The organism is Cellulomonas sp. PhB143 (assembly GCF_003752595.1).
In the GTDB taxonomy this organism is placed as follows: domain Bacteria; phylum Actinomycetota; class Actinomycetes; order Actinomycetales; family Cellulomonadaceae; genus Paraoerskovia.
Map to the genome: position 1 here is coordinate 286,980 of NZ_RKIJ01000009.1, position 115,343 is coordinate 402,322.

Annotated in this window: 96 protein-coding genes, 4 tRNA genes, 1 pseudogene and 1 riboswitch (2 of these 102 cut by a window edge); of the genes and pseudogenes, 34 read left to right on the forward strand and 67 right to left on the reverse strand. The window is 73.1% G+C overall.

Annotation, left to right across the window (positions count from 1 at the left end):
- A protein-coding gene (locus tag EDF32_RS02740) for an efflux RND transporter permease subunit (protein ID WP_123306980.1) crosses the window boundary here: on the reverse strand, positions 1–1,177 show its start. It extends 2,033 nt beyond the left edge of the window; 1,177 of the gene's 3,210 nt are visible here — the first part of the coding sequence; its start codon is at positions 1,175–1,177; the stop codon falls past the left edge of the window.
- Between the two features lie 133 nt (positions 1,178–1,310).
- On the opposite strand from EDF32_RS02740, the gene EDF32_RS02745 reads away from it, so the two are divergent.
- Positions 1,311–1,778: a MarR family winged helix-turn-helix transcriptional regulator gene (locus tag EDF32_RS02745; protein ID WP_158614045.1), complete on the forward strand. Its 468-nt coding sequence runs from the start codon at positions 1,311–1,313 to the stop codon at positions 1,776–1,778.
- 3 nt (positions 1,779–1,781) lie between these two features.
- Here the strand turns inward: EDF32_RS02745 and EDF32_RS02750 are convergent, their stop codons facing one another.
- Complete coding sequence (locus EDF32_RS02750; RefSeq protein ID WP_123306982.1) at positions 1,782–3,014, reverse strand: MFS transporter; 1,233 nt, start codon at positions 3,012–3,014, stop codon at positions 1,782–1,784.
- Between the two features lie 54 nt (positions 3,015–3,068).
- Here EDF32_RS02750 and EDF32_RS02755 point away from each other — a divergent pair, with 54 nt between their 5' ends.
- Together EDF32_RS02755 and EDF32_RS02760 are read left to right on the forward strand one after the other, a co-directional pair.
- A complete protein-coding gene (locus EDF32_RS02755; RefSeq protein WP_123306983.1) occupies positions 3,069–3,515 on the forward strand; it encodes a MarR family winged helix-turn-helix transcriptional regulator in 447 nt (148 codons plus the stop codon).
- A gap of 55 nt (positions 3,516–3,570) precedes the next feature.
- Positions 3,571–4,827, forward strand: coding sequence for a glycoside hydrolase family 3 N-terminal domain-containing protein (locus EDF32_RS02760; RefSeq protein WP_123306984.1), 1,257 nt, complete (start codon positions 3,571–3,573; stop codon positions 4,825–4,827).
- A 122-nt stretch (positions 4,828–4,949) separates the two neighbouring features.
- Here the strand turns inward: EDF32_RS02760 and EDF32_RS02765 are convergent, their stop codons facing one another.
- From EDF32_RS02765 to EDF32_RS02790, 6 genes are all read right to left on the reverse strand, one after another.
- Positions 4,950–5,873, reverse strand: coding sequence for an oxygenase MpaB family protein (locus EDF32_RS02765; protein WP_233565647.1), 924 nt, complete (start codon positions 5,871–5,873; stop codon positions 4,950–4,952).
- A gap of 64 nt (positions 5,874–5,937) precedes the next feature.
- Positions 5,938–6,321, reverse strand: coding sequence for a hypothetical protein (locus EDF32_RS02770; RefSeq protein WP_123306986.1), 384 nt, complete (start codon positions 6,319–6,321; stop codon positions 5,938–5,940).
- A 148-nt stretch (positions 6,322–6,469) separates the two neighbouring features.
- A tRNA-Leu gene (locus EDF32_RS02775) sits at positions 6,470–6,546 on the reverse strand.
- A 77-nt stretch (positions 6,547–6,623) separates the two neighbouring features.
- Complete coding sequence (locus EDF32_RS02780; protein WP_123306987.1) at positions 6,624–8,087, reverse strand: NAD(P)/FAD-dependent oxidoreductase; 1,464 nt, start codon at positions 8,085–8,087, stop codon at positions 6,624–6,626.
- A gap of 337 nt (positions 8,088–8,424) precedes the next feature.
- On the reverse strand, positions 8,425–9,723 hold the full coding sequence (locus EDF32_RS02785; RefSeq protein WP_123306988.1) for a hypothetical protein: 1,299 nt from the start codon (positions 9,721–9,723) through the stop codon (positions 8,425–8,427).
- Positions 9,720–10,052, reverse strand: coding sequence for a PadR family transcriptional regulator (locus EDF32_RS02790; protein ID WP_123306989.1), 333 nt, complete (start codon positions 10,050–10,052; stop codon positions 9,720–9,722). Before EDF32_RS02790 ends, EDF32_RS02785 begins: the two co-directional genes overlap by 4 nt.
- A 252-nt stretch (positions 10,053–10,304) precedes the next feature.
- On the opposite strand from EDF32_RS02790, the gene EDF32_RS02795 reads away from it, so the two are divergent.
- Positions 10,305–10,967, forward strand: a complete 663-nt coding sequence (locus EDF32_RS02795) for an endonuclease domain-containing protein (protein ID WP_123306990.1) — start codon at positions 10,305–10,307, stop codon at positions 10,965–10,967.
- Between the two features lie 148 nt (positions 10,968–11,115).
- On the opposite strand, the gene EDF32_RS02800 is transcribed toward EDF32_RS02795, so the two are convergent.
- The 8 genes from EDF32_RS02800 to EDF32_RS02835 all read right to left on the reverse strand — a co-directional run bounded on the left by EDF32_RS02800 (position 11,116) and on the right by EDF32_RS02835 (position 21,863).
- Positions 11,116–12,060, reverse strand: coding sequence for a Ppx/GppA phosphatase family protein (locus EDF32_RS02800; protein ID WP_123306991.1), 945 nt, complete (start codon positions 12,058–12,060; stop codon positions 11,116–11,118).
- 131 nt (positions 12,061–12,191) lie between these two features.
- Positions 12,192–15,680, reverse strand: a complete 3,489-nt coding sequence (locus EDF32_RS02805) for a glycoside hydrolase family 3 C-terminal domain-containing protein (RefSeq protein WP_123306992.1) — start codon at positions 15,678–15,680, stop codon at positions 12,192–12,194.
- 214 nt (positions 15,681–15,894) lie between these two features.
- A complete protein-coding gene (locus EDF32_RS02810; RefSeq protein WP_123306993.1) occupies positions 15,895–16,419 on the reverse strand; it encodes a DUF501 domain-containing protein in 525 nt (174 codons plus the stop codon).
- A gap of 30 nt (positions 16,420–16,449) precedes the next feature.
- The gene (locus EDF32_RS02815) at positions 16,450–17,145 is read right to left on the reverse strand and encodes a septum formation initiator family protein (protein ID WP_123306994.1); all 696 of its coding nucleotides are present in this window, start codon (positions 17,143–17,145) and stop codon (positions 16,450–16,452) included.
- Positions 17,146–17,324: 179 nt separating this feature from the next.
- On the reverse strand, positions 17,325–18,605 hold the full coding sequence (gene eno / locus EDF32_RS02820) for a phosphopyruvate hydratase (RefSeq protein ID WP_123306995.1): 1,281 nt from the start codon (positions 18,603–18,605) through the stop codon (positions 17,325–17,327).
- A 191-nt stretch (positions 18,606–18,796) separates the two neighbouring features.
- On the reverse strand, positions 18,797–19,471 hold the full coding sequence (locus tag EDF32_RS02825; RefSeq protein ID WP_123307243.1) for an ABC transporter ATP-binding protein: 675 nt from the start codon (positions 19,469–19,471) through the stop codon (positions 18,797–18,799).
- 110 nt (positions 19,472–19,581) lie between these two features.
- A complete protein-coding gene (locus EDF32_RS02830) occupies positions 19,582–21,183 on the reverse strand; it encodes an ABC transporter permease (RefSeq protein ID WP_123306996.1) in 1,602 nt (533 codons plus the stop codon).
- A 215-nt stretch (positions 21,184–21,398) separates the two neighbouring features.
- The gene (locus tag EDF32_RS02835) at positions 21,399–21,863 is read right to left on the reverse strand and encodes an adenylyltransferase/cytidyltransferase family protein (protein WP_123306997.1); all 465 of its coding nucleotides are present in this window, start codon (positions 21,861–21,863) and stop codon (positions 21,399–21,401) included.
- 120 nt (positions 21,864–21,983) lie between these two features.
- Here EDF32_RS02835 and EDF32_RS02840 point away from each other — a divergent pair, with 120 nt between their 5' ends.
- Complete coding sequence (locus EDF32_RS02840; RefSeq protein WP_123307244.1) at positions 21,984–22,565, forward strand: dihydrofolate reductase family protein; 582 nt, start codon at positions 21,984–21,986, stop codon at positions 22,563–22,565.
- Entirely contained in the window at positions 22,562–22,903 is a 342-nt protein-coding gene (locus tag EDF32_RS02845) for a YciI family protein (RefSeq protein WP_123306998.1), read from the forward strand. The genes EDF32_RS02840 and EDF32_RS02845 overlap by 4 nt, the downstream gene beginning before the upstream one ends.
- A gap of 20 nt (positions 22,904–22,923) precedes the next feature.
- On the opposite strand, the gene EDF32_RS02850 is transcribed toward EDF32_RS02845, so the two are convergent.
- A complete protein-coding gene (locus EDF32_RS02850) occupies positions 22,924–23,286 on the reverse strand; it encodes a DUF664 domain-containing protein (RefSeq protein WP_233565649.1) in 363 nt (120 codons plus the stop codon).
- Between the two features lie 200 nt (positions 23,287–23,486).
- Between EDF32_RS02850 and EDF32_RS02855 the strand changes: the two genes are divergently transcribed.
- Positions 23,487–24,056 (forward strand): low molecular weight phosphatase family protein, encoded by a 570-nt coding sequence (locus EDF32_RS02855; RefSeq protein ID WP_255414237.1) that lies wholly within the window; start codon positions 23,487–23,489, stop codon positions 24,054–24,056.
- A gap of 1 nt (position 24,057) precedes the next feature.
- Here EDF32_RS02855 and mfd read toward each other — a convergent pair whose 3' ends face one another.
- Positions 24,058–27,711: a transcription-repair coupling factor gene (gene mfd, locus EDF32_RS02860; RefSeq protein WP_123307000.1), complete on the reverse strand. Its 3,654-nt coding sequence runs from the start codon at positions 27,709–27,711 to the stop codon at positions 24,058–24,060.
- An 89-nt stretch (positions 27,712–27,800) separates the two neighbouring features.
- Entirely contained in the window at positions 27,801–29,219 is a 1,419-nt protein-coding gene (locus EDF32_RS02865; protein ID WP_123307001.1) for a polysaccharide biosynthesis tyrosine autokinase, read from the reverse strand.
- Positions 29,220–29,388: 169 nt separating this feature from the next.
- Between EDF32_RS02865 and gmd the strand changes: the two genes are divergently transcribed.
- Genes gmd through EDF32_RS02880 form a run of 3 tightly spaced genes read left to right on the forward strand, consistent with a single transcriptional unit; the run spans position 29,389 to position 32,571 of the window.
- Positions 29,389–30,369 carry a GDP-mannose 4,6-dehydratase gene (gene gmd / locus EDF32_RS02870; RefSeq protein ID WP_123307002.1) on the forward strand — a complete coding sequence of 327 codons (981 nt, stop codon included), beginning with the start codon at positions 29,389–29,391 and terminating at the stop codon, positions 30,367–30,369.
- Positions 30,366–31,637 carry a glycosyltransferase family 4 protein gene (locus EDF32_RS02875; RefSeq protein WP_123307003.1) on the forward strand — a complete coding sequence of 424 codons (1,272 nt, stop codon included), beginning with the start codon at positions 30,366–30,368 and terminating at the stop codon, positions 31,635–31,637. Before gmd ends, EDF32_RS02875 begins: the two co-directional genes overlap by 4 nt.
- Entirely contained in the window at positions 31,630–32,571 is a 942-nt protein-coding gene (locus tag EDF32_RS02880) for a GDP-L-fucose synthase (RefSeq protein ID WP_123307004.1), read from the forward strand. Before EDF32_RS02875 ends, EDF32_RS02880 begins: the two co-directional genes overlap by 8 nt.
- Here EDF32_RS02880 and EDF32_RS02885 read toward each other — a convergent pair.
- From EDF32_RS02885 to EDF32_RS02925, 8 genes are all read right to left on the reverse strand, one after another.
- Complete coding sequence (locus tag EDF32_RS02885) at positions 32,510–33,991, reverse strand: hypothetical protein (RefSeq protein WP_148061554.1); 1,482 nt, start codon at positions 33,989–33,991, stop codon at positions 32,510–32,512. The genes EDF32_RS02880 and EDF32_RS02885 overlap by 62 nt on opposite strands.
- Positions 33,988–35,223, reverse strand: coding sequence for a hypothetical protein (locus EDF32_RS02890; RefSeq protein ID WP_148061555.1), 1,236 nt, complete (start codon positions 35,221–35,223; stop codon positions 33,988–33,990). The genes EDF32_RS02885 and EDF32_RS02890 overlap by 4 nt, the downstream gene beginning before the upstream one ends.
- A complete protein-coding gene (locus EDF32_RS02895; RefSeq protein WP_123307007.1) occupies positions 35,220–35,801 on the reverse strand; it encodes an acetyltransferase in 582 nt (193 codons plus the stop codon). The genes EDF32_RS02890 and EDF32_RS02895 overlap by 4 nt, the downstream gene beginning before the upstream one ends.
- Positions 35,798–36,895, reverse strand: a complete 1,098-nt coding sequence (locus EDF32_RS02900) for a glycosyltransferase (RefSeq protein ID WP_123307008.1) — start codon at positions 36,893–36,895, stop codon at positions 35,798–35,800. The genes EDF32_RS02895 and EDF32_RS02900 overlap by 4 nt, the downstream gene beginning before the upstream one ends.
- A complete protein-coding gene (locus EDF32_RS02905; protein WP_199734800.1) occupies positions 36,892–37,566 on the reverse strand; it encodes a CDP-alcohol phosphatidyltransferase family protein in 675 nt (224 codons plus the stop codon). Before EDF32_RS02905 ends, EDF32_RS02900 begins: the two co-directional genes overlap by 4 nt.
- Before the next feature lie 88 nt (positions 37,567–37,654).
- Positions 37,655–38,158: a hypothetical protein gene (locus tag EDF32_RS02910; RefSeq protein ID WP_123307010.1), complete on the reverse strand. Its 504-nt coding sequence runs from the start codon at positions 38,156–38,158 to the stop codon at positions 37,655–37,657.
- A 146-nt stretch (positions 38,159–38,304) separates the two neighbouring features.
- Positions 38,305–42,672: a LamG-like jellyroll fold domain-containing protein gene (locus tag EDF32_RS02915; protein WP_123307011.1), complete on the reverse strand. Its 4,368-nt coding sequence runs from the start codon at positions 42,670–42,672 to the stop codon at positions 38,305–38,307.
- 428 nt (positions 42,673–43,100) lie between these two features.
- Entirely contained in the window at positions 43,101–43,781 is a 681-nt protein-coding gene (locus EDF32_RS02925) for a FadR/GntR family transcriptional regulator (protein ID WP_199734801.1), read from the reverse strand.
- Positions 43,782–43,904: 123 nt separating this feature from the next.
- On the opposite strand from EDF32_RS02925, the gene EDF32_RS02930 reads away from it, so the two are divergent.
- Positions 43,905–45,059: a PLP-dependent aspartate aminotransferase family protein gene (locus EDF32_RS02930; RefSeq protein WP_199734802.1), complete on the forward strand. Its 1,155-nt coding sequence runs from the start codon at positions 43,905–43,907 to the stop codon at positions 45,057–45,059.
- 16 nt (positions 45,060–45,075) lie between these two features.
- Here the strand turns inward: EDF32_RS02930 and pth are convergent, their stop codons facing one another.
- From pth to EDF32_RS02945, 3 genes are all read right to left on the reverse strand, one after another.
- Positions 45,076–45,672, reverse strand: a complete 597-nt coding sequence (pth, locus tag EDF32_RS02935; RefSeq protein ID WP_123307014.1) for an aminoacyl-tRNA hydrolase — start codon at positions 45,670–45,672, stop codon at positions 45,076–45,078.
- A 103-nt stretch (positions 45,673–45,775) separates the two neighbouring features.
- The gene (locus tag EDF32_RS02940; protein WP_123307015.1) at positions 45,776–46,381 is read right to left on the reverse strand and encodes a 50S ribosomal protein L25/general stress protein Ctc; all 606 of its coding nucleotides are present in this window, start codon (positions 46,379–46,381) and stop codon (positions 45,776–45,778) included.
- A gap of 223 nt (positions 46,382–46,604) precedes the next feature.
- A complete protein-coding gene (locus EDF32_RS02945; RefSeq protein WP_123307016.1) occupies positions 46,605–47,759 on the reverse strand; it encodes a glycosyltransferase family 2 protein in 1,155 nt (384 codons plus the stop codon).
- A 200-nt stretch (positions 47,760–47,959) separates the two neighbouring features.
- Between EDF32_RS02945 and EDF32_RS02950 the strand changes: the two genes are divergently transcribed.
- Complete coding sequence (locus tag EDF32_RS02950) at positions 47,960–50,161, forward strand: hypothetical protein (RefSeq protein WP_123307017.1); 2,202 nt, start codon at positions 47,960–47,962, stop codon at positions 50,159–50,161.
- An 18-nt stretch (positions 50,162–50,179) separates the two neighbouring features.
- On the opposite strand, the gene EDF32_RS02955 is transcribed toward EDF32_RS02950, so the two are convergent.
- The 3 genes from EDF32_RS02955 to EDF32_RS02965 form a co-directional block, all read right to left on the reverse strand.
- Positions 50,180–51,163, reverse strand: a complete 984-nt coding sequence (locus EDF32_RS02955) for a ribose-phosphate diphosphokinase (protein ID WP_123307018.1) — start codon at positions 51,161–51,163, stop codon at positions 50,180–50,182.
- On the reverse strand, positions 51,160–52,863 hold the full coding sequence (gene glmU, locus EDF32_RS02960) for a bifunctional UDP-N-acetylglucosamine diphosphorylase/glucosamine-1-phosphate N-acetyltransferase GlmU (protein WP_123307019.1): 1,704 nt from the start codon (positions 52,861–52,863) through the stop codon (positions 51,160–51,162). The genes EDF32_RS02955 and glmU overlap by 4 nt, the downstream gene beginning before the upstream one ends.
- 75 nt (positions 52,864–52,938) lie before the next feature.
- Positions 52,939–53,010: transfer RNA gene (locus tag EDF32_RS02965), tRNA-Gln, on the reverse strand.
- A gap of 91 nt (positions 53,011–53,101) precedes the next feature.
- Between EDF32_RS02965 and EDF32_RS02970 the strand changes: the two genes are divergently transcribed.
- From EDF32_RS02970 to EDF32_RS02980, 3 genes are all read left to right on the forward strand, one after another.
- A complete protein-coding gene (locus EDF32_RS02970; protein ID WP_123307020.1) occupies positions 53,102–53,707 on the forward strand; it encodes a TetR/AcrR family transcriptional regulator in 606 nt (201 codons plus the stop codon).
- Between the two features lie 93 nt (positions 53,708–53,800).
- Positions 53,801–54,790 carry an ABC transporter ATP-binding protein gene (locus EDF32_RS02975; RefSeq protein ID WP_123307021.1) on the forward strand — a complete coding sequence of 330 codons (990 nt, stop codon included), beginning with the start codon at positions 53,801–53,803 and terminating at the stop codon, positions 54,788–54,790.
- The gene (locus EDF32_RS02980) at positions 54,787–56,025 is read left to right on the forward strand and encodes an ABC transporter permease (protein WP_123307022.1); all 1,239 of its coding nucleotides are present in this window, start codon (positions 54,787–54,789) and stop codon (positions 56,023–56,025) included. Before EDF32_RS02975 ends, EDF32_RS02980 begins: the two co-directional genes overlap by 4 nt.
- A 38-nt stretch (positions 56,026–56,063) precedes the next feature.
- Here the strand turns inward: EDF32_RS02980 and fdhA are convergent, their stop codons facing one another.
- A complete protein-coding gene (gene fdhA, locus EDF32_RS02985; RefSeq protein WP_123307023.1) occupies positions 56,064–57,287 on the reverse strand; it encodes a formaldehyde dehydrogenase, glutathione-independent in 1,224 nt (407 codons plus the stop codon).
- 347 nt (positions 57,288–57,634) lie between these two features.
- Positions 57,635–57,769, reverse strand: coding sequence for a hypothetical protein (locus tag EDF32_RS14970; RefSeq protein ID WP_255414238.1), 135 nt, complete (start codon positions 57,767–57,769; stop codon positions 57,635–57,637).
- 102 nt (positions 57,770–57,871) lie between these two features.
- Here EDF32_RS14970 and EDF32_RS02990 point away from each other — a divergent pair, with 102 nt between their 5' ends.
- From EDF32_RS02990 to EDF32_RS03010, 5 genes are all read left to right on the forward strand, one after another.
- Positions 57,872–59,167, forward strand: coding sequence for an SGNH/GDSL hydrolase family protein (locus tag EDF32_RS02990; RefSeq protein WP_233565651.1), 1,296 nt, complete (start codon positions 57,872–57,874; stop codon positions 59,165–59,167).
- A 43-nt stretch (positions 59,168–59,210) separates the two neighbouring features.
- Positions 59,211–60,119 (forward strand): formate dehydrogenase accessory sulfurtransferase FdhD, encoded by a 909-nt coding sequence (gene fdhD / locus EDF32_RS02995; protein ID WP_123307024.1) that lies wholly within the window; start codon positions 59,211–59,213, stop codon positions 60,117–60,119.
- Positions 60,116–62,446 carry an FdhF/YdeP family oxidoreductase gene (locus tag EDF32_RS03000; protein WP_123307025.1) on the forward strand — a complete coding sequence of 777 codons (2,331 nt, stop codon included), beginning with the start codon at positions 60,116–60,118 and terminating at the stop codon, positions 62,444–62,446. Before fdhD ends, EDF32_RS03000 begins: the two co-directional genes overlap by 4 nt.
- A gap of 176 nt (positions 62,447–62,622) precedes the next feature.
- Positions 62,623–63,129 (forward strand): MarR family winged helix-turn-helix transcriptional regulator, encoded by a 507-nt coding sequence (locus EDF32_RS03005; protein WP_123307026.1) that lies wholly within the window; start codon positions 62,623–62,625, stop codon positions 63,127–63,129.
- A 118-nt stretch (positions 63,130–63,247) separates the two neighbouring features.
- A complete protein-coding gene (locus EDF32_RS03010; RefSeq protein WP_233565652.1) occupies positions 63,248–64,393 on the forward strand; it encodes a CynX/NimT family MFS transporter in 1,146 nt (381 codons plus the stop codon).
- A gap of 27 nt (positions 64,394–64,420) precedes the next feature.
- Here EDF32_RS03010 and EDF32_RS03015 read toward each other — a convergent pair whose 3' ends face one another.
- The 13 genes and pseudogenes from EDF32_RS03015 to EDF32_RS03070 form a co-directional block, all read right to left on the reverse strand.
- Complete coding sequence (locus EDF32_RS03015; protein WP_123307028.1) at positions 64,421–65,725, reverse strand: UDP-glucose/GDP-mannose dehydrogenase family protein; 1,305 nt, start codon at positions 65,723–65,725, stop codon at positions 64,421–64,423.
- A gap of 62 nt (positions 65,726–65,787) precedes the next feature.
- A complete protein-coding gene (locus EDF32_RS03020; protein ID WP_370449909.1) occupies positions 65,788–67,218 on the reverse strand; it encodes an ATP-binding cassette domain-containing protein in 1,431 nt (476 codons plus the stop codon).
- A 113-nt stretch (positions 67,219–67,331) separates the two neighbouring features.
- A pseudogene (locus EDF32_RS15070) lies at positions 67,332–67,800 on the reverse strand (ATP-binding cassette domain-containing protein); the annotation flags it as partial.
- A gap of 60 nt (positions 67,801–67,860) precedes the next feature.
- Positions 67,861–68,832, reverse strand: coding sequence for a 4-(cytidine 5'-diphospho)-2-C-methyl-D-erythritol kinase (locus EDF32_RS03025; protein ID WP_123307030.1), 972 nt, complete (start codon positions 68,830–68,832; stop codon positions 67,861–67,863).
- A complete protein-coding gene (gene rsmA, locus EDF32_RS03030) occupies positions 68,829–69,713 on the reverse strand; it encodes a 16S rRNA (adenine(1518)-N(6)/adenine(1519)-N(6))-dimethyltransferase RsmA (RefSeq protein WP_123307031.1) in 885 nt (294 codons plus the stop codon). Before rsmA ends, EDF32_RS03025 begins: the two co-directional genes overlap by 4 nt.
- Before the next feature lie 129 nt (positions 69,714–69,842).
- Positions 69,843–71,216 carry a resuscitation-promoting factor gene (locus EDF32_RS03035; protein WP_233565653.1) on the reverse strand — a complete coding sequence of 458 codons (1,374 nt, stop codon included), beginning with the start codon at positions 71,214–71,216 and terminating at the stop codon, positions 69,843–69,845.
- A 324-nt stretch (positions 71,217–71,540) separates the two neighbouring features.
- Positions 71,541–73,019 (reverse strand): G5 domain-containing protein, encoded by a 1,479-nt coding sequence (locus EDF32_RS03040; protein ID WP_123307032.1) that lies wholly within the window; start codon positions 73,017–73,019, stop codon positions 71,541–71,543.
- A 304-nt stretch (positions 73,020–73,323) separates the two neighbouring features.
- The gene (locus EDF32_RS03045) at positions 73,324–74,781 is read right to left on the reverse strand and encodes a ubiquitin-like domain-containing protein (protein WP_233565654.1); all 1,458 of its coding nucleotides are present in this window, start codon (positions 74,779–74,781) and stop codon (positions 73,324–73,326) included.
- A gap of 131 nt (positions 74,782–74,912) precedes the next feature.
- Positions 74,913–76,100, reverse strand: a complete 1,188-nt coding sequence (locus EDF32_RS03050; RefSeq protein WP_123307033.1) for a TatD family hydrolase — start codon at positions 76,098–76,100, stop codon at positions 74,913–74,915.
- A gap of 7 nt (positions 76,101–76,107) precedes the next feature.
- The gene (gene metG, locus EDF32_RS03055) at positions 76,108–77,748 is read right to left on the reverse strand and encodes a methionine--tRNA ligase (RefSeq protein ID WP_123307034.1); all 1,641 of its coding nucleotides are present in this window, start codon (positions 77,746–77,748) and stop codon (positions 76,108–76,110) included.
- A 23-nt stretch (positions 77,749–77,771) separates the two neighbouring features.
- Entirely contained in the window at positions 77,772–79,076 is a 1,305-nt protein-coding gene (locus EDF32_RS03060; protein WP_123307035.1) for a sorbosone dehydrogenase family protein, read from the reverse strand.
- A 78-nt stretch (positions 79,077–79,154) separates the two neighbouring features.
- Entirely contained in the window at positions 79,155–79,556 is a 402-nt protein-coding gene (locus EDF32_RS03065) for a hypothetical protein (RefSeq protein ID WP_123307036.1), read from the reverse strand.
- A 282-nt stretch (positions 79,557–79,838) separates the two neighbouring features.
- The gene (locus tag EDF32_RS03070) at positions 79,839–81,032 is read right to left on the reverse strand and encodes an aminotransferase class I/II-fold pyridoxal phosphate-dependent enzyme (protein ID WP_199734803.1); all 1,194 of its coding nucleotides are present in this window, start codon (positions 81,030–81,032) and stop codon (positions 79,839–79,841) included.
- Positions 81,033–81,090: 58 nt separating this feature from the next.
- Between EDF32_RS03070 and EDF32_RS03075 the strand changes: the two genes are divergently transcribed.
- Complete coding sequence (locus EDF32_RS03075; protein WP_123307037.1) at positions 81,091–81,696, forward strand: isochorismatase family protein; 606 nt, start codon at positions 81,091–81,093, stop codon at positions 81,694–81,696.
- Positions 81,697–81,853: 157 nt separating this feature from the next.
- Here the strand turns inward: EDF32_RS03075 and rsmI are convergent, their stop codons facing one another.
- Positions 81,854–82,738, reverse strand: a complete 885-nt coding sequence (gene rsmI / locus EDF32_RS03080) for a 16S rRNA (cytidine(1402)-2'-O)-methyltransferase (protein ID WP_123307038.1) — start codon at positions 82,736–82,738, stop codon at positions 81,854–81,856.
- 64 nt (positions 82,739–82,802) lie between these two features.
- Here rsmI and EDF32_RS03085 point away from each other — a divergent pair, with 64 nt between their 5' ends.
- A complete protein-coding gene (locus tag EDF32_RS03085; RefSeq protein ID WP_123307039.1) occupies positions 82,803–84,485 on the forward strand; it encodes a dolichyl-phosphate-mannose--protein mannosyltransferase in 1,683 nt (560 codons plus the stop codon).
- Positions 84,486–84,516: 31 nt separating this feature from the next.
- Here the strand turns inward: EDF32_RS03085 and EDF32_RS03090 are convergent, their stop codons facing one another.
- The 7 genes from EDF32_RS03090 to EDF32_RS03120 form a co-directional block, all read right to left on the reverse strand.
- On the reverse strand, positions 84,517–85,998 hold the full coding sequence (locus tag EDF32_RS03090) for a family 20 glycosylhydrolase (RefSeq protein ID WP_123307040.1): 1,482 nt from the start codon (positions 85,996–85,998) through the stop codon (positions 84,517–84,519).
- Positions 85,999–86,124: 126 nt separating this feature from the next.
- The gene (locus EDF32_RS03095; RefSeq protein WP_123307041.1) at positions 86,125–86,724 is read right to left on the reverse strand and encodes a hypothetical protein; all 600 of its coding nucleotides are present in this window, start codon (positions 86,722–86,724) and stop codon (positions 86,125–86,127) included.
- Positions 86,725–86,772: 48 nt separating this feature from the next.
- Positions 86,773–87,831 carry an ImmA/IrrE family metallo-endopeptidase gene (locus EDF32_RS03100; RefSeq protein ID WP_123307042.1) on the reverse strand — a complete coding sequence of 353 codons (1,059 nt, stop codon included), beginning with the start codon at positions 87,829–87,831 and terminating at the stop codon, positions 86,773–86,775.
- Positions 87,828–88,469, reverse strand: a complete 642-nt coding sequence (locus tag EDF32_RS03105) for a hypothetical protein (RefSeq protein WP_123307043.1) — start codon at positions 88,467–88,469, stop codon at positions 87,828–87,830. The genes EDF32_RS03100 and EDF32_RS03105 overlap by 4 nt, the downstream gene beginning before the upstream one ends.
- Before the next feature lie 199 nt (positions 88,470–88,668).
- A tRNA-Ala gene (locus EDF32_RS03110) sits at positions 88,669–88,741 on the reverse strand.
- Between the two features lie 71 nt (positions 88,742–88,812).
- Positions 88,813–90,066, reverse strand: a complete 1,254-nt coding sequence (locus EDF32_RS03115; RefSeq protein ID WP_123307249.1) for a hypothetical protein — start codon at positions 90,064–90,066, stop codon at positions 88,813–88,815.
- A gap of 87 nt (positions 90,067–90,153) precedes the next feature.
- Positions 90,154–90,819, reverse strand: a complete 666-nt coding sequence (locus EDF32_RS03120; RefSeq protein ID WP_123307044.1) for a GNAT family N-acetyltransferase — start codon at positions 90,817–90,819, stop codon at positions 90,154–90,156.
- 198 nt (positions 90,820–91,017) lie between these two features.
- On the opposite strand from EDF32_RS03120, the gene gdhA reads away from it, so the two are divergent.
- On the forward strand, positions 91,018–92,355 hold the full coding sequence (gdhA, locus tag EDF32_RS03125; RefSeq protein ID WP_123307045.1) for an NADP-specific glutamate dehydrogenase: 1,338 nt from the start codon (positions 91,018–91,020) through the stop codon (positions 92,353–92,355).
- A 35-nt stretch (positions 92,356–92,390) separates the two neighbouring features.
- Positions 92,391–93,017, forward strand: coding sequence for a 5-formyltetrahydrofolate cyclo-ligase (locus EDF32_RS03130; protein WP_123307046.1), 627 nt, complete (start codon positions 92,391–92,393; stop codon positions 93,015–93,017).
- Between the two features lie 4 nt (positions 93,018–93,021).
- On the opposite strand, the gene EDF32_RS03135 is transcribed toward EDF32_RS03130, so the two are convergent.
- Positions 93,022–95,631 carry a penicillin acylase family protein gene (locus EDF32_RS03135; protein ID WP_123307047.1) on the reverse strand — a complete coding sequence of 870 codons (2,610 nt, stop codon included), beginning with the start codon at positions 95,629–95,631 and terminating at the stop codon, positions 93,022–93,024.
- 131 nt (positions 95,632–95,762) lie between these two features.
- On the opposite strand from EDF32_RS03135, the gene EDF32_RS03140 reads away from it, so the two are divergent.
- The 3 genes from EDF32_RS03140 (at position 95,763) to mscL (ending at position 97,630) form a co-directional block, all read left to right on the forward strand.
- Positions 95,763–96,143, forward strand: coding sequence for an FmdB family zinc ribbon protein (locus EDF32_RS03140; protein WP_123307048.1), 381 nt, complete (start codon positions 95,763–95,765; stop codon positions 96,141–96,143).
- A gap of 134 nt (positions 96,144–96,277) precedes the next feature.
- The gene (locus EDF32_RS03145) at positions 96,278–97,069 is read left to right on the forward strand and encodes an SAF domain-containing protein (RefSeq protein ID WP_123307049.1); all 792 of its coding nucleotides are present in this window, start codon (positions 96,278–96,280) and stop codon (positions 97,067–97,069) included.
- Between the two features lie 45 nt (positions 97,070–97,114).
- On the forward strand, positions 97,115–97,630 hold the full coding sequence (gene mscL / locus EDF32_RS03150; protein ID WP_123307050.1) for a large conductance mechanosensitive channel protein MscL: 516 nt from the start codon (positions 97,115–97,117) through the stop codon (positions 97,628–97,630).
- A 21-nt stretch (positions 97,631–97,651) separates the two neighbouring features.
- On the opposite strand, the gene EDF32_RS03155 is transcribed toward mscL, so the two are convergent.
- From EDF32_RS03155 to EDF32_RS03175, 5 genes are all read right to left on the reverse strand, one after another.
- Entirely contained in the window at positions 97,652–97,855 is a 204-nt protein-coding gene (locus EDF32_RS03155; RefSeq protein ID WP_123307051.1) for a hypothetical protein, read from the reverse strand.
- On the reverse strand, positions 97,852–102,144 hold the full coding sequence (locus EDF32_RS03160) for a hypothetical protein (RefSeq protein WP_123307052.1): 4,293 nt from the start codon (positions 102,142–102,144) through the stop codon (positions 97,852–97,854). The genes EDF32_RS03155 and EDF32_RS03160 overlap by 4 nt, the downstream gene beginning before the upstream one ends.
- A gap of 485 nt (positions 102,145–102,629) precedes the next feature.
- Positions 102,630–102,702 (reverse strand) — tRNA-Arg (locus tag EDF32_RS03165).
- Positions 102,703–102,750: 48 nt separating this feature from the next.
- Entirely contained in the window at positions 102,751–103,344 is a 594-nt protein-coding gene (locus EDF32_RS03170; RefSeq protein WP_123307053.1) for a dihydrofolate reductase, read from the reverse strand.
- Positions 103,344–104,156, reverse strand: coding sequence for a thymidylate synthase (locus EDF32_RS03175; protein WP_255414239.1), 813 nt, complete (start codon positions 104,154–104,156; stop codon positions 103,344–103,346). The genes EDF32_RS03170 and EDF32_RS03175 overlap by 1 nt, the downstream gene beginning before the upstream one ends.
- A gap of 46 nt (positions 104,157–104,202) precedes the next feature.
- On the opposite strand from EDF32_RS03175, the gene EDF32_RS03180 reads away from it, so the two are divergent.
- From EDF32_RS03180 to EDF32_RS03185, 3 genes are read left to right on the forward strand one after another with little or no spacing between them, the layout of a single operon-like run.
- The gene (locus EDF32_RS03180; RefSeq protein WP_123307054.1) at positions 104,203–104,691 is read left to right on the forward strand and encodes an OsmC family protein; all 489 of its coding nucleotides are present in this window, start codon (positions 104,203–104,205) and stop codon (positions 104,689–104,691) included.
- Between the two features lie 26 nt (positions 104,692–104,717).
- A complete protein-coding gene (locus EDF32_RS14530) occupies positions 104,718–105,596 on the forward strand; it encodes a hypothetical protein (protein ID WP_158614046.1) in 879 nt (292 codons plus the stop codon).
- Complete coding sequence (locus EDF32_RS03185; protein WP_148061556.1) at positions 105,593–106,156, forward strand: hypothetical protein; 564 nt, start codon at positions 105,593–105,595, stop codon at positions 106,154–106,156. Before EDF32_RS14530 ends, EDF32_RS03185 begins: the two co-directional genes overlap by 4 nt.
- 110 nt (positions 106,157–106,266) lie before the next feature.
- On the opposite strand, the gene EDF32_RS14830 is transcribed toward EDF32_RS03185, so the two are convergent.
- The gene (locus tag EDF32_RS14830; protein WP_233565655.1) at positions 106,267–106,755 is read right to left on the reverse strand and encodes a PadR family transcriptional regulator; all 489 of its coding nucleotides are present in this window, start codon (positions 106,753–106,755) and stop codon (positions 106,267–106,269) included.
- Positions 106,756–107,199: 444 nt separating this feature from the next.
- On the opposite strand from EDF32_RS14830, the gene EDF32_RS03195 reads away from it, so the two are divergent.
- Together EDF32_RS03195 and EDF32_RS03200 are read left to right on the forward strand one after the other, a co-directional pair.
- Complete coding sequence (locus tag EDF32_RS03195) at positions 107,200–107,901, forward strand: alpha/beta fold hydrolase (protein ID WP_123307057.1); 702 nt, start codon at positions 107,200–107,202, stop codon at positions 107,899–107,901.
- Between the two features lie 27 nt (positions 107,902–107,928).
- Complete coding sequence (locus EDF32_RS03200) at positions 107,929–109,212, forward strand: aminotransferase class I/II-fold pyridoxal phosphate-dependent enzyme (RefSeq protein WP_370449899.1); 1,284 nt, start codon at positions 107,929–107,931, stop codon at positions 109,210–109,212.
- 24 nt (positions 109,213–109,236) lie between these two features.
- On the opposite strand, the gene EDF32_RS03205 is transcribed toward EDF32_RS03200, so the two are convergent.
- Complete coding sequence (locus tag EDF32_RS03205; RefSeq protein WP_123307059.1) at positions 109,237–110,787, reverse strand: amidohydrolase; 1,551 nt, start codon at positions 110,785–110,787, stop codon at positions 109,237–109,239.
- Between the two features lie 115 nt (positions 110,788–110,902).
- Between EDF32_RS03205 and EDF32_RS03210 the strand changes: the two genes are divergently transcribed.
- Both EDF32_RS03210 and EDF32_RS03215 read left to right on the forward strand, forming a co-directional pair.
- Positions 110,903–111,883 carry an ATP-binding cassette domain-containing protein gene (locus EDF32_RS03210; protein ID WP_233565656.1) on the forward strand — a complete coding sequence of 327 codons (981 nt, stop codon included), beginning with the start codon at positions 110,903–110,905 and terminating at the stop codon, positions 111,881–111,883.
- A complete protein-coding gene (locus tag EDF32_RS03215; RefSeq protein WP_123307060.1) occupies positions 111,883–112,734 on the forward strand; it encodes an ABC transporter permease in 852 nt (283 codons plus the stop codon). Before EDF32_RS03210 ends, EDF32_RS03215 begins: the two co-directional genes overlap by 1 nt.
- A 16-nt stretch (positions 112,735–112,750) precedes the next feature.
- Here the strand turns inward: EDF32_RS03215 and EDF32_RS03220 are convergent, their stop codons facing one another.
- The 3 genes from EDF32_RS03220 to EDF32_RS03230 form a co-directional block, all read right to left on the reverse strand.
- Positions 112,751–113,707 (reverse strand): universal stress protein, encoded by a 957-nt coding sequence (locus EDF32_RS03220; RefSeq protein ID WP_123307252.1) that lies wholly within the window; start codon positions 113,705–113,707, stop codon positions 112,751–112,753.
- 172 nt (positions 113,708–113,879) lie between these two features.
- Positions 113,880–114,752 carry a C40 family peptidase gene (locus EDF32_RS03225; RefSeq protein ID WP_233565657.1) on the reverse strand — a complete coding sequence of 291 codons (873 nt, stop codon included), beginning with the start codon at positions 114,750–114,752 and terminating at the stop codon, positions 113,880–113,882.
- Positions 114,753–114,759: 7 nt separating this feature from the next.
- A riboswitch (cyclic di-AMP (ydaO/yuaA leader) is annotated at positions 114,760–114,934 on the reverse strand.
- Between the two features lie 147 nt (positions 114,935–115,081).
- A protein-coding gene (locus EDF32_RS03230) for a metal-dependent transcriptional regulator (RefSeq protein ID WP_123307061.1) crosses the window boundary here: on the reverse strand, positions 115,082–115,343 show its final stretch. It continues 461 nt past the right edge of the window; the window shows 262 of its 723 coding nt (coding positions 462–723); its start codon lies off the right edge, out of view; its stop codon occupies positions 115,082–115,084.

Below are 115,343 nucleotides of genomic sequence, written 5' to 3' on the forward strand. Positions count from 1 at the left end.
TGGTCATCGCGCCGAGCGTGAGGATGTTGAGCGTGTAACCCGTGAGGTTCATGACGACGAAGGTCACGAACAGCGACAGCGGGATCGAGACCGCCGAGACCAGCGTCGAGCGCAGCGACATGAGGAACAGCAGGATCACCACGACGGCGAACAGCAGGCCGAGGCCGCCCTCGGTCGCGAGGTCCTCGATGGACGACTCGATGAAGGGCGCCTGGTCGAAGACGACCTGGACCTGCACGCCCGCGGCGTCGAGGGCGTCCTTCTGGTCGTCGAGCGCGTCCTGGACGGCGTGCGAGACGTCGACCGTGTTGCCCGCGGGCGTCTTGGTGATCGCGACGGCCAGCGAGTCGTCGCCGTCGAGGCGGGAGTAGGACGTCGGCGCGACGTCGTCCTCGGTGACCTTCGCGACGTCCCCGAGGTGGACGACGTCGCCCCCGGCCCCGGTCAGGGGCAGCGCCTCGAGCTGGTCCAGCGACGTGATCGGGGCGCCGACCTGCACGGACAGGGTGGTCTCGTCCTGCGTGATCGTGCCGGCGGGGACCCGCACGCCGTTGTCCTGCAGGACGCTGGACACGTCGGCCGGGCTGAGGCCCGCGGCGGTCAGGGCGGGCAGGTCGAGGTCCACGGTGACGGCCTTGTCGGCGACGCCGCTGACCGCGACGCTGCGCACGTCGTCGAGCTTCTCCAGCGCCGGGACCACGACCGTGTCGACGGTGCTCGCGAGCGCCGCCGGGTCCTTGCCGCCGGCGGCGGCGAGCTGGACGACCGGCAGGTCGTCGATCGACCCGGTGACCACGGTGGGGTCGACGTCGTCGGGCAGGCCGCTCTGGGACCGGTTGATCGCGGTCTGCATCTGCTGGGCCGCGAGGTCCATGTCCGTGCCGTAGACGAACTGGACGGTGGTCACGGACATCCCCGTGGACGCGGTCGAGCTCACGCTCTCCACGCCGTCGACACCCTTGACGGCCTCCTCGACCGGCTCGCTGACCTGCGACTCGACGATCGCCGGCGCGGCGCCCGGGTAGGAGCCGACGACGGCGGCCGTCGGGAAGGAGATCGAGGGGATGAGCTCCTGCTTGAGCGAGCCGAGGCTGATGACGCCGAACACGGCGACCGCGACGGTCACGAGCGCGACGACGGCGCGGTTGGCGAGCGAGAGGCGGGCGAGGCGGTCCACGGGGTCTCCGACGGTCGGCACGGGTGGTGCGGGTGCCACGACGACGCCGGCGCGGGCATCGTTAGGGTATTCCGAACCAAGATGCCGACCAAACCGCCGCGGCCGCCCGGGAGCGACGGCTACGCTCTGCCCTGTGACAGCCACCGAACGCGACCGCCGTGCCGCCCTGCTCGCGGAGTTCGTCGAGACCCAGCAGGCCCTCGGCGACCTCCTCGTGGGGCGCCGCCTGCAGCGCCTCGTGGACACCCGGCTGACCGCTCAGCAGCTGCGCGCGATCGCGATCCTGCTGCTCGACGGGCAGATCAGCGCGCACGAGCTCGCCCGCGCCCTCGGCGTCTCGGCCGCGACCGTCTCCGGCATCCTCGACCGCCTCGAGGCCGCCGGCATGGTCGAGCGCCGGGTGGACGAGGCCGACGGGCGGGTGCGCCGGATCGCGGTGACGCCGTCCGGGACGGCGGCCGTGCGCGGCATCGTCGCCGACGACGACCACTCCGTCGAGGTCGAGCTCCTGGAGGACCTGTCCACCGCGGAGCTCGAGCAGATCACCACCGGGTTCGGCGCGCTCCTGCGCGTGACGCGGGACAGCACGCCCGCCGGGTGACGCTCACGCCTCGGTGAGCGCCTCCTCCGGCGTCCCCTCGACGGCCGTGGCGGCCTTGTTCCAGCGCTGCCACAGCACGCGCTCGCCGACCGCCCGGGCCATCGTGTGGGCGGTGAGCAGGAAGACGACGATGCCGACGGCGAGGACGCCGACGCCGACCCAGTACGGCAGGGCGACGCCGCTCGGCGCGAGCAGCCCGGCGATCACGGGGGCCGGGGCCGCGAAGCCCCAGCGCACGAGGTTGAACGCGCCGGTCGTCACGCGGCGGTCGGGGTCGCCGAGGGCCAACGACAGGTCGGTCAGGATCGCGTTGGAGATGCCCATGAAGACGCCGGCCACGATGAGGATCGCGATCGACCAGCCGGTGCCGAAGTTCAGCGCCAGGAGGACCAGGGCGACGAGCACGCCGGTGACGGCGATGCCCATGGTCTGCACGGCGCCGACGTGGTGCGCGAGCCGGTGGCCGACGAACAGGATCCCGAACGCCAGGCCGAGGCCCCACGCGGTGAACACGAGGCCGAGCTGGATCACGCCGAGGCCGAGGAAGATCGGCGTGTAGCCGAGGATGATGAAGAAGCAGAAGTTGTAGGCGGCGGTCACCGCGCACATCGCCAGGAACGTGCGCTTGCGGAACAACGAGAAGACGTGCCCGACGCTGAGCTTCGTCGGCTTCGTGGCCGGGTCCTTGAGCCGCGTCGCGGAGACGATCAGCGCGACGACCATGAACAGCCCGCACAGCAGGAACGGCACGCGCCAGCTGATCTTGCCGAAGAGGCCGCCGAGCAGCGGACCCACGGCGAAGCCGAGGCCGACGCAGGTCTCGAAGAGGCCCACGACCCACTCGCGGTCGCTGGCGAGCGAGACGAGCAGCACCATCGCGGTGGCGAAGAACATCGCGTTGCCCAGGCCCCAGAACCCGCGCAGCACGGCGAGCTCGAGGATGTTGCCGCTGAGCGAGGCCAGGACCGCGGCGACCGCGACGAGCGAGACGCCGGCGACGAGGATCTTCTTGTAGCCGAACTTCCCGGTCGCGACGACGGCCGGGATCATGCCGAGCGCCATCACCGCGATGTAGGCGGTGAAGAGCAGCTCGATCTGCCAGGTCGAGGCGCCGATCTCGGCGCCGATGATCGGCAGGATGGGGTCGACGATCGCGATGCCCGCGATCGCGAAGAACGCGGTCAGGGCCGTCGCGTAGATCGCTGTCTTGTTGGGTTCTTCTCGCGTGCTCGCCACGACGCGTCCTCCTCGGGTGGTGTTCTGACAGGTAACTTCCTGTATCGTACACCTATGCCTGCCGACGACGTCCTCGCCCGGATCGAGCTCGAGGTCGGGTACCTCCTGCGCCGGGCCGACCGCGCCTCGCGGCGGCGCGACCGCACCCCGCCCACGCTCGAGCGCTCCGCCTACCTCGTGCTGCAGTCCCTGGTCACCGACGGGCCCGCGAACGTGCACGTCCTGGCGGACCGGCTGGGCCTGGACGCCTCGACCATGACGCGCCAGGTCGGCGCGATGGTGGCGGCAGGCCACGTGCGACGCACCCCGGACCCCGGCGACGCGCGCGCCGTCCTCGTCGAGCCGACGCCCGACGGCGTCGCGACCCTCGCGCGCCACCGCGCCGAGCGCGGCGCGCTGTACGCGCAGATCCTCGACGGCTGGGACGACGGCGACCGCGCCGCGCTCGCCGCGACGCTGCACCGCCTCAACAGGGCGATGGACGAGCACTCGCGGGGATGACGCTCGCGCAGGTGAGGCGGACCGGGCGTCGGGGCCCCGGGTAGCGTGGACGGCGATGACCCGCACCCCGCGCACGCGCCGCTCCCCGAGCTCGCGCCGCACGACCCTGCTCGCGCTCGGCCTGCTCGCCACGATCGGCACCTCCGGCGCGCTGGCCGGCTGCTCGGGCGACCCCGTGCCGTCCACCGGGACGAGCGGGGTGCCGGCGACGGGCGGGACGTCGTCGGGCACGGCGTCGTCGGGCACCACCCCTACCCCCACGCCGACGCCCACGCCCACGCCCGGCGCGGACCTGAGCCTGGACGAGAAGGTCGGCCAGCTGCTCATGGTGGGCGTGCCCGCGGCGGGCGCCGACGACGCGACGCTCGCCCTGCTGCGCGACGAGCACGTGGGCAACGTCTTCCTCGCCGGGCGCTCCACGGCCGGGGTCGACGCGACGGCCGACGTCGTCGCCCCGCTCACCGCGCTCGCCCAGGACGGGACGACGGGCGGCGTGCCGATGTGGGTCGCCACCGACCAGGAGGGCGGGCTCGTGCAGGTGCTGCGCGGGCCGGGGTTCTCGGACATCCCCTCCGCGCAGGACCAGGCGGCCATGTCGGCGGCCGACCTGGAGGACGCCGCGCGCGGCTGGGGCGCGGAGCTCGCCGACGCGGGCGTGAACCTCAACCTCGCACCGGTCGCGGACGTCGTCCCCGAGGGCACGGCGGAGCAGAACGCGCCGATCGGGTACTTCGGGCGCCAGTACGGGTCCACCGCCGAGGCCGTGACGCCGTTCGTCGAGGCGTTCGCCGGCGGGATGCAGGACGCCGGTGTCGGGGCGGTCGTCAAGCACTTCCCCGGGCTCGGGCTCGTGGGGGGCAACACCGACACGGACGCCGGGGTGACGGACACCGAGACCGACGCGGGCTCGGCGTCCGTCGACGTGTTCCGGGCGAGCATCGACGACGGCGCGCGGGTGGTCATGATGTCGACCGCGGTCTACGCGAAGCTCGACCCCGACGCGCCCGCCGCGTTCTCCGGTCCCGTGGTCACGGGGCTGCTGCGCGAGAAGCTCGGCTTCGACGGCGTCTGCATGACCGACGACCTCGCCGCGGCGAAGCAGGTCGCGGACGTCGCGCCGGCCGACCGCGCGGTCCGGACCGTCGACGCGGGCTGCGACGTCGTGCTCGCGTCGGCGTCCACGGACGGCGTGCGCGACATGGCCGAGGGCCTCGCGGCGCGGGCGAAGGACGACCCGGAGTTCGCCGCGAAGGTGGACGCCGCCGTCGGGCGGGTGCTGGCGGCGAAGCAGGAGCTGGGCACGGGCGGCTGACGTCGGCCCCTCGCCCCTCGTCCCTCCCTTTCCTGCCGAGCACGGGGTTGCCGCCGGATCGGCGACCCTGATCCGGCGCCGACCCCATGGTCGAGGGGCGCGAAGCCCGTGCTCGCCGCGGGTCAGGGCCGGCGGTCGGGGCCGTCCGAGTACAGCGCCCAGCGGATCGCGCGCGTGACCGCCTGGCCGCCCGCCCGCACCAGCGGGGTCTCCCCGGTCACGTGCCACGGCTGGGCCGTCATGCGCCGCGCCCACCCCGGCAGGGAGCCGACGGCGGCGCGGCCCAGCAGCGAGTACGCCCCGCGCGCGGCCCACGGCAGGGGCGGCTCCGCGAGGAGGTAGCGGGCGACGTCGTCGGCCTCCGGGGTCCGCGCGAGCTCGGGGCCGAACTCCCGGAACGCCCGCGCGAGCTCCGCGCGGCTGTGCGGCACGTCGATCGCCCCGAGGCGCTCGGCAACCGTCGCCGCCTGGTCCAGGTACTCGTCGTAGCCGGCGTCGTCCAGCGGGTGGGCGCCGTAGCGGCGGTGGGCGGTCATGAAGCTGTCAGCCTCGGCGACGTGCACCCAGCGCAGGAGCCACGGGTCGTCCGCGGCGTAGGGGCGGCCGTCCGGGGCGGTGCCGCGCATGCGCACGTGCACGGCGCGGACGACGTCGATCGCCTGCTGCGCGTCGGCCCGCGTCGCGAACGTGGTGGTGGCGATGAAGGTGCTGGTGCGCGCGAGACGGCCCCAGGGGTCGGCCCGGTAGCCCGAGTGGGCGGCGACGGCGGCCATCGCGAGCGGGTGCAGCGCCTGGAGCAGGAGCGCGCGCAGGCCGCCGACGAACATCGACGCGTCGTCGTGCACGCGGGCGATGGCGGACGTCGGGCCGAAGTCCCGCGGGCCCGGCGTGTCGTGGATGCGCGAGCGCTGCGCCGGGCCGTCCTCGCCCGCGACGCGCTCGAACAGCGCCGCGCCGGCGCGGGCACGCAGTGCCTCGAGGGGCGATGCCGACGGAGAGGCCAGGGTGTGCGGGAGGAGTGCGGGCGGCAGGAGCGGTGAGGTCACGGTTCCAGTCTCCACCGCCGAACGCGTCATCAGTAGGCCGGACCGGCTCCGCGGACCGACGAGGTCAGGCGGTGGCGACCCGGAACAGCTCGGTCCTGGCGACGACGGCGTCCCGCTCGTCGGCGAGCGCCGCTCGCCGCGGATCGGCCAGGTAGCGCTCAAGAGCCCCGCTGCCCGGGAACCGGTAGACCTGCACTTCGTCGGGACGGGTCGAGGCGCCGCGCTGGCCGGGCCCGGCCGAGGCGTCGTCGTCCTCGAAGTCCTGCGCGACGACGCGCTGCAGGACGACGCCGCCGTGGTCACCGAGCAGCTCCAGCACACGGTCCTCGTAGGCGGACATCGCGGGACGCCGACCGGGCTGCGCCCAGAGGAGGCAGCACAGCAGCAACGGGTCGTCGTCTGCCGCGGTCGGGTCGGCGGAGGTCGGTGCGGTCGGGTCGGGCGCCATCCCGGCAGCCTACGATCCGGTGCCCGGCGAGCGAGAGGACGACCGTCGTCGGGTACCCGTCCGCCCACCGCCGAACGCGTCATCAGTCGGCGCAAACAGCCCAACGGGCCGACAAGGGACGCGCTCGGCGGTGATGGGCCGGCGGCAGTGGTGCCCCCACTGGGACTCGAACCCAGACTGCGCCGATTTTAAGTCGGCTGCCTCTGCCGGTTGGGCTATGGGGGCCACGCGCGACGATACCCCCGCCGCCTCGCCCGGACGGGCGCGGCTGCGGGGGTATCGGTGGGCAGTGGGGCCGCCGGTCAGGACGGGCCGGTCGTGCCGACCTTCTCGCCCTTGCGGTCGTCGGTCGACGCCGCGTCGACAGCCTTCTTCGGCGGCAGGGACGCGTGACGGAACTCGGCGCGCGGGTCGTGGATCGAGCCGAGCGAGACCGGGTCGCGGCGCAGGACGAGCTGGTCGAACCAACCCATGAAGATGCGCAGCTTGCGGTTCAGCGTCGGCATCGCGCCACCGTGGTACGAGCGGTGCACGACCCACGCCGGGAAGCCCTTGAACTTGAAGCGGCCGAACAGCTCCGCGACGCCCTTGTAGAGGCCGAGCGAGGCGACCGTGCCGATGTTCTTGTGGCGGTACTCGGCGAGCGAGTTCCCCTGGATCGAGGCGGCGACGTTGTCGCCGAGGGTCCAGGCCTCGCGGATCGCGTGCTGGGCGTTCGGCGGGCAGAACTTGCCGGGGTTCTCGAGGTCCGGCACCGCGGCGCAGTCGCCCGCGCCCCAGGCGTCGGGGACGACGTTGCCGTCCGCGTCGACGACCTGGAGGGTCGGCAGCACGGTGAGGCGGCCCATCTTGTCGGTCGGCAGGTCGGACTCGCCGATGACCGGGTTCGCCTTGACTCCCGCCGTCCACACGAGGGTCTCGCTGTCGAACTCCACACCGGTCGACGTCACGATGTGGCCGTCGACGCAGGAGCTGAGGAAGGTGCTCAGGTGGAACTCGATGCCGCGCTTCTTGAGCTCCTCGAGCGCGTACTCCGCCATCGGGAGGCTCAGCTCGGGCAGGATCCGGTCCGCGCCCTCGATCATCACGAAGCGCATGTCCTCGTCGCTGATCGAGTCGTAGCGCTTGATCGCGGCGCGCGCCATGTCCTCGATCTCGCCGAGCGCCTCGATGCCGGCGAACCCGCCGCCGACGAACGTGAAGGTGAGCATGCGGCGGCGCACGTCCTGGTCCCACGTGGAGGACGCGACGTCGAGCCGGTTGATGACGTGGTTGCGGACCGCCACGGCCTCCTCGACGTTCTTGAAGCCGATCGCCTGCTCCGCGAGGCCCGGGATGGGCAGCGTGCGCGAGACTGACCCGAGGCCGATCACCAGCTGGTCGTACGTGATCTCGTACGGCTCGCCCTCCTGGGGCGTGATCTGGATGCGCTTGGCACCGTGGTCGATCTTCGTCGCGCGGCCCTGGAGCACGTCGGTGCCCTTGAGCGCCTGGCGCAGCGGAGCGACGACGTTGCGGCCGTCGATCGAGCCTGCCGCGACCTCGGGCAGGAACGGCGCGTAGGTCATGTAGGGGCGCGGGTCGACGACGACGATCGCGGCGTCCTGCTTGCCGAGACGACGGCGGATCCGGCGCGCCGAGTAGAGCCCGATCGTGCCGCCACCGAGGACGACGATGCGCGGGATCTTGCGCGGGCGCGACTCGCGCTGTGCGGACGTGGCGTCGTCCTGGGCACGGTCGACCGAGGTCAGATCATTCTGGGGCATGCCACCAGGGTATTCCCGCCGCCCCCGACGCGAAACTGGCAGCGCCGACGGGCGTTCTGGACGCCGGCTGGACGTCGCCGGGAGCGGCGGGTGGTCCGGGGCGGTCCGCACCCCTCGGAAAGGCCTTCTGACCTGCGGAGATGCCGACCGGGCACGGGCCGGCGTCGGGCATCCGCGACCCTCGGAGCGGCGTCCGGTGTGACCAACGCGACGCGCGCGCACGGCCGCCGAGGCGCGCCCGCCCCGCCCGCCGAGAAGTCGAAACTGGCCCCTGGATCCGCAGGATCAGAGGCCATTTTCGACTTCTCGGCGGGAACGGGTGCCGGGGCGACCGCCGTCAGGGTGTCGGGGTGCCCGACGGCGCAGCCTCGGCGGGCCCCGCCGACACCTTCGGCTCCGGTTCCGTCGACTTCTGGGCCGGTGCCTCGGTCGCCTTCTTCGCGGCCTTGTCCGCCGGGGCCTCCGCGGCCTTGTCCGCCGGGTCGTCCGTGGCCGCCGGGTCCGGCGCCTGCGCCGATGCCCCCGCGACCTCCAGCGGCGGCACCACGACGAACGGGCTCGGGGCGTCGCGGACCGACTCCGGGTCGGACGGCAGGAAGGTCATCCCGTCGTCGTCCCACGTGCCGTCCGCCTCGTCGAAGACCTGCAGCGGGTAGACGTTCGTCGGCCGCGACCCCCCGGCCGTCGCCTGCGGCCGCGCATAGTAGGTGCCCGGCGCGCGCCACACCTCGGTCGGCTCCGCACCGTCGCCGAACGCCTGGGTCCGCACAGGCTCGCCCGCGTCGTCGAAGATCCGCACGTCGTCCAGCGGCTTGCCCGCGGCGTCGAAGGCGAAGAGGTTGCCGACCTGGCGCCCGCCGCTCCAGACGCCGTCGGGCGCGGTGGTCTGCGCGTCGTACAGGCCGCGGTCCTGCGCGAACGCGTCGCCCGTGTTGTACACCGCGGCATGGATCATCGCGTAGCCGAACAGCACGGCGACGACGCTGAGCACGCGCACCAGCCCGCGCAGCCAGCGCCACGGCTTCCACCGGCCGCGGCCCCACTGGACGCTGACGACCACCATCGCGAGCACGAGGACCCAGGTGGCGAGGCTCTCCGGCACGAGCTGCGGCCCGCGGTCGGAGCTGAAGTACGCCCACAGGACCCCCGCCACGAACCAGCCGCGGTAGACCCACCACAGGGGCCGCAGCGTGCGGAGGAAGTCGACGACGGCGGAGCCCCCGGGTGTCGACATCAGCGGGGCCCACGTCTCGCGCCATCGGTCGGCGGCCCGGTGCGCGGCGTCGGCCACCGCGGCGCGGACCGTGTGCCGGGTCTCCGGGCCGGTCGTCGCCGGCCCGAGCCCGCCCGCGGCGCGCAGCTCGGCCGCGTACTCCTCGGCGGGGCCGAAGACCGCGGCGAGCGGGCCGCCGTCGGGCACCTCGGACGGCGCCTCCGCCGACGTGCCCGGCCAGGCGGTCCCGGCGCGGCCCGCGGAGTCGGCGAGCGCCTCGGTCAGGTCGGCCTCGAGGCCGTCGACGAGCTCGTCGACCTGCTCCTCCGGGAGGTCGGCGAGCGCCGCGCGGACGGCCAGCGCATAGGTGTGGACCTGGCCGGCGATCGTCCGCTCGGGAGCCTCGGGGCTGGTGACGCTCATGCTGCTGCTCCGTCCCGGCCGAGGAGGCCGCTCATCGTCGTCGCGAAGTCGGTCCAGACCTTGCGCTGGGTCTCGAGCATCTGGCGGCCCTGCGGGCTGATGCCGTAGTACTTGCGGTGCGGGCCGGAGTCGGAGGGCACGACGTAGCTGGTCAGCGCTCCCCCGGCGTACAGGCGGCGCAGCGTGCCGTAGACCGAGGCGTCGCCGACGTCGTCGAGCCCCGCCGTGCGCAGGCGGCGCACGACGTCGTACCCGTACCCGTCCTCGTCCTCGACGACCGCCAGCACCGCGACGTCGAGCACCCCCTTGAGCAGCTGTGTGGTGTCCACCGGTCCTCCGTCCCGGCCGCCCGTCGCGGCCTGCGCGGTTCACGGTACTACGCAGCGCGCACTAGCGGCTAGAGCGAAGTACCGGCGTGTCCTGGGTTCCGCCGAGAAGTCGAATTCGGCCCCTAGATCCGCAGGATCAGGGGCCGAATTCGACGTCTCGGCGGGGTGTCCACAGGCGTCGACGCGCGACCTGCGTCCACAGCGGGGCCAGGACAAGTTCCCGCCGCGCGCGCCGAGCGCGAGGCTCCCGGCATGCCGACGCCCGCCACCCAGCAGACCTATCAGACCCACCAGACCGTGCCGACCGTCTTCACCGTCGCCGACGGTCGCCACCACGGCCTCACCGCCAAGCAGATGCGCCAGGCACGGTTCGCCGCGCCCCTGCACGGGATCCGCGTCGCCACGCCCGCCCGCACCTGGCGGGACCTCGCGGGCCGGCTCGACGCCGAGGAGCTCGTGGTGCTCGGCGACTCGATGACCCGCCGCAAGGGCCCGACGACGTCCCTCGGCTCCCTGCGCCGCGTCACCCGGGAGTCGCCCGCGGGCACCCGCGGGATCGCGCGCATGCGCCTCGCCCTCGAGCTGATCCGGCCGCGCACGGACTCGTCGATGGAGACCCGGACGCGGCTCGCGCTCGTCGGGGTCGGCGAGCGCTGCCCCGAGGTGAATCACCTCGTCCGCGACGAGCGAGGCCACGTCGTCGCCCTGGTGGACATGGCGTACGTCCCCGAGCGGGTGGCGATCGAGTACGACGGCGACGTGCACCGGACCGATCCTGCGACCTGGCGCCGCGACGTCGCGCGCAAGCAGGCGCTCGAGGACCTCGGGTGGCGCGTCGTCGTGGTGACGGCGGACGACGTGCTGCACAACCCGCACGTCCTCATCCAGCGGGTCCGCAAGGCGCTCCGCCGCTGACCCCTGCGCGGCCGGCGCTCTCCGCCGAGAAGTCGAATACGGCCCCTAGATCCGCAGGATCAGGGGCCGAATTCGACTTCTCGGCGGGAAGGCGGGCCGAGCGGCGGGAGGCCGAGCGGGCGGGCCGCGCGTCTCGGCGGGACCGACCTCAGGCGATCGAGAGCGCGATCCCGTCGAGGATGTCGTGCTCGCTCGTGACGACGGTCGCGAGCTGCCCGCCCGCCGCCGCGACGTCGTCGCGCACCCGGCGCACGACCTCCGACCAGACGAGCGCGCCCGCCCCGATCACGTCGACACGGCCGGGGTGCATGAAGCCCAGCGCCGCGCGCTCCTCGCGCGGCATCGCGACCAGGTCCTCGCACGCCGCGAGCACCGCATCGACGGGCAGCTCGGCGCCGTTGATCCGCTCGCGGTCGTACCTCTCGAGGCCCAGCGCGTGCGCCGTCACCGTGGTCACGGTCCCGGCGAGCCCGACGAGCGTCGCCGCCTGCCCGACCGGGACCACCGACGACGCCTCGTCGAGCGCCGACCGCACGTCGGCCCGCGCGGCGGCGACCTGCTCCGGCGTCGGCGGGTCGCTGCGCAGGTGCCGCTCGCTCATCCGGACGCAGCCGACGTCCATCGACCGGGCGGCCTGCGGCGACGCGTCGCCGAGCACCAGCTCCGTGGAGCCGCCCCCGAGGTCCACGACCAGGTACGGCGCGTCGTGCTCGGCGGCCACCACGGTCGCGCCGGAGAACGACAGCGCCGCCTCGTCGTCGCCCGTGACGACCTCCGGCGCGACGCCGAGGATCTCGGTCACGCCGTCCACGAACTCCTGGCGGTTCTCGGCGTCGCGCATCGCCGACGTCGCGACGAAGCGCACGCGCTGCGCCCCGAGCCCGCGGATCACGTCCGCGTATCGACGCGTCGCGTCGAGCGTGCGCGTGAGGGCCTCGGGCGCGAGCCGTCCGGTGCGGTCCACCCCCTGCCCGAGGCGCACGACCTCCATGCGCCGGTCCAGGTCGACGAGGGTGCCGTCGTCCGCCACGTCGGCGACGAGCAGGCGGATCGAGTTGGTGCCGCAGTCGATCGCGGCCACGCGAGATGTCATGCGACCAGGGTGCCAGGCGCCACCCACCCCCGCCCTGCCGTCCGGCCGGCGGGCGGGGGTGGCGTGCGTCATGCGTGCCCGACGACGGTCGGGTGGCCGTCGCGCGACGGCCACCCGACCCCCGAGCGCCGTCAGCCGATCGCCGTGGCGAACACGTGCAGCCGGGGGTTGTCCGGGAGCGTGATCGTCCTGACCTGCTTGCCCGCGGTCAGCGGGACCGACGTGGCATACAGGCTCACCTTCTGGTCCTTCTGGTTGGTCGAGCCCGCCGGGCGGTTCCAGTACGGCGTGGTCGCGACGATCACGCTGCCCGGCGTCGGGTTGTTGTTGTACCAGTCGGCGAGGCGGACGGTCGCGCTCGACGTCGTGCCGTCCGTGTACGTCACCGTGAGCGTGCCCGTCTGCTCGGAGCTCGTGCCGGTGCCGAGCAGCGCCAGCCTGGTGCCCGTCCCGGACATGGTGACGACCTGTCCCGCGGTCGAGACGGCGTCGGGCCGTCCCGCCGCCACCTTCGGGAACACGAGCCCGCCGTAGCCGCCCGGGACCGCCGCTCCGGGCGACACGCCCACCGACGCGAGCGCCTGCGCCGAGTACGAGTACCCAGAACCATCGAGGTTCCCGGCGGTCTCGTCGCTGTCGTCGCTGACCCCGACCGTGTCATACGCGGCCGCGAGGTCGGCGTACGGGACGGCGACGTCCGTGGAGGACTCGGCCGAGCCGCCGTCGTACCGGGACGTGGCGCCGACCGTCGCCGGGCCGGCCGCCGCGTCCTTCGGCACCGCGACCTTCCAGCTCGTGGTGACCGACGTGCCCGGAGCGACCTTGAGGGTCGTGCTGCTGCGCGGGCTGGTGGTCCAGCCCTCGGGAAGCTGCAGGCTCGTGCGGACGTCCTTCGCCGTCGTGGTCGAGGCGTTCGTGAACGTCGTCCGCACGGTCGCGGCCTTGCCGGGCGTCACGACACCGGGCGCCTTGACCGTGACCCACCGCGGCTGCGTCGTCCTCGTCACCGAGAAGTAGTCCTTCGTCGGCAGGTGCGACGACGAGTCGCCGGCCCGGACCGTGTACGTGCCCGGCGTCAGCGCCCAGGTGTGCGCCTTGCTGTTCCACGCCGACGCGTCGCGCGCGTCGATCGTCACGGACACCTTCGTCGACTTCCCCGGCTTGAGCGAGACCTTCTCGAACCCGACGAGCGACTTCGGCGGCTCCCCGCTGCTGCGCGGCTGGGACAGGTAGACCTGGACGACGTCGGAGCCGGCGACCTTTCCCGTGTTCGTCACCGTCGCGGTCGCCTTCACCGACCCGTCCTCGGCCAGGTGTGCCGAGCTCAGGTGCAGGCCCGACACCCGGAAGCTGGTGTACGACAGCCCGTACCCGAACGGGAACAGCGGCTCGACGTCGTGGGCGTCGTACCACCGGTAGCCGACGTCGAGGCCCTCGGAGAACTGCACCTTCCCGTCGACCCCCGGCCACTGGGACTCGGTGGACGCCGGGACGTCCGCGAGGGACCTCGGGAAGGTCACCGGCAGCTTGCCCGACGGGTTGGTGTCCCCGAACAGCAGCGAGGCGATCGCGGTGCCGGACTCCTGCCCGGGGTACCAGGCCTCGAACAGGCCCGCGACGTCGTCGACCCAGGGCATGGTGACCGCGGAGCCCGTGTTGAGCACGACGACGGTGCGCGGGTTCGCCTTCGCGACCGCCGCGATCAGCTCGTCCTGCGAGCCCGGGAGATCGATGTCCTGGAGGTCGCCGCCCTCGGACTCGGTGTTGTTCGCGTAGACGACGGCGACGTCGGCGTCCTGCGCGGCGGCGACGGCGTCGCCGAGGGGGTCGTGCCCCGGGGCCGTCCAGCCGAGGTTGACGTTCGAGCCGCCCCCGCCCTGGTAGTAGTCCACCTCGACCGACACGGGCGTGCCCGCGGTGAGGTCGAGCGCGGCGGTCTTCGTCTGCGAGCCGTGGCTGCCCCAGTTGTCGATCACGGTCTTGCCGTCGACGATCAGGCGCGAGCCGTCGTCGCTGGTCAGCCCGACGGTGTAGGCCCCGGTGGCCGGGGGCGTGAGCGTCCCGGTCCAGCGGGCGGAGAACTCTCCGCCGGAGACGCCCTCCGCGGGCGCGGCGCCGTTCCACGTGAACGCGACCTGCGGGTCCGTGCGCGTGACGACGGGGTCGCCGGTGAGGTCGGTGCTCGCGTAGAGCTGGGCGGTGAGCCCGTTCCCGGTGCCCGACGACGGCGTGAGGTACTTCGCCTCGATCGGCGGGAGCGAGCCGTCGCTCCCCGCACCGCCCGGGGCGTACGTCACGTCGACGCCGCTCTGGGCCGCCCGGTCCGTGATGCCCTCGAGGGGCGTGACCGTGCCGGTCCCGGCGACGGCGGCGCTGCCGCCACCGCCCGTGACCGCTCCTGTGCTGGCGCCCGACCCGATCACCGCGACCGAGCGCGTGCTCGTGGTCAGCGGCAGGACGTCGCCCTCGTTCTTGAGGAGCACCGTCCCGTCCTCCGCGATGCTCCGCGCGCTCGCGACGTGGGCGTCCGTGGAGGCGACCGCGTCGGGGGTGTCGGCGCTGGGGTGCGCGAACAGGTCGAAGCGGAACTCCTCGCGCAGGATGCGCGTGACCATGTCGTCGACCCGGCTCTCCGGGACCTTCCCGTCCGTGACCGCGGTCTTCAGCGCGTCGCCGAAGTAGGTGCTGTTCGGCATCTCGAGGTCCATCCCCGCGTTGGCCGCGGCGACCGTGCTCTTGGTGCCCCACCAGTCGGAGGTGATGAACCCGTCGAACCCGAAGTCCTTCTTGAGGATGTCGTTGAGGTAGGGATTCTCGCAGGCGTCCGTGCCGTTGACGTAGCTGTAGGAGCACATCACCGACGCCGGCTCCGCCTCGTCGACGATCGACTCGAACGCGGAGGCGTAGATCTCGCGCACCGTGCGGTCGTCGACGATCGCGTCGTCGTTCGCGGAGTTGCGGTTGGTCTCCTGGTTGTAGATCGCCCAGTGCTTGAGCTGGGCCATGACGCCGGTCGACTGGATGCCCTCGATGTCCTGGGCACCGATCTGCCCGGTGAGGTGCGGGTCCTCGGAGTAGGTCTCGAACGCGCGTCCCCACCGGGGGTCGCGGACGATGTTGACGGTCGGGCCGAGGTCGACGTCGACGCCCTTGGCCTTGTCCTCCGCGCCGATGACCGCGCCGTAGTCGTGCGCCGCGTCCGTGTCCCAGGTGGCCGCGAGCGCGGTCGCCGAGGGGAGCTGGGTGGTGTCGTCCATGCGCACGCCCACCGGGCCGTCCTGCAGCTTGAGCCTCGGGACGCACAGCCGCGGGATCCCCGCGACCAGGCCCGTGTAGTCGCCGGCGTCGGCGCCGTGAACCATCGAGATCTTCTCGTCGAGCGTCATCTTCGCCACGACCTGCTTCGCCCGCGCGGTGTCCGAGCCGCCGGACGTGAGCCACGGGCAGTCGCTGCTCGCGGCGGGCTTCGCCTGTGGCGCCGGGTGGGCCTGGCTCGCCTGGTCGGCGGGCGCGGCGGCCTGCGCCACCGCGGGCGCGGCCGCCAGCGCGAGGGCGGCCACGGCGGCGATGCCGGCCGCGCGAGCGCGGTGGCGCCGGGGTGGTTGTGGGTTCTCGAACACGTGTCCTCCTGAGAAACCTCGTCGTGCTCAGGCCGTGCCCGGCGTGCGTCGTCGCTCGCCCGGGACGGTGGGACGCGGAAGACGCCCCGCGGACATCTGACGCCCGTCGGGTGCTCGCGGCAACTTGGACAGCGCTGTCAGTCTCGGCCCGCGGACAGCGCTGTCAGCGACCACGGCCCGAGGGCGGGAAGCCGCGGCCGTGCCCCGGCCCCGCTCAGCAGCTGCAGCGGTCCCGCCGCCACAGCCCGGCCTCGGCCATCCGCGCGAGGGCGTCGTCGCCCATCGGGTTGACGCCGGGCCCTGCCGCGAGCGCGTGCGCGGTCACGACGTGGATGCACTTGACGCGCGTCGGCATGCCGCCCGCGCTGATGCCCGCGATCTCCTCGACGTGCCCGAGCGCCTCGCGCTGGGCGAGGTAGTGCTCGTGCGCGCGCCGGTAGGCGGCGGCCAGCTCGGCGTCGTCCTCGAGCGCGGCCGTCATCTCCTTCATCACGCCGTTCGCCTCCAGCGTGGAGGCGGCGGCGACCACCGGCGGGGCGGTGAGGTAGAACGTCGTCGGGAACGGGGTGCCGTCGTCGAGCCGGGGGGCGGTCCGCGCCACGAGCGGGCGCCCGCACACGCAGCGCGCCGCGATCCCCACGACACCGCGCGGAGTGCGGCCGAGCTGCTCGGCGAGGACCTCGAGGTCCTCGGGGGTGGCGGTCTCGTCGGCCGGGCGTGCGGGCGCGGTGTCGGTCACGGGTGGTTCCGTCCTCGGTGGTTCAGCAGGTCACGGCGCGCTGCCGCGGTCGCCACCATTGTCGCTCGCCCGGGAACCGTCCTCGCCCGCGAGCTGCACCGAGCTCCACACCGAGGAGTACCAGGGAGCGCTGCCGTCGCTCGCGTCGACCGGCCCGGTGCCGACCTTGTGCCCGGTCGCGGGGTCGTGGGTGGTGCGCACGACGCCGGGGTCCAGCACGCGGTACGCGGTCTCGCCGGGCATCACGAAGCTCAGGCGGTCGCGCGCCTGGGCGACGACGTACGAGCGGTCGTCCCACCGGTCGAGCTCGACCTCGAGGTCCGCGCGCTCCTGCTTCGCGGCGGCGAGCTGGCTCTCGACCTGGTGCAGCTCGCCGGCCTGGTTCACGTACGCGCGCGCCGTCGGCAGCAGCATCGCGACGGCGACGAGGATCACGACGGTCAGCACCATCGAGCGGACGGTCAGCCGCTCGGGCAGTGCGAACCCGAACCGGCTGCGCGTCTTCTCGTGCGGGGCGGGGGGCGCCGTCGTGCCCGACGACGCGGCGCGGGCCGTGCCCGACGACGTCGTCCCCGAGGTCCCCGGGCGGGCGGCGGCAGCCGGCGCGGGTCGCGCCGGGACGGCGCGGGTGGCGCCGGTGCGCGGGCTGCGGCCCGACCCGGCCGGGCTGCGGCCGCGGGGGCGTGCGCCCGCGGCGGGCGCGGTCGGACGACGGTTCGCAGGCACGGGCCGATCTTCTCATCCCGGGCACGCGGGACCGGGAGGTCCGGGCGGCGTGGCGGGCGAGGGCGACCCGCCGAGGCGCCGGGACCCCGTCCGCCGAGAAGTCGAATTCGGCCCCTGTTTCCGAAGAAACAGGGGCCGAATTCGACTTCTCGGCGGACCCGGGCGGGCCCGCTAGGGGGTCAGCCCTGGAAGCGCGGGAACGACGACGCCCCCGCGTACACCGCGGCGTCGTCGAGGGCCTCCTCGATGCGCAGCAGCTGGTTGTACTTGGCGATGCGCTCGCCGCGGGCCGGCGCACCGGTCTTGATCTGCCCGGCGTTCGTCGCGACCGCGAGGTCGGCGATCGTGGTGTCCTCGGTCTCGCCGGAGCGGTGCGAGGTCATCGACGTGAACCCGTTGCGGTGCGCGAGGTTCACGGCGTCGAGCGTCTCGGTGACGGTGCCGATCTGGTTGAGCTTGACCAGGAGCGAGTTCGCGGCCTTCTCGTCGATGCCGCGCTGCAGGCGGACCGGGTTGGTGACGAACAGGTCGTCGCCCACGATCTGCACCTTGTCGCCGATGTCGGAGACGAGCTGCGACCAGCCGGCCCACTCGTCCTCGGACAGCGGGTCCTCGATGGAGACCAGCGGGTAGTCGGCCACGAGCTGCTCGTAGTAGGCGACCATCTCGTCGTTGGTCTTCGCCTGGCCCTCGAACTGGTAGGCGCCGTCCTTGAAGAACTCGGTGGCGGCCACGTCGAGCGCGAGCGCGACGTCCTTGCCCGGGACGAACCCGGCCTTCTCGATGGCGACGAGGATCAGGTCCAGCGCGGCGCGGTTCGACTCGAGGTTCGGCGCGAAGCCGCCCTCGTCGCCGAGGCCCGTCGCGAGGCCCTTGGCCTTCAGCACGGACTTGAGGGAGTGGTAGACCTCGGCGCCGGTCCGGTAGGCCTCCTTGAAGCTCGACGCGCCGATCGGCGCGATCATGAACTCCTGGATGTCGACGTTCGAGTCGGCGTGGGAGCCACCGTTGAGGATGTTCATCATCGGCACGGGCAGCAGGTGCGCGCCGGCGCCGCCGAGGTAGCGGTACAGGTCCAGGCCGGCGGACAGCGAGGCGGCCTTCGCGACGGCGATCGAGACGCCGAGGATGGCGTTCGCGCCGAGCTTGCCCTTGTTGGGGGTGCCGTCGAGCTCGATCATCGCGGCGTCGACGAGGCGCTGGTCCTCGGCCTCGAAGCCCATGATCTCGGGGGCGATGTCGTCGATGACGGCGTTGACCGCGCCCTCGACGCCCTTGCCCAGGTAGCGGCTGTTGTCGCCGTCGCGGCGCTCGACGGCCTCGAACGCACCGGTCGACGCGCCCGAGGGGACGCCCGCACGCGCGAACGTGCCGTCGTCCAGGACGACCTCGACCTCGACGGTGGGGTTTCCGCGCGAGTCGAGGATCTCGCGTGCGCCGACGGCTTCGATGCTGGCCACAGATGCTCCTTCAGAAGGTGAGTGGGGTTACCGGTCCAGGGTAGTCCCGGCGCCCGGGGCCGTCCCGCCCGTCCGCATCCCGACCCCGTCCGTCCACCGCTGGTCCGCCGACCGTCCGCCGAGAAGTCGAACTCGGCCCCGAATTCTGCGAATTCTGGGGCGGAGTTCGACTTCTCGGCGGACGGCGAGCGTCAGACCCCGATCTCGGTCAGCTTCCCGCCCGCGATCCGCAGCCGCCGCTGCGTGCGCCGCGCCACCGTCGAGTCGTGGGTCACCATGATCACCGTCAGCCCCTGCTCCTTCCACAGCCCCTCGAGCAGCTCGACGATCTCGTCGCGCGTCTGCTCGTCGAGGTTGCCGGTCGGCTCGTCGGCGAGCAGGACGGTCGGGTCCTTCACCAGCGCCCGCGCGATCGCCACGCGCTGCTGCTGCCCGCCCGAGAGCTCGACCGGCAGGTGCGCGCCCCGGTCGCCGAGCCCCACGGACGCGAGCGCCGCCGCCGCGCGCTCCGCCCGCACGGAGGCAGAGACCCCCTCCGGGACGAGCGCCGTCTCGACGTTCTCCTGCGCGGTCAGCGTCGGGATGAGGTTGAACCCCTGGAACACGAACCCGATCGTGGACGCCCGCACCCCGGTCAGCTCGCGGTCGCTCATCGCGGCGAGGTCCTTGCCGTCGAGCGCGATCGTGCCCGACGACGGCCGGTCCAGCCCCCCGAGCATCTGCAGCAGGGTGGACTTGCCCCCGCCCGTGGGGCCCTGGATCGAGACGAGCTCGCCGGCGTCGATGTGCAGGTCCACGCCCGCGAGCGCGTGCACGACGCGCTTGCCCTGCGTGTAGGTCTTCGTCAGGCCGCTGATCTCGTACATGGTCGTCCGCTCCGGGGTGTCGGCAGGAAGGTCGGCAGGAAGGTCGGCGGGGATGTCGGGGATGTTGACCGGGCTGGTCGCCGGCTCGGCGGTCCGCTCCGCCGCGGCGCTCACGCGACGCTCCGCAGCGCCTCGGCGGGCCGCAGCCGGGCCGCGCGTCGTCCGCCGACGAGCCCGGCGACCAGGCCGCCGAGGATCGCGAGGCCGACGGCCGCGAGCGCCACGGTCACGCTGACGGGGGCGTGCAGGACGACGTCGACCGCGCTGGCCGCCGTCTGGCTCCCGCCGAACGGGCCGCCGCCTCCGCCGCCCGGGCCGCCGGCGCCACCGCCCCCGGTGCCCCCGGCGGGCGCGCCGCCGCCCCCGCCGCCGGGCCCGCCGAACCCGAACGAGGACCCCCCGGTCGCGCCGGAGAGCGTGATGCCGAGCGCGTCGATGATGCCGATGCCGACGAGCCCGAGGACGAGCCCGGCGACCCCGCCGAGCAGCCCCTGGACCACGGACTCCCCGGCGACCTGCCCGACGACCCGCGAGTTGCGCCAGCCGAGCGCCTTGAGCGTCCCGAGCTCGCGGGTGCGCCGGGTCACGCCGGAGACGGTGAACAGGATCGCGATGCCGAACGCCGCGGCGAGGACCAGCACGGACAGCCACAGCCCGAGCTTGGAGATCAGGTCGGACGCCGTGGACAGCGAGCCGGTGACCGACGACGCGAGGTCGGCCTGGGTGGAGACGCTCGCGTCGGGCAGGGCCGTGGTGATCGCGGCGGAGACCGCGTCGATGTCGTCGCTCGAGGCCGCCTGGACGTAGACGTCGGTGAGCTGGCCGTCGAGGTCGGCGAGGGACTGCGCGAGGGCGAGCGGGACGTAGACGTCGGAGCCGGTGGCCACGCCGTCGCCCGTCGTGGACCCGACGATGCCGACGACCTTGAGGTCCTTGCCACCCACGGTGACGGTGTCCCCGACGGCCAGGTCGGCCGTGGAGGCGTAGGCCGCGTCGAGGACGGCGACGTCCGCCGGGGCCCCGTCGGTGCCCGACGTCGAGTCGTCCGCCTCGAGCCCTCGGCCGTCGGTGACCTCGACGGTCGTCAGGGGCCCGACGGCGTCGGCGGCCGGGTCGATGCCCGTCACCGAGAAGGAGTCGACCGAGAAGGACGAGCCGCCCTGCCCGTCGGCGCCGCCCGCGGGGGCGTCGCTCGAGCCGTCGGTCCCGCCCGACGCGCCGCCCGGGCCGCCCGCTCCCCCGCCGTCGCCGCCGTCCTGCCCCTGCTGGCGCATCGCGTCGAAGTCGGGCATCTCGCCGGAGAAGGAGGTGTTGCTCAGGGTGAGGGTCCCGGTCGCGGCGGAGACGCCGTCGATCCCGGTCACGGTCTTCAGGGCGGACGCGTCGAACGACGCCGAGCCGCGCGCCACCTCGAGGCGGTCCTGGTCGAAGGAGCGCGAGGCGCCGTCGTCGCCGTCCTGGGCCGTGCCGTCGTCGGACCCGACGTCGAACCGGCCGGGACCGCCGCCGCCGGGCTCGCCGGCCTGGGTGACGGTGATGTCGGTGCCGACGCCGTAGACGGAGTCGAGGACGTCGTCCTGGGCGTCGCTGACGCCCGCGGCGGCGGCGTTGACGATCATGACGAGCGCGATGGCCACGGCCATGCCGATCGCGATGATGACGGACTGTTTGCGGCGGTTGCTCAGCTCGCGTCTGAGATAGGTGAGGAACATGCCGCGAACCTAAGGACGGGCGCTGGAGCGCGGCTGTCGCGATGCTGTGGGGAGCCTATGAGCCGGTCCCACCCCGCCGAGACGCGCCGGCACCCTCCCCGCCGAGATGTCGAATTCTGCCCCGTGATTCTTCGAATCCGGGGCCGAATTCGACGTCTCGGCGGAGGGGTGCGGGGCGGAGTACGGAGGGGCGGAGGGGCGGAGGGGTGCAGGGGTCAGGCGTCGAGCGCGAGCGCGTCCGACGACGACACCGGCGCCGCGACCGGCGTCTCCAGCAGCGTCAGCGCGCGGCGCAGCGCGGTGCTGGACGTGTGCACGGTGTACGGGAAGTAGACGACCTCGACGCCGACCTCGGCGAAGCGCTGCTCGAGGTCGACGCCCTTGGGCGTCCCGCGCCAGTCGTCGCCCTTGAAGAACCGGTCGAACGGGCGCTGCTGCCAGGTGAGCAGCTTGTCGGGCTGCGTCTCGATGAACACCTCGTCGACCAGGGCGATGTGCCGCAAGATCTCGGCGCGCTCGGCGACCGGGACCACGGGGCGGCGGCCCTTGGCGAGCTCGAGCATGTCGTCGTCGACGACCCCCGCGACGAGGTGGTCGCACCGCTCGCGGGCGTGCCGCAGGATGTTCAGGTGCCCGACGTGGAAGAGGTCCCACGCGCCGGGGGCGTATCCGACGATCATCCCGTTCCCCTCACCGCGCCTGGAGAGGCGTCCCGTCCAGGGTAGAAGGGCCCGCGCCGCCGAGGAACGCCCGCGCGGGGTGAAATGCGGCGGGACGACGGGGGTGGGACCGTGGACGCCATGGCCACAGTGACCGCCGGCGCGACGGTGTCCCTCGACGGGTTCGTCCAGGACGCCACCGGCTCCATCGCCCCCCTGTACGCGGACTTCGACGAGGTCGTGCGCTCCGGGCACCTGCGAAGGATCCAGGAGGCGACCGGCGCGGCGATCATGGGCCGGCGCACGTTCGACATGGCCGACGACCCGGACGACTACGCGGACCACTACGAGTTCCAGGTGCCGATCTTCGTCGTGACGCACGCCCCGCCCCCGGTCGAGCCGAAGCGCAACGAGCGGCTCTCGGTCACCTTCGTCACGGACGGCGTCGAGGCGGCCGTGCGCCGTGCGGCCGAGGCGGCCGGGGACAGGGACGTGCGGTTCATCGGGGGCGCGGACCTGTTCCATCAGCTGCTGGCGGCGGGGCTCGTCGACGAGCTGACCGTCGAGATCGTCCCCGTCCTGTTCGGCTCGGGCGTGCGCCTGTTCGAGGGCGACCCTCCGGCGACGCTGGAGAAGGTGAGCGTCACCGAGGTCGGCGGACGCACCTGCCTGCGCTACCGCGTCGTCCGCAATCCTGAGGCACCCGAGGAGGAGTCCCGATGACGAAGTACCTGATCTCGTTCCCGAGCGGGGCCATGGACCTGTCCGGCACCGACCTGCAGTCCGTCGCCGACGACTCGCACGCCGTGGTGCAGGAGGCGAAGGACGCGGGCGTGTGGGTGTTCGGCGGCGGCATCGACGAGAGCGTCCCGCCGGTCCGGGTCGACGGGGACGGCGCGGTGACCGAGGGGACCTACCCGCAGACGGCGCAGATCGAGGGCGGCTACGCGGTGCTGGAGGTCCCGTCGCGGGACGCCGCGCTGGTGTGGGCGGCGAAGATCGCGCACGCCTGCCGGTGCGCGCAGGAGGTCCGCCAGTTCGGGTACGACCCCGCGAGCTGACGCGCTCCAGGCGGGCCGGGCTACTCCCCGGTCGCGCCGTCCGCCAGCTCGCGCGCGACGTCGAGGTGCCCGGCATGGCGCGCGTACTCCTGCAGCACGTGGAAGCCGATCCAGGCGAGCGTCGGCGGGGTCCTTCCCTCGTCGGCGAACCGTCCGCCGACGGCGCCCCGCTCGGCGAGGTCGCGGGCGGCCAGCACCTCGCGCGTGCGCACCCCGCCCGCGTGCAGCGCGGCGAGCAGCTCGTCCCGCCCGACGTCGTCCGGCACGCGCCACCCGCTGTGCGGGTCGGCGCCGACGTTGTCGCCCCACGGCCGGTCGACCTGCTCGCCGAGGAATCCCCACACGACCCAGCGGCGCTCCATGTGCACCAGGTGGGTGAGCATCTCCAGCGGGGTCCATCCCGACGGCAGCAGGCTCGTGCGCAGCTGCTCCTCGTCCCAGGCCGTCGAGCTTGCGCTCCACGACCCCGCGGTAGAAGTCGAGGTACGCCGCGAGCTGCTCGCCGGCGTCAGAGGAGTCGAGGTGCGGCTCGTCGTCGGGCATCGCCATCCCCCGAGCCTAGAGCCCTGCGATACTGGCGAGCGTGCCTGCCACCGTCCTCGCCGTCTGCACCGGGAACGTCTGCCGGTCCCCGGCCCTGGAGCGGATGCTCCGCCGGGACCTGGACGACGTCGTCCGGGTCGTCAGCGCGGGCACGCAGGCCCGCGCGACGTCCCCGGTCGACCCGCCGATGGCCGAGCTCATGGAGGCCGACGGCCTCGTGACGAAGGGCTTCGCCGCACAGCAGCTCACCGCGCGCGTGATCGAGCGGGCGGACCTCGTGGTGACGGCGACGCGCGAGCACCGCAGCGCCGTCGTGCGCCTGGTGCCGGCCGCGGTGCGGCGCACGTTCACGCTGCTCGAGCTCGCCCGCCTGGTCGGGACCCTCGACGCCGCGGCCCTGCCCCGCGACACCGTCATGCGGGTCGCGGGCCTGCCCGCGGCGGCGAACGCCGAGCGCAGCCGCCACCTCGGCCGGCACGACGACGACCTGCCGGACCCGTTCGGCCGGCGCCCGCGCGTCTACCGCAAGGCGTACGAGCAGATCCGGGACGCCGAGGCGGCGCTCGCCGCCGTGCTGGCGACCGCCCCGGCGCACCGCAAGGGCGCCTGAGCTACCGCCGCCCGGCCCCGGCCTTTGCCCCGACCGCGGCGGCCTCGGAGACCTTCCCGAGGATCACCGCGTCGATGAGCTGGCGCGCCCACGCGAGGATCTCGGTGCCGCGCAGCGGCCGCCCGCCCAGGCGCGCGGTCTGCGGGAACGGCACGAGCACGGAGCGGATCGCGGGCTTGAGGATCGTGCCCGGGTAGAGCCGCTTGAGCCGCAGCTCGGCCGACTCGGCGAGGTCCAGGGGCCCGAACCGGATGTGCTTGCCCTGCGCGGTGACGTCGGCGAGCCCGGCGGCGCGGGCGTGGTTGCGGAAGCTCGCGACGTCGAACAGGGCCTGGACCATCTCCGGCGGGGCGCCGTAGCGGTCGGTGAGCTCGGCGCGCACCTCGGCGAGCGCGGGCTCGTCCCCGGCCACGGCGATCTTCTTGTAGGCCTCCAGGCGCAGGCGCTCGTGGGCGATGTAGCTCTCGGGGATGTGCGCGTCGACGGGCAGCTCGATGGACATCTCCGGCGCCTCGTCCTCGCCCTCCCCGCGGAACGACGCGACGGCCTCCCCCACCATCCGCACGTACAGGTCGAACCCGACGCCGGCGATGTGCCCGGACTGCTCGCCGCCGAGCAGGTTCCCGGCGCCGCGGATCTCGAGGTCCTTCATGGCGATCTGCATGCCGGCGCCGAGGTCGGTGTGCGCGGCCATGGTCGCGAGCCGGTCGTGCGCCGTCTCGGTCATCGGCTTCTCGGGCGGGTAGAGGAAGTAGGCGTAGGCGCGCTCGCGCCCGCGGCCCACGCGCCCGCGCAGCTGGTGCAGCTGGGAGAGCCCGAGCTGGTCGGAGCGCTCGAGGATCAGGGTGTTGGCGTTGGAGATGTCCAGGCCGGTCTCGATGATCGTGGTGCAGACCAGGACGTCGAGCTCCTTCTCCCAGAACGCCCGGATCACCTGGTCGAGCTGGTGCTCGTTCATCTTGCCGTGGGCCACGCCGATGCGGGCCTCGGGCACGAGGCGGTTGAGGTTCGCGGCCGCGCGCTCGATGGACTCGACCTTGTTGTGCACGTAGAACACCTGCCCCTCGCGCAGCAGCTCGCGCCGCAGGGCCGCGGCGATCTGCTTCTCCTCGTAGGCGCCGACGTAGGTGAGCACGGGGTGGCGCTCCTCCGGCGGGGTGGCGAGCGTGGACATCTCGCGGATGCCGGTGACCGCCATCTCGAGGGTGCGCGGGATGGGCGTCGCGCTCATGGCGAGCACGTCGACGTTGGTGCGCAGCTGCTTGAGCGTCTCCTTGTGCTCGACGCCGAACCGCTGCTCCTCGTCGATGATGACCAGCCCGAGGTCCTTGAACTTCACGGAGCCGGTGATGAGGCGGTGGGTGCCGATGACGACGTCGACCGTCCCGGCCCGCAGCCCGTCGATCGTCTCGCGGGACTCCTTGTCCGACTGGAACCGGGACAGCGCGCGCACGGTGACGGGGAACCCGGCGTACCGCTCGGAGAAGGTGTCCTGGTGCTGCTGGACGAGCAGCGTCGTCGGGACCAGGACGGCGACCTGCTTGCCGTCCTGGACGGCCTTGAACGCGGCGCGCAGCGCGATCTCGGTCTTGCCGTAGCCGACGTCGCCGCAGATCAGGCGGTCCATGGGGACCGTCTTCTCCATGTCGGCCTTGACCTCGTCGATGGTCACGAGCTGGTCGGGGGTCTCGATGTGCTCGAACGCGTCCTCGAGCTCGCGCTGCCACGGGGTGTCGGGCCCGAACGCGTGGCCCTGGGTCGCCATGCGCGCCGAGTACAGGCGGATCAGCTCGCTCGCGATCTCGCGCACGTGCTTGCGGGCGCGAGACTTGGTCTTCTGCCAGTCGGAGCCGCCCATCTTGTTCAGGCTCGGGGACTCGCCGCCGGTGTACTTGGTGACCTGGTCGAGCTGGTCGGTGGGGACGAAGAGCCGGTCGCCGGGCTGGCCGCGCTTGGAGGACGCGTACTCGATGACGAGGTACTCGCGGGTGGCGGCGTTCGCCCCGGCCCCGAAGGACCGCTGCACCAGCTCGACGAACCGCCCGACGCCGTGCTGCTCGTGCACCACGAAGTCGTCGGGCTTGAGCGCCAGGGGGTCGACGACGTTGCGCCGCCGCGAGGGCATCTTGCGCATGTCCCGGGTGCTGGTCCCGGCGCGACCGGTCAGGTCGGACTCGGAGAAGACGGCCAGGCGCAGCTCCGGCAGGACGTAGCCGGGCCCGACGCGGGCGGGCGTGACGAGGACGACGCCGCCCTCGGGCTCGTCGGTCAGGTGCGGCACGAGCCGCGCGGCGGTGTCCTCCGAGGAGAGCTGCTCGACCATGCGCTTGGCGGGGCCGCTGCCCTCGGTCGTCAGGACCAGGCGCCAGCCGTCGCGCTGCAGGGCGCGCACGTCGGCGAGCGCCCGGGCGACGTCGCCCCGGTAGGACTCGACCTCGCGGGCCCCGACGGTGAAGCGCGTGGTCCCCTCGGAGGTCGCGACGTCGTCGGCCGCCAGATCCTGCGCGTCCGGGTCGTCGAGGCCGAACGCGCTGAGCGTCCACCACCCGAGCCCGCGGCGCGCCGCGACCGCGCGCGTGTCGGCGAACGTGTGGAACGAGGCCGAGGAGAGGTCGATGGGCGTGGACCCGCCCGCGGCGGCGCCGGTCCAGGCGGCGGCGAGGAACTCCTCGGTGGTGGCGACGAGGTCGTGCGCGCGGCGGCGCACCTTCTCGGGCTCGTCGAGGACGAGCAGGGCGTCGTCGGGCACCAGCTCGAGCACCGGGACCATGCGGTCCACGAGCAGGGGCGCGAGGGACTCCATGCCCTCGACGGCGATGCCGGCGGCGAGCTTGTCGAGCATCTCGACGGCGCCGGGCATCTGCTCGACGAGCGCGGCGGCGCGGTCGCGGACGGCGTCGGTCAGCAGGATCTCGCGGCACGGCGGCGCCCACAGGCCGTGGTCGGCGATCTCGAGCGTGCGCTGGTCGGCGACGGAGAACCAGCGCACCTCGGAGACCTCGTCGCCCCAGAACTCGATGCGCAGCGGGTGGTCCTCGGTGGGCGGGAAGACGTCGAGGATCCCGCCGCGGACGGCGTACTCCCCGCGGCGCTCGACCATGTCGACGCGGCTGTAGGCGGCGGCGGTGAGGGCGTCGCCGACCTGCGTGAGGTCGGCCTGCTCGCCCACGTGCAGCTCGACGGGCACGAGCTCGCCGAGACCGTCGACGACCGGCTGCAGCAGCGCGCGCACGGGCATGACGAGGATGCGCACGGGCCCGGCCTGGGTGTTGTCCGGGTCGGCGTCCGGGTGCGCGAGGCGCCGGAACACCGCGATGCGCTTGGCGACGGTGTCGCTGCGCGGCGAGAGCCGCTCGTGCGGCAGGGTCTCCCAGCTCGGCAGGACGGCGACGTCGTCGTACCGCTCGTCGGGCAGGTAGGCGCGCACGTTCGCGGCGAGCTCGTCGGCCTCGCGGCCCGTCGCGGTGACGACGACGAGCGGGCGGCCCGCGCCGGCGACATCCGTCCGCACCGCGCCCGAGAGGGCGGTCAGCAGCGGCGGCCGGATCCCGGCCGGTCCGACGACGTCCACCTCGCCGCGCGCACGCACGTGCCCGACGGCGGCGCTCGCCCCGGGGTCGGCGAGGAGGGCGGGCAGGAGTCCGGTGAGGTTCATCCGAGGGGTCCTTCGCGGTGGGTCGACGCGGGCCGCACAGCACGGCGGGCCCGATCCGAGACCGGACCGGGCTGCAAGCGGATCTCAGCCTACGCCGCCGTCCCGGATCCCACGGTGGCCTTACGGCGGGCGTGACGTTGCGCGGAACCGCCGACCGGCCTCGAGTACGGGCCGGGAGTCACTGCGTCGCCAGTTGCACGAGTCAAGATGAATCCCTGGATCGGTGCCTGTACCGCCCGTACGTTCGCCGCGGCCTGGGCGAGCTCTCGACGGTCGACACGACCACTACCCACGACCATGAGGATTCCGCCCGCCTCCTTGGCAATGATCGCGGCGTCCGTCACAGGAACCAGCGGCGGACAATCGAGGACCACGCGCTCGAACCGTTGCCCGAGCTCGCCGAGCAGCTCAGCGAATGCGGGCGAAGCGAGCAGCTCTGCCGGGTTCGGTGGCAGCTCGCCTGCCACGATCACCTGGAGCCCCGTCGGACCCCAAGACTGCGTCACTGCCGCCGACGTCGCGCCTCCGATAAGAACGGTACTCAGCCCGACGGTGGAGTCGAGACCGAGATAGCGGCCGATCGACGGGCGCCGCAGATCAAGTTCGACGAGACATGTCGAGAGGCCGCCCGCCGCAAAGGTCAGTGCGAGGTTGATCGCGCTGAAGCTCTTCCCCTCGCCCGCGATCGCTGACGTCAGTGCGAACGTCTTGTGTGCTCGGCCGACCTCGACGTAGTTGAGGTTCGTCTGGATCTGGAGGAAGGACTCCTGGAGCATCGGGTTTCCCGACACCAGCAGCGGTCCGACGTCTTCGCGGCGCGACGGTAGGTTCGTACGACGAACGCGTGCAGTCAACCCGATCCGAGGCGCCTCGAGGATCTCTTCGGCCGTCTCCGGGCCGCGCACCTTCGTGTCCAGGCCCTCTCGTGCCGCGACAGCCAACGAGGCCATGACCAGGCCGAGCATCGCACCCAGGACCGTCCACAGCTTCGTGTTCGGCGACGCCGGCACGGTCGGTGACTCGGCTTCTCGAATGGTGTCCAGAGTGAGTGCCGAACCGCCGTCCGGAAGCTTCGGGCCGAGATCCTCCGTCACTCCGCTCAGGCTCTGTGCTACAGCGTTCGCAATGTCCGCGGCCTCGTCGGGCGACCGGGACGCCGAGACGATCGACACGATGCTCGTATCGGTCACGGTCGAGACGGTCAGACTCTTTGCCAACGTGTCAGCGGTCTCATCCAGACCGAGATCGTCGATCACAGGATCGAGGACCACGGGCCGGGTCGCCAGGGCACTGATCGAGAGGATCTGGCTCTGCGAGTAGGCGTTGCCCTGAACGACGTCGGTCGCGGTAGCACCCAGGTTCGAGACGGCAAGAAGCTCGCTGCGCGCCTTATAGGTAGGCGTCACGATCTGCGTCAGCACCAGAGCGACCGCGGTCCCGAGGATCAAGCCGCCGAGGACCACGATCCAGTTGCGCCGGAGGACGGATAGAAACTCCCCTGCAGACACTGCCCCTCCAGTCCGTCGCGCACTGCTCAGGGACAGGTGGCCCCCCGAGGTCTCAGAGTATTACGAGCCCGCGTCGACTCCCGTACGAGACGGGGCTCGTGGGAGGGCCGAAGTGTTTTCACCCCGCCGGCCCCTACATGCCTCGGGCGAGCGCAGGTAGGTTCCCCGTATGCCCAAGAAAGCGCTGATCACCGGGATCACAGGTCAAGACGGCTCCTACCTCGCGGAGCTCCTCCTCGACAAGGGCTACGAGGTCCACGGGATCATCAGGCGCTCCTCGTCGTTCAACACGGCGCGTATCGACCACCTCTACCAAGATCAGCACGACGAGGGTACGCGCCTCTTCCTGCACTACGGCGACCTGACCGATGCCACCCGCCTGGTGACGCTCCTGGAGAACGTGCGGCCCGACGAGGTCTACAACCTGGCGGCCCAGTCCCACGTCCGGGTGTCGTTCGACGAGCCCGATTTCACCGGTCTGACCACCGGGCTGGGGTCCACGCGACTGTTGGAGGCGATCCGCACGACCTCGCTGGAGACCCGGTACTACCAGGCAAGCTCCTCCGAGATGTTCGGGGCCACACCTCCGCCGCAGGACGAGTCCACACCGTTCTATCCCCGCTCGCCGTATGGCGCTGCCAAGGTCTACGCCTACTGGATGACTCGCAACTACCGTGAGGCCTACGACATGTTCGCGGTCAACGGGATCCTCTTCAACCACGAGTCCCCGCGCCGCGGCGAGACCTTCGTGACACGCAAGATCTCAGTTGCTGCCGCACGTATCGCTGCAGGCCTGCAGGACAAGCTGTACATGGGAAACCTCGATGCCGTGCGCGACTGGGGCTACGCGAAGGAGTACGTCGAAGGCATGTGGCGCATGCTCCAGGCGGACGAACCGAGCGACTACGTCCTCGCGACGGGAACGGCGCACTCCGTGCGCGACTTCCTTCGCTTCACTTTCGAGCGCGCCGGTCTCGACTGGCAGGACCACGTCGTCTTCGATGACCGTTACCTGCGGCCCACCGAGGTCGACGCGCTCATCGGTGATGCCGGAAAGGCTCAGCGAGAGCTTGGTTGGAAGGCGCAGGTTCATGCCCCCGAGCTCGCCGACATCATGTTCGACGCCGAAGTCCAACGCCTCGCCTCATGAGCATGCTCGACGGCGCCAGGATATTGATCGTCGGGATCAACTACTCTCCTGAATCGACCGGAATCGCGCCGTATACAACGGCCACGGCACAGGCACTCACGAGTGCGGGCGCCGAGGTCACGGTGGTTACAGGCATCCCTCACTACCCTCGCTGGAAGGTCAGCGATCCGCGATATCTCGCGCATCGGACGATGCTCGAGCACATCGACGGCGTCCGGGTGCTACGCGTCCGGCACCATGTGCCGTCAACGCCGCATCTCCTCGGCCGCGCCCGGATGGAGCTCAGCTTCTTCCTAGGTGCAGTACGGGCGATCCGTTCGTGCTCGACATCGTTCGACGCCGTCATCGCGGTCACGCCATCGATCTCCGGTGCGGCCGCTGCCCTCGTCGCGCCTGCGCGACGCGGTCGTGGGGTCGTCGTCCAGGACCTCACCGGCGTCGGCGCGGCGGAGAGCGGAGCGGCCGGAGCAACTGTTGCTCGGCTCATCGCGAGAGCCGAACAGCGAGTGCTGAAGAGCTATGACCTCGTCGGTGTTATCGCACCGAGGTTCGGTGACGTTCTCAGTTCCTCCGAGCTGCCCCTCGACCGAATCGTTCAGGTTCCGAACTTCACCCACATCACTCCTAATCCAATCTCCCGCACGGAGGCCCGTGTCGCCCTCGGTTGGCCGACCGATGCGTTCACGGTCGTCCACACCGGAAACATGGGCATGAAGCAGGGCCTCGAGAGCGTCATCGACGCTGCACGCGATGCCCACCACCGCGGCGTGCCCGTGCGGTTCGTGCTCGTCGGCGACGGAAACCAAGGCCCACAGCTGGCGCAGCTTGCCGCAGGGATCCCGACGTCACACCTCGAGCTGGTCCCGCCCCTGTCCGAGGACCGTTACCCGTTGGCCCTAGCCGCCAGTGACGCGCTGCTGCTCAACGAGCGCGCCGGTGTCCGCGAGATGTGCCTTCCCAGCAAGCTGACGTCCTACGTGGCCGCGTCGAGACCGATCGTGGCGGCGGTCGAGGTCGACGGCATCTCCGGTCGGACACTTTCAGGCGCGCGTGCCGCCGCTATCTGCTCTCCGAGCGACCCCGGTGCGCTCCTCGATACCGTCCGAGCGCTGGTCATGAACACCGCACGCCAGGACGAACTCACCACCAATGCTGCGCACTACGGCGCAGCGCACTATTCAGCGCACTCAGCAACCTTGCGCTACCAGGCATTCGCCGAACGTCTCCTCGATGACCGCCCCGACGCAATGGATGAGAACGATGGATGAGATCAACCGATCGGACGGCTTCTACGTAGCGGGCCACCGCGGCCTTGTCGGATCCGCAGTGTGGCGACACCTTCAGTCCGAGGGATTTTCACGTCTGATCGGTCGCTCGTCGTCCGAGCTCGACCTTCGCGACCGCGCACAGGTCGAATCATTCTTCGATCGAGAGCGCCCGAAGACTGTCCTGGTCGCAGCCGCCCGCGTCGGTGGGATCCTGGCGAACAGTACTTATCCGTTGGACTTTCTCAGCGACAACCTGCGCATCCAGGTGAATCTGATCGACATGGCGCTCAAGTTCGGGGCCGAGCGGCTGCTCTTCCTGGGATCGAGCTGCATCTACCCGCGCCTGGCACCACAACCGATCCGCGAGGACGCGCTGCTCACCGGGCCACTCGAAGAGACCAACGACGCCTATGCGATCGCCAAGATTGCGGGCGTGCTCCAAGTACAGGCCGCCCGTCGCCAACACGGGGCCCGATACATCTCGGCGATGCCGACGAACCTGTACGGCCCGGGGGACAACTTCGACCCAACGATGTCGCACGTCCTGCCTGCGATGATCCGCCGTTTCGACCGGGCGAGCACCTCGGAGGCCCCGAAAGTAACTTGCTGGGGTACGGGGCGCCCGCGGCGCGAGTTCCTGCACGTGGACGACCTGGCGGCGGCCTGCCTGTTCCTCCTGGAGAACTACGACGAACCCGAGCCGGTGAACGTGGGGTGGGGCGAAGACCTCTCTATCGCAGAGCTGGCAACCCTCGTCGCTGACGTCACGGGATATCGGGGCGAGATCCTCTGGGACCCGAGCAAGCCGGACGGCACACCTCAGAAGATGCTCGACACGAGTCGCCTCACCCAGCTCGGTTGGACCCCTCAGATCAGGCTGCGGAACGGGCTCGAGTCGACCTATCGCTGGTTCCAGGATTCTCCAGCCCGATAACGCTCGGCGGCGCATTCTTCCGTTCGCCGAGCCACCACAGCGAGGCGAGCATCACGATGAGGATGCCACTCGCAGCGAGCAAGGAGCCACGTAACAGGATGATCGAATATGCCGGGAGCGTGGCCGCCGCGACCGCGAGGACAGATCCCGACGCCAGCGCTTCGGGGACGCGCCGATCGATCGCCCTGATGAGGTAGCCGAGGCCAAGAAGCACAATGAGAGCGGCGACGAGACCACCATTGACGACCGCCTCGGCCCAGATCGGTGCGGAGAGATTCTGGAAAGTGTAGCCGCGGTACTCAGCGAGGAGGACCCCAGTGCCCACCGGCTTGCCCGGCCAGATCGAGCGCGGCACCCAGAAGAACACGACACCGAGCAGCTGACGCCCCCAGGTCGGCCCGTAGTGGCCGACGTAGGAGATTGAGTTCGCGATCTGCCAGAAGCCGTCGTAGTCGGAGTTGCCGGCGTACTCGGTGAAGAAGCCTTGGCGCTCCACCGTTGGCGACAAGGACCTTCGAAAGGCATCAGCAAGTGGGAACACCAGCAGGAATCCCGCGAGCAGCACCGCGAATGTTGTTCGTGTCCTTGCTCGGGTCCCCATCCCTCCGCCGTAGACCAGTGCCGCATAAAGAACCGTCCCCGAGGTGAACCTGGCACCACTGACGGGGTTGACGACGACGAGGACTGCACACATCGAGATCAGCCCTAGCAGGAGATATCCGCGTCGCGAAGCGGCGGGCCTCCCCTGTCGCAACAGGAAAAACCCTCCCGCAGCAACGAGCAACGGCACCCAGGCGAGTGAGGAGACCACTGCCGCGAGGGACTCGTCCGCGAAGATCGCTGCACGCGCGTCCTGACGTGCATCGCGAGCCTCGAAGAACGACCCGATCCCGAGGGACCCGACGTAGTAGATCCAGACGGTAAGCCCAGCTCCGGCCAAGATGAACGTCCTGGCTCTGCCCGGCGGCCGGCCATGAAGTCGGCGGTCCGACGCTGGCTCGGCACGACGCCGACGGATGCCGGCAAGGACTCCCCCGAGCTCGAACACGATCAGTGAGCTACCCACCAGGAGCGCCGTGATCCAGTCGAGTGCAGGTGAGACGCCTGCCGTCGTTGGTGAGAGATCGTACGTGCGAATCTGGATCGTCGGCGCGATCCCCATGAAGATGTAGCAGAAGAGCCAAAACATGAAAGCGAACGGCGTCGCGCTCCCACGTCCCAAGATCATCGCCAGGCGAAACCCTGACCAGACGATGATTGCCGACGTCACCGCCCAGGCTCCCGACCGTCCGGAGTCCTCAGTCGACGCGATCGCCAACAGCGGCACGACACCCGAGAGCAGCACCAGGCTTGTCATGGTCCAGCCGAATCGAGCTCCAAGTGTCGGGCGCGGCTTTCGCGTGATCTGGGCAGCGCTCACTGCGCGCCGCCTGGCCGTGATGTCGCTCGGCGCACCTGGACGACACCGATAAGCGCGCCCACGAAGCTTGCTGCGGCCAGACCGCCGGCGACTGCGGCACCGGTGCCGAGCGTGGCGGCGCCGGCACAACCGAGCCCAACGGAGAGGACCGCAGCGACGATCTTCTGCGTCAAGAGCGGCCCAGCAGCGCGGCGCACTCGAAGGATCAACGAGGCTGCGGTTCCGACTGCCAGGAAGACATACTGCACCGTCGTGAACGGAATGACGCCGCGAGTCAGATCCCATGTTTCCCCGAGCAGCTCCTCGCCCCATGCACCGGGAAGAACCAGCAGTACTGCACCAACCAGCACCGAAGCGATCACCAGAGCAACGGCTACTTTCGCACCCGTACGCCTGTCATTTCCACGGGGTTCGCGAAGGACCGTCGGGGTCATCGCGATATTGACGAAGGCACTGAGCGAGTTGAGCGGCCCCATGAGTGTGCTTGCCCCACGAAGTGCGGCGGCTACCTGCGGTCCAGCAATCGCAAGAGAGGCCGAAGCGACGACGACCGAAGACCCGAGCGATACGAGTGTGCCCACCGCCATCGAACCCGCGACGGCGTCACGCGCCTTCATGCCGGAGGCGCCGTCGCGCATCGACGGGCGGATACGGAGGCAGGCCGCACCGACAAGCAGAGCCGCGACGATTGCACCCACCCAGAGTACGAGCACCTCGGTCGTCGACTCGAGGGGAAGCACGAATCCCGCCGCGAGAACGACGAGCCAGGTGATGTCGGACGACAACGCGACCTGCGGCCGGCCGACGGCCACGCCCGCGAAGCGCACGAGATCCTGAGCACACATCATCGGTAGCGCGACAGCCACTACCACCGAGATCGTTGGCACCCTACCGCCGGAGAGCAGCAACCCACCGAGGCCGGAAACGACAGCCAGTGGTAGCGCAAGCACGATGACACTTCCCAGCACCTCTTTAGCGAGCCGCCGGGCACGCTCGACGTCATGAGTCATGGTGAGCCGCGTCCCGAGATAAGAACGGCACACGCCCAGCAGCAGTACGGCGAGCGAGTAGTTCACGGAGAAGTACCCGAACTCCGTCGACGGGAGCGTTCGCGCAACGAGCAGTACGGCAAGCACGTTGGAGAGGCTCGAGGCTCCCTGATCGGCTAGAGACAGGACGAGCCGTCCCCGCCGACGACCCGAGGGAACGGCGGGATCGAGTTCAGCGGTCACGCTTCGCCGTCGGCATCGATTTCGGGAAAGCGCGGCACTGTCGCCCCGCTCGGCGGGCTCTTGACGATGACCCCGGGCGCTACGTGGCGACTGATGACGTTCCCGGGCGCCACCACAGCTGACCTACCGATCTCGACACCGCCGAGCACGATGCAACGAGTAGTGATCCAAGCGCCGGCCCGGACGGTGACCGGGCCGGTCACCACGCGCATGTCTGAACGCACATCGTGGCTGCCGGTCGTGATGAACGACTCCTGAGAAACAACGACGTCGTGTTCAATGAGCACCTTGTCGCGATTGCTGATCCACACGCCTTCGCCGATCCAGCAGTCGTTCCCGATCTCCAGATTCCATGGAAATCGAACACGCGTTCGAGGCCGAAAGACCACTCGTTCGCCGATTCGCGCACCGAATGCCCTCAAGGCCGCGACACGGACGCGCGAGCTGAGCTGCAGGCTGTTGGTGACGAACACACGCTCCGTAAGCAGCCACAGGAGCCTCACGGTCAGCGGCCGGCCAGGACCGAGCTCTGGCGGGGGGACGTCGCGGAGCGGCACGACAGAGATCTCATCGCTCATGGCGCGTCGCCTCCGATGGCTTGTGCATATTCGTGCTCGAGTGCCTCGACGACGGCCTCGATCGAGAACTCCCGCTCGGCGAGCTCGACCGCTGCGTCCGTCGCCTTTGCCCGATCTTGAAGAAGGTCCGTCACGGCCTCGGCGTAGTCGCCAGGCGCCTGGTCGACTACTCGGGCGCCGGCGGAGCCGCTGAGTCGACCGACCAGCCCCGAGGTGGAATCGACGACGACCGGCGTTCCGACCGACAACGCCTCCAGCACGACCATCGGGAACTGGTCGTCGTGGCTCGGGAGGACCAGCACCTGGGCCTGGCGAAGGCGCCTGAGCACGGAACCGGGCTCGATAGCACCGTCATACCGGATGGGCGCCCCCGCCCGAATCGCGGCCTTCACCATGTCGAGGTCCCCACCATCGGGACCGACCACGACGCACTCACAGCCGACATCGGCGTCGCGGAGCAACTTGGCCATATCGATAAACCGCTCGACGTGCTTCCGCGGATGGATCCGTGCGAGGAAGAGCACCTCAGGGCGATCCTCGGCCGTGTGCTCGGCAGCGCCTTGCACCGCAACGCCGTTCCCGATCTGCGCGCGGCGCAGTCCGGGGGAGATCCGGGCGATCGCCCGGGCATCACGATCTGTCAGAACGAGAGCCGACGAGGCCCTCTCCAGCACGGGCCGTGTCACGAACCTGTCATAGAGGGCCAGGGCTCGACCACCAACGGAGTTCAGCATCCCGTGTGCCTGGATCACGTAAGGCCGCTGGGTTCCAGCCAGACGCCGCGCCGTTATGCCCACAGCGAAGTCCCTCGCCATATGGACGTGGACGACATCGCTCGCGGCTGCTCGGCGCATGACCTCGCGCGACATTGCGGGCGAGAACAACGCTCCGAACGAGCGCGATGGCCGCCAGGATCGCACGGGGACGTACTCGAACTGATCGTCAGGTTCAGGCCGCCAGCTGCCATCACCTCCGGCGACCAGAGTCACGTCATGGTGCGCTGCGAGTCCTCGTGCTTGCGCCAGCGCAACGCTTGCCGGGCCCCCATAGGCTCCGTCGGCACTCAGGTAGGCGATAACGTGAAGAATCTTCATGCGTCTGCTCGAAGCATCCGGAACCACCGCGGAAGCATCGCACAGCTGATGACGATCCGCGCACACGCGAGAAGGGTGTACACGACAACCCAAGCGTTCATCGATCCCATGGCCAGGAAGGAGAGACAGAACACGCCGTAGTCGACACTCAGGAGGATCGTCGCCCGTACCGTCGACGGTGGCCGGATCTCCTTGCCGGGCCCGCTCAGGAGGTCTGCAAGGATTCCGCCGGCAAAGCTCGTGACCGCCAAGAGCTGAAAGATCAAGGGAACCAGAAGCAGCGAGGCATCCACATCTGCTCGAAACCAGGCGACGAGCACCCCCGAGTGCACGGCGACCGTCTTCGCAGCGTCGATGACGTGATCAAGCCACTCCCCCGACTTCGAGGACTTCCCTGAGAGTCTGGCCACCTGGCCGTCGGACGAGTCAAGGACGAACCCGAGCGCGAGAAGGAACCACGCGAGAACACCGATCCACCATGACGGCATAGCGAGTGCGACAACAAGTACCCCCGCACCGGTCACGACTGCCGACGCGATCGAGACCTGGTTCGGGCTCGCACCGATCACGTGGGCCCCGGCCGCGAAGTACCGCCCGAGCGGGCGGTTGACCCACCTCGAGTAGAACGACACTCCGCGTGCCGACTTCTGGGCTCCGGAAAGCTCAGTCAATGCCTCAGCGAAGGGCGACACCGGGCGCTCCGTTCTCAGTTGTAGTCGTTGCCTGCCACGGCCCACGAGGGGGGGGTCAACGACGACCCTATCCGTCGCTGAGGGGCAGCCAGATCACGCAATCCTTCGAACGGAACTGCGCTGCGTTTGAGCCGAGCGAGACTTCACCGTCGCCCGCCTTCCCGGACGACAGCACCTTGCCGTCGGCGTCGGAGACGACCCATGCGCAGCCGTCTCCCGGATTGACAGAATCGTAGGTGCCGACGCCGATATCGGTCCCGACCTTCCACGTGCCGTCGACGACACCGCCGCGAGCCTCAGCCAGCGCGGGCGCCTCTTCCGGGCAAAGGTAGGGGATCGCCTTGTCTGCCGCACCGATCTCGTCGCTCTCCAGAGCCTTGACCAACGCGCCCTCATCGAGCTGTCCGACGTAGTTCGCCCGGTCGCACGCTTCCTGGCCGAGCTCCAGGAGCGCGGCGTCGAGCGTCGACCCGTCTGCGACGGCATCGACATATCGATCCTCCGCTTTCGTGCGGGTCGGAGCCGTCGCATTGCCCTTGGCGTCGTTCGGTGCTTGCGGCGCTTCGGTCACCGACGGCAACGGGGTGGGGGACGTTGACGCACTCGGCGCCCGGACCGCCCCCGTGTCCGAAGCCCCGTCGGCAGGTCCCGAGCATGCGGCGGCCGTGGTCAGAAGTCCCGCCAGGGCGACGGAGACGAGGATGCGATGTGCCCGGATCACGGTGCGACTGCCCCGAACTCCAGAACCAGAAGGGGCCGCTGAGCGGCCGTCCTGAACTCCTTCGACCAGAGATAGATGCTGTCCACCCCTGTCGAACGCATTCCGAGGGTCGTCGTCGTGCCCAGTCGCGGCGCAAGAGCGGACGACTGCAGACGGACCGAGCTTGTCGCGTCGGCATCAGGCGCCGAAAGGGTCCCGATCACGTCGGTACTCATCGTGGGCCGGTTCGTATAGGTCACCGAAGCCTCCGCCCAGTCTCCCGCTGCTAGACCGATCGGGAAGTCATCGGTCGAACCAGCGGAGGCAGATGTGGTTGTGGTCAGCCGAAGGCTCGCTCCCACGAGCTCCGTCCCGGACGGGGCGGTCGGGAGACTGAACTTGAAGTACGACAGCTTCACCGGTGAGCCGCCGAGCACGCTGAGCTGGTTCACGAGACCATAGTTGGTCCCCGCGGCACTCTGATGCACGTAGGCATCGTCGGACGGAGCGAGCTCCACCTTTACCGTGTCGACCGGAGGCGCGGCTACCGAGACGGTGGCGGCCGCTGTCGCGCTACTACGGTTGCCCGCCGCATCGAGAGCGACGACCTTGTAGTAGTAGCGCCCGGCAGACAGGCCGCTCTCGGTGAACGAAGTCCCGGTGACGTTGCCGACCTTCGTCGAGCTAGACGGCGCGAAGTCGGCCTCACCGGACCGGAAGACGTCGTAGCTGACGACCCCGCGGTCGTCTGTCGCCGCAGCCCAGCTCACGGCAACCGACGAGCCGGTTGCCGCTGCGGAGAGTCCGGAAGGGGCGGACGGTGCGACCGTGTCCGGACCGACGATCTCGGCGCGGACGGCCGTCGACGACATCGAGACGTTGCCGGCACGGTCCTCCCCAGTCACCTTGTAGAACCACGTGCCGACGGGAACGCCCGTCTCGTTCCAGGACCTCTCGCTCGTCGTCCCGCCGACCTTCGTCGCAGCCGAGGGAACGAAGCCCTCGTCGGACGAGCGATAGACCGTGTACCTCGCGATTGCGCGGTCGTCGGTCGACGCCGACCAGCCCACGGTCACCGACGTCCCGTCGACCTTCGTGGTCACGTCGGATGGCGCGGTCGGGGCAGAGGTGTCCGGGCCGACAACCTTGACCTCTGCCGTTGCCGATGCGGCGCTCTGATTACCCGCCTCGTCGACTGCGACGAGCCTGTAGTACCAGGTGCCCGGTGCGACACCTGTATCCGAGAACTTCGTCGCAGCCGTGTCACCAACCTTGGTCGATGCCGAGACCTGGAAGTCCGCATCCTTAGCGCGATGGACGTCATATCGCGCAATGCCGACGTCATCCGTCGACGCTGTCCACGCAAGGTCGACGCCGTCGTCACCGACAGCTTCTGCGCCCACGGAGGCCGGTGCAGAGGGCTTCACCACGTCGGGAGGCGTTGCACCTGTGCCCAAGGCGTAGTGCTGCGCCACCTGGTTCGCAGTCAGAACCTTTCCGTAGACGGCGACCTCGTCGATGTCGCCCGAGAAGTACGGGGACGAAGAGTCCCAGGTCGGATCGCCGCCGACCTTCCAGTATCCCGAGTAGTCCTGCGCAGTCGTCTGGGGATTCGAGGCCACCAGGTCGCCGTCGACATAGAGCGACATCCCCGCGGTGCTCGACTGTGTCGCCACCATGTGGTGCCAGCGCCCGTCGGTGTACGACGCCGGCGAGGTCGCGATGTTCGCCGCTCCGGTCCACGTGCCGAACACCAGACGGCCGTCGTCACGGAGGAACACGTGCCGGTCGTAGTTGCTCGACAGGCCGTTCTTATTGTCACCGAATCCGATGAGCTTGCCTCCACTGCCCGAGGTGGACTCGAACCACATCTCCAGCGAATAGTCCTTCGGGTTGGAGACCTGGACGTCCGAGGCGATCGTCCCGCCGTCCGATGAGCTCGCCGGGGCGAACGTGGCTGCAGTACCGGATTCCAGCGCACCACCGTGCCCCGTGGTCACAAGGCCGCCGTAGGTACCGGTGTTGGCATAGGCGCTCGAGTCCTTAGCGGTAGCCGGAGAACTGTCGTCGAGCCGCCAGAAGAAGTCTGGGTCGGCGCTGTAGACGGCAGCCCCGTAGCTGTCCGTCGGAGCACTCGGGACGTCGACGCTCCTCCCGGACGCGTCGAAGTGGCTTCGCACCGTCGCGGCGGGAAGAACGGTCGGGTAAACCGCCGTCTCGTCGATCTCTCCCGCGAAGAAGTTGCTGGACGGTTGCGACGGCCAGCCGCTGATGTTGTCACCTCCGACACGCCACGACCCGCTGTACGTCTGGGCGGAGGCGTTGCTGTTGCGCCCCACCCGCACTCCATCGACGTACAGAGTCATCCCGCTCGCCCCCTGACTCGCAACGACCGCGTGCCACTGGCCGTCGTTGTAGGACTTTCCGCTGGAGACGGTGACGGTGCTGCCGGTGTAAGCACCGAACACAAGCTTTCCGTCGTCGGTCATGTAGACGTGACGGTCATAGTTTCCGCTGAGCTGGGTCCCGGCGGTGCCGAGCGTGTTCGGCACACCGTTGCCGTAGCCGATGATCTTCCCGCCTCGGGTAGACGTAGTCTTGAACCACGTCTCGACGGTGTAGGTCGACGGAGCCGGCGCCAGTGCGTCGCTATAGGCGTAGGCAGTAGCACCGTCGAACGCCATGGACGAACCGGGGTCATTGAGCGCAGAGTTGCTGCCGGCCCGATACGTGACGGCCTTCATATAGTTCGGCTCGTGGTTGGACGGCGAACTGTCGGTCCCGTACCGGCCCGCCGCGTCGTCGTATCGCCAGTAGAGCGATGCACCGTCGCCGAGAACGCTTGCTGCATACGAAGCGTCGGTCGTTGCGGCCTTCACCGTCGCAGCCGACGAGAGCGCACTCGTGTTCGTACCGTCGCTCGCAGAGACCCTGTAGCTGTACGTGCGCCCTGGCGAAGCGGTCGTGTCGACGAACGAGGCCTGAGGCCGCGTCCACCATCGCGACTCCGCACTCACCGTTGCGATCGGCGTGCTGCTCCCGTCCCTGTAGACGTTGTAGGTGAGCTTCCCGTCGTCGTCATCGAACGACGTGCGCCACGAGACCTGAATCTCTCCCGTGCGCAACGACTGCGCCTTCGGCGAAGGGGTGTCAGGCGCACCGACGTCCGGACCGCTCGCGAAGCGCGTGAGCCCCTGCTGCGCGTTGCGGTTGGTCAAGGTGAACTCACCACCGACCCAGAGGTAGCGCGTGGAACCCTTCTCGCCCACCGTCAATGCGCGCGGCCCGATCGACACGCCGTCGTTCAAGGTGGGGCGCCAGGCGAGCATCTTGTCCGACTGCGTGTCGTTGGCGGTCAGATACATGCGCAGACCGTCGGCGAACTCTCCCTCGAGACTGCAGTCGTGATGGTGGTTCGCCTCGTACAGGGTGCCGCGGTCGACCACCAGAGCTTGGGTCGCGCCCAGGCACAGGTCGCGCCACCGCTCGTCAAAGCTGGAGTAGTTGATCGCGAAGGAGCCGTCGAAGACACCGCCACCGGTGCCTTCGTTGCCCGCGTAGTAGCCAGTGCTATCGGTCGTGATTCCCTGGGTTGTCGACGTGTCCGGCACGAACCCGCGCGGGAAGTCACGAACGTTCGCACCAGTCGTGGCATCGACGATCCCGAACGAGTGGGAGTCGGCCCCGTTCACCGTGAAGAAGTTGCCGCCGATAGCCACGGTGGCGCCGTCGTTGCCGACCGCTACCGCCTTGCCCTGAAGATCTGTGTCGGCGACCCAGGGCTTCAGTGCCCCGGTGGTCGCGTTCACGGACGCGAAGTGCTGCCGGTCCTTGCCATCGACCCGCAGAAAGTCACCACCGAGGTAGACGGTGTCGGCCGTGGAGTCGAGAGCGCGGACGGTTGACGACACCCCAACCGGTGAGAATCCGGTCTTGACGGTGCACGATGCGATGTCGATCGCCGCGAGACGAGACTTGGACACGCCACCGATCTTCGAGAATGCTCCGCCGACGTAGAGTGTCTTGCCGTCCGGAGAGACGTCGAGCGCGCGGACCGTCGGCGTACCGCCGCTGAGCTCGAGAGCAGGACGGCAGGATGTCGGACTTCCGGTCGAGGCGTCGAGAACCACCAACGACGTCGCCGCCACCGGGCTGCCGCCCGCCCCGTCCGGCGGGCGCACCTGCGAGAACGTACCGCCGGCGAAGACGACGTTCCCCGAGGCGGCAAGAGCCCACACAGTGCCGTTGGTCTGCCAGGTCGGCAGGTCGTCGGCAGTGAAGCCCAGGCCGTCAGAGAGCGCAGCAGCGCTCGGAGCCGATGCGGGAATGAACAGACCAGCGAACGCTAGAGCGGCCCCGCAGACTACGGCGACGAGAGAACGCATGCAGCACCTCATTCATCAGGCACCACCGGACGGCAGTACACCGCAAACGGTAGAGCCCGCAGGCCCCGGAACAGCACTCCCGAGCCGCTATTTCACCCGGGTTAAGCCACACTCCGACGCTGTCATGTGGCACGCTTCGCCCGTCCGCTCGTCATCCGCCGCCGGGAACCGACGAGCGATTGCCCGGCGGCCTCAGAACCGCCACCATCACCCTCGCGGGTGGAACCGCCCCCGCGCCGCCATCAGTCCTTCCGTGATCACGCACTCGACCGCGTCGGCCGCGTCGTCGAGCAGGAACGCGAGCCACTGCTCTCCGTGCCGAAAAAGTCCTTGAGCGAAGTTGGCGGTGTCCTTCCACCCCGGCGCCCGCGCGGCGAGTCACCGGGCTACCCGGCTCTTCGCCGAGACGACGCCAAGCCAAGTCACGCTCAGGGCCGGGTCTCGATCTCCTGCAGAGTCACGCGCAGATGGTGCTCCATCTCCGTGGCCGCGCGGGCAGGATCGCCGCTCAGGACGGCGTCGAGCAGCACGTCGTGCTCGGTGGCAGACGCGGCGGGGTCGGCTCCCGAGGCGAGATAGCTCTGGTGACTCTGCTCGCGGCTCGCAGCCAGCGTCCGCTCGAGCGCGTCGAGGATCTGGACCAGGCTGGAGTTCCCCGACGCGGCGACCAGCTCTTTGTGGAACGTGAGGTCGGCACGCACGCGGTTCGCCACGTCAGCGGGGTCGGCGCGCAGGTCCGCACACGTACGACGAGCAGCGTCGATGTGCACGAGAGCAGCGGCACGCTCGGCGCCAGTGAGACGCTGCGCGGCGAGCCGGACGCCGTGGATCTCCAGCCCGGCGCGGATCTCGGTGAACTCGACCAGGGCACGCCGATCACGCAGCACCGCGAGCGCCACGAAGTTCTCCACCGGCAGCGCGTTGGGCGACGCGATCACCGCCGGCTTTCCCTGGCGCCGGACGACGAGGCCGCGGGCCTCGAGCGTGTTCATCGCTTCGCGGAGCACCATCCGACTGACGCCGAAGCGGGTCGCGAGCTCACCCTCGGACGGCAACGCGTCCCCCGCTGCGGCGGCGGGCGCGACGCAGAGCTCTTCGACGAGCTCCACCACCTGCGCGGTGAGTGAGCGACGGACGGGTCGCGCGTTCGACGACATGGCTGCTTATATTACAGGCTGATTCGCACATCGCTGAGGTTGCCGCCCGTGGCGCACCGCAATGAAGGGGTTCCGTTGCACGACATCGACCGACAGATCTGCATGGCCGCCTGGGACGGGCCCGGCGCCGGGCCCGGCGCGGTCGCGCCCCCGGTCTTCCAGACGAGCCTGTTCACCAAGCCCAGCTTTGCCGAGCTCGCCCGCCAGCAGGCCGCCGAGCACGAGCACTACGTCTACAGCCGGGGCACCAACCCGACGGTGGCATTCCTCGAAGAACGCCTCGCGCTGCTCGAGCACGGAGAGTCCGCCAAGTGCTTCGCGTCCGGCATGGGCGCCATCGGGGCGACGCTCGTCGCCCTGCTGTCCGCCGGCGACCACGTGCTGTTCCTCAACAACGTCTATGGCCCCACGCTCCAGCTCGCCCAGCAGCTGAGGCGGTTCGGCGTCGAGCACACGATCGTCACCGAACCCGGCGCCGATCTCGAGGAGCACCTGCGAGACAACACCGCCCTCGTCTACCTCGAGAGTCCGGGCACCCAGCTGATGAAGTTGCTGGACCTGCCGGCGATCACCGCGGTGACCCGGCAGCGCGGGATCCGCACCGTCATCGACAACACCTGGTCCACTCCCCTGTTCCAGAAGCCGCTCGACGCCGGCGTGGACCTCGTCATCCACTCACTGACCAAGTACGTCGGCGGCCACAGCGACGTCAACGGCGGCGCTGTGGTCGGCTCGGCCGAGGACATCCGCCGCATCTTCTACGACGGCTACCTGCTCTTCGGCGCCACGATGTCCGCGATGGAGGCCTCCCTGGTGCTCCGCGGGCTGCGCACCCTGCCGGTACGCCTCGAGCAGCACGAGCGAAACGCCGTCCAGGTCATCGACTACCTGTGCGACCACCCCGCTGTCACGGCCGTCCACCACCCGTACGCGAACCACTCCGGGGACGATCCGTTGTTCCGCGACCAGCTCACCGGTGTGACCGGGCTGCTCAGCCTCGAGCTGCGCGACGGCACCGACGAGCGGGTGGAGCGCTTCATCGACGCGCTGAAGCTCTTCCGCATCGGCATCAGCTGGGGCGGGTACGAGAGCCTCGTCAGCTCGGGGCAGCGGCCCGGCAAGGACCCTGCGCCCATGCCCCGCGGCCTGATCCGCCTGTCGATAGGCCTCGAGGGCGCGAACGCCCAGATCGCCGACCTCGACCAGGCGTTCGCCACGCTCGCCGACTGACCACCCCGGGCCGGCGTCACGCCTTCGGGTGGAACCGCCCCTGCGCCGCCAGCAGCCCGTCCCTGATCACGCACTCGACCGCGTCGGCCGCGTCGTCGAGCAGGAACGCGAGCTCCTTCTTCTCCGTGCCGGAGAAGTCCTTGAGCACGAAGTCGGCGGTGTCCATCCGTCCCGGCGGACGCCCGACGCCCACGCGCACCCGCGCGTACTCGCGGGTGCCGAGCGCCTTGGAGATGTCGCGCAGCCCGTTGTGCCCGCCCTCGCCCCCGCTGGCCTTCAGCTTGATCGTGGCGAACGGGATGTCGACCTCGTCGTGCACCACGACGACGCGCTCGGGCGGCACGTCGTAGTACTTCGCGAGCGAGGACACCGGCCCGCCGGAGGTGTTCATGTACGTGCCGGGCTTGGCGAGCACCACGCGCGGCCCGGGCGCTCCCCCGGGCAGCACGCCCAGGCGCGCCTCGGCGACGACGGCGTTGGACCGGTGCGCCTTGAACGTCACGCCCGCGCGGCGCGCGATCTCGTCGAGCACCATCTGCCCGACGTTGTGCCGGTTGCCGGCGTATCCCGGTCCGGGGTTGCCCAGCCCGACGACGAGCCACCGCTCGCTCATCCGTGCTCCTTCGTGTGGTCGGCCCGCGGGCCGTGGTCGTGCCGAGACGACGAGACGCCCGGGCCGTGCGGCCCGGGCGTCTCGTTCATCGTGCTGGTGAGGCTCAGCCCTCGGCGGGGGCCTCGGTCGACTCGGCCGAGCCGGCCTCGTCCTCGTCACCGGCGGCGACCTCGCTGCGCGGGACGCTGATCGTGACGACCGTGTGCGTCTCGTCGGTGACGAGCGTCGTGCCCTCGGGCAGGTTGACGTCGCCGGCGCTGACGTGCGCGCCCTCCTCGAGGCCCTCGATCGAGACCTCGACGGACTCCGGCAGCTTGGTGGCGTCGGCCTCGACGGTCAGCGACTGCGACTCGACGACGTGGATGGTGCCCGGGGCGGACTCGCCGGTGATGTGCACCCAGATCTCCACCTCGACCTTCTCGCCCTTGTTCACGACGAGCAGGTCGATGTGCTCGATGGTGTCGCGGATCGGGTCGCGCTGGACGTCCTTGGCGATGGCCAGCTGGCCCTTGCCGTCGAGCTCGATCGAGAACAGCGCGTTCGAGTTCTTCAGCGCCATCATCGTCTCGTGGCCCGGGAGCGTGACGTGGACCGGGTCGGTGCCGTGGCCGTAGAGGACCGCGGGGATCTTGTCGGCGCGGCGGATGCGGCGGGCCGCGCCCTTGCCGAACTCGGTGCGGGTCTCGGCGGCCAGCTTGATCTCTGCCATGGGAACTCTCCTGCGGTGAACGTTGCGGGCCGGTCACCGGGTGCGGCAGCCGGCTGTCCGTCGCCCTCGAGGGGCGGTGCCGGACGGCGGTTGCGTCGGCGTGGGACGCGCGACGGACGCAGGCAGCAGGTGTGGTCGAGCACGACCGCTGCGCACCGCCCAGTCGATCACGGAGCGTCGGGGCCCTCGGGCCCGTCTCACGTCCCTCGCCGAGGCAACCTGGCTACTGTACCTGGGCGTCGCCGTCGGACGAAACCCGGGGGCTGGTGGCCTCCCCCTCCAGCGGGACGTCGGCCTCCGGCGGGACGAGCGCGCGCCCGCGCCGGTAGACCACCCGCGAGTGGAAGACGAAGCGCAGCACGAACGCGACCGCGATCGTCACCGCCTGGGCCAGCACGGGCGGCACGGGGGTCGCCTCGACGATCCAGACGAGGAACGGCAGGCGGATCGCGGCCTCGGTCGCGTTGAACCCGAACGACTCGGCGAACCTCCGCCACGCCCCGCCGTGGTCGCGCAGGTCGTGGAAGACGAACCGCTCCTGGAGCAGGAAGTTGATCGTGATCGTCACGACGGCGGAGACGATCGCCGCCTCGACGTACCCCTCCCCCGTCGCCATGAGGCCGGCCATGATCGCCAGGTTGAGCACCGCGCCGAACGCGCCGATGATCGCGAACCGCGACATCCGCCCGAACCGCAGCGACGCGAGCTGGTGCAGGTAGCTCAGGCCCTGGCGCACGTTCGCCTTGGAGTCGCCCGCGAAGCGCTCGCCGAACACGAAGGGCAGCTCCGCGACCCGCACCTTGTTGCGGGTCAGCACCTCGAGCAGGATCTTGAAGCCGCGCGGGCGCAGCGCCGCCACGTCGACCGCGTCGCGCCGCACCGCGAAGAACCCCGTCATCGGGTCCGTGCAGTCGCGCAGCCGCACCGGGAACATCGCCCGGGCCACCGCGATCGACCCGCGCGAGACCGCGTGGCGCACCCAGCCGCTGAGCCCGTCGGCCGCGCCGCCCCCCACGTACCGGGACGCGACGACGACGTCGGCCCCCGTCACCGCCCCCTGCTCGAGCAGGTCCGGGATGAGCTCGGGCGGGTGCTGCAGGTCGCCGTCCATGACCAGGCACCAGTCCGCGTCCGAGGCCCGGAAGCCCTCGACGACGGCGCCGCTGAGCCCGCCGACGCCGTCGGTCCGGTGGATCATCCGCACCGGCAGGCGCGCCTCGCGCGCCACCGCCTCGATCGTCGCTGGCGTGCCGTCGGTCGAGTCGTCGACGAAGAGCAGCTCCGCGTCGATGCCCTCGACCGCGGCGCCGACCCGGCGCACCAGCTCCGCGACGTTCGGCTCCTCGTTGAACGTCGGGACGATCACCGTGACCTTCAAGCGACTCTCCTCGGCGTTCCGCGGGCGGTCCTCCACTATCCCGCACTCGCCGGGCCCGCCGCGACCCTCGGGTCACCGGTGGACGGCCCGCCGCACGGCGCCACAGCTTTCACCCGCGCTCGGTGCGACGTGCCGGTGGCGGGCTGGGAGGCTCGACGTGACGAGTCAGCACGTGGCGCTCGAGTCCTCGGAGGCCGCCGATGCCCAGCCGGATACCGTCGTGCGCGCCGTACGGGCGCGCCCTCGCGGGTCTCGCGCTGCTGCTCGTCTCCCTCGCGTGCGCCGTCGGCCTGGCGTCCGTCTCCGCCGGGCCGGCCCGGGCGGCGGCCTCGCCGGCAGAGCTCTGCGCCGCGGTCGCCCGGCTCACCGACGCCGGCCACCCCCGCGCCGCACGCGACACGATGGACGGGCTGCGAGAGCTGCCGGGCGTCGCGCCGGACGCCTGCGCCGACGAGCTCGAGGCCGCGACCGCCCAGGTCCGCGCGGCGGCGGTCGCGCTGCGCGCGAGCGAGGACGCCGCGGCCGCGGGCCTGTGGAGCGACGCGCTCGACAGCGCGCAGGAGGGCGCCGACCTCGACCAGGACGACCCCGCGCTGCGCACCCGGCTGCAGGCCGCCGAGGACGCCGTCTCCGCCTCGACCGGCACCCGGCTCGGCGCGCGGTGGGACGCCCAGGTGGCCGACGACGTCGTCCCGCTGTCCGGTCTCGCGCTCTTCTGCCTCGGGGCCGTCGTCGTCGTCCTCGTCGCCGCCCGGTGCGCGGTCCTGCTCGTCTCCCGCTGGCCCCGGGTGAGCGACGCGACGCGGATCTGGCTGGTGGTCCTCGGCGGCGCGGCCGCCGTCTGGGCGGCCCTGCTCGTGGCGACGTTCGTGCTCGTCCAGGGCGCGCCGACCCTCGTCCGGGAACAGTGGTTCGTCCTCGCCGCCGGCGGCGTCGCGATCTCGCTCGGGTGCGCCGTGGCCGCGGAGGTCCTGGTCCGTGGTGCGGGAGCAGACCGGCGCGCGCGGCGCGCCCCGCAGGCCGTGCTCGTGGCGTCGCTCCTCGCGGCGGTCGCGCTGCCGCCCGCCGTGCGCGTCACGTCGGAGTACGCGACCGCGGCGCGCATCGGGCCCGTGACCGGGCCCGGGCTGCTGCTCGTCGCCCTCGCTCTCGCGGGGACGTCCGCGGTCCTGCTCGCCACCGCCGTCGCCACGCGGCTGCGCATCAGCGTCGAGGCCCGCGACTCCGGCGCCGCCGACGTGGCGTCCGCCGCCCGGATCTCCGCCGCCGTCGCCGAGCTCGCCGGGAGCCCGCCCGCCGGGCTCCGCAGCCCCGAGGGGACCGACACCGCGGCGCTCGGCGAGGACGCGATCAGCGAGCTGCCCCACGGGAAGATCCTCTCCGCCCTCGCGCGGCTGCTGCAGGCGGTGGTCGTGGACGTCCCCTGGCGGTTGACCGTCGACGCTGGCGGCTCCCCCGACGTCGCCGTGACGCTGACCCGCAACGGGCGCCAGGTCGCCGCGGCGGTGATCCGCCGCGAGGAGCTGCGCCGGTGCTGCGGGACGATCGAGCCCACCGACGACGACCTCCGGCTCGCCGTGGCGGCGTTCGCCGTGACGAACCTCGCGCGCTACCACGACGGATTCGACGGCCTCTGCGGCGCGTCGGACTGGCTGGCGCTGGCCGTCTGCTCGATCGCGACCACGGGCCGCCCCGACGGCGGTGACGCCGACCACGGCTCGCGCCGCGCCGCGCTCGCCTCCGCCGTCGAGATCGACCCCGGCGCCTGGCTCGCACAGTCCGCGCTCGCGCTCGAGTGGCTGCGCGGCGCACCCGGCGACGCGGACCGGCTCGCCTACGAGACGTGGGCGACCGAGTTCCTCGACCGCGGCCCCGCGGACGAGCCGGGCTTCGCCGCGCTGCGCCTGCGGGTCCTCTACGTGCGCGCCACGGCGACGCTGAACCGGTGGTTCGACGCCCTCCCCCCGCGCGGCCCGGTGCCGCGGCTGGAGGACACGGACGGCTGCCCCGTCGCCACGTGCGTGGTGGCCCTCTTCGCGGCGCTGGACGAGGCCCACGAGGAGGACGACACGGCGGCGCTGCGGACCCAGCTCGCCTCCGCGTCGTACAGCATGCGGCTGCGCGCGCTCGACGGGCCGCCGCCGGGGAGCGAGCCGGACGGCGACGTCGTCTGGCCCGCGCCCCCCACGCCGACGGCCGAGTACAACGTCGCGTGCTACCTCGCGGGCCGGCGCCCCGGCCAGCGCCCGGCGGGCGCCACCACGAAGGACCGCGACCTCGCGGCCCGCCACCTGGCGCGCGCCCTGCTCATCCCCGAGTACCGCGACCTCGCGCGCGCGGACCCGATGCTCCGGGCGGTCGTGCGCCATCCGGACGTGCGGCCCCTGCTCGTGCCGGCGTGACGCCGCCCGCCGGGGACGTCAGCTGTTGCCGTCGAACAGCGAGGTGACCGATCCGTCGTCGAACACCTCGCGGATCGCCCGGGCGATCAGCGGCGCGATGGACAGGACGGTCAGCTGCGGGAAGCGCTTGTCGGCGGAGACCGGGAGGGTGTCCGTGATGACGATCTCGCTCGCCCCGCACTCGGAGAGTCGCTGCGCCGCAGGGTCGGACAGGACGCCGTGCGTGGCCGCCACGATGACGGACTTCGCGCCCGCCGCCATGCAGACCTTCGCGGCCTCGGCGATGGTGCCGCCGGTGTCGATCAGGTCGTCGACGAGCACGCAGTCGCGGCCCTCGACGTCGCCCACCACGCGGTTCGCGACCGCCTGGTTGGGGCGTGTGATGTCACGGGTCTTGTGCACGAAGGCGAGCGGTCCCCCGCCGAGCTTCGCGGCCCACTGCTCCGCGACGCGGATGCGCCCGGCGTCCGGGGAGACGACCGTGACGTTCGCGGCGTCCACGCGGGTGCGCACGTAGTCGGTGAGGATCGGCATCGCCCACAGGTGGTCGACCGGCCCGTCGAAGAAGCCCTGCGTCTGCGCGGCGTGCAGGTCCACGCTCATCAGGCGGTCGGCGCCGGCCGTCGAGAACAGGTCGGTGATCAGGCGGGCGGAGATGGGCTCGCGGCCGCGGTGCTTCTTGTCCTGGCGTCCGTAGCCCCAGAACGGCTGGACCACGGTGATCGTCTTGGCCGAGGCGCGCTTGGCGGCGTCGACCATGAGCAGCTGCTCCATGATCCACTGGTTGATCGGCGAGGTGTGGCTCTGCAGGACGAAGACGTCGGCGCCGCGCACGCTCTCGCCGAAGCGCACGTAGATCTCGCCGTTCGCGAAGTCGTAGGCGCTGGTCGGCAGCAGGTCGATGCCGAGCTCCTTCGCGACGTCCTGGGCCAGCTCGGGGTGGGCCCGCCCCGAGACGAGAACGAGGTTCCGCTCGGACGTGCCAGGCAGGAAGGTGGTCATGCGTTCGGCCCTTCGGTCAGTGCGCGGTGTCCGTCCAGCGTAGGCGTGCCCGGACTGGGGGGCGGAGGTGTGGCGGAGGGCCGCTCGGCGTCGGCCGCGGCGCTGCGCCCGGCCTCCTCGACGCGGGCCTGGCGGCCCAGCGCGGCCGAACGGTCGGCGCCGTCGCCCTCGCGCGCCGCGGCGGCGGCCTGCGCGGCGGGCGTGCCGGGACGACGACGCTCGGTCCAGCCCTCGAGGTTGCGCTGGGACCCCGCGCTGACCGCGAGCGCCCCGGACGGGACGTCGCGGCGGATCACGGAGCCGGCGCCGGTGTAGACGCCGTCGCCGACCCGCACGGGCGCGACGAACATGTTGTCCGCTCCGGTGCGCGCGTAGGAGCCGATCACGGTGCGGTGCTTGTTCACGCCGTCGTAGTTGACCGTCACGGACGCGGCGCCGACGTTGGTCTCCTCGCCGATCGTCGCGTCGCCGATGTAGGACAGGTGCGGCACCTTGGAGCCGTCACCGATCTCGGCGTTCTTGGTCTCGACGAAGGTGCCGATCTTGCCGCGGGCCCCGAGCCGGGTGCCCGGACGCAGGTAGGCGAAGGGGCCGACGGTCGCGCCGGCGCCGATCACGGAGAGGCTGGCGTGGGTGCGCGTGACGGTGGCGCCCTCGCCGATCTCCATGTCGGTGAGCGTACTGTCCGGCCCCACGACCGCACCCCGGGCGATCGTCGTCGTCCCGTGCAGCTGGGTGCCCGGCAGGAGGGTGACGTCCTCGGCCAGCTCGACGTCCACGTCGACCCAGGTGGTCGCGGGGTCGACGACGGTGACGCCGTCGGCCATCCAGCGGGCCAGGACGCGGCGGTTCATCTCGGCGCCGAGGACCGCCAGCTGCGCGCGGTCGTTGACGCCCTCGACCGTCATCGCGTCGTCGGCGATGACCGCGCGGACCGCGCCGCCGGCGTCGCGGGCGAGGGCCAGCACGTCGGGCAGGTAGACCTCGCCCTGGGCGTTGTCGCGCCCGACCTTGCCCAGGCCGTCGCGCAGCGCCGCGGCGTCGAACACGTAGATCGACGTGTTGATCTCGGTGATCTCGCGCTCGGCGGCGCTCGCGTCCTTGTGCTCGACGATGCGCAGGACGTCGCCCGTCGCGTCCTCGCGCACGACGCGCCCGTAGCCGACCGGGTCGGCGACGACGCTGGTCAGCACCGTGACGGCGTTGCCGTCCGCGTGGTGGGTGGCGACGAGCTCGGCGAGCGTGGCGCCGTCGAGCAGGGGCACGTCGCCGGCGACGACCACGATCGCCCCGCTGACGCCCTGCCCGGACCAGGTGCCCTCCTGGCCGTCCGGGACGCCGTCGGCCGCCGCCCGGGCGAACGCCTTCGCGTCGAGCGCGTCCAGCGCGCACTGCACGGCGCGGCCGGTGCCCGGGACGTCGTCCTGGTCCACGAGCAGCGCCGAGGGCAGCGCCTCGACGACGTGCGCCGCGACCAGCTCGCGCTCGTGACGCACGACGACGGCCACCTGCTCGGGCTCGAGCTCCTCCGCCGCCGCGAGGGCGTGGCCGAGCATCGAGCGCCCGCCGAGGCGGTGCAGGACCTTCGGCGTCGCGGAACGCATGCGCGTCCCGGCGCCGGCGGCGAGGACCACGACCGCGGCGGGTGCCGGGCTGCGACCCTCCTCGGTCACGGCGCTTGCGTCGAGGGTGTCGCTCACGGGGTCTCCTATCGGTGACTGCAGGGAACTGTCGTGCGGTGGTACGGCCCGGACGGCTGGCGCGGGCGAGCTGCGCTCCGCCCCCAGGACTCGAACCTGGACCCTGGGCACCAAAAACCCGTGTGCTGCCGATTACACCAAGGCGGACCGGACGGCGTGCGTCCGGATCAAGTCTGCCAGGTCTGCACGGCATGATGGACCTGTGCCCACCGAACCGAGACGCCCGCCGCGTGCCCGCATGACCGCGAGCCAGCGGCGCGAGCAGCTCGTCGCCGTGAGCCGCGGGCTGTTCGCCGAGAAGGGGTTCGACGGGACCAGCGTCGAGGAGATCGCGTCCCGTGCCGGCGTCTCCAAGCCGGTGGTCTACGAGCACTTCGGGGGCAAGGAGGGCATCTACGCCGTCGTCGTCGACCGCGAGGTGCAGGCGCTGACGGCGGCCCTGACCGGGGCGCTGTCCGCCGGCGGGCACCCCAAGCTGCTGCTCGAGCGCACCGCGCTCGCCCTGCTCACCTACATCGAGACCTCCGAGGACGGGTTCCGCATCCTCGTGCGCGACTCCCCCGTCGCCCAGGCGACCGGCACGTTCTCCAGCCTCATCGGCGACGTCGCCACGCAGGTCGACCACCTGCTCACCGCCCAGTTCCGCCGGCGCGGGCTCGACGAGGACAGCTCGCCGCTGTACGCGCAGATGCTCGTCGGGATGGTCGCGCTCACCGGGCAGTACTGGCTCGACGCGCGCAGCCCCGACAAGGAGGCCGTCGCGGCGCACCTGGTCAACCTCGCGTGGAACGGGCTCAGCGGGCTGGAGGAGCGGCCGACGCTGACGCGGCACGCGCGGCACTGAGCGGGCGCTGAGCGGGCGCCGATGCGGCGCCGGCCTGCCGTCGCCCCGAGCGCGGGACGGTGCGATGTGGGTGATATGTGCTTGGGTTGTCCCATGAGCACACTCGAGGTCGACTCGCTCTCCAAGGCCTACGGGTCCGTCCAGGCGCTGCGCGGGACGTCGTTCGGTGTCGACCAGGGGGAGATCTTCGGCTTCGTCGGCTCCAACGGTGCCGGCAAGACGACGACGATGCGCATCGCGCTCGGCGTCCTGGCGCCCGACGCCGGGGAGGTCCGCTGGGCGGGGCGGCCCGTCGACCACGCGGTGCGCCGGCGCATCGGCTACATGCCCGAGGAGCGCGGGCTCTACCCCAAGATGAAGGTCGGCGACCAGCTCACCTACCTCGCGCGGCTGCACGGCATGCCGGCGGCCGAGGCGACAGCGGCGATGGAGCGCTGGACCGAGACGCTCGGCGTCGACGGCCGCCGCGGCGACGAGGTGCAGAAGCTCTCGCTCGGCAACCAGCAGCGCGTCCAGCTCGCCGCGGCGCTGGTGCACGACCCCGAGATCCTCGTTCTCGACGAGCCGTTCTCCGGCCTCGACCCCGTCGCGGTCGACGTGATGAGCGGCGTCCTGCGCGACCGGGCCGACGCCGGCGTCCCCGTCGTCTTCTCCTCGCACCAGCTCGAGCTCGTCGAACAGCTCTGCGACCGCGTCGGGATCATCAAGGACGGCGAGATGGTCGCCGTCGGCGGCATCGACGAGCTGCGCCGGGTCGGGTCGCCGCGCTGGGCGGTCGCGGTGCCCGCGGGTGCGGGTGCCGGGGCTGCCGGCGGGGGTGCCGGGGCCGGCTGGGTCGACGCGCCCGGGGTGCGCGTGCTCGACGCCGGCACGGCCGGGGCCCAGCAGCGCGTGGTCTTCGAGACCGCGCACGCCGGCGCGGAGCAGGCGGTGCTGCGGGCCGCCCTCGACCGCGGGCCGGTGCTCGAGTTCGCCCCCGTGCTGCCGTCGCTGACCGAGCTCTACCGCCACGTCGTCAGCGCCCGCGAGGACGTCGGAGGCCAAGACAGTCCCGAGACCACGACCGAGGGAGACGCCGCGTGAGCGCCGCCGACGACCGCACCGCTGCCGACCGGGCTGCCGGGCCCGAGAGCGCGGGGGCCGCGATCCGGCTCGTCGCCGGGCGCGAGATCCGCACGCGCCTGACCTCCAAGGCATTCCTCGTCACCACGGCGCTGCTCGTCCTGTCCGTCGTGCTCGGCGGGGTGCTGCTCAACCTCGTCGGCTCCTCCGGGCCGGACAGCCAGAAGGTCGGCCTCACGGCGGAGTCCGCCGGGCTCGAGCAGTCGATCGACGCCGCGGCGAAGGCCACCGGCACGGACGTCACGACCGTGCCGGTCGACGACCCCGCCCAGGGCAGGCAGCAGGTCACCGACGGCGACCTCGACGCCCTGGTCACCGGCACGGCCGGCGACCTGCAGGTCACCGTCGACTCCGACCTCGACGACGGCCTGCGCGCGATCCTCACCTCCGTCAGCCAGCAGGCGGCCCTCGCCGACGCCGTCGAGAGCCTCGGCGGCGACCCGGCCGGCGTCGCGGCGGACATCGCGCAGGCCGCGCCGCAGGTCACCGTGCTCGACCCGGACGACACGTTCGACCCGGCGCGCTACGTCGCGGGCCTCGCGACCGGGATCCTCATCTTCATCACGCTGCTGACCACCGGCCAGCTGCTCGCCCAGGGCGTCGTCGAGGAGAAGCAGAGCCGCGTCGTCGAGCTGCTGCTCGCGACCGTGCGGCCCTGGCACCTGATGACCGGCAAGGTGCTCGGCATCGGCACGATCGGGCTCCTGCAGGTCGCGCTCGTCGCGGGCGCCGGGGCGGGGACGGCCGCGACGCTCGGGCTCGTCGACACCGGCTCGCTCGACGTCGGGTCCGTCGCCGTCTGGGTCGTCGTGTGGTTCGTCATCGGCTTCGCCACGTACGCCTTCGCGATCGCGGGCGCCGCGTCGCTGGTCTCGCGCCAGGAGGACGTCGGGGCGGTGATCGCCCCGTTCACGGCGCTGATGATGATCCCGTACATCATCGGTGTGAGCGTCGCGCCCTGGTCCCCCGACAGCCCGCTCGTCGCATGGATCTCCTACCTGCCGTTCTGCGGTCCGCTGCTCATGCCGATCCGCATGGCGGTGGGCGGGGTGGAGACCTGGGAGGTCGTGCTGTCGCTCGGCCTGTCGATCGTGGCGATCCCCGTGCTCGTGTGGCTCTCGTCGCGGATCTACTCCAACGCCGTCCTGCGCATGGGGGCGCGGATCAAGGTCAGGGACGCGCTCCGCGCCGCCTGACCCCGGCCCGCGCCCCGGGCGAGTGGTGCTCGCGCCGGCTACTTGCCGTCGAGGTACCCGTTCGCGTTGATCACGTACTTCTTCGCGGCGCCGGCGTCGAACTCGGCGTACCCCTGCGGGGCCTCGTCGAGCGTGATCGCCTGCGCGTTGACGTTCTTCGCGATGTGCACGCGGTCGTGCAGGATCGCGCGCATCAGGCCGCGGTTGTACTTCATCACCGGGCACTGGCCCGTGGTGAAGGACAACGACTTCGCCCAGCCGGTGCCGAGGCTCAGCGAGAGCGCGCCCTTCTTCGCGGCCTCGTCCACGCCGCCCGGGTCACCGGTGACGTAGAGCCCCGGGATGCCCATCGCGCCGCCCGCGGCCGTGACGTCCATCAGCGAGTTGAGCACCGTCGCCGGGGCCTCGTGCCCGGAGTCGGAGCCGTGGCCCTTGGCCTCGAAGCCGACGGCGTCCACGCCGCAGTCGACCTCCGGCACGCCGAGGAGCTGCTCGATCTGGTCGGCCGGGTCGCCCTCGGACAGGTCGACCGTCTCGCAGCCGAACGTGCGCGCCTGCGCGAGCCGGTCGGTGTTCATGTCCCCGACGATCACCACCGCCGCGCCGAGCAGCAGCGCGCCCGTCGCCGCCGCGAGACCGACCGGCCCGGCGCCCGCGACGTACACCGTGGAGCCGACGCCGACGCCCGCCGTCACCGCGCCGTGGAACCCGGTCGGGAAGATGTCCGAGAGCATCGTCAGGTCCATGATCTTCTCGAGCGCCTGGTCCCGGTCGGGGAAGCGCAGCACGTTCCAGTCCGCGTACGGCACCAGGACGTAGTTGGCCTGGCCGCCGACCCAGCCGCCCATGTCGACGTACCCGTAGGCGCTGCCCGGCCGGTCCGGGTTCACGTACTGGCAGATCCCGGTCTTGCGCTCCTTGCAGTTGTCGCAGCGGCCGCAGGCGATGTTGAACGGCACCGAGACGATGTCGCCGACCTTGACGAACTCGACGTCCCGCCCGACCTCCACGACCTCGCCGGTGATCTCGTGGCCCAGCACCAGGTCCTTCGGGGCCGTGGTGCGCCCGCGCACCATGTGCTGGTCCGAGCCGCAGATGTTCGTCGCGACGGTCTTGACGATCACGCCGTGCGGGACCTTGCGGCCGACGTTGGCCGGGTTCACCCCCGGCCCGTCCTTCAGCTCGAACGTGGGGTAGTCGATGTCGATGACCTCGACCTCGCCCGTCCCCTTGTACGCGACCGCGCGGTTGCTGTCCGCCATGGTGATCCTCCTTGAGCACGCCCGGCCCGGTCTGAGCCGGTCCCTCGACGGTAGGCCGCGCCCGGCACTTCGGCAGATCGTGGAGCCGGCGCAGGGCTCACGGACGAGCGTGCCGGACCCACCGCCGAGCGCGTCATCAGTCGGCCGGTTCCGCGTTTCGGACCCACCAACGACGCGTTCGGCGGTGGGCCTCACCGCGGAGCGCGTCATCAGTCGGCCGGTTCCGCGTTTCGGACCCACCAACGACGCGTTCGGCGGTGGGCCTCACCGCGGAGCGCGTCATCAGTCGGCCGGTTCCGCGTTTCGGACCCACCAACGACGCGTTCGGCGGTGTGGCGCCGCACGGGTCAGCCCGCGACGGCCGCCCCCGGCACGGTGATGGTCGCGACGGTCGGGCCGCCCGCGGGGCTGTCCACGACCAGCGTGCCGTCGAGCGCTGCGAGCCGGCGCACGATCCCCCGCAGACCCGTCCCGGCTGGCACGCGTTGCCGACCGCCGCGACCCGGCCTACGGTCGTTCCTGACAACGCTGTCACCGCGGTCCCGCCCTCGGGCGGGACCGCCCCGACCCTGGAGGTACCAGCCGTGCGCGCTGCCACCCGCCCGGAGCACCGCCCCTCGAGCCGCAGCTGGCTGCGGCGCACCGTCCCCGTCGCCGCCGTCGCGGCCGCGCTCTTCGCGAGCGCCGTCGCCCCCGCCGACGCCGGCAACCCGCACGAGGCCCAGGCGAGCCACGCCGCCCCGGCCAGCCACGGGGCCGCGCCGAGCCACGGCTGGGTCGCGACCTGGGGCACGTCCCCGAGCGGCAAGGTCGACAACGGCTGCGCGAGCTGCACGATCCGCGACGTCGTGCACACCAGCGTGGGCGGCAAGACGGTCCGTGTGCACCTGTCCAACGTGTTCGGCACGGCCCCGCTGGTGGTCGACGAGGCGACGGTCGCCCTTCCCTCGACCCCCGGCACCGCGCAGGTGCAGCCGGGCACCATGCGCCCGCTGGAGTTCCGCGGCACGCAGCGGGTCACGATCCCGGCCGGCAGGGCCGTGGTCAGCGACCCGGTCCGGCTCGAGGTCCCCGCCGACCACGACCTGCTCGTGTCCACCTACACGCCCGGGTACTCGACACCGATGACGTTCCACCCCGGCGCGCAGCAGGACTCGTTCTTCACGTCCGGCACGAACGCGACCGAGGCGACGTCGGCCGCCGCCCTGCCGCAGAAGACCCAGGCCTGGCACTTCGTCACCGGGGTCGACGTCACCGGCTCGCATGCGCGCGGCACGGTCGTCGCGTTCGGCGACTCGATCACCGACGGCTACCAGTCGACGTACAACGTGGACCACCGGTGGCCGAACTTCCTCGCCGGCCGGCTCAACGCCACCCACCACCCGCTCGGGGTCGTCGACGCGGGGATCGGCGGCAACCGGGTCCTGCTCGACGGCGGCGACGGCTTCGGCCCCGCCGCGGTGTCCCGGTTCCAGCGCGACGTCCTGGACCAGACGGACGTCCGGACCGTGATCGTCCTGCTCGGGATCAACGACATCCAGCAGGAGCCGCACCAGCTCGACCCGGCGAAGATCACCGCCGGGCTCAGCCGGATGGCCGCCATGGCGCACGCCCGGGGGATCCGGGTGCTGGGCGGCACGCTCACGCCGTTCGAGGGCTGGTCGACGTACGACGCGTCCGAGGAGGCCGCCCGCCAGGGCGTCAACGACTGGATCCGCCGGACCCGTGCCTACGACGGCTACGTCGACTTCGACGCCGCCGTCCGCGACCCGGCCGACCCGCACCGGATGCTCGCGGTCTACGACTCCGGCGACCACCTGCACCCCAACGACATCGGGTACGCCGCGATGGGCGACGCCATCGACCTCGGCGCGCTGTAGGCCCGGCGTTGTGTGCAGCGCCGCCGTCTGCTAGGCCTGGCGTATGCCCCGGGTCACCGTCCGGCGCCGCGTCAGGCGCATCACGATCGGCGAGCGCACCTCGCACCGCGAAGACCTCCTCGCCGGCGAGGAGCCGCTCGAGATCCGCGTGGGCGGGCGCTCCTACGCCGTCACCATGCGCACCCCCGGGCACGACGTCGAGCTCGCCACCGGCTTCCTCGTCTCCGAGGGCCTCGTGACCGACGGCGACCAGCTCGCCGGGGCGCGCTACTGCGCCGGGTCGCCCGGCCCGCCGGGCACCGGGGAGAACACCTACAACGTGCTCGACGTCGGCCTCGCGCCGGGCGTGCGGCCGCCGGACCCGGCGCTCGCCCGCGAGTTCTTCACGTCCAGCGCCTGCGGGCTGTGCGGCAAGGCGTCGATCGACGCCGTCCGCACCCGCAGCGCCTTCGAGGTGCGCGACGACCCGGTCCGCGTCGACGCCGCGCTGCTGGTCGACCTGCCCGACCGGCTGCGCGCGGCCCAGGACGTGTTCTCCCGGACCGGCGGGCTGCACGCCGCCGGGCTGTTCGACGCGGCCACCGGGGAGCCGATCGTGGTGCGCGAGGACGTCGGGCGGCACAACGCCGTCGACAAGGTGGTCGGCTGGGCCGCCGCCCGCGGGATGCTCCCGCTGCGCGGCACCGTGCTGCTCGTCTCCGGGCGCGCGAGCTTCGAGCTCACCCAGAAGGCCGTCATGGCGGGCGTCCCGGTCCTCGCGGCGGTCTCCGCGCCGTCGTCCCTGGCCGCCGAGCTCGCCGCCGAGACCGGGCTGACGCTCGTCGGGTTCGTCCGCGCCCCCTCGCTCGTCGTCTACGCCGGCGGGCAGCGGGTGGTCGACGACGGGGCCGGGCACGACGTCGTCGGGCACACCGGCGCGCACGACCAGCACAGGACGGGAGACGCGGCATGAGCCGGGACGACACGCGGGACACGGACGACACGCGGGACACCAGGGCGCGCACGACGGACGAGCCTCGGGCGGGCGACCCCAAGGACTGGGCCGCCGGGATCCCGGGGATCGCCCACGCCGTCGTCCCCGCGCTGCGCGGCATGGGCGCGGTGCGGACCGCGAGGCTGCTGCTGTCGATGAACCACAAGGACGGGTTCGACTGCATGAGCTGCGCGTGGCCGGACCCCGACCGGCGCAAGCCCGCCGAGTTCTGCGAGAACGGCGCCAAGGCCGTCACGTGGGAGGCGACGCCGCTGGTCGTGCCGAGCACGTTCTGGGCCGAGCACCCGATCGAGGACCTGCTCACGCGCAGCGAGCACTGGCTCGGCCTGCAGGGCCGGCTCGTCGAACCCGTGCACAAGGCCGCCGGCTCCGACCGGTACGAGCCGATCTCGTGGGACCGCGCGTTCGCGATCGTCGGCGACCGGCTCGCGGGCCTCGACTCCCCCGACGAGGCCGCCTTCTACACCAGCGGGCGCGCCTCCAACGAGGCCGCGTTCGTCTACCAGCTCTTCGCGCGGGCGTTCGGCACGAACAACCTGCCCGACTGCTCGAACATGTGCCACGAGTCCACCGGCGCCGCGCTCGGCGAGAGCATCGGCGTCGGCAAGGCCACCATCACCTACGACGACTTCGGCCAGGCCGACCTCATCGTGATCATGGGCCAGAACCCCGGCACCAACCACCCGCGCATGCTCACCGCGCTGGAGGAGGCCAAGCAGAACGGCGCGAGCATCGTGGCGGTCAACCCGCTGCCCGAGGCCGGGCTCATGCGCTACAAGAACCCGCAGACGGTGCGCGGGCTCGTGGGGCGCGGCACCCGGCTCGCCGACCAGTTCCTGCAGATCCGCCTCGGCGGGGACATGGCGCTGCTGCAGGCGGTCTCGAAGCGGGTGCTCGCAGCGGAGGCCGCTGCACCGGGGACGGTGCTCGACCACGCGTTCCTCGCTGAGCACACCTCCGGGCTGGACGAGCTGCGCGCGCACCTGGCAGACCTCGACGAGGACGCGGTGCTCGCGGCCACGGGGCTGACGGGCGCCGAGATCGACGAGCTCGCCGACCGCTACGTGCGCGCCGAGAGGGTCATCATCACCTGGGCGATGGGCCTGACCCAGCACACCAAGGCCGTGCCGACGATCAAGGAGATCGTCAACCTCCTGCTGCTGCGGGGGAACATCGGCAAGCCCGGCGCAGGGGCGTCGCCGATCCGCGGGCACTCGAACGTGCAGGGCGACCGGACCATGGGCATCTGGGAGCAGATGCCCGACTCGTTCCTCGACGCGCTCGAGGCCGAGTTCGGGTTCGCGGTGCCGCGCGAGCACGGCGTGGACGCGGTCGGCGCGGTGCGGGCGATGGCCGAGGGCCGGGTGCGGGCGCTCGTCGCGCTCGGCGGCAACCTCGTCGGCGCGATCTCCGACACCGGCGCGGCCGAGGCCGCGGTGCGCCGCACCGACCTCACGGTGCAGATCTCGACGAAGCTCAACCGGTCGCACGCCGTCGTCGGGCGCGAGGCGCTGATCCTGCCGACGCTCGGGCGCACGGAGATCGACCGGCAGGCCTCCGGCGAGCAGTTCGTCTCCGTCGAGGACACGGTCTGCGCGGTGCACGCCTCGCGCGGCAAGGTCGAGCCCGTCGGGCCCGGGCTGCTCTCCGAGGTCTCGATCGTCACGCGGATGGCGCACGCCGTGCTCGCCGCGCGGGCCGACGGGGCTGTGCCGGTGCCCGTGGACTGGGCCGCGCTCGAGCGCGACTACGACGCGATCCGCGAGCACATCTCCCGCGTCGTGCCGGGATGTGAGGACTACAACGCGAAGATCCGCCGCGTCAGCGGGTTCCTCCTGCCGCACGGGCCGCGCGACTCGCGCACCTTCCCGACGCCCGACGGCCTCGCGCACCTGACCGTCAACGAGCTCGCCCCCGTCGAGTGCCCGCCGGGCCGCCTGCTGCTGCAGACGATCCGCGCCCACGACCAGTTCAACACCACCATCTACCGCCGCGACGACCGCTACCGCGGGATCAAGGGCGGGCGGGACGTCGTCCTCGTCAACCCGGACGACGTCGTCGGGCTCGGCCTGGCCGACGGCGCCACGGTGGACGTGCACAGCGAGTTCTCCGACGGTGTCGACCGGGTGCTGCCCGGCATGCGCGTCGTGGCGTACCCGACGGCGCGGGGCTGCGCGGCGGCGTACTTCCCGGAGGCGAACGTGCTGGTGCCGCTGGGCGCGACGGCGGAGCAGAGCAACACGCCGGTCTCGAAGGCGGTCGTGGTGCGGCTCGAACCGGCCTGAGGCTCTGGGGGTTCCCCGCCCCGCCACCGCCGAACGCGTCATCTGTCGGTCGGAACGGGCCGATGGGCCGACTCATGACGCGCTCGGCGGTGGAGCCGATCACCGCGCGAGACGTCAAGACTCTTGACGTCGAGGCAAGACTCTTGACGTCGAGACGTGTCCGATACGATCCGACCATGGAGACCAGCCCGCGCCGCGACGACGAGGTCGACCGCATCGTCGCCGCGTGGCGGCGCGAGCGGCCCGACCTCGACGTCGAGCCGCTCACCGTGTTCTCCCGCGTGAGCCGCCTCGCGCGCCACCTCGACCTCGCGCGCCGCGCCGCCTTCGCCCGCGGGAGCCTCGAGACCTGGGAGTTCGACGTCCTGTCCGCGCTGCGCCGCGCCGGCGACCCCTACCGGCTCTCCCCCGGCGCGCTCATCACCCAGACGCTCGTCACCAGCGGGACGATGACCAACCGCATCGACCGCCTCGAGACCCGCGGCCTCGTCGAGCGGCACCGCTCCCCCGACGACCGCCGCGGCATCCTCGTCGAGCTCACCCCCACCGGGCGCACCGCCGTCGACGCCGCGATGCGCGACCTGCTCGAGGTCGAGCACCAGGTCCTCGGCGTGCTCAGCCCCGCGGAGCGCTCGGACCTCGCCGACCTGCTGCGCGTCGTCGGCGGGCAGTTCGACGACTGACGCGCCCCGCCCCGCGCCGGGCCGGGCGCTCCCGCCGGGGAGCGGCCTCGGCCTGCTGCTCAGCGCCGTCCTGCTCTACGCCCTCAACCTGCGCAGCCCGCTCACCGCGCTCGCCCCCGTGGTCGACGACGTCTCCGGCGACCTCGGGCTCACCGAGGCCGCCGCCGGGCTGCTCACCAGCCTGCCCGTGCTCTGCTTCGCGGTCGCGACGCCGCTCGTGTCCACCGTCATCGCGCGGCTCGGCGTCGAGCGGGTGGTCAGCCTCTCGCTCGGCCTGATCGCCGTCGGGACGGTGGTGCGCTCCTCGGGCGGCTACGGGCTCGCGCTCGCGGGGACGGTGCTCATCGGCATCGCGATCGCCGCCGGGAACGTCGCCGTCCCGCTCGTCGTGCAGCGCGACTTCCACGGCACCTCCGGCACCGTCACGGGCCTGTACTCCGCCGCGCTCAACGTCGGGGCGGTGGTCACGACGGCCGCGACCGCGCCGCTGGCCGACGCCGTCGGGTGGCGCTGGGCGCTCGCCGCCTGGGCCGTCCTCGTCCCCCTGGCCTACGTCCCATGGCGGCTCGCCGTGCGCCGGCGCGCGCGCTGGCGGGCGGGCTCGCCCGAGCCCGGTGCGCGCGGGCCCGGCGTCGAGCAGCCGGGCCCCGCCCCCGCCGAGGCCGGCGACGAGTCGCCCGAGACCGCCGCCCCCGCGAGCGTCCTGCGCCGCCCGCTGACCTGGCTGCTCGTCGCGATGTTCGCCGGCCACACCTTCGGGTACTACGGCATCACGGCGTGGCTGCCGTCGATCCTGCACGACACCATCGGCGTCGCCCAGTCCGCCGCCGGCGGCGCGGCGTCCCTGTTCAGCCTGACCGCGATCGCCGGCGCCGTCGGCGTGCCGATCGCCGCGACCCGTGGCACGCCGCCGCGCGTGACGTTCGTCGTCGTCGCGGCGCTGTGGCTCTCCCTTCCCGTCGGCCTCGCGCTCGCCCCCGCGCTGTGGCCGGTGTGGGTGTGCGCGGCGGGCGTCGCCCAGGGCGGCAACTACACGGTGATCGTCTCGGTCATCGTCCAGCGCACCGGCGACCTGTCCGCCTCGCGCCGGACGTCGACCGCCGTGCAGTCCCTCGGCTACGTCGCCGGCGCCTGCGGGCCCGTCGCGCTCGGCGCCGTGCACACCGCGACCGGCGGGTGGACGGCGCCGCTCGTGTGCGTCGTCGGCGCGCTCGGCGCCATGACCCTCGCCGGGCTCGTGGTGACGCGGCCCGCCCGGCGCTGAGACGTCGTCGGGCACCCGCGCCCAGGCTCAGGGGCGGCCCATGCCCACGTACCGCCACCCGGCGGCGCGCCACGCGTCGCGGTCGAGGACGTTGCGGCCGTCGATGATCGTGCGCCCGCGGGCCAGCTGCCCGACGGCGTCCGGGTCCAGCTCGCGGTACTCACGCCACTCCGTCACGAGCACGACGAGGTCCGCGTGGCGCAGCGCCTCGTCGGTCTGGCGCGTGTACAGCAGCTGCGGGTGGCGGGCGGTCGCGTTGTCGATGCCCTGCGGGTCCGTCGCGACCACCTCGGCGCCCAGGCCCTTGAGCCGCACGGCGACGTCGAGCGCCGGGGAGTCGCGGACGTCGTCGGACTCCGGCTTGAACGTCACCCCGAGGACAGCGACCTTCTTGCCGAAGACCGAGCCGCCCAGGGCGTCCACCGCCATGTCCACGACGCGCTCGCGGCGGCGCAGGTTGATCGCGTCGACCTCCGTGAGGAAGCGCAGCGACTCGCCGCGGCCCAGCTCCTCCGCGCGGGCCGTGAACGCCCGGATGTCCTTGGGCAGGCAGCCGCCGCCGAACCCGACGCCCGCGTCCAGGAAGCGCCGCCCGATCCGCGCGTCGTGCCCCAGCGCGTCCGCGAGCTGCGTGACGTCCGCGCCCGCGACCTCCGCGATCTCCGCCATCGCGTTGATGAACGAGATCTTCGTCGCGAGGAACGCGTTCGCGGCCGTCTTGACCAGCTCCGCCGTCGCGAGGTTCGTCACGAGGCGGGGCGTGCCCGCCGCGATCGCGTCGGCGTAGACCTCGTCGAGGAGCCGCACGACGTCGTCGGCCTCCGCGGGGTCGGCGCCGTAGACGAGACGGTCGGGGCGGATCGTGTCGTCCACCGCGTGGCCCTCGCGCAGGAACTCGGGGTTCCAGGCGAGCAGGGCGCCGGTGGCGCGGACCCGCCCGCCGAGGTCCGCGGCCGTGCCGACCGGGACGGTGCTCTTGCCCGCGACGAGGTCGCCCGGGCGCAGGTGCGGCAGCAGGCCGTCGACGGCGGCGTCCACGTGCGAGAGGTCGGCGCCCAGCCCGGTGGTCGACTGCGGAGTGCCGACGGCGAGGAAGTGGACCGCCGCGCCCGCGACGTCGGCCACGTCGGTGCTGAAGCGCAGGCGGCCCGTCGCGCCCGCGGACGTGAGGACGTCCGCGAGCCCCGGCTCGTAGAACGGCGGCTTGCCCGCGGCGAGGTGCTCGACCTTGTCGGCGTCGACGTCCACGCCCACGACCTCGTGGCCGAGCTGCGCCATCGCGGCCGCGTGGACCGCACCGAGGTACCCGCACCCGACGACCGAGATCTTCACGTGCCGAGCCTAGGGACGCCGGTGGCGCGGGGCCAGGGCCGTGACGACAGTTCGCCCGGAGTTCACCCGGCGATCTCGGCGGCCTCCAGCCAGGCGGCCTCGAGCTCGTCCTTCTCGTCGGCCAGCTCGCGCAGCTGGGCGTCGAGCGCGGTCACGGCCTCGTGGTCGGTCGCCTGCTCGGCCATCTTCGCGTGGATGCGGGCCTCGGCGTCGGCGATCTTGGCGAGCCGGCGCTCGATGCGGGTGATCTCCTTCTTCGCGGCGCGCAGCTCGGCGGGGCTCGGCGCGGGCGCCGAGGCGTCCCCCTCCGCCGAGGGCGACGCGCCCTGCGCCGAGGGCGACGTTCCGCCGCCCGCGCCCGGCGTGTCGCGGCGCGGAACGTCGCCGCCGGCGGAGCGGGCGTCGCCGCCGGCGGCGGCGGCGGCGGCCGCGCGGCGCAGCTCCAGGTACTGCTCGACGCCGCCCGGCAGGTCGCGGATCTGCCCGTCGCCGAGGAGCGCCACCTGCCGGTCGCACACCCGCTCGAGCAGGTAGCGGTCGTGGGAGACGACGACGAGCGTGCCCGGGTAGCCGTCGAGCAGGTCCTCGAGCGCGGCGAGGGTGTCGGTGTCGAGGTCGTTGGTGGGCTCGTCGAGCAGCAGCACGTTGGGCTCGGTGATCAGCAGCCGCAGGAGCTGGAGCCGGCGGCGCTCGCCGCCCGAGAGGTCGCGCACCGGCGTGCGGGCGCGCTCCTTGGTGAAGCCGAGCTTCTCGACCAGCTGCGCCGCCGTGAGCTCCTTGCCGCCGACGACGACGGTGCGCCGCTCGCGCTCGACGACCTCCACGACGCGCAGGTGCGCGAGCTCGTCGAGCTCCTCGACGTCCTGGGTGAGCTCGGCGACGGCGACGGTCTTGCCGCGCTTGACCCGGCCGCCGTCGGGCAGACGGCGGCCCGCGAGGAGCGCGAGGAGCGTCGTCTTGCCCGCGCCGTTGACGCCGACGACGCCGTACCGGTCGCCGGGGCCGAGGCGCCAGGTGACGTCGTCGAACAGGACCCGCACGCCCGCGTCCGCCGGGTCCGCCGAGCCCGGCCCGTCCGCCGGGTCCGCCGAGAAGTCGAATTCGGCCCCGAAATCGTCGATTTCAGGGGCGGAGTTCGACTTCTCGGCGGAGACCGGTGCACGGCGCAGCGGCACCGTCACCGTCACGTCCTCCAGGTCGAGCACGTCCTTGCCGAGCCGCTTCGTCGCCGTGCGCGCCAGCTCGAGCGACTCGCGCGGCGGCGGCTCGTCGGCGATCAGCGCGGCGGCGGCGTCGAGCCGGAACTTCGGCTTCGACGTGCGCGCCGGCGCCCCGCGCTGCAGCCACGCGAGCTCCTTGCGCAGCAGGTTGTCGCGCTTCTCGGCGGTGACCTGCGCCGTGCGCGCCCGTTCGGCGCGCGCCAGCACGTACGCGGCGTACCCGCCCTCGTAGCCGTCGACGGCGCCCGACAGGTCCCCGCGCACCTCCCACATGCGCGAGCACACCGCGTCGAGGAACCAGCGGTCGTGGGTGACGACGACCAGCGCCCCGCGCGCGCCCGGCCGCCCGTAGCGCGCGCGCAGGTGCTCGGCCAGCCACGCGACGCCCTCGACGTCGAGGTGGTTGGTCGGCTCGTCGAGGAACAGCACGTCGGGGTCCTCGACGAGCAGGGCCGCGAGCGCCACCCGCCGCCGCTGCCCGCCCGAGAGGTGCAGGGCCGAGGCGTCGAGGTCGAGGTCGCCGAGCAGCCCGGCGTGCACGGAGCGGATCCCGGCGTCGCCCGCCCACGTGTGCGTCGCCGCGTCCCCGTGCACGAGGTCGCGGATCGTCGCGCCCGGCGGGACGTCGTCGCGCTGGACGAGCATCGAGACCCGCGACCCGCCGACGCGGGTGACCCTGCCGCCGTCGGGCTCCTGCAGCCCGGCGAGCAGGCGCAGGAGCGTGGACTTGCCCGCGCCGTTGGGGCCGACGACGCCGACCCGGTCGCCGTCGTCGAGGCCGAGGCTCACGCCGTCGAGCAGGGTCCGGGTGCCGACGACGAGGCTGATCTCGTCGGCGCCGAGCAGGTGGGCCATCGGGCTCCGTCCGTGGGGTGGGGGTCGCTCCCCGGAACGATACGCGGCCGCGCGGCCGGCTCAGTCGCGCGCGCGGCTGACCTGGGTCACCACGCGCGCCCCGTGCACCGGGCCCGCCGCGTGGTGCACGGAGTCCGCGACGCCGGCCGCCGCCCACGCGTCCGCGAGCGCCAGGGCGTGCTGCCGGTTGCGCCCCAGCGCCGCCACCGTCGGCCCGGAACCGGAGACGACGACGCCCGCCGCCCCCGCGCGCTCCGCGAGCGCCACGGTCTCGGCCAGGTGCGGCGCGAGGTCGAGCGAGGCCTCCTCCAGGTCGTTGTGCAGCGCGCGGCCCACCGCCTCGGCGTCCCCGGCGCGCAGCGCGGCGAGCAGCCCGGCGTCGTCGTCGGGGCTGACGTCGTCCCGCCCGCCCGCGCGGGCGTCGAACGCCGCGTACACCCCGGCGGTGGAGAGCCCCTCGTCGCGGACGGCGAACGCCCAGTGCAGCTCGCCGCGGGTCATCGCGGGCGTGAGCAGGTGCCCGCGCCCGGTCCCGACGGCGGTGTGGCCCAGCAGGCCGAACGGGACGTCGGACCCGAGCTCGCCGGCGAGCTCGAGCAGGTCCTCGCGGGCGACGCCGGCGCTCCAGAGCGTCTCGCACGCGAGCAGGGTCGCCGCGGCGTCGGCGGAGCCGCCGGCCATGCCGCCGCCCACGGGCACGCCCTTGGCGATCTCGATGCGCACGTCCGCCGCGATGCCGGTGCGCTCGGCCAGCAGCGCCGCCGCGCGCCAGGCGAGGTTCTCCTCGCCCGTGGGGACGACGTCGGCGTGCGGGCCCCGCACCGCGAGCGAGATCCCCGCCCCGGGCTCGGCGACCGTGACGCGCACCTCCTCGAACAGCCCCACCGCCTGGAACACGGTGACGATCGGGTGGTAGCCGTCGTCCTGCACCCGCCCGACGCGCAGCGACAGGTTGACCTTGCCGGGCGCCCGGACGAGGACCGACGGCGCCGGGACGGGGGCGAGCGGGCCGCGCCGCCCGGCCACGCTCATGCCTCGCGCGGTCCGGGCCCCGCCGAGTCCCCGAGGGCCTCGGCGATGCGGGCGAACTGGGCGATGTCGAGCCGTTCCCCGCGCAGCCCGGGGTCCACGCCCGCGGCCTCGCAGGCCGCCTGCGCCGCGGCCGGGCCGCCCGCGATCCCGGCGAGGGCCGACCGCAGCGTCTTGCGGCGCTGGGCGAAGGCGGCGTCGACGACGGCGAAGACCTGCTCGCGCGTCGCCGTCGTCGGCGGCGGGTCGCGGCGCTCGAGGTGCACGAGCGCGGAGTCCACGTTGGGCACCGGCCAGAACACGGTGCGCCCGACGGTCGCGGCCCGGCGGGCGCTCGCGTACCAGGCGGCCTTGGCCGACGGCACGCCGTACGTGCGGCTGCCAGGGCCGGCCGCGAGGCGGTCGGCGACCTCCGCCTGGACCATCACGAGCACCGTCCGCAGCGACGCGAAGCGCTCGAGGAACGTCAGCAGCACCGGCACGGCCACGTTGTACGGGAGGTTGGCCACGAGCGCCGTCGGCGGCGGTCCGGGCAGCGCGGTGACGTCGAGCGCGTCGGCGCCCACGACCTCGAGGCGGTCCGCGAGCTCGGGCCGCAGCTCGGCGACCGTGCGCGGGAGCTGCTCCGCCAGGGGCGGGTCGATCTCGACGACGACGACGCTCGCCCCCGCGTCGAGCAGCCCGAGGGTCAGGGAGCCGAGGCCGGGGCCGACCTCGACGACGCGGTCGCCCGGCCCGACGCCCGCGGCCCGGACGATCTTGCGGACCGTCCCGGCGTCGTGCACGAAGTTCTGCCCGAGCGTCTTGGTGGGCCGGATGCCGAGGCGCCCCGCGAGGTCTCTGATCTCGGCCGGGCCCAGGAGCCCGCCCGCGGTGTCGGTCATGGGGCGAGCCTACCGACCGGACGCCGCACGGGGCGGCCCCTGCGAAGGGACCGCCCCGTGCGGGTGGTGCGCCGGCGTCGTGCCGGTCGTGCCTGCGGCCGCGTCGGCCGATCGATCGTCAGCCGCGCGTCAGCCGAGGCCGAGCTTGGCCGAGCACCCGGGCCACTGGCCCCAGCCCGACTGCGCCTGCAGCTTCTGGGCGAGGCGCGTCTGCTCCGCGGCCGAGTTCTCCGAGGGGAGCCCGGACCCGCCCATGGCGTGCCAGGTCTGCTCGGTGAACTGGTACAGGCCGTAGAACCCGTTGCCGGTGTTCGTCGCCGGGTTGCCGCCGGACTCGCACTGGGCGAGGGCCGCCCAGACGCTGCCGGACGGCGCGCTGCCCAGGTCCTTCGAGGACGAGGACGACGAGGACTTCGACTCCGAGGAGCCGGAGTCGCTGTCGCTGTCGCTGTCGCTCGAGCTCGACGACGAGTCGGAGTCCGAGGAGCTCGAGGTCTTCTCGGGCTCCGGCGCCGGCTCGGGCTCGGGCGCCGGGCGCTCCTTGGTGCCCTTGACCAGCACGCGGTCCACGGGCTTCGTGGTCTCGCCGCGGGAGACGAGCTCGGTCGACTCGACCTTGCCGTCCACCCGGGTGACCTTCTTGACCGTGGTGTAGACGCCGTCCTTGCCGGCGGTGCGCTCGGTGACGTCGAGGTCGGAGTAGCGGTTCGAGTCCTCGACGGTCTTCGTGTCGAAGTCGACCGGCTTGGTCTTCTTCTCGTTCTTCACGGTGACGCGCTCGACGACCAGCGAGACCGCCGGGTCGGCGCTGTCGTCGCGCTCGACGTGCACGCGGTCGAGGGCGCCGAGCTTCACGCCCTGGGCCTTGAGGACCGCGTCGACGCCCTTGCTGCCGTCGGCGACGGTGGTGGTCTTACCGTCGACGACGAGGTTGACGGGACCGTTCGTGTCGAGCTGCAGCGGGAGGGCGGTGCGGCCCTCGGCGCCGCCGCGCGAGGCGACGAGCGCGACGTCGCCGCCGCGGGAGGCGAAGGTGTCGAGCGCCTGGTCGGCGTCGAGCGCGGTGGTCCAGACCTTCGCGGCCTTGCCGTCCGTCTCGAGCGTGACCTGCTTGCCGGTGCGGACGACGACGTCGCCGCCCTCGTCGAGCGACGCGCCCTCGCCGGGGGCGACGACGTCGTGCGGGCCGACGTGCACGCCCTGCTCGGCGAGGAGGCCGTCGACGGAGCCCGCGAAGGTCGCGACGTGGGTCTGGGTGCCGTCGACGTCGAGCGTGACGGACTTGTGGGCGTCGGCGAAGGCGACGGATCCGGAGGCCACGACCGCCACGGCGGCGAGGCCGGCCACGAAGGGCCAGCGGCGGCGACGCTTGGTCTCGGCGGGGGCCGCGGCGGGCGCCGCTGCTGCGGCGCCGAGGTCGAGGGGCTGGGTCATGGGGGCGCCGTCGTTCGCGCCGTCGAAGGAGTTGCTCACACGGTTCCAGTCGTCGGTGGACCCGGGCACGGCACCCGACGACGCTCGTGGCGTCACCCTCGCCCCGGGGGGCGTGACGACAGCGGTGTCCGCTGCCGTCCTGGGTCTCGGGCTACCGATCCGGTGGCCTCGCCACGGCTGCCCTCGAGGGGCCGGGACCGTGACGGTCGTGGTGCAGAGGTCGGTGCTCGACCGCTGCGCTGTCGCTACGACCAGAGCACCGTAACCGATTCGTTATCGGGCGCCAAGCCCTGGCACGGTATTCTGGTCGGTTCGTACGGGAAGGTCCGCAAGGCGTGCAACGTCGGGTTTCCCCGACTTGGGCGGACCAGGGATCGTTGGATCAGCGCTGGGTCAGTACCAGCCGTTGGCCTGCGAGTGCGCCCAGGCGCCGCACGGCGAGCCGTAGGACGAGGCGATGTAGTCCAGGCCCCACGCGATCTGCGTCGCGGGGTTGCTCGACCAGTCGGAGCCGGCCGAGGCCATCTTGCTGCCCGGCAGGGACTGCGGGATGCCGTAGGCGCTGCTGGACGGGTTCGCGGCGTGGGTGCTCCACCCCGACTCGCGCGTCCACAGGTTGTCGAGGCAGTCGGCCTCGCTGCCGCCCCAGCCGCGCGAGGCGGCCATCGAGCGGCCGAGGGCCTCGTTCGCCGTCGGGGTGTCGACCGGGCGCTTCTTGGTGCCCTTGGACACGACCTCGTCGACCGGCTTCGTCGTGACCTTCGAGGAGACCTTCTTGCGGTCCGTGACCTTGCCGTCGACGCGCGTCACGGTCTCGACGGTCGTGACCTTGCCGTCCTTGCCGTCCTTCGTGACGACCGGGGACTGGTCGGTGTACCGGTCGGGGTCGGAGACCGTCTTCGTCTCGTGCTCGACGCTCCGCGTGCTCGACTCGTCCTTCACGTCGACCCGCTGCACGACGACGGAGACCGCCGGGGCAGCCTCGGAGGCCTTCGCGTCCGTGGCCTTGGCGTCCGCGGCCTTGGCGTCGGTCGTCGCGACCGCTTCGGCCGCCTTCGCGTCGGTCGTCGCGACCGCGTCGGCCGCCTTCGCGTCGGTCGCCTTCGCGTCGGTCGCCTTCGCGTCGGTGGCCTTCGCCTTCGCGGCGGCCTTGGCCGCGGCCTTCTCGTCGGCGCGCTCGACGACGACGCGGTCGTCGTCGTCCACCTTCACGCCCGCGTCGGCGAGCGCGTCCTTGACGTCGACGGACCCGTCGGAGACGGTGCGCGCCTTGCCGTCCGCGACGACCTCGACGGGCGCCGTCGTGTCCAGCGGGATGGACAGCGCCGTGCGGCCGCCGGACGACGAGCGCGAGGCGACGAGGCTGACGTCGCCGCCCGTGCGCGCGGAGAGGGTGTCGAGCGCGTGGTCCGCGTCGGTCGCCGTCGTCCACACGTCCTCGTTCTTGCCGCCCGCCTGGACGGTGACCTTCTTCGCGGTGCGCACGACGACGTCGGCGCCGTCCTCGAGCTGGCTCGCCGGGGCGGGCGCGACGACGTCGCGGGTGCCGGGGTGGACGTCCTGCGCCGCGAGGAGCGCGTGGACGTCGTCGGCGCGGGTGCTGACCTGCGTGACGGACCCGTCCACGTCGAGCGAGACGGTCTTGGCGCCGCCCGCGTAGGCGACCCCGCCGGTGACGGCGACCGCGACGGCGGTCGCGGTGAGGGTCAGGGGCAGGCCGCGCCGCCACAGGGGCCGGCGCGGCGTGTGCGCCGCGCGGTACGCGACGCGGGTCTCGGTGCCCGGACCGGCGGGGGCGGTGAGGCCGGAGGTGGTGGTGGGCTGGGCGTCCCGCTCGGTCGCGGGCACGGTGGCGTCGTTCGAGGGCGTCATGGGGTGGCTCGTCCTTGCATCGGCGGCCGGAGGGCGCCGTGCGCCACGTCCGGAGGTACCGCGGCGTCTTGGGGCCGCTGACACAGGGGCGGGGTGTCCGCACTTCCTGCGCTCGCCGACGACCGTAATCGTCCCGTGACCATCGACCAAGGACGATGCCCGCTTTTCACCGAGAGCGCACAACCCCTCTCCCGGGGGTCACCAAGCGGCGTGAGCCGGGCCACATATCACACCTTGGTCCTTCGTGCGACCCGTCGCATCTGGCGGGACCTGTGCACGCCGGGATCAGTGCCGGCGGCGGTGGTCAGTACCAGCCGTTGGAGCTCGAGTGCGCCCACGCCCCGCAGGGGCTGCCGTAGCGCCCCTGGATGTAGTCCAGGCCCCAGGAGATCTGGGTGGCCGGGTTCGTGGACCAGTCGGAGCCGGCGGAGGCCATCTTGCCGCCCGGCAACGCCTGCGGGATCCCGTACGCGCCGCTGCTCGCGTTCTGCGCGTGCGGGTTCCAGCCGCTCTCCTTCTGCCACAGCTTGTCGAGGCAGACCCACTCGGCGCCCGACCAGCCGCGCGAGGCCGCCATCTTCTGGCCGATGGCCCGGGCCGAGCCGGGGCTCACGTCGGCCGTCTCGATCTTCATCGTGCCGACGTGCACGATCTCGTCGCGCGCCGGCACGGTGATCTGCTGGGCGAGGACGGTGCGCGAGACCTCCTTGCCGTCGAGCTTGTGGACGACGTAGGAGGTGATGGCCTCGCCGTCGCGCCCGCTCTGCACGACCCGGCGCTCGCCCTTCGGCAGGCCGGCGTCCTCGATCTCCGACGACGTGTGCTCGAGCGTCTGGGAGCCGGTCCGGGCCTCGCTCGTGGCGCGCTGCACCTGGACGACCATGCCCTGCGTCGGGTCCTCGCCGAGCCCCACCGACGTCTCGTCGCTCGGGCCGAGGCGCACGCCCGCGTCCTTGAGCGCCGCGCCGACGGTGGCCGCGAGGGTCGTGACCTCGTGCTTCTTCCCGTCCGCGACGACCGTGAGCGTCTTGCGCGTGGAGACCGCGAGCGGCGCGCGGCCGAGCGCCTCCGAGCGCGACGCCGACGTCACGGCACCGTGCCCGCGCGAGCCGAGGGACTCGAGGTACTCCCCCACGGTCCGCGCGGTCGTGTGCACGGTGCGGGTGCGCCCGTCCATCTGCACCGTGATCGCGCGGTTCGTGCGCACGACGACGGTGTCCCCGTCGCCGACCGGCGCGTCCAGCCCCGGCTGGACGACGTCGTCGGCGTCCGGGTGCACCCCGGCCGCCTCGAGGACCCCGCCCACGGTGCCGGCGTAGGTGCTCACGTCGCGGACGTGGCCGTCGTCGTCCACCTGGACCGTGCTGTGCGCGAAGCCGTAGACCGTCGTGGTGCCCACGAGGCCCGCGAGGACCGCCGAGCGGGCGACCGTCGGCACGGTGCCCGAGCGGCGCAGCGCGCGCACGCCGGGCGCCAAGCGCTCGGGTGCGAGCGCGCCGGGCCCGGTCGGGATCGGCCGGACCGCGGCGGGCCGGACGGGGACCGGACGGACGGGCGCCGGGGCGTCGGCGCGGACCGGGCCGGAGGCGGGGCCCGAGGGGACCGGGCGGGTCGGCGGGACCGGCCAGCGGGGACCCCTGGGGCTCTGCCTCGAGCGCTCGGCGGCGGCCTGCGCGGCGCGATACTCGGCCCGGGTCGGCAGGCGCCGCGAGCCGGAGGAGGAGACGTCGCCGGCCGGGCGCGGGTCGGACGATGGGCTCACGGGCGCTGGCAACCTTCCGCTCGGTTCGGACATTCGGTGCACGACGGTAACCGACGATCCCGGCCGAGTCGATAGCCGTCCATCACCCGGTGCACGGGCCCCGCCTGTCCACACCCGGCCTTGGCCCAGGATCACGCGGGAGCGCCGGGCCACCCGCCGTAGACCTGCTCGGCGTTGCGCGAGACGGCGCGGCAGACGTCCTCGAGGGAGCGGCCGAGGACCTCCGCGACCGTCCGCACGGTGTACGGCACGAGGTACGGCGCGTTGGGCCGCCCCCGGTAGGGGTGCGGCGTCAGGTACGGGGCGTCGGTCTCCACGAGCACCTGGTCGAGCGGGACCGCGCGCAGGGCGGCGCGCAGCTCGTCGTTCGCCCGGAAGCCCACCGGCCCGGCGAACGAGAGGTACCAGCCCTGCGCCGCGCAGAACCGCGCCATCTCGGCGTCGCCGGAGTAGCAGTGGAAGACGGTGCGCTCGGGAGCGCCGTCACGGGCGAGGACGTCCAGCACCTGCGCGTGGGCGTCCCGGTCGTGGATCTGCATCGCGAGGCCGAGCTCCTTGGCGAGCGCGACGTGCGCGCGGAACGCCTCCCGCTGGACCTTCGCGCCGCGCGGGCCCGTGCGGAACAGGTCCATGCCCGTCTCGCCGATGGCCCGGACCCGCTCGTTCGCTCGGGCGACGGCGGCGACCTCCGCGATCGCGTCGTCCAGCCCGACGGCGTGGCGCGCCTCCGGCTCGGGCGTCAACCCGTCGGGCCCGACCTCGAGGTCGCCCGGCGCGGGGCGCAGACCGAGGGCGTGCAGCACGGACTCGTTGGGGTGGATCGCCACGGCGCCGAGCACGGCGGCCGCCACGGTGCGGATCCCCACCGCCGAGGGCGACGCCCCGCGCGCCGATGGCGACGCCCCGCGCGCCGAGGGTGACGCCCCGCGCGCCGAGGGTGACGAAATGCGTCCCTCGGAGCCCCGTTCGGGCCGCGAAACGTCACCGTCGGCGGACCCGACGTCACCGTCGGCGGACGTGGCGTCACCGTCGGCGGGCCCGGCGCTCAGGAGCGCGTCCGTCCAGCGCACCGCGTCGAGGTCGCACCCCACCTGGACCATGCGGTCGACGCCCACCGCCGCGGCCCGCGCGACGACGTCCTCGACCGACGGCACGGGGATCGGACGCTCCACGAGCTCACCCGCGTCGTCGGGCACCCGGTCCGTGACCTGCGCCGCGAACGGCCCGATCGCGTCGAGGTGCGTGTGGTTGTCCACCACCGGCACGGGCAGCGGGTCCGGGTCGGCGGGCCAGCCCCGCTCCCGGCGCCTGCCGGCCATCAGCCGGTCAGGCCGGGTCGTCGAGCCGCGGGAACAGCGACTCGCCCTTGGTGACCGTCGTGCCCGCGGGCAGCGCCCCGAACACGCCCGCCCCCGCGACCGGCTGCGCCGCGAGCTGCCCGAGCGGCACCTCCGCGCCGAGCGAGTCCCACAGCTTCTGCGCGACCTTCGGCATCACGGGGTGCAGCAGCACCGCCAGCGAGCGCAGCGCCTCCGCCGCGGTGACCAGCACCGTGGCGACCCGACCGCCCTGCGGGAGGACGCCGTCGTCGTCCTTCTCCGTCTTGACGACCTTCCAGGGCTCCTGCTCGGTGAGGTAGAGGTTCGTCGCGTCGACGAGCGTCCACACCGCGTTGATCGCCTCGTGGATGGCGATGCGGTCGATCGCGGCCTCGGCGTCGGCCACCGCCTTCGCGGCGACGGCCTCGAGCGCGCGCTCCGCGTCGGTCGACGGGCCGGCCTCGGGCAGCGCGCCGCCGAAGTTCTTGCCGATCATCGCCGCGACGCGCGAGGCCAGGTTGCCGAACCCGTTCGCGAGCTCGGCCGTGTAGCGCGCCGAGATGTCCTCCCACGAGAACGACCCGTCGCCGCCGAACGCGATCGCGCGCATGAAGTAGTAGCGGAACGCGTCGGAGCCGAAGTGGTCGGTGATCTGCGCCGGCGCGATCCCCGTGAGCTTGGACTTGCTCATCTTCTCGCCGCCGACGAGCAGCCAGCCGTGCGCGAACACCGTGGTGGGCAGCGGCAGCCCCGCGGCCATGAGCATCGCGGGCCAGATCACCGCGTGGAACCGCAGGATGTCCTTGCCCACGAGGTGCACGTCCGCCGGCCAGGTGCGCTCGAACAGCGCCCGCTCCTGCGGGTCGTCGCTGCCGTAGCCGACGGCGGTCATGTAGTTGAGCAGCGCGTCGAACCACACGTAGAGCACGTGCTTGTCGTCCCAGGGGATCGGCACGCCCCAGTCGAAGGTCGAGCGGGAGATCGACAGGTCCTGCAGGCCCTGGCGGACGAACCCGACGACCTCGTTGCGCGCCGAGGCCGGCTGCACGAACTCGGGGTGCTGGTCGTAGAACGCGAGCAGCCGCTCGGTGTACGCGCTCATCCGGAAGAAGTAGTTCTGCTCCGCGAGCATCTCGACCGGGCGCCCGTGGATGGGGCACAGCTTCTCGCCCTCGTACTCGCCGGTGCCGTCGATGAGGTCGCCCGGGAGCTTGTACTCCTCGCAGCCCACGCAGTACGGGCCCTCGTACGAGCCGGCGTAGATCTCGCCCTTGTCGTACAGGTCCTGGATGAACGCCTGTACGCGCGTGGTGTGCCGCTCCTGGGTGGTGCGGATGAAGTCGTCGTTGGAGGCGTCGATGGTCTCCAGGACCGGCTTCCACTCCGCCTCGACCAGGCCGTCCGCCCACTCCTGCGGGCTGACGCCGTTCGCCTCGGCGGTGCGCAGCACCTTCTGGCCGTGCTCGTCGGTCCCCGTCAGGAACCAGACGTCCTCCTGGCGCTGGCGGTGCCAGCGCGTGATCACGTCCGCCGCGACGGTCGTGTACGCGTGCCCGATGTGCGGGGCGTCGTTCACGTAGTAGATGGGGGTCGTCAGGTAGAACGCCTTGGCGTCGGGCGCAGGCGTGGGCACGGGAGCGTCGGGCATGGGCCCATCGTAGTTGCGCCCGCTCAGTCCGCGATGCTCACTCTCAGCAGCCGGTCGTCGCCGTCGCGCGGGTCGCCGCGGCCGTCCGTGTTGTTGGTCAGCACGTACAGCGTGCGGCCCGACGCGTCGGCCGGGTCCGCCAGGACGGCGCGCAGCCGGCCGTGGTCGCCCTCGAGCAGGGACTGCGGCTCGCCGAACGTCAGGCCGCCCGCCCGGCCCTGCCCGTCGAGGGCGCCGTCCGGGTCGGCCGCCCAGGGCACGCGCCACAGCCGCTCGCCGCGCAGGGCGGCGAGGTAGACGGCGTCGGGCACGACGGCGATCCCGCTCGGGCTGGCCTCGTCCGTCGTCCACTGCTCGACGGGGTCGGTGAACCCGGCGTCCGCGGCGTCGTCACCGCCCACGCCCTCGACGTCGGGCCAGCCGTAGTTCTGGCCGCGCCCGATCACGTTGAGCTCGTCGTAGGTGTCCTGGCCGAACTCGGCGGCGATCATCACGCCGTCCGCCGTCCAGCCCAGGCCCTGGGGGTTGCGGTGGCCGAGGCTCCACACGGGCGAGCCGTCCCGCGCGCCGGCCGGGTCGCCGTCGGGCGTGATCCGCAGGATCTTGCCGCCCAGGGAGTCCGGGTCCTGCGCGCGCGACGGCTCGTGGGCGTCGCCCGCCGTGACGTACAGGTCCCCGTCGGGGCCGAACGCGAGGCGGCCGCCGTCGTGGTTGGCGGCCTTCGGGATGCCGTCCAGGACGGTGGTGAGATCGCGGAGCACGGGGTCCGTGCCGGTGACGTCGAGCGTCCCGCGCAGGACGGCGTTGCCGTCCCCGCCCGTCCGGTAGACGTACACGAGCGAGTCGTCCGCGTACGACGGCGACAGCGCCACCCCGAGCAGGCCCGCCTCGCCGTCCGGACGGGTCCCGTCCGCGAGCCGGCGGGCGCCGGACCCTCCGACGTCCGTCACCGACCCGGCGGACGGGTCGACCACGACCATGCTGCCACCGCGCAGGGTGAGCACGAGGCGCCCGTCGGGCAGGGCGTCGATCCCCCACGGGACGTCCAGGCCGTCGACGACGGTCGTGGCCGACGCCGTGACCTCGCCCGGCATGGACGGCGTGGCGCTGGTGGTCGGCGTCGGGGCGGGAGTCGACGCGTCCGGCGACGCCTCGGGGGCCGGCGCGTCCTGGCTCGGGGAGGCGCTCGCCGGGGTCTGCGGCGCGGGAGCCTGCGCGGGGCCGCCCGCGTCGCAGGCGCCGAGCGTCAGCGCGAGGGCGGTCGCGGCGGCGAGCGCCGGCCCGGCCGCCCGCCGGGCCGGCCCGCGACGGAGCGGTCCGGCCACCATCGAGCCATCGTAGGGACACGACGACGCCCTCGCCCGGGAGGGGCGAGGGCGTCGTCGGGCAGGCGCACGACCGGGGCGTCAGCGCCCGAGGTAGCGCTCCACGTACGCGCTGAACTTCGCGGCGGCGTCGGCCGGGGTCGCGGAGCCGAGCTGGACGACGTCGAGGTCGCTGTGCTCGGGCTCCATCACGCTGAAGCGCACCCGCTTGGAGCTGAAGCGCGCAACGATCGAGGTCTGGTCGAGGCCGACCGTCTCGCTGCCGCGGGCCCGGACGACGAAGATCTCCGGCCCGGTCGCGAAGACCTGGACCTCGCGGCCGTCGAACGCGCGGCCGATGGCGGTGACGGCCGACTGCGCGTCGTCCTCGGGGACCTTGTGCTTGACGAGACCGGCGACCGCGGGGCGCGAGTAGTGGTCGAACTCCCAGGCGTCCCGCCCGGGGTACTCGAACCGTGTCCGGACAGCAGTCTCGATGCTCATCGTCCACCTCTCGTCTCGGTGCGCCGCCGCACGGGCGACGGCACGTCGTGGACGTGCCGGGGTCCGCACGGAGGTGTGGTCGACGCGACGGGCGCTGCGCACCGTTCGGTGGCGCGCACGCGATCGCGACATACCAACGTTATCGCCGTTCCGGTGCGCGCGTCCAGGAATCGTGGCGGGCCTCACACCCTGCACGTCCCGCCGAGAAGTCGAAAACCGCCCCTGGATTCGACGAATCAGGGGCCATTTTCGACTTCTCGGCGGACGGGGGCGGGGCGCCCGTCAGAGGCGGGTCAGCCCCCGCTTGAGCCCCCGCACGGCCTGCCCGATCCGGTGCTCGTTCTCGATCAGCGCGAAGCGCACGAACCCCTCGCCCCCGTGGCCGAACCCGACGCCCGGCGAGACCGCGACGTCGCACGCCTCGACCAGGTGCTGGGCGAACTCGATCGAGCCCATGTCCCGGTACGGCTCGGGGATGCGCGCCCACGCGAACATCGTCCCGCCCGGGCGGTGGATCTCCCAGCCGATCCGGTCGAGCCCGTCGCACAGCGCGTCACGCCGCGACTCGTACACCTCCGAGACCTCCGCCGGGTACTCGGTGGCCTCGTTGAGCGTCACCGTCGCCGCGATCTGGATGGGCTGGAACGTGCCGTAGTCGAGGTAGCTCTTGAGCTTCGCGAGGGCGCCGACGACGTCGCGCCGCCCCACGAGGAACGCCACCCGCCAGCCCGCCATGGAGAACGACTTGGTCATCGAGTACAGCTCGACCGCGACCTCCTTGGCACCGTCGCACTCCATGATCGAGGGCGGGCGGACGCCGTCGAACGTCATGTCCGCGTACGCGAGGTCGTGGACCAGGACGACGTCGCGCTCCTGGGCCCAGTCGACGAGCCGCTGCAGGTCCGCCTTGGTGGCCACCGTCGTCGTCGGGTTGTGCGGGAACGACAGGACGACGACGCGCGGGCGCGGCCAGCCGTACTCCCACGCCTCCATGACCCGGTCGATGTACCCGGCGGCGTCGGTCCCGTCGCCGATGTCGACCTGCCGGGCGTCGGCGCCCGCGAAGTACGGGCCCCAGATGTGGATCGGGTAGCTGGGCGTCGGGACGATCGCCGCGTCCCCGGGCTGCAGCAGCACCCACATGAGGTGGCTGAAGCCTTCCTTCGCGCCGATGGTCGAGATGATCTCCGTGTCCGGGTCGAGCGTGACGCCGAAGCGCCGCTGGTAGAGCGCGGCGGCCGCCTCGCGCAGCTTGGGGATGCCGCGCGAGGCGGAGTACCGGTGGTTGCGCGTGTTGTGCGCCGCCTCGGCGAGCTTGTCCACGGCGATCTGCGGGCTCGGCAGGTCGGGGTTGCCGAACCCGAGGTCGACGACGTCGCGGCCCGCGCGCCGCGCCTCCTGCTTGAGGCCGTCGATGATCGTGAACACGTACGGGGGCAGTCCGGGGATGCGCCGGAACTCCATCTCGCGAGGCATGCGGCTCAGGCTAGCCCCGGGCCTGGATCGGCGTGCGCCGCGGTGGCATCGTGGACGCATGAGCACCCCTGCCGAGCCCCGGCCCGCCCGCGCGCTGCTGGTGGTCGACGTCCAGCCGACGTTCTGCGAGGGCGGCGCCCTGCCCGTCGAGGGCGGGGACGCCGTCGCGCACCGCGTCGCCGCCTGGGCGGCCGGCCGGCGCGGGGACTACGCCCTCGTCGTGACGACGCAGGACTGGCACGTCGACCCGGGCGCGCACTTCGCGACGCCGCCCGCCGAGCCCGACTACGTCGACACGTGGCCGCCGCACGGCGTCGCGGGGACCGCGGAGGCCGAGCTCCACCCCGCGCTCGCGGACCTGCGCCCCGACGCGAGCGTGCGCAAGGGCGCGTACGAGGCCGCGTACTCGGGCTTCGAGGGGGTGGACGACGGCGGTCGGCCGCTCGCGGACATCCTCGCCCGCGCGGGGGTCGGGTCGGTCGACGTGGTCGGCCTCGCGGAGTCGCACTGCGTGCGGGCGACGGCGCTCGACGCGCAGCGGCTCGGGCTCGACACGACGGTGCTGACGGACCTCACCGCGCCGGTCACGCCGGAGGCGGGCGCGGCGGCGCGCGAGGAGCTGGCGGCCGCGGGCGTGCGGCTGCAGCGGTCGACGGACCGCTGACCCCGTCCGCCCCGCACCCAGCCCGCCAGCCCGCCAGCCCGCCGAGAAGTCGAAAACGGCCCCTGTTTCGTCCGAAACAGGGGCCGTTTTCGACTTCTCGGCGGCGCGGGCGTCGGCGGGCGTCGGCGGGCGTCGGCGGGCGTCGGCGGTCCGGAGGTCAGCCCTTGCGCGCCGCGAGCGCCGCCCCGTACAGGTCCCGCTTCGGGACGCCCGCGGCCTCCGCCACGGCGGCGACCGCGTCCTTGAGCCGCTCCCCGGCGTCGGCCCGGGACAGCACCTCCGCGACGAGGTCGGCCTCCGACGCCGCCTCCCGCGCGGGCGCCCCGGCGACGACGACGCAGATCTCGCCCCGCAGCTGCGCCTCGGCCGCGCGCGCGGCCAGCTCCCCGAGCCCGCCGCGCAGCACCTCCTCGTACGTCTTGGTCAGCTCGCGGCAGACGGCGGCGCCCCGGCCGGGCCCGAACGCCTCGGCCATCGCCGCGAGCGTGTCCGCGATGCGGTGCGGCGCCTCGAAGAACACCATCGTGCGCGGCTCGCGGGCCAGCGCCCCGAGGGCCCGCGCCCGCTCCCCCGGCTTGCGGGGCGGGAACCCCTCGAAGCAGAACCGGTCCGTCGGCAGCCCCGAGAGCGCGAGCGCGGTGAGCACGGCGCTCGGGCCGGGCGCCGCGGTGACGGGCAGACCGCGCTCGACGGCGCGCGTGACGATCCGGTACCCCGGGTCCGAGACGCTGGGCATCCCCGCGTCCGTCATGATCGCCACCGTCCCGCCGCCCTCGACGACGTCGAGCAGCTCGTCGGCCCGCGCCGACTCGTTGTGCTCGTGGTAGCTGACCACCCGCGCGCCGACGCTCACCCCGAGCCGCCCGGCGAGGCCGTGCAGCCGGCGCGTGTCCTCGGCAGCGATCACGTCCGCGGTCTCGATGAGGCCCCGCAGGCGCGGCGACGCGTCCTCGGTGTTGCCGATGGGGGTGCCCGCCAGCACCAGGGCACCGCGCCCGCCGGGCGCCGCGCTCCCGGCCCGGCCCGCGTCGTCGTCCGTCATGGGACCACTCTGGCACGGGCGGGCCGCCCGGCCGGCCGTCAGGGCGACCCCCTAGCATGACGGCGTGCAGACAGAGCCCTCCGCCGGCGCGGCAGACGCCCCAGACCGGGCAGACGCCGCGGAGCCGACCCCCCCGGCAGAGCCCGCGGAGCCCGCAGCACCCGCGGAGCCGCCCCTGAGCCACCGCGACCGCCTGCTCCTCGCGCTGCTCGGCGCGCGTCGCCTGGCCCTGGGCTCGACCCCGAACGACCGCCTGTGGGGCTGGCTCGGCCCGCTCCTGGTCGGCCTGGTCGCCGGCGTGCTGCGCTTCTGGCACCTGGCCCACCCGCACCAGCTCGTTTTCGACGAGACGTACTACGTCAAGGACGCCTGGACGCTGTGGCACCTCGGCTACGAAGGCAGCTGGCCCGACGACCCGAACCCCGCGTTCGAGTCGGGCGACGTCGACGGCTACTCGGACGCGCCGTCGTACGTCGTCCACCCGCAGGTGGGCAAGTGGATGATCGCGCTCGGCATGGCGATCACGGGCGCCGAGAGCTCGTTCGGCTGGCGCCTGACGGTCGCCGTGGTGGGGACGGTCGCCGTCGTGCTCCTCGCGCGCCTGGCGCGGCGCCTCTTCGCCTCGACCGCGATGGGCATCGTCGCGGGCGCGCTGCTCGCCGTCGACGGCGAGGCCATCGTGCACTCCCGCACCGCGCTGCTCGACGGCATCCTCATGTTCTGGGTGCTGGTGGGCTTCTGGTGCCTGATCCGGGATCGGGACCAGGCCCGACGACGTCTGGCGGACCGGTGCGCCGCCGTCCTCGACGCGGGGGGCACGCTCGAGCGGTACGGGCCCCGGCTGGGCTGGCGCTGGTGGCGGTTCGCGGCGGCCGTGTCCCTGGGGCTGGCGTGCGGGGTCAAGTGGTCGGGCATCTACTACGTGGCGGCGTTCGCCGTCGTCTCCGTGCTGTGGGACGCGAGCGCCCGGCGCCGCGCGGGCATCCGCCGCTGGTGGGAGGACGCGCTGCTCGTCGACGCGATCCCGGCCGCCCTGGTGATGGTCCCGACGGCGCTGCTCGCGTACGTCGCCTCGTGGTGGTCCTGGTTCGCGTCCTCCAACGGCTACATGCGCCAGTGGGCCGTGGAGCGCCCGGGCGCGGGCGTGACGTGGCTGCCGGAGACGCTGCGCTCGTTCTGGCAGTACCACGTGACGATGTGGAACTTCCACACGACCCTCGACTCCGCCCACCCGTACGCCGCGAACCCGTGGGGGTGGCCGCTGCAGCTGCGGCCCACCTCCTACTACTTCGAGTCGCTCGACGACGGCACGGGCACCTGCGGCGCGGACCGCTGCGTCGAGGCCGTGACGTCGATCGGCAACCCCCTGCTGTGGTGGGCGGCGGCGCTGGCGGTCCTCGCGGCGGTGTGGTTCATGGTGGGCCGCCGGGACTGGCGCGCGACCGGCATCGTCGCGGGCGTCGTCGCCGGCTGGGTGCCGTGGCTGCTGACGCCCCACCGGACGATGTTCACCTTCTACTCGGTCGTCTTCCTGCCGTACATGATCCTGGCGCTCGTGCTCGCGATGACGGTCGCGCTCGAGCGCACGGAGGGCAGACCGGGTCCCCGCCGCGTCGTGCGGTGGTCGATCGGGGCCCTGCTCGTCGCGATCGTCGCGGTCAGCGCGTTCTTCTACCCGATCTGGGCGGGCTGGGACGTCAGCTACGCGTTCTGGCACGCCCACATGTGGCTGCAGAGCTGGATCTGAGCGCCCCGCCGGCCGGGCGCGCTGCGCAGCGCTACCAGTCGACCTGCGGCGAGGCGTAGTACGGCACGCCGTCGCGCCGCCACCGTTCGCCCGCGCGGGCCACGCGGGCGCGGAACCCCTCCCAGTCGCGCCGGGCCGGGTCCGTCCAGGCGACCTCGGCCACGGCGAGCAGACGGGGCAGCAGCATCGTCAGGAGCTCGTCGAGCGTCTGGATCCGCTCCGTCCACACCGCGGCCTCGACGCCCACGACGGACTGCGGCGGCAGGCCCGCGACGACGTCCGCGGGGTCCCAGTCGTACGCGTCACGCAGCTCCACGAGCCCGGCCCACTCCTGGCCGAGCGGGAACCCGGCGACGGGCTTCATGTCGAGGTAGGCCCGGTCCGCGGGCGAGAGCAGGAAGCGCGTGCCGCGCTCGGCCGCCGCGACGAGCGCCGCGTGGTCGGTGGCGTTCGTGTCCCAGAACTGCACCAGCGTCCCCGGGCGGAGCGGGGCGTGCGCGGCCTCCTGCCAGGCGACCGGCGTCTTGCCGTGCTCCACGACGAGGCGCTCCGCGAGCTCGACGAACCGCGCGTACTCCGGGGCCGCCATGCGGTGCACCTCGTCGCCGCCGACGTGCAGGTGCTCGCCGCGGGTCATCGCCGCGAGGTCGCCGAGGACGTCGCGCAGGAACGGCTCCGTCGCCGGCAGGTCGATGCTCAGGCCGGAGAACCCGACCTCGATGCCGCGGTAGGCGTCGGTGGGCACGCCGTCGGGCCGGAGGTCGCCGTAGACGTGCGTGGCGGCGTTGGTGTGGCCGGGCAGGTCGACCTCGGGGACGACGACGACGCCCCGTGCGGCCGCGTAGTCCTGCAGCGTCTCGTACTGCGCGACGGTGAGGAACCCGCCGGGCCCGCCGCCCACCTGGGTCCCCGACCCGCGGGCCGTCAGCTCCGGGCGCGAGGGGATCTCGATGCGCCAGCCCTGGTCGTCCGTCAGGTGCAGGTGCAGCACGTTCAGGCGCAGGTCGGCCGCGAGGTCGACCACCCGCTCCAGGGCCGTGGGCCCGAAGAAGTTGCGGGCGACGTCGACCGAGAGCCCGCGCCACGCGTAGCGCGGGGCGTCGTGCACGACGACGGGTCCCGCCCCGGGAGCCCCGCCCTCGCCGCCGAGCTCCACGAGCCGGCACAGGGTCGTGATCGCGTGGTGCAGGCCGCGGGCGTCCGCGGCCCGGGCGACCGCGCGGCCGTCCGCCACCGTGAGGCTGTACCGCTCGAGGGACGCGGAGCCGGCGGGGCCGGCGTCGTCGTCGAGCAGGAGCGTGACCGTCCCAGGGTCCGGCTCCCCGGCGTCGTGGGTGCCGGGGTCGGCGACCGTCACCGGCGCCCCGGCCGCGCGACCGAGGCGCTCGGCGGCGACCTGCGCGAGCCGCGCCGGGACGCCCGGTCCGGGGACGACGACGGTCGGCCGCGCCAGACCGGGGGCGCCCGCCGGCCCGGGTTCGACGACGGCGGGCAGGGGGATGATCGGGGCCACGCGCACACGGTCGCAGCATCGGGCCGGGCGGTCAACGACGGCTGGGGCCGGAGGCGCCCAGGTCGGCGAGCTGCGCGACGCTCAAAGCGCAGAGGCGACCGCGGGCATGCCAAGGACCGCGCGAGGTCAGACGGTGCCCGCGAGCTCCAAGCCCAGGCCGAAGAGCACGAAGAACATCGGCATCCAGAGCACGATCAGCAACCACCCGCGCGCAGCGAGGCGTAGCCGCTCGTGCCGTCCGGATCGCTGGAAGTCGTGGTCGTCCAACATCCGGAAGCCGTCGTCGAACCAGAGGTTGGAGCCTGACAGGATCGCCCATCCCCTCCGGGAACGAAGCAGCACGAGATGGGTGTCCGAGCCCCGACCTGGCAGCATCGCTCGCCACGTCGCCACGCCGGCCAGCTCGACGGTTCGTCGTCCGAGCACCGTGGGTACCGACAGCCGACCGCCCTCACGGACCGCCAGCGCCGACGAGCCGACTGGCAGGAGGATCACCGGCAGCACGAGGCACGTTGCGAACAAGAGCACCCCAGCAAGGCCCGGCAGCCACGCCGTGGTGAAGCCGGACTCGTCGAGCGGCGCCGTGCCCCACGCGTCCTGCGTCTTGTGGCTCCAGACCAGCACGGCGATCGTGACGACCGGCAGCACTCGCCCGAGGACGAGCAGGGCGCGTGCCACGACGACGCGCGCGCTACCGCGGTCTTCCTGCGGCGCGTCGTCGTCCACCTCGTGAACGTGGCGGCCGTGTGCTTCTGCCACGGAATGACTTCTCGGTCAGACGAGCTGGAGGCGGCGCGGAAGAGCTCCACCGGACGGGAACAGCTCGTTCTCCTCGGCGGACGCGAACCCGGCGAGGCGTGCGATCTCGGCATCCGAGAGTCCGCGGGCTCTCAGAGACTCCGCGATATGGCGGGTCAGCCGCGGGATCTCCGGCGTCAGCTCGTCGCTCGCGGGTTCGTGCGTCCGCATGCCGCGCGAGCTCAGGACCTTGTAGAGCGAGGTCCTCTGCGTCGACGAGAGCACGCCGAGGTGCTGGGCGCGCTCGATGATCGCCTGCATGGACACACCCCAGTACCTCTTGAGCTCTACGAGGCGTTCGAGCGTCAGACGCGCGCGGAGCATCGGCCTGATCTCGTCGGCGGGCATGAAGAGCTCGGCAGCAAAGCGGTTCGCCTGGACCTCGACATCGTCATCGACATACGTGGTGTGGAGGACGAGGTGCCCGAACTCGTGGCCGAGCGTGAGCCTCTTGCGGTCGGTGGGCGTGCCGACATTGACGAGGACGATCGGATACGCCCCCGACCACTGTGACAACCCGTCCACCCGTGCAGACGGTCCGAAGTCTTGCTCGATGACGATGACCCCGGCTGCGTCGAGCCACGTGCTGAGCGAGTGGACCGGCCCCACGGGCATGCGCCACTGAGCACGCACCATCCGCGCCGCGGCCTCGGGCTCGGTCGCGACGGGATCGAAGGTCGGCACGTGAAGCTCGGCACTCATGCTGACCTCGTCCATCAGCCGCGCCGTGTGCAGGCGAAGCATGTTGAGCCGTGCCTCAAGCTCCCGCCAGACGGTCGGCTTCGCCGTCGCGCGCCGACGCATGTGCGCTCCGACGGCGATGCCGCCCTCCATCCGGCCGTGGTGCTCCAGAAGAGCCGGGGCGACCCCGAGCGCGCGGGCCAGCCTCTCCAGCACAATCGGTTCGGGAGTGCGCAGGTCGTGCTCGTAGCGCGACAGCGCAGCCTGGGTCACCTCGGCGGCTCGAGCGAGATCTTCTTGTCTCAGTCCTCGGGCTCGGCGAGCAGTCGCAAGGACCTCACCGACACCGTTCACCGTGCGCCTCTCTCGTCGCCACGCTGGCTGGCGGCCAGGTCGATCTGCGGAAGAGTCGGCAGGATCGGCGTGTAGCGCAGCGGGGCCACGCCACCAGCCGCGTCGGCGTCCACCTCGACGGCCCAGACCACGTTCTCTTTGCCCTCGCGGTACGAGATGACCGGCGCACCCACCTCACCGGTGGCGGCCACCCAGCGATACCCCGCAGCCAGCGGCACCTCTTCCAGCCCCTCGAGTGCGACAACGGCACCGCCCCAGAACTCGAGGTCGGACGGAGTCGGGTACGAGCTGATCTTGTCGTCCTCCGAGTGTCTCTTGACCCGCACCTTGAAGGTGCGTCCGAGAGCCGTCACGATCCGCACCTCACGGAAAGGCTCCCCTGTGCGGAACTCGATCCCGTCGACGCCGTCGAGATCGGCAGTCAGGTGATCCCAGATGCGCGCGTGGACGATGCCGGCGACCTCGCGCTGGAACATGCTCTGGAGCCACTCAGGTCTCCATGTGCGCAGTTCGCGGAGATCGCTCCCGGCAGCGGAGGTCGCGCGGACCAGAGCGAGCGGGAACTTGTCCCCGAGCTCCTGAAGGACGATGTCGGAGTCACGCGGCGAGAACATGCCCGAAAATATACCAGCGGCCATGCCGACATCCTGGAAGCCAGGCCGGGCAACGTCGACCTGCGTCTCCTCGGAACCGGGGGCCGATTCGTCGAGTCTGAGCAGGGCTCGATGAGAGATCGTGGAGCGCAGGGACGTGCACGATGCCGCACACCGCGGCCGCCAAGCACGAAACCCCCGTCTTCCCAGACCATTTGGCCTGGTCAGACGAGGGTTTCTCGGGTGGAGCTAGGGGGATTCGAACCCCCGACCTTCTCATTGCGAACGAGACGCGCTACCAACTGCGCCATAGCCCCAAGGCGGTGCCTACGTTAGCACCCCACCCCGCCGATCGTGGAATCCGGTGGTGTCACGCGGGTCACGCGGATCACTGCCCGGACGCCCGCCGGCGGGCGAGGATCTCGTTGAGGTTGAGGCCGAGCGTGTCCGTGCGCGGGTGGGACTCGCCGCCGCTCGTCGCCCTCGCCGCCTCCGCCGTCGCGCCGACGGCGGGCGCCTCGGGGACGTCCGCCGGCGCCGGGGCCGGAGCGGCCTCGGCGACGCGCGGCGCGGCCCCGGTCTCGGGCAGCGGCGCGGGCTCGCGGCGCGGGGCCGCGGGCTTCATCGTGTAGGTCGGGCGAGGCACGGGCACGGGGTTCCATGCACGGCCCAGGTCGTCGGCCACAGCAGTCTCGGGCTCGGGAGCCGCGGAACCCGCAGGCTTCGCCGCCACGGGCTCGGACTCGGCACGCTCGGTCTCGCGCCGGACGTCGTCCGCCGCACGCCGCGCCTCCGCGGTCGCGATGGTCTCGGTCCGAGTCGCGTCGGCGCCCCGGGGATCGTCGTGCGCCTCGTCGCGCAGCCGCTCCCCCGCGGCGACCGGCGAGGCCACGCGGGGGATCATCTGCGTCGTCACGTGCGAGGCGTGCACCGCGCGGCCGGTCACGCGATGCCCGCGCGGGGCGGCGGGAGCGCCGGAGAGACCCCGCGCGACGCGGGCCGCGTGCCGGGCACGGTGCTCGGCGAGCCACACCTCGTCCGCCTGGCGCGCCGCCGCGGCGGCGTTGCGGCCGAGCACGAGGACGCCGGCGAGCAGCGCGGTCGGCACCAGCGCGACGGCCCACAGCAGTGCGCCCGCGCCGACGGCGACCCACGCGGCGACCGTGCACAGCAGCAGCACGAGGCTGAGGGCCGCGCGTCGCCGCGCCGCCGCGGACCGCCGCTCGAGCATCGCGAGGCGCGCCGGCGAGGGCGACGGCAGCCGCGCCTCACGCGGGCCACGCCCTCCGCGAGGATCTGCTCCGGCCGGGACCGGGACGACGTCGGGCACCCGTCCCCCGGCCCGCTCCACGTCCTGGTCACCCATGGCTCCACCCTCCGTCCGGTCGCCGATCATCAGGAGCGGCTCCGCCGCGCCGAGCGCCGGCGACCCGCCCGCACCCGGGGCGCTCAGCGCCCGCCGGGCCCGCGCACCCGTCCCGTCCGTGGCACCCGCCACCGCCAGCACCCGCAGGGTCCCGGAGAACCGGTCGCCGAGCCGCGAGTCGAGCAGCTGCTGGCGGTGCTGCACGCGCGCCGGCACGAGGTACGCGAGCCAGAGCACCACCAGCGCGACTGCGACGAGGCCGGCGGACGAGTTCACACGACGACGGTAGGCGAGGGCGTCGGTCACGATCGGGACGCCCGACGGCGTGTCGTGCGTCGGGACTCGCGCTCGGGCTGGTGCGGCTCAGCGCGGCGCCCACAGCGCCCGGGCGCGCGGCAGGAGCCCGCCGGGCACCTCCTCGGCCGTGAGCGCGAACGAACGGTGGTCGCGCCAGTCGCCGCGGATGTGCAGGAACCGCTCCCGCAGGCCCTCGTCGCGCAGCGCCAGCTTCTCCACGACCCGCAGGCTCGCCCGGTTCTCGGGGCGGATGTTGATCTCGACGCGGTGCAGCCCGACGACCGAGAAGCAGTAGTCGCTGACCATGGCGACCGCCGTCGGGATGACGTTGCGCCCGGCGACGTGCTCCCCCACCCAGTACCCGATGCTCGCCGACGACAGCGAGCCGTGCGTGATGCTCGAGACGGTCACCTGCCCGACGAGCTCGCCCTCGAGGTCGACCGCGAACGGCAGCGCCGTTCCCGCGCGGCCCTGGGCCGCGAGGATGCGCACGTACTCGGCGAACGTCGGGGCGGGGCTGTCGTCCGGGTGCGGGGCGGTCGCCTCCCACTCCTCCAGCCACGCGGCGTTGCGCGTGCGCAGGTCCATCCAGTCGTCGCCGTCCCGGCGGTGCAGCGGCCGCAGCACCAGGTGGCCGACGGGCATGTCCTCGGCGAGCACGACGGGCCACGTCCGCGCGAGCCGGCCCCGCAGCGGCCGCGGGACGCGCGACCCCTTCGACGGCTGGGACATGCTCGACTCGCTCTCGTCCGCTCCGCGGGTCTCGCGGATCGCCGGGCCCCACGCGGGGCGGACCGGTCGCCCCGGCTCCGCCGTGCAGCATAAGCCAGCCGCCGCCACGACACCCGGGAGCGGGACCCGAGACCCGGGGGCACCGCCTTCCGGTACAGGCGTACCGTTGTCCGGTCCTGCCAGCCCTGAGGAGAAGTGATGGAACCGCAGCTGCAGTCCGTGCTCGACGACGTCCTGCGTCGCAACCCCGGCGAGGTGGAGTTCCACCAGGCCGTGCGCGAGGTGTTCGACTCCCTCGCCCCCGTGCTGCGCAAGCACCCGCAGTACGTCGAGGCAGCGGTGCTCGAGCGCGTCTGCGAGCCCGAGCGGCAGATCATCTTCCGGGTGCCGTGGGTCGACGACGCCGGACAGGTCCGGATCAACCGCGGCTTCCGGGTGGAGTTCAGCTCCGCGCTCGGGCCCTACAAGGGCGGCCTGCGCTTCCACCCGTCGGTGTACCTGGGGATCGTGAAGTTCCTCGGCTTCGAGCAGATCTTCAAGAACTCGCTCACCGGCATGCCCATCGGCGGCGGCAAGGGCGGCTCGGACTTCGACCCGCGCGGGCGCTCCGAGGGCGAGGTGATGCGGTTCTGCCAGTCCTTCATGACGGAGCTCTACCGGCACATCGGCCAGTACACGGACGTGCCCGCCGGGGACATCGGCGTCGGCGGCCGCGAGATCGGTTACCTGTTCGGCCAGTACAAGCGGATCACCAACCGCTACGAGTCGGGCGTGCTCACCGGCAAGGGCGTCAGCTGGGGCGGCTCGCTCGTGCGCACCGAGGCCACGGGGTACGGCACGGTCCTGTTCGCCGAGCGCATGCTCGCCACGACCGGTCGGGACCTCGACGCCCGCCGCGTGACGGTGTCCGGCTCCGGCAACGTCGCCGTGCACGCCGTCGCCAAGGCGCAGCAGCTCGGCGCTCACGTGGTCGCTTTCTCCGACTCCTCCGGCTACGTCGTCGACGAGGCCGGCGTCGACCTCGCGCTGCTGCGGCAGGTGAAGGAGGTCGACCGGGGCCGGGTGGCGGACTACGCCGCGCAGCGCCCGGGCGCCCGCCTCGTCACCGACGGCTCGATCTGGGACGTGCCCACCGACGTCGCCCTGCCGTGCGCCACCCAGAACGAGCTGGACGAGAAGGCCGCGCGGCAGCTCGTCGCCCACGGCGTCGTCGCCGTCGCCGAGGGCGCCAACATGCCCACCACGCCCGGCGCGGTCGCGCTGCTGCAGGACGCCGGCGTGCTCTTCGCCCCGGGCAAGGCCGCGAACGCCGGGGGCGTCGCGACGTCGGCCCTGGAGATGCAGCAGAACGCGTCGCGGGACGCGTGGTCGTTCGAGTACACCGAGGACCGGCTCGCGCGGACCATGGCTGGCATCCACGACCGCTGCGTCGAGACCGCCGAGGAGTACGGGGCACCGGGCAACTACGTGCTCGGCGCGAACATCGCCGGCTTCACCAAGGTCGCGGACGCGATGATCGCCCTCGGCGTCGTCTGACGAGCACGGGCGCGAGGTTTGCGACAATGTGCACCATGAGCGGTGCAGCGCAGCCCTACCCGACGATGATGTCCGAGGACCCCGAAGAGGCGAAGATCGAGCTGCGCCGCGCCATCCGCGCGGCCCGGACCGAGCGCTCGCCGCGGCTGCGCGTGGAGGCGTCGGCCCTGATCGCCGACGTCGTCGGCACCATCCCGGCGGTCGCCGACGCCGCGTGCGTGGCGAGCTACGCCGCGCGCCCGACCGAGCCGGGCACGGCCGTGCTGCACGAGCGCCTCGCCGCGCGCGGCACGCGGGTCCTGCTGCCCGCGCTCGGCGCGGGCCTGAGCCGCGACTGGGCCGAGTTCGCCGGGACCGACGACCTGCAGGTGCGCGCCCCCGGCCGCCCGCCCGAGCCGAGCACGCCGACGCTGCCCGGCGACACGGTGCGCGAGGCCGACGTCGTCATCGCGCCGGCGCTGGCCGTCGACGCCTCCGGGGTGCGCCTCGGGCAGGGCGGCGGCTGGTACGACCGCGCGCTCGAGGACGTGCGCGACGGCGTCCTGATCGTCGCCGTCGTTTTCCCCACCGAGATCTACGACGCCGAGCACCCGCTGCCGCGCGAGCCGCACGACCGCCCGGTGCACGCCGTCGCGACGCCCGACGGCTGGTGGATGCTCTGACCCGTCAGGGCTCGAGCACCAGGGTGTCGTCGGTCGCCGAGGCGACGGCCTCGCGCCCGAACGGCCAGGCGAACGTCTTCCCGTTCGCCCACGCCTCGAGCTGGTCCGTGTAGTGGTCCGACGCCGGGTGTCCCGAGACCCCGGTCACGGTGACCCAGGAGGACCGGTCGAGGTCGCCGAGGTCGACGACCATCCGCATCGAGGGTCCCGTGGTCGCCGCGAAGCCTTCCGCCGCGTCCCACCCGATCGCGTCGACGACCGACGGGCTGCCCGGCAGCTGGACCGCGTCCGGGTTGACGATGCCGCGCACGAACGTCGGCGTGGCGTCGCCGCCGAGCACCGGGTGCTTCAGCGAGAGCTGGTGCAGGCGGCCCCAGTCCCAGTCGTCGGTGCGCTTGCCGAGCTCGGTCGTGAGCTCGAGCCGGGCGGTGACCATCGCCTTCTTGAGCACCTCGTCGCGCGTCTCGACCAGACCGAGCGTCGTGCGGTCGTCCCAGAACGCGTCCCGCGGCTTCTCCATGAGCCCCTGGACGACGGCGAGCCACCGGCTGTCGCCCGACGGCCGCATGGACGCGGGCACGTCGTCCCAGAAGGTGAGCTGGAGGATGTTGCGCCAGACCGCCGCGAAGTAGGCGGCCGCCGAGGAGTCCTCGTCCGTGCGGTAGTCCCACGAGGCGAGCAGCTTCTGCCCGTCCGCGTCGAACCCGTGGCCGATGTCCAGCTTGAGCAGCGTCGGCACGAGCGCGTCCGCGAACGGGCTCCAGTCGTCGAGCTGCATCTGCTGCATGGTGGCGACGCTGACCGGTCGCTTCGCGTCGACCTCCTTCTGCAGGAGGGTGCGGATGCGCTGCGAGCGGTAGCCGTAGTCCCAGTCGTTCGTCAGGAACGGGCCCCGGCCGCGCGGCTCGACGGCCTGGTTCGCCGCGACGAGGAACCCCTCGGCGGGGTCGACGACGCGCGGCATGTCGTCCGGGTCGACGTAGCCCTGCCAGTCGTAGCGGCTGTCCCAGCCCGGGCGCGGCCAGGAGCCGTCGCTCGGCACGGGCCCGGCGACCGTCCGGCGGACCGGGACCTTGCCCGGGGCCTGGTAGCCGATGTCCCCGTCGACGGTCGCGAAGACGATGTTCTGCGCGGGGACGTCGAACTGCTTCGCGGCCGCGCGGATGTCGTGGGCGGTCGAGGACCGGTCGATCGCGAACACGGCGTCGGCCGTGTGGCCCGGGTCGAGGGCCGTCCAGCGCAGCGAGACGGCGCGGTCGCCGATCTGCTCGTCGGAGCCCGGAGCGCGCACGGCGGCGTCGGTCCCGTCCAGGGCTCCCGAGACGATCGGGCCGTGCACCGTGCTGCGCACGTCGATGGTCACCGGGTCGGAGCCGGCCACCCGGATCGTCTCCTTGCGGGTCTCCAGCGGGACCCACTTCCCGTCGCGCAGGTAGTCCTCGCCCTGGACGCGCTCGACGAAGAAGTCCGTGACGTCGGCGCCCATGTTCGTCAGGCCCCACGCGAGCTGGCCGTTGTGCCCGATCATCACGCCCGGGAAGCCCGCGAAGGAGAAGCCGGAGACGTCGTAGCCGCAGTCGGGGCCGACGGAGGTGCAGTGCAGCCCCACCTGTGCCCAGATGCTCGGCACGCCGAGGGCGAGGTGCGGGTCGTTCGCCAGCAGCGGCTTGCCCGACGCCGTGTGCTCGCCGGCGACCACCCACGAGTTGGAGCCCGACGCGTCGCCGCGCCCGACGAGCTCGGGGATCGCCGCGAGCGCCTTCTCGGCGGAGGAGACGGCGGAGGTCAGCGCGTGCGTGCCGAGGTCGTCCGAGATCCCGGCGTCCCGCGCCGAGGTGGCGCTCGCGCCCGCGACGTCGGTGCCGTCCAGGATCGGGGCGTTCGCCACCCCGTCGTACTGCGGGAAGAGCTCGTCGACCTTGTCGACGTCGCGCAGCGTGGAGTAGGACAGGGCGCGGTCCAGCTCGTCGTCGTAGTTGCCGCGCAGGTCCCACGCCATCGCCTTGAGCCACGCCAACGAGTCGACGGGGTCCCACCGCTCCGGGTCGTCGAGGTCGACCTGCATGCCGAGCACCGTGTACTCGACCGCGGTCTCGCCCATGCTGCGCCCGTCGAGGTAGGCGTTGACGCCCTGCGCGTAGGACTGGAGGTTCGCCTTGGTCGAGTCGTCGAGCAGGTCCCACTCCTGCTGGGCGACGTGCCGCCACCCGAGGGTCCGCGTGACCTTGTCGGCGTCGATCGCCTCGGGGACGTCGCCGACCAGCTCGGCCAGGCGGCCCGCCGTCACGTGGCGGCGGTAGTCCATCTCGAAGAAGCGGTCCTGCGCCTGGACGTAGCCCTGGGCCATGAACAGGTCGTGGTCGCTGGAGGCGTAGACGTCCGGCACGCCCTGCGCGTCGCGGCGCACGGTGACCTGGGACTCCAGGCCGGCGACGTCGAGCGAGCCGTCCGTCGTCGGGAGCGGACGGCGCAGCACGACCACGGAGAAGACCGTCACGGCGACCAGCGCGAGGACCACGACGACCGCGACGGTGGTCACGCCGACACGGAGCACGGATCGGGTCCGTCCCGCGTCCGGGGCGGACGGGGCGCTGGGCGGGAGGTCGGCGGACACGGTGCGAGACTACCCCGGCGTCCCCCGTCGTATGATTGGCACTCCGCCTGCCGGAGTGCCAGTGCTCCGGGGGCCGCCGGCCGCCGCGCAGCAGCCGGGAACCACGTCGCTCGACACCATCGGGAGGGTCCGTGCCGACCTATGCCTACGCCTGCACGGCGTGCGACCACCGCTTCGACATCCACCAGTCGTTCACGGACGACGCGCTGACGACCTGCCCCGTGTGCGGCGGGCGCCTGCGCAAGGTCTTCTCGTCGGTGGGCGTGACGTTCAAGGGCTCCGGCTTCTATCGCACCGACTCCCGCTCGGGCTCCGGTTCGCGGTCCGGCGGCGGCTCGACCACCGCCAAGAGCGGGTCGAAGGACGGCGGCTCCGGCTCCTCGTCCGGCTCGGGCTCCTCCGGCTCCGGCTCCTCCTCCGGCGGGTCCGGCAGCAGCACGTCGGGCTCGGGGTCGAGCTCGTCGCCCTCCGGCGCCAGCAGCTCCTCGAGCTCGAGCTCGCCCTCCGACTGATCGGCGTCCGGCGCTTCCTCGGGAGCGCCGGACGGCGCGGGCCGGGGCGGTCCCCAGGCCCGCGATCGCGGCGCCGGTCCCCAGGTCCGCGCAGCGGGCCACCGGTGACCCGCCGCCCGGCCTAGCGTCGGCGCGTGACCTCGACCCCCTGGCTGTCCCGCCCCGACCCGCCCCACGCGGGCGCCCCGGTCCCGCGCAGCACCTGGCGCCGGCGCTCGCGGGCCGCGCTGCACCGGTCCCGGTTCCTCGTCGCCGCCGCGGCCGCGGGCCTCGCCACGGCGATCGTCGTGCACGCGCTCGCCCCTCCCCCGCCCCGGACCGCGCCCGTCGCGGTGGCGCGGCACGAGATCGCGGCGGGCGCCGCCGTCGGGCCCGACGACGTGAGGGTCGCCCGCTATCCCCTCGCCCTGGTTCCCGCCGGCGCCGTCGACGCGGCCGAGGCGCTCGCCGACGCGCGTGCCGCCGTGCCGATCGGCGAGGGTGAGCCGCTGCTGCCGTCCGTCACCACGAGCGGCGGCGCGGCGGCGTCGGGCCCGCCGGGGACCGTCGTCGTCCCGGTCCGGCTCGCCGACCCGGAGGTCGCCGCCGTCCTCGCACCCGGGGACCGGGTGGACCTGGTCGACGTGGCGCCCGACGACGGCGAGGGCAGCGAGGGCACGGCGCCCGGCGACAGCACAGAGCACACCAAGGAGACGGAGGATGCCGACGACGCCGAGCCTCCGTCCGACCCGACCAGGCCCCAGACGCTCACCCAGGGCGCCGTCGTCGTCCCGGGAGGCGCCGAGCCCCCGGGGGACGACGGGGTCCTCGGCACGGGCGCGGCCTCGGCCCCGACGCTCGTCCTCCTCGCCGTCTCCGCGGAGGACGCCCCGGGGGTCGCGCGGGCGGCGTCGGCGTCCCGGATCGCCGCGATCCTCGTGCCATGACACCCTCGTGGGCGATCCCGTCGCCCCGTCCCCAGGAGGATGTCCATGGCCAGCAGCGTCGTCACCGGATTCAAGGAGTTCGTCCTTCGCGGCAACGCCGTCGACCTCGCGGTCGGCGTCGTCATCGGCGCCGCGTTCACCGCGATCGTCAACGCGATCGTCGACGGGCTCATCAGTCCGCTGATCGCGGCCATCTTCGGCAAGCCCGACCTCACCGGCCTGTGGAACATCACGCTGCGCCGGTTCGACGACGGCAGCGTCGCCCAGGTCAGCGTCGGCCTCATCCTCAACGCGATCCTGCAGTTCCTGCTCGTCGCCGCGGCGGTCTACTTCGTGATCATCGTGCCGATGAACTCGCTCGCCGCGCGCCGCAAGAAGAGCACGGTCGTCGAGGAGGAGCCCAAGTCGTTCTCCGACGAGGTGCTCGCCCTGCACGAGATCCGCGACCTCATCGCCGCGGGCGCGGTCGCCGCGGACGGCCCCGCCGGCGGAGCCGGCCCCGGCTCCGGCTCCGGCTCCGGCGAGGGCGGCGGCGTCGGGCGCCACGCCGAGAACGGCTGAGCGGGCACCCTCAGCCGGCCGTCACCAGTGTGGCGGGACGTCGCGGCGGAGCCGGTCGTCGTTCGCGTCGTCCGACGACGACGTCGAGCCCTCGCCCCAGCCGGCGGCGGTCTCCTCCTCGCTCGGGCCGGGGGCGTCCGAGGTCTCGGACCCCTGCCGGACGACGCGCCGGTGGCGGCGCCGGCGCGGAACCGGTGAGGGGTCGCGGGGCTCCGCCCCGGTCACGACTCGTCCGCGGGAGGGTCGCCTGCGGGCGACGCGCCTGCGGGCGACGCTCCCGCGGGAGCGTCCTGCGGGAGCTCGGCCCGGGCGGGCTCCGGCTGCTCGGTCTCGGCATTCGCCGCCTCGGCACCCGCGCCCTCGACACTCTCGACCTCGGCACTCTCGGCCTCGGTATCCGCGGGCGACGGCGGCTCGACGAGCGCGGCGTCGTCGTCGGCCTCTGCGGCGTCCACGACGACGGGCGCGACGGCGACCGCCCCGGTGACGGACTGCCCGCGCGGCAGGCGCGCGTCGCGGGCCTGCTGGACGATGCGCCGGATCCGCTCGGCCTCCTTGACCGGGTCGAGGAACGCGGCGGCGGACCACACCTGGACGACCGTCCAGCCGAGCCGTTCGAGGCGCTCGGCGCGCTGGCGGTCGCGCACCCGCACGCTGGGCTCCGCGACGTAGCGCGCGTCGTCGGTCAGCACCGCGACGAGCAGCTCTCCGGGCAGGTCCGGGTGCCCGACGACCAGCGGGATGCGCTCGCTGTCGGCGGTCCCGTAGTCGGTCTCGACCACCAGGCCCGAGCGCCAGAGCCGCTCGGCGAGGTCGACGACCAGGCGGTCCGGACCGCTGTCCACCCCGTTGCCGAGCACCACCTGGTCGGCCGCCCCGGAGCGCTCGGCCACCGCCGTCAGCAGCTCGCGCAGGAGCTTCGAGCCCGCTCCCCGCAGGCGTTCGGGATCGAGGTCGGAGCTCTCGAAGCACGCGACCACGCGCAGCCGGTGGCGCGCCGCGGCCAGCGCGCCGAGCAGGAGCCGGTCGCCGCCCTCGACGTTGAGCACGTCGAACCGGTGCAGCACCCGCCCGTGCGGCGTGCGCCCGATGCCGAGCGAGAGCACCACGGTGTCGCGCTCGAGCGCGGAGGTCTCCCCCAGCCCGGCCACGACCACGGGCTCGCGCCGGGAGCCCGAGAAGAACGGGGCGAGCGCAGGGTTGGCCCGGACCTCGGCGAGCAGCGCCTCGCGGATGCGCTCGGCGTGCACGGCGGTGACCGCGACGATCCCGAAGGACTCCTCGGGGCGGGTCAGCGCGTGCTCGATGGCGATCTCCACGACGCGCTCGACCTCGGCCTGCGTGCTCTCCACGACGCCCGAGACCGGGTCGGGCATGCCGCGCCCGTCGACGAGGTCGAGGACGACGAGCGGCTCCGCGCGCGGCAGGGGCGCCGCCCGCAGGACGCCGTCGTACCCGTGCTCGACGAGGAACCGGGTCAGACCCGGGTCGCGGGGCAGCGGCGCCGGCTCCAGCGCGGCGCGGGCCAGCACGTCGCTCAGCTCCGCGACGGCCGAGCCGGTGGCGGTGCGGGGGTCGGCCAGGACCACGACCTGGCGGCCGCGCGCGATCGCGGCGACCAGCACCTCGATGGGCGTGTGCTGGACGGAGTCGAGGACCACGAGGTCGACCGTGCGGCTGCTCGGCACGAGGTGGGGCACGAGAGTCGGCGTCGCCACGACCACCGGGCGCAGGCGCCGGGCCAGCGCGGGGAAGCGCTCGGTCGTGTCCCGCACGCTGGAGAGGCGCCCACCGATGAGCTCGGTGAACAGGCGCTCGGCGTCCTCCCGGTGCTCGCGCATCACGTCACCGAGCTGTTCGCGGACGGCCGCTCGCACCGGGCCGGCGAGCGCCCGCACGTGGCGGCGGTCCAGCTCGCGGAAGCGCGCCGCGAGCGCGTCGAGGCCCGCGCTGTCCTGGCCCGCGAGAGCCGCGTCCTGCGCGAGGAGCTGCTCGAACACCGAACCCCACCAGGCGAGCTCGAGCTCCGCGCCGACGAGGTCCTGCGGCACCCGCCGGAAGGCGAGGTCGTCGACCAGGTCGCCGAGACCGGCGTCCCGCACCCCGCGCAGCACCGCGGTGCGCCGCGGCAGCGTCTCGAGGGCCTCGGGGTCCGCGGCGAGCGCCTCGAGCCGGGCCGCGAGCCGTTCGAAGGTCAGCTCGCCGAGCGCGGCCCCCGCCGTCGTCCCCGCGAGCACCGGGACGAGGTCCTCGAGGTCGATCCGCACGGCCTCCAGGGTCTCCTCGATGGCCGCGAGGCCGGAGGGCAGGACGGGCCAGCCGCCGCGCGGGCAGTGCTTCTGCCAGACCGCGCGCTGCTCGGCGACGCCGATCAGCGCCTCGTGCATGTCGGGAACCCGCACGCCGGGGCGCACCATGTCCTTGGCCTGCTTGCGCAGGCGCCGGCGCTGGGACCAGCGCATCTCGACGCCGTGGTCGGCACGCCACTGGCGGGTGGCGGTGGCGTTGACGAGGTCGGTGGCGGCCCGCTCGAAGACCTCCGGGAGGAAGACGTCGAGCGTGCCGCGCATGCCGCCGAGCATCGTCAGCTGGCTGCTCCACTCGGCCACGGTGCGGGCGGGTTCCAGGCCTGTCGTCGTCGCGACGTGGGCGACCTGCTGGCGGACCCGCGGGAGGGTCTGGCCCACCAGCCGCCGCACGCGGAGCATCGCCGCCCGCGCGGCGGCGTCGGTGACGATGTCGGCGCCGGCCCACGGCGTGCGGCGGGCGCGGTCCGTGAAGGCGCCCAGCTCCGCGAGCTCCTCGAGGTCGCCCCGCAGCTCGGCGCGCCGCTCCGCGCGCAGCGCCAGCACGACCGCCGGGGGCAGCCGCACCGCCGTCGACGGCGTCGGCCGCGACGAGCTGAGTCGCGCGAGGGCCTGCAGCGCGTCGTAGGCCGACACGTGCCAGGGGTCGCGGACCAGGTGCAGGGCGTCGATGTACCCGGCGAGCCGGCTGCGTGCGCCGACGAGGGCGTCGGCCTCCTGCTCGCTCTCGGGCGTGGGGCCCGGCTCCGGCTCCCGGGCCATCGCGCCCAGCAGGCGGTCGGCGACGTCGCCGCGCCACGTCGGGGTCGCGGGGACGTCGAGCACCAGGTCCTCGAGGCCGAGCGAGGTCAGCCGGTCGATCATCGCGTCGGCCGCGCGCCGGTGCCCGGGCACGTAGAGCACGTTGCGGCCGTGGGCCGCCGCGTCGGCCACCAGCGCCGCCACCGTCCCGGGCACGTCCGAGCCCGACGGCGCGTCGACGAACAGGTGACCGCCCGCCGCGACCGTCGCGAGCACGGCGCGCTGCGCCCGGTCGAGGTCGCCGACGCCCCGCTCGTTCGCCGGGTCGCCGTCCGAGACGCTCTGGCCGGGCGCCGGGCGCAGGGTCTCGTTGAGCGCCTCGGCGACGCCCGCGACGGCGCCCACGACCTCGTGGCGCTCGAGCGCGGACCCGATCTCGTCGAGGTCGTCGACCAGCAGCTGCCCGGGATGGACGAACGCGCCCACGAGGATCCGCCCCCCGAGCTCGAAGTCCTCGAGCACGGCCTCACCCAGCGCGCCGAGCCGGGCGAGCGCGTCGCCCGGCTCGAAGCCGGACGGGGAGAACGTGCTGCGCGCGACCGCGACCGGGTCCAGCAGCGCCCCGTGCGAGCGCAGGGTGCGGGCGAGGAGCGGGTTGATCTCCGCCGTCGGCTCGAGCAGCAGCTCGTAGTCCGTCTCGCCGTCACCCAGCGGGGTCACCGTGATGGGGCGCAGGAGCACGGGCGCGTGCACGACGCGCGGGACGAGCGCGTGCTCGCGCTCGGCGTCCTCGGGGTCGGCGTCCGCGCCGTCCGCGCGGTTCTCGGCGGCTCCGGGCGCACCCACCACCTCGAGCGCGGCGGAGCGGTCCGCGCCGTCCTCGTCCGCGGCGTCGTACGGCACGTCGTCCTGCTCGGGACCCTGCACGATGAGTGCCCGCGGGCTCTGGGCCGCCCCGTCGGAGCCGCCGTCCGTGACGCGGGCGAGAGCGACGACGTCGTCCGCCTCGGGCGTCGGGGACCCGGCGGACCAGGTCGCGACGCCGATCGCGAGGTAGGTCGCCGGGACGCCGTACGTCTGGCCGTACTCGGCCGAGCGCGCGGCGACCGCGCGGGCGCGGCGCCGGGCGGCGGGCATGGCGCCGCTCGTCTCGCGGAAGATGTTGGACAGCCGGGTGGGGCGTCCGGCGAAGAGCTGGGCGAGGCCGGAGGGGTGCGCGCCGCTGAGGTCGAGGACGGCGTCGCCGAGCAGGCCGACGTCGGCCAGGGAGGACCCTCCGGCGAGGTCCACGAGGGAGGCCCGCCAGCCGGCGACGGCGCCGCGGACCAGCTCCGAGGAGTCCGGGTCGGGGACGAGGGCCGGGCGCGCGGGGTGCTCGTCGCTCGTGCGGGAGGCGTCGGACCCGCCCGTCGCGCGGGCGAGCTCGGCCAGAGTCTTAGCGCCGTACGTCGGCCGGGCAGCAGTCACGCTGAAACGCTAACGGTCGCTCCCGGGGAGCCCGACGCGGCACGCCGGGTGGGCCGTCACCCGTCGCCACCGGGCTGCGGAGGTCCCGCGGGGCGAGGCCTCACCGCGGACATGAAAGACGGCACGTACCGCGCAGGGGGCAGGCGGTACGTGCCGTCAGGAGCAATGCTCGCAGGTCTGCGCGGCACACGTCAAATGTTCAACCGAACGCATTCTCGTGACACCACGATCCGCGGGATCCTGCGGCTCCGAGAGGGTCGATTGATACCAGGACACTCGTCCAGGTCTGGGAATTGCCAATGTCGTCCACGTCACGTGCCGCAGCTCCACCCGAGTTGCGAGCACGGGCCGCGCCAGGCACGCGCGCGAGCCGCGACGGGCGGACGTGGGGCGCTCGTGCGGAGGTCGGAGGTCGGAGGTCGGTGAGCGGCACGCGGCACGCCGCCAGCGACGGACGGTGCGGCGACGGCACCAGCGACGGACGGTGCGCCTGGGCAGATTCGAACTGCCGACACCCGCTTTAGGAGAGCGGTGCTCTATCCCCTGAGCTACAGGCGCGCGATCCCTGCAGGGAGCGCGGGACCCGCGGACGGGTCGGCGCACAGCCTACCGGGTCGCCCGCGCCGAGCCGGCACCCGCTACGCCGCGTCCGGCGCGCTCGTAGCGCACAAAGCGGTAGCGCGTCCCGGTGGACGAGCGCTCCCACTCCCCCGCCGCCGTCGGCTCCCACGCCGCGCCGAGCACGGGCGCGAACGCGTCGCCCTCGACCTGCAGGTCGATCTCCGTCACCTCGCACACGTCGGCCCGCTCGAGCGCCGCCACGTAGACCTGCTCGCCGCCAACGACCCAGACCTCCGGCACCGGCGCGCCGTCGGGCCCGCGGCCCGCCGTCGCCAGGGCGTCGTCCAGGCTCGCGGCGACCGCGACCGCGGGGGCGCCGTCGGGCAGCCCGGGACGCCAGCCCGGCCGGCGGCTGACGACGACGTTGCGCCGCCCCGGCAGCGGCCGGAACCGCGGCGGCAGCGAGTCCCAGGTGCGGCGACCCATGACCACGGGCCGCCCGCGGGTCACGTCGCGAAAGTGCGCCATGTCCTCGGGCACGTGCCACGGCAGCGTGTCCCCGGCACCGATGACCGGACGCCCGGCGGCGTCGTGCGCCTGCGCCCAGACCATCCCGACCCGCGCTCCCGGCCCGACCATCAGACGGCGACCGGGGCCTTGATGCCCGGGTGGTGCTGGTAGCCGACCACCTCGACGTCGTCCATCGTGTAGTCGAAGATCGAGTCCCGCGGCGCGAGCCGGAGCGTCGGGTACGGGAACGGCTCGCGGGCGAGCTGACGCTCGACCTGCGCGACGTGGTTGTCGTAGACGTGCACGTCGCCGCCCGTCCACACGAAGTCGCCGACCTCGAGGCCGCACTGCGCCGCGACCATGTGCGTCAGGAGAGCGTAGGAGGCGATGTTGAACGGGACGCCGAGGAACATGTCGGCGCTGCGCTGGTAGAGCTGGCAGCTCAGCCGGCCGTCGGCCACGTAGAACTGGAAGAACGCGTGGCACGGCGGCAGCGCCATGTTCTCGAGCTCCGCCACGTTCCACGCCGAGACGACGTGCCGGCGCGAGTCCGGGTTGCCGCGGATCTGGTCGATCACCTGGGCGATCTGGTCCACGTGCCGCCCGTCCGGCGTCGGCCACGAGCGCCACTGGACGCCGTAGACCGGGCCGAGCTCGCCGGCGTCGTCCGCCCACTCGTCCCAGATCGTCACGCCCTGCTCGCGCAGCCAGGCGACGTTCGACTCGCCGCGCAGGAACCACAGCAGCTCGCCGACGACGGAGCGCAGGTGCACGCGCTTCGTCGTGACCAGCGGGAAGCCCTGCGCGAGGTCGTAGCGGATCTGACGGCCGAACACGCTGCGGGTGCCGGTGCCGGTGCGGTCGCCCTTGGGCGTCCCGTGCGCCATCACCTCCCGCAGCAGGTCCTCGTACGGGGTCGCGACGGCGGGGGTCTCGGGCACGGTGCGAGTCTACGAGGCCGCCCCGGGGGGTGGAAGGATGGTCGCCATGAGCACCGCACCCGTCGGCCTGCCCGACGACATCGCCCCCTCCTCCCCCTCGCCCACCGACGCCCTGTGGGTCGAGCGCACCGGGACCCGGACCTACCGCGGGTTCTCGGCGCGCGGGGCGAGCATCGACATCGGCCCCGCGAGCGAGGGCGCGGTGTTCACGCCGGGCGAGCTGCTGAAGATCGCGCTGGCCGCGTGCGCCGGGATGTCCAGCGACGTCACCTTCGCCCGCCGGCTCGGGGACGACTACCGGGTGACCATCCACGTCGACGGCACCAAGGACCTCACCGAGGACCGCTACCCCACGCTCTCCGAGCGGTTCGACGTCGACCTCTCCTCGCTGGACGACGCCGCGCGCGAGCGACTGCTCACCGTCGCCGAGCGAGCGATCGCCAAGACGTGCACGGTGGGGAACACGCTCAAGGCGGGCGCCTCGGTCGACCTCTCGTTCGGCGAGGCCGAGGCCCCGGGCTCCGAGGAGAGCTGAGCGACCGACCCACCCGAGGAGTGCCCGTGCGCCGCAGGTCCCGCGACGTCGTCCGACGCGAACGCCCACCGGAGCCGTCGCGCGGCGACCCGGCGAGGGAGGAGGTCGGGCCGGCGCCCGACGACGACGGCCTGCGGCCGACGCTCCTCGACATGGCGCTCGCCCGGGCGGTGACGATCCCGTCCGCGGCGATCCACCGGCACGTCGACCAGGTCCGCCGGCGCAACCCCGAGGCCTCCCCCGCCCGCATCGTCGCGCTGCTCGAGCGCGAGTACCTCACGGTCGTCGCGGCGACGGGCGGCGCCGTCGGCGTCGCCGCGGCGATCCCCGCCGTCGGGACCGGGGCCGGGCTGCTGCTCACGGGCAGCGACGTCGCGACGTTCTTCGGGGCGTCCGCCGCGTTCGCGCTCGCCGTCGCCGACGTGCACGGCATCGCGGTGGACGACGCCGAGCGTCGGCGAGTCCTGCTCCTCGTCTCCGTGCTCGGCGAGCGCTCCGCGAAGGACGTCGAGCGCGCGGCCGGCGGCTCGCCCGTCGCGTGGGGCAAGGTGCTGATGACGAGCATGCCGCGCGGGACGCTGCGCAAGGTCGACCGGGCGCTGAAGAGCCGGTTCCTGCGCACGCAGCTCGCGAAGCAGAGCGGGCTCGCGCTCGGGCGGGTCGTGCCCTTCGGGGTCGGGGCCGTCGTGGGCGTGCTGGGCGGCCGGGCCCTCGGCCGCGGCGTGGTGCACCAGACGCGGCGCGCGTTCGGGGCGCCGCCGGAGCGGTTCGCGCGCGTCGTCGAGATCAAGGGCGGGGCGGACGACGCCGCCCTGCCCTCCGCCCCGCCGCCGGGGATCGAGCCGGGCGGGCGCGGCGCGGCCGGCACTCCCGAGGCACCGCTGCGGTGGGAGCCGCCGCGATGAGCGGGCCGGACGGACCCGCCCGGGGTGCGGTCCGCGAGTCGCGCACCCTTGCGGTCCCTGCGACGACGGCGTTCGCATGGGTCGGGGACTGGCGCACCCACCCGCGCTGGATCCCGCTCACGCGCGCCGAGTCGGTGCCGCGCCCGGGCAGCCTCGGGGACGACGGCGCGCCGGAGCGGTGGACCGCCCGCCGGCCCGCGCCGGGGTGGACCGGACCCGCGTCCCGGCCGGTCGGCGAGCCGTTCACGATGGTCTCCGGCCCCGGCGCCGGGGCCGGGCTGCCCGGCGTCGTCGACCGCATGGTGACGGTCGAGGCAGTCGCCCCGGACGAGGGCGCCGACCTCGCGGGGCGAGTGACCGTGACCAAGCTCGGCCCGCTGCTGCTGGGCGAGGCGGGCTTCGAGGTCCGGACCGACGGCGCGGGCTCGCGCGTCGTGTGGTGGGAGGACGTGCACCTCGCGGGTCCGCTCCCGGCCTCGTGGACGCGACCCGTGGTCGGCGTGCTCCTGCGGCTCATGATGCGCGTCTCGCTGGCCCGGCTCGACCGCGTCACCCGCTGACGCACCCGCCCGCACCCGTCCGCACCCGTCCGCCGAGAAGTCGAAAATGGCCCCTGATTCGTCCGAATCAGGGGCCATTTTCGACTTCTCGGCGGACACCGGACCGGGGGTCAGGCCTCCGTCGGGGCGTCCGCGTCCGCGTCGGCGTCCGCGTGCGCGTCGGTCGTCGGGGCCGCCGGCTGCGCCAGCACCAGGTACAGCTCCTGGCGCGTGCGCTCGAGCAGCTCGACCGCGGCCCGGGACTGCGCCTCGCTGCCGTTGCGGGCGATCTGCATCGCCGCGCCACCGACCTCGCGGACCTTCTCCCGCAGAGCGAACCCCGCGCGCCGTCCGGGGCCGCCCATCGGGGTGAACGGGTCCCCGATCTCCTCGGCGCGCTCGGCGACGTGCGCCGTGCCCGCCTCCGTCAGCCGGGCGAGCTTGCGCCCGCCCTCGGCGGTGATCGTGACCAGACCCTCGTCCTCCAGCAGGCTCAGCGCCGGGTAGACCGCGCCGGCGCTGGGCTGCCAGAGGCCGCCGCTGCGCTCCGCGATCTCCTGGATGATCTGGTAGCCGTGCATGGGCTGCTCGGCCAGCAGGGTCAGGACGGCTCCCCGCACGTCGCCGCGCGGACCCCGCCTCCCGCCCCGGCCGCCGTGTCCGCGCCGCTCGGGACCGCCCTCGGGACCGAAGCCCCCGGGGCCGCCCGGGCCGCCGAACCCTCCGGGACCGAACCCGCGGGGACCGAAGCCCTCCGGTCCGGCCGGGAACTCCCCGCGCCGTGCGCGCCCCTCGGGGGCGCCGTCACGGGCGAAACCGCCCCGACCGAACCCTTCCCGTGCGCCTCGGCCCGGGAAGCCGTTCCTGTCGCGGCCTGCGCCGCGTGCGTCGTCGTACCTCATGTCGTTCTCCGTCCGTCGTGGACACCGCGCATCGTGCACGCTGTCGATACAGCAACGATATATCGAAAGAATGACTCTGACAACCCCGCGTACTGCGCCGGCCGACCGCGCCGACTAACGTCTCCAGCCGGGCGTGAACACCAACCTCGGGAAGAGACCACCATGACGACGTTCGTGCTGATCCCCGGTGCCGGCGGTGCCGGCGACGTCTACTGGCGCGAGGTCGTCGCTGAGCTGGAGGCGCGCGGACACACGGCGATCCCGGTCGAGATCCAGGGGGACGACCCTCGGCTGGGCCTGCCCGAGTACGCCGCCACCGTCGACGACGCGATCGGGGAGCACCGCGACGTCGTCCTGGTCGCGCAGTCGATGGGCGCCTTCACGGCGCCGATGATCGGCAGGCTCGACGCGGTCTCGCGCATCGTGCTCCTCAACGCGATGATCCCCGTGCCCGGCGAGACCCCGGGCGAGTGGTGGCAGGCCACCGGCTGGGAGGCGGCTCGGCACGAGGCGAACGTGCGGGCCGGCAGATCCGACGACCTCGACGCCGAGGAGGTCTTCCTGCACGACGTCCCCGAGGACGTGAAGGCGGACATGGCCGAGGGCGACCGAGGGCCGGCCGAGACACCCTTCGGGCAACCGTGCACCTTCGACACCTGGCCTCAGGTGCCGCTGCACGTGCTGGTGGGCGCCGACGATCGAATGTTCCCGGCCGGCTTCCAGGTGTGCGTCGCCCGCGAGCGGCTCGGGATCGACCCTGAGCTCGTCGCCGGTGGCCATCTGCTCGCCAAGAGCCGGCCGGTCGAGGTGGCTGAGCGGCTCGTCTCGTACGCCGGCATCGTTCGAGAATCCTCTGGGCGATGACGCTTCGGCGTCCCTAGACTGGGGGCCGTGACCTCCCTCGCCCTGACGTCCGACGCGCCCACCACCCTCGCCGAGCAGCAGCAGGCCTACGCCGAGCTCCGCGCCCGCGGCCTGTCCCTCGACCTCACGCGCGGCAAGCCCTCCGCGGAGCAGCTCGACCTCTCCGACGCGCTGCTCGCGCTGCCGGGGACGGGGACGGTCACGAGCGAGTCGGGCGCGGACATCCGCAACTACGGGGGCCTCGACGGCCTCGTCGAGCTGCGGCGCATCTTCGCCGAGCTGCTCGGCGTCCCGGTCGACCAGCTGCTCGCCGGCGGCAACGCCTCCCTCAGCCTGATGCACGACACGGTCGCGTTCGCGATGCTGTTCGGCCTGCCGGGCTCGCCGCGCCCGTGGGTGCGTGAGGAGCGCGTGCGCTTCGTCTGCCCCGTGCCCGGGTACGACCGGCACTTCAGCGTGTGCGAGGCGTTCGGCATCGAGATGGTCACCGTCCCGATGACGACGGACGGGCCGGACGCCGACGCGGTCGCGGCGCTCGTCGCCGAGGACCCGACGATCAAGGGCCTGTGGGTCGTGCCCACCTACGCGAACCCGGACGGATCCGTCGTCTCCGAGGAGGTCGCGCGCCGCCTGGTCTCGATGCCGGCAGCCGCTCCGGACTTCCGCATCTTCTGGGACAACGCCTACGCCCTGCACCACCTGACGGACCACGAGGTCGTGAGCGCCGACGCCGTCGGGCTCGCGGCGCAGGCCGGCAACCCCGACCGCGTGGTCATGTTCGCCTCGACCTCGAAGATCACCTTCGCCGGGGCGGGCGTGGGCTTCCTCGCCTCTTCCCCGGCGAACCTCGCCTGGTACAAGACGCACCTCGCCGCGCAGTCGATCGGCCCCGACAAGATCAACCAGCTCCGGCACGCCCAGCTCTTCGGCGACGCCGAGGGGGTGCGCCGGCACATGCGCCGCCACCGCGCGATCATCGGCCCCAAGTTCGAGGCCGTCACCCGCATCCTGCACGAGCGGCTCGACGGGCACGGCGTCGCGCGGTGGACCGAGCCGAAGGGCGGCTACTTCGTCAACCTCGACGTCGTGCCCGGGACGGCGTCGCGCGTGGTCCGCCTCGCGAAGGACGCCGGCATCGCCCTGACCCCCGCCGGGGCGACGTTCCCCTACGGCAAGGACCCTGACGACGCGAACATCCGCCTCGCCCCGACCATGCCGCCCCTCGACGAGGTCGAGGTCGCGATGGACGGCGTCGCGACGTGCGTGCTGCTCGCCGCCGCCGAGGCGGCCACCGGCGCTCAGCCCGCCTGACCTGCCCGACGGCGCCGCCCCGCCTCAGGCGCGGTACGTCCAGCGTCCGCCGACCATCGTCGCCCACACCGGCATGTCGCGCAGCGGCTCGCCCGGCGCGAACGGGTCGCGCTCGACGACGACGAGGTCCGCCACGTCCCCCGTGCGGACCTCGTCGCGCCCCCGCGCGTGCGCCGCGAGCGCGGTGCGTACGTCGACCCGCTCCTGCGGGTGCCACGGCTCGCGACCGTCCCGCGTGCGGTGCACCGCGGCCGCCAGCGCCGTCCACGGGTCGAGCGTCGCCACGGGGGCGTCCGACCCGAACCGCACCGTGGCCCCCGCCGCGACGAGCGACGCCAGGGGGAACGGGAGCGCCGTCGTCGTCGCCCAGTAGCGGTCGACGACGTCGCGGTCGTCCATCGAGTGCTCCGGCTGGATGCTCGCCACCACCCCCAGCGCCGCGAACCGCGGCAGGTCCTCGGCCGCCACGAGCTGGGCGTGCTCCATGCGCCCGTTCCCGCCGAGCTCCTCGTACGTGTCGAGGACCAGGCGCACGGCGGCGTCGCCGATGGCGTGCACGGTGGTCTCGATCCCGGCCGACCGGGCACGGTCGAGCAGCCGCCGCAGCTCGCCGGGCTCGACGTCCAGCGCCCCCCGGTGCGGGTCGTCGCCCTCGGCCGACGCGCCGCCGGGATCCGCGTACGGGGTGCAGCAGAACGCGGTCCGGGTGTTGAGCGAACCGTCCGACATGACCTTGAGCGACCCGACGCGGACCAGCCCGCCCGTGCCCTCGACCCCGTCGCCCGAGCGCCGCCCGGCCGCGACCCACTCCTCGAGCCGGTCGGCGTACACCCCCGCCTCGACCCGCAGCGACGTCGCCCCCGCCGCGACGCGGCGGCGCCAGGCCGCGAGGTTGTCCGCCATCTCGAGGTCGACGATCCCGACGACGCCGCGTGACGCGGCGTGCGCGGCGGCCACCACGACGAGGCCGTCCAGGTCCGCCTCGGCCTGCCGGTCCAGCCGCCGCGAGAGCGCGAACCAGTCCTCCTCGCTGAGGATCCCGCTCGGGCCGACCCGCGCGTCGAGGGCCCGCGCGCCGGCCGAGCCGACCCAGCCGCAGTGCCCGTCCCCGCTCGCCAGCACCACGGGGACGTCGCCCGCGACCGCGTCGAGCCCCGCCAGGCTCGGGGCGTCGGGCCACAGCGCATCGCGGAACCCGAAGCCCACGACGACGTCCGCGACCCCGCGCGGGTGCGCCCCGGCGTCGGGCAGGACGGCGAGGTGGTCCGCGACGACCTGCAGCGCCTCGGCCGCGCTGCGCGTCGCCGAGAGGTCGACGCGGGCCTGCGCGAGCGACCACTGGAGCATGTGCACGTGCTCGTCCCACAGCCCCGGGACCACCCAGCGGCCCTCGAGGTCCACCACGACCGGGCCCGCGGCGGGCGCCGGGCGCCGGCCCGGATCGGCGGCGGGGGCGGCGACGGCGGCGGCGGCGGCCCGGACGGTGACCGTCCCGGCGTCGTCCACGAGGACGTCGAAGCGCCCGTCCCGGCCGGGGACCCGGGCGTCGCGCAGGAGGGTGACGGTCGTGGGCATGCAGGCTCCTCGGGGTCGGGTGCGGGCAGCGTACGCCCGACGGGGTGGCGCCCCGCCCGTCCCCGGGGAACGATGGACGGCACGACAGCGGGGGCCCGGACCAGGAGGACGGACTGTGAGCGAGCTCGCCGTCGAGGCCGAGGGCCTCGTCAAGCACTTCACGAGCCGCGGCGGCGTGACGCGCGCCGTCGACGGGATCGACCTCGCGGTGCGCCGCGGCACCGTCTACGGCGTCCTCGGGCCCAACGGCGCCGGCAAGACGACCGCGGTCCGGATGCTCGCCACCCTCCTGCGGCCCGACGCCGGGACCGCCCGCGTCCTCGGGCACGACGTGGTGGACGACGCCGACGCCGTGCGCGCCTGCGTGGGCCTGACCGGCCAGTACGCCTCCGTCGACGAGGACCTCACCGGGCTGGAGAACCTCGTCATGCTCGCCCGCCTCTACGGCTTCTCCGGTCCGGCCGCCCGACGACGGTCCACCGGTCTCCTCGGCGCGTTCGGCCTCGGGGACGCGGGCGCGCGCCAGGTCAAGACCTACTCGGGCGGCATGCGCCGGCGCATCGACCTCGCCGCGAGCCTGGTGATGAGCCCCGAGGTCCTGTTCCTCGACGAGCCGACGACGGGCCTCGACCCCCGCTCGCGCAACCAGGTGTGGGACATCGTGCGGGTCCTCGTGCGCGACGGCGCCACGGTGCTGCTCACGACCCAGTACCTCGAGGAGGCGGACCAGCTCGCCGACCGCATCGCCGTCGTCGACCACGGGAAGGTCATCGCCGAGGGCACGGCGAGCGACCTCAAGCGCTCCGTCGGCCAGGGGACGGTCCAGCTGCGGGTGGCCGACGCCGCGCGGCGCGGCGAGGCGGCCGACGTCGTCTCCGGCGCCCTCGCCGCCCCGGCCACGGCCGCCGCCGACCCGTTCGGCCTCAGCGCCCGGGTCCCGGACGACCCCGGCGCCGCGGACCGGGTCGCGCGGATCCTGCCCGCCCTCGCGGAGGCGGGGATCGCCGTCCCCGAGTTCTCGGTGGGGCAGCCGAGCCTGGACGAGGTCTTCCTCACGCTGACCGGGCGGCCCGCGGACGAGGGCGAGGCGGCCTGATGCCGGACACCACCGCCGCCGAGAGCGAGTCGCTCGCGCCGCCGTCGGAGTCCGCGCTGCGCGAGGCGATCGCCCTCGACGCGAGGCCGGCGCGCCCGTCACCCGTCTCGACGACGTTGACCTTCGCCCACCGCGCGCTGCTGAAGATCAAGCACGTGCCCGAGCAGCTCTTCGACGTCACGGTCACGCCCATCATCTTCACGCTGATGTTCACCTACCTCTTCGGCGGGGCGATCGCGGGCAGCACCGCGGAGTACCTGCAGTACCTCCTGCCCGGGATCCTCGTCCAGACGGTGCTGTTCACCACCGTCTACACCGGCTACACGATGAACACGGACATCACCAAGGGCGTGTTCGACCGGTTCCGGTCGCTGCCGATCTGGCGTCCCGCGCCCATCGTCGGCGCCCTGCTCGGGGACACCGTGCGCTACACGATCGCGTCCGTCGTGACCGTCGCGCTCGGCCTCGTGCTCGGCTTCCGGCCCGACGGCGGCGTCCTCGGCGTCGTGCTGGCCGTGGTCCTGCTGCTCGTCTTCGCGTTCGCGCTGAGCTGGATCTTCACGATCCTCGGGCTCGTGCTGCGCTCGCCGAACGCCGTCATGGGCGTCTCGATGCTGGTGCTCATGCCGCTGACGTTCGCGTCGAACATCTTCGTGGACCCCGCCACGATGCCCGGCGTGCTCCAGGGCTGGGTCGACGTCAACCCCGTCTCCCACCTGACCACCGCCGCGCGCGAGCTCATGGCGGGGACGGCCGGGCCCGGAGACGTCGCCTGGGCCCTGATGGCGTCGGTCGTGCTCACCGCGGTGCTGGCGCCGATCACGATGCGGCTCTACCGCGACCGGACCTGAGCGCGCCCGGCCGGGGTCAGCGCTGCGCGGCCTTCTCGTCGAGCGCCTCGACGCACCGCTTCGTCACGACCATCACCGGGCACACGGCGTGCTGCAGCACCGCCTGGCTGGTGGAGCCGAGCAGGAGCCCCGCGAACCCGCCGCGCCCGCGCGAGCCCAGGACGATGAGGTCCGACGCCTCGGAGAACTCCGTGAGCAGCTCGGCGCCGCTGCCGTCCAGGACGATGCGCCGGATCGAGAGGCCGGGGTTCGCCGCCTCGTGACGGTCGACGATGACGTCGAGCCCCGCCGCCATGTCGGCCAGCACCTGCTCGTGGTCGACGGCCGCGGGCAGCCACGCGAGCAGGCCCGCGCCCGTGCCCACCGGCACGCCCGCGACCGCGACGATCTCCGCCTGCCACTCCAGGCCGACCTTCACGGCGAGCTCGAGCGCGCGCTCCGCCCACGGCGACCCGTCGACGCCCACGACGATGCGGCGCAGCGGCTCCACGTCGGGCAGGTCGGCCGGCTCGGTGCCCGCCAGGCTCTTGCCCGCGCCGTCGCGCAGCGGCACGACGATCGTGGGGCAGTAGGCGTGCGCCGGCAGGGCCGACGACGTGGTGCCCAGCAGGCGCTCGGCGAACCCGCCGCCACCGCGGGTGCCGACGACGGCGAGGCCGTGCTCGCGGGACATCTCGACGAGCACGCCCGCGGCGTCCCCGGTGGTCAGCGTCGACTCGGCGTGCACGCCGCGCGCCTCGGCGCGGGCGAGGGCCTCCTCGAGCACGGCGCGTGCGCCGTCCTGGATCACGCTGTCGTCGAGGGCCGCGTAGCCGCCGTCGAGCGACGCGGCGGTGAACGACGGCAGCGAGTACGCGCACACCAGGTGCAGCGTCCAGCCGATGTGCTTGGCGTGCGCCGTCGCCCAGTCGAGCGCGTGGAGGCTGGAGGCCGAGCCGTCCACGCCTACCAGGATGGTCGTCGATCGAGTCATCATGAGCCCCCGTCGTCCCGTCGCACCGTCACGGGGCAAACCTATCCGAGAGCGTCCGGCCCGCGCCACGACGCGCCCCCCGCGCGCGACCGGCCCAGGCACGACGAGCCCGGGCACGACGAAGCCCCGGCCCCCGCCGTGGCGGGAACCGGGGCCTCGTGACGCCTGGTGGTCAGCCGACCCGGATGAAGACCGGGTTGGACTGCCAGATGTTGCGGAACTGGATCGTCTTGCCCGGGCGGGGCGCGTCGATCTGCGTGTTGCCGCCCGCGTAGATCGCGATGTGGCCCGGCGAGGAGATCAGGTCGCCCGGCTGCGCCTGCGAGCGCGGCACGACCGTGCCGACGCCCGCCTGGGCACCAGAGGTGCGCGGCAGGCTGATGCCGGCCTGCGCGAAGACGTACTGCGTGAAGCCGGAGCAGTCGAAGCCCGAGGGGCTCGTGCCGCCGTACACGTAGGGGACGCCGACGTAACGGCTGGCGATCGAGATGATCGAGCTGTTCGCCGCGGCCGCGGGGGCGGCGGAGGACTGCTCGGAGGAGCTGGAGTCGGAGTCCGAGCTGCTGGACGAGGAGTCCGAGCTCGAGTCGTCGTCGGAGTCCGACGCGGAGTACGAGTCGTCGGAGCTCTGCTCGTCCGAGCTCTGGTCGTCGGCGACCTCGGTGCGGTCGTTGTCGCGGCTGACCGTCTCGACGCGCGGGGCGGGCTCCGGCTCGGGCTCCGGTGCGGGGGTGACGGCGATCTTGGCGACGTCGACGTCCCACTTGGCCTTCGCGTCGACCTTGACGGCCGGCGCGGCCTCGAGGGCGGCACGGGCCTGGGCCGTCAGCGTCGACGTGTCGACCGTGCTGAGCTTGCCGGAGTCGTGGTCGACGGGGGCCGCGGTCGCGGCACCGGTGCCGATCATCGAGACCAGGAGGCCCGAGGAGGCGGCGACGACGGCGGTGCGTCGCGCGACCGTGCTCGTGACGGGGCGTGCGGACTGGGCGAACGCCGCCATCGGGCGGCGGGCAGCGCGATGGCGCGCGGTGGTGCTGACGGACACTCTGTGGCCTCTCCGTGATGCCTGCGAAGTGAGCTGTCGGGTTCGGGTGGAGAATTACCCGGCCTTCGGGACCGTGGTCCGTCCGGCTTCACCCCAAGGACATCTCTCGATGCCCACGTAACTGGGTCCCCCGCCCCTGTCGTCGGGTGGTCGTGAGACCCGGGCGGCGACAGGGTTAGGCAGTCCGTCCGGGTGCCTCTCGGTGCGGGTGCTCCTAGCGGCAGGCACGAACGTACCCGAACGGTCCGCGAAAGTCACGTTCCGATCACGGGACCGGTGGAGCGCTCCCACGGATGTGACGAAGCCCACTCGCGAAGCGGGCTCGGGGCTCAGGCGGGGACGCCGTCGGCGACGGTCACGAACAGGTGCCGCGCGACGTCGTCGGGCAGGACGAGCGGCTCCGCCGCGCCGGGCAGGGCGACGGCGAGGCTCTCCCCCGCGCGCTCCACGACGATGCGGTTCGCCGGCGCGATCCCGGCCGCCGCGAGGCGCGCCAGCAGGTCGACGTCCGTCTGCAGCGGCTCGGCGATGCGCGTGACGGTGACGTGCAGCGGCTCGCCCGCCGCGCCGTTCGCGTCGACGTACGCCGGC

What these genes read in the sequence shown, in the direction of transcription:
- EDF32_RS03130 (WP_123307046.1), top strand. Translation starts at nt 92,391, where the DNA reads ATGAGCGGTGCAGCGCAGCCCTACCCGACGATGATGTCCGAGGACCCC.
- EDF32_RS03040 (WP_123307032.1), bottom strand. Translation starts at nt 73,019, where the DNA reads ATGACGCCCTCGAACGACGCCACCGTGCCCGCGACCGAGCGGGACGCC.
- mfd (WP_123307000.1), bottom strand. Translation starts at nt 27,711, where the DNA reads ATGAACCTCACCGGACTCCTGCCCGCCCTCCTCGCCGACCCCGGGGCG.
- pth (WP_123307014.1), bottom strand. Translation starts at nt 45,672, where the DNA reads ATGAGCGAGCGGTGGCTCGTCGTCGGGCTGGGCAACCCCGGACCGGGA.
- EDF32_RS02840 (WP_123307244.1), top strand. Translation starts at nt 21,984, where the DNA reads ATGGCCACAGTGACCGCCGGCGCGACGGTGTCCCTCGACGGGTTCGTC.
- EDF32_RS03000 (WP_123307025.1), top strand. Translation starts at nt 60,116, where the DNA reads ATGAGCCGGGACGACACGCGGGACACGGACGACACGCGGGACACCAGG.
- EDF32_RS02875 (WP_123307003.1), top strand. Translation starts at nt 30,366, where the DNA reads ATGAGCATGCTCGACGGCGCCAGGATATTGATCGTCGGGATCAACTAC.
- EDF32_RS02915 (WP_123307011.1), bottom strand. Translation starts at nt 42,672, where the DNA reads ATGCGTTCTCTCGTCGCCGTAGTCTGCGGGGCCGCTCTAGCGTTCGCT.
- EDF32_RS03050 (WP_123307033.1), bottom strand. Translation starts at nt 76,100, where the DNA reads ATGGCCGGCAGGCGCCGGGAGCGGGGCTGGCCCGCCGACCCGGACCCG.
- EDF32_RS03195 (WP_123307057.1), top strand. Translation starts at nt 107,200, where the DNA reads ATGACGACGTTCGTGCTGATCCCCGGTGCCGGCGGTGCCGGCGACGTC.
- EDF32_RS03060 (WP_123307035.1), bottom strand. Translation starts at nt 79,076, where the DNA reads ATGGTGGCCGGACCGCTCCGTCGCGGGCCGGCCCGGCGGGCGGCCGGG.
- EDF32_RS03020 (WP_370449909.1), bottom strand. Translation starts at nt 67,218, where the DNA reads ATGTGGGAGGTGCGCGGGGACCTGTCGGGCGCCGTCGACGGCTACGAG.
- EDF32_RS02955 (WP_123307018.1), bottom strand. Translation starts at nt 51,163, where the DNA reads ATGACCACCTTCCTGCCTGGCACGTCCGAGCGGAACCTCGTTCTCGTC.
- fdhA (WP_123307023.1), bottom strand. Translation starts at nt 57,287, where the DNA reads ATGGCGGACAGCAACCGCGCGGTCGCGTACAAGGGGACGGGCGAGGTC.
- EDF32_RS03105 (WP_123307043.1), bottom strand. Translation starts at nt 88,469, where the DNA reads ATGGCCGCTGGTATATTTTCGGGCATGTTCTCGCCGCGTGACTCCGAC.
- EDF32_RS03070 (WP_199734803.1), bottom strand. Translation starts at nt 81,032, where the DNA reads ATGCCTCGCGAGATGGAGTTCCGGCGCATCCCCGGACTGCCCCCGTAC.
- EDF32_RS03120 (WP_123307044.1), bottom strand. Translation starts at nt 90,819, where the DNA reads ATGTCCCAGCCGTCGAAGGGGTCGCGCGTCCCGCGGCCGCTGCGGGGC.
- EDF32_RS02780 (WP_123306987.1), bottom strand. Translation starts at nt 8,087, where the DNA reads ATGCCCCAGAATGATCTGACCTCGGTCGACCGTGCCCAGGACGACGCC.
- EDF32_RS03005 (WP_123307026.1), top strand. Translation starts at nt 62,623, where the DNA reads ATGGAGACCAGCCCGCGCCGCGACGACGAGGTCGACCGCATCGTCGCC.
- gmd (WP_123307002.1), top strand. Translation starts at nt 29,389, where the DNA reads ATGCCCAAGAAAGCGCTGATCACCGGGATCACAGGTCAAGACGGCTCC.
- EDF32_RS03075 (WP_123307037.1), top strand. Translation starts at nt 81,091, where the DNA reads ATGAGCACCCCTGCCGAGCCCCGGCCCGCCCGCGCGCTGCTGGTGGTC.
- EDF32_RS02825 (WP_123307243.1), bottom strand. Translation starts at nt 19,471, where the DNA reads ATGTACGAGATCAGCGGCCTGACGAAGACCTACACGCAGGGCAAGCGC.
- EDF32_RS02895 (WP_123307007.1), bottom strand. Translation starts at nt 35,801, where the DNA reads ATGAGCGATGAGATCTCTGTCGTGCCGCTCCGCGACGTCCCCCCGCCA.
- metG (WP_123307034.1), bottom strand. Translation starts at nt 77,748, where the DNA reads ATGCCCGACGCTCCCGTGCCCACGCCTGCGCCCGACGCCAAGGCGTTC.
- EDF32_RS02835 (WP_123306997.1), bottom strand. Translation starts at nt 21,863, where the DNA reads ATGATCGTCGGATACGCCCCCGGCGCGTGGGACCTCTTCCACGTCGGG.
- EDF32_RS02970 (WP_123307020.1), top strand. Translation starts at nt 53,102, where the DNA reads ATGACCGCGAGCCAGCGGCGCGAGCAGCTCGTCGCCGTGAGCCGCGGG.
- EDF32_RS02880 (WP_123307004.1), top strand. Translation starts at nt 31,630, where the DNA reads ATGGATGAGATCAACCGATCGGACGGCTTCTACGTAGCGGGCCACCGC.
- EDF32_RS02940 (WP_123307015.1), bottom strand. Translation starts at nt 46,381, where the DNA reads ATGGCAGAGATCAAGCTGGCCGCCGAGACCCGCACCGAGTTCGGCAAG.
- EDF32_RS02830 (WP_123306996.1), bottom strand. Translation starts at nt 21,183, where the DNA reads ATGTTCCTCACCTATCTCAGACGCGAGCTGAGCAACCGCCGCAAACAG.
- EDF32_RS02800 (WP_123306991.1), bottom strand. Translation starts at nt 12,060, where the DNA reads ATGACATCTCGCGTGGCCGCGATCGACTGCGGCACCAACTCGATCCGC.
- EDF32_RS02900 (WP_123307008.1), bottom strand. Translation starts at nt 36,895, where the DNA reads ATGAAGATTCTTCACGTTATCGCCTACCTGAGTGCCGACGGAGCCTAT.
- EDF32_RS02845 (WP_123306998.1), top strand. Translation starts at nt 22,562, where the DNA reads ATGACGAAGTACCTGATCTCGTTCCCGAGCGGGGCCATGGACCTGTCC.
- EDF32_RS03215 (WP_123307060.1), top strand. Translation starts at nt 111,883, where the DNA reads ATGCCGGACACCACCGCCGCCGAGAGCGAGTCGCTCGCGCCGCCGTCG.
- EDF32_RS03025 (WP_123307030.1), bottom strand. Translation starts at nt 68,832, where the DNA reads ATGAGCGTGGCCGGGCGGCGCGGCCCGCTCGCCCCCGTCCCGGCGCCG.
- rsmA (WP_123307031.1), bottom strand. Translation starts at nt 69,713, where the DNA reads ATGACCGACACCGCGGGCGGGCTCCTGGGCCCGGCCGAGATCAGAGAC.
- EDF32_RS02950 (WP_123307017.1), top strand. Translation starts at nt 47,960, where the DNA reads ATGCCCAGCCGGATACCGTCGTGCGCGCCGTACGGGCGCGCCCTCGCG.
- EDF32_RS03185 (WP_148061556.1), top strand. Translation starts at nt 105,593, where the DNA reads ATGAGCGGGCCGGACGGACCCGCCCGGGGTGCGGTCCGCGAGTCGCGC.
- EDF32_RS02975 (WP_123307021.1), top strand. Translation starts at nt 53,801, where the DNA reads ATGAGCACACTCGAGGTCGACTCGCTCTCCAAGGCCTACGGGTCCGTC.
- EDF32_RS02785 (WP_123306988.1), bottom strand. Translation starts at nt 9,723, where the DNA reads ATGAGCGTCACCAGCCCCGAGGCTCCCGAGCGGACGATCGCCGGCCAG.
- gdhA (WP_123307045.1), top strand. Translation starts at nt 91,018, where the DNA reads ATGGAACCGCAGCTGCAGTCCGTGCTCGACGACGTCCTGCGTCGCAAC.
- mscL (WP_123307050.1), top strand. Translation starts at nt 97,115, where the DNA reads ATGGCCAGCAGCGTCGTCACCGGATTCAAGGAGTTCGTCCTTCGCGGC.
- rsmI (WP_123307038.1), bottom strand. Translation starts at nt 82,738, where the DNA reads ATGACGGACGACGACGCGGGCCGGGCCGGGAGCGCGGCGCCCGGCGGG.
- EDF32_RS03205 (WP_123307059.1), bottom strand. Translation starts at nt 110,787, where the DNA reads ATGCCCACGACCGTCACCCTCCTGCGCGACGCCCGGGTCCCCGGCCGG.
- EDF32_RS03170 (WP_123307053.1), bottom strand. Translation starts at nt 103,344, where the DNA reads ATGGTCGGGCCGGGAGCGCGGGTCGGGATGGTCTGGGCGCAGGCGCAC.
- EDF32_RS03180 (WP_123307054.1), top strand. Translation starts at nt 104,203, where the DNA reads ATGAGCACCGCACCCGTCGGCCTGCCCGACGACATCGCCCCCTCCTCC.
- EDF32_RS03065 (WP_123307036.1), bottom strand. Translation starts at nt 79,556, where the DNA reads ATGAGCATCGAGACTGCTGTCCGGACACGGTTCGAGTACCCCGGGCGG.
- EDF32_RS02760 (WP_123306984.1), top strand. Translation starts at nt 3,571, where the DNA reads ATGACCCGCACCCCGCGCACGCGCCGCTCCCCGAGCTCGCGCCGCACG.
- EDF32_RS03220 (WP_123307252.1), bottom strand. Translation starts at nt 113,707, where the DNA reads ATGACTCGATCGACGACCATCCTGGTAGGCGTGGACGGCTCGGCCTCC.
- EDF32_RS02795 (WP_123306990.1), top strand. Translation starts at nt 10,305, where the DNA reads ATGCCGACGCCCGCCACCCAGCAGACCTATCAGACCCACCAGACCGTG.
- fdhD (WP_123307024.1), top strand. Translation starts at nt 59,211, where the DNA reads ATGCCCCGGGTCACCGTCCGGCGCCGCGTCAGGCGCATCACGATCGGC.
- EDF32_RS02770 (WP_123306986.1), bottom strand. Translation starts at nt 6,321, where the DNA reads ATGGCGCCCGACCCGACCGCACCGACCTCCGCCGACCCGACCGCGGCA.
- EDF32_RS02850 (WP_233565649.1), bottom strand. Translation starts at nt 23,286, where the DNA reads ATGCTCACCCACCTGGTGCACATGGAGCGCCGCTGGGTCGTGTGGGGA.
- EDF32_RS02755 (WP_123306983.1), top strand. Translation starts at nt 3,069, where the DNA reads ATGCCTGCCGACGACGTCCTCGCCCGGATCGAGCTCGAGGTCGGGTAC.